This window comes from Roseateles hydrophilus (assembly GCF_026712245.1).
In the GTDB taxonomy this organism is placed as follows: Bacteria; Pseudomonadota; Gammaproteobacteria; order Burkholderiales; family Burkholderiaceae_C; genus Pelomonas; species Pelomonas hydrophilus.
The window spans coordinates 508,261-620,745 of sequence record NZ_JAPPUY010000001.1 but is presented as its reverse complement, the minus strand read 5'-3'; the positions used below and the strand labels follow the sequence as shown (position 1 = coordinate 620,745).

Here is a 112,485-nt window from a genome sequence, read left to right as displayed (position 1 = left end):
CAGCATCTGCTCGACCTCGAACACCGCACGCACGCGGTGAGCCAGGTCCAGGCGCTTCAGGCCGGCGGCGGCCAGCACGATGGCGTGGTAGCCGCCCTCGTCGAGCTTGCGCAGCCGGGTGTCGAGATTGCCGCGCAGCGGCTCCACGCGCAGGTCGGGCCGCAGGCTAAGCAGTTGCGTCACGCGGCGCAGGCTGGAGCTGCCGACGACAGCGCCCTCGGGCAGGTCGGCCAGCGAGGCGTAGTCGTTGGACACGAAGGCGTCCCGCGGGTCTTCCCGCTCCAGCACTGCCGCGAGCGTGAAGCCCTCCGGCAGCTCCATGGGCACGTCCTTCAGCGAGTGCACGGCCAGCTGCGCGCGGCCCTCGGCCAGCGCGGTTTCCAGCTCCTTCACGAACAGGCCCTTGCCGCCGACCTTGGACAGCGTGCGGTCGAGGATCTGGTCGCCACGGGTGGTCATGCCCAGCAGCGTGGCGGTGATGCCGAGTTCGCGGCCCAGGCGGGCCTGCACATGTTCGGCCTGCCACAGCGCCAGGCGGCTCTCGCGCGTGGCGATGGTGATGGAGGTGGAAGCGGTCATAGGCCGTCGATTATCGAGGCCGTGACACGCGACCTCAGCGCTTGCGGCTCTTGAAGAACGCGTTGATGGTCAGGCGGCCGGGGTCGGCCAGGTAGCCCGCTTTCGCAGCGGCCCAGCGGATGTCACCGGAATGGAAGATCGCGCCGTCATAAAAGATCGCGCGGTTCCACCGGGCCGGCACGCGGCCGATGACCTCGAAGTGGCGGTTGCTGTCCGTCATGTAGCCGGGCGCGATGCCGTATTTGTCGCCAAACGCGCTGGCATCCAGCACATCGGCGTCATGCCGCAGGCGGGCGGTGTCGGTCTCGGACATCAGCGGGCGGAAGAACACTGTGCCGCCCAGCTGCTCGTCCTTGAACAGGTAGTGCACGGCAGCGGCCACCGTTTCGTCGGCGGCCAGGCCGGAGTCGTCGCGGTGGCACAGGCGCTGGCGGGCGTCGAGCGTGGCGGGGTCTTGCACGACGCGCGAGAAGCGCGCCATCGCGCCCAGCGGCGCGCCGAGTTGCAGCGCGCCACCCAGACGCTGGCGGAAGAAGGCGTCCAGCTCGGCCAGCATGCCGTCAGGCAGGGCCAGCTGCGGGCCGGGGTAAGGATGGCCCGGCACCGCCTGGAAGCGCTGCTGATCAGCCTGCAGCAGCGCGACCAGCGCGTCCGGGTCCTGCGCGAAGTCATCGACGATGAAGACGCGTGCGCCGTCGGCCAGCGTCATCACCTCGACGCGGGCGTCCGGGTTGATGTGCAGCCGTGCCGCACTGGCTGGCACGGCAGCCTGGGGCGCGGGGCAGAAGCCGTCGATGAACTGCTGATGCTTGGGCAGCTTCATCAGCGTGCGGGCCACGTCTTTGCGGATGCCGGACAGAAAGTCGCCCAGCGCGCGGTCGTCCATGTTGCGCGTGATGGGGTGATGGCTGGCGGGCAGGATGCCCTGCCCCATCATGACCTGCACCCAGGAGTTCTCGGCGAACAGCTCGCCCTGGCGCAGCATGATGCGGGCGGTGTCGCGGAAGTGCTGGATGCGATGCGCCAGCAGCGACGGCACGGCCATGTCGCGGCAGCCGCGCCAGAAGGCGGAGTCGTCGCGGTTCGTCACGTGGTAGTGCAGGATGATGAAGTCGCGCACGACCTCGATGGCGTCGCGGGTCTGCAGGTTGTACTCGTCGATGTCGCTCTGGCGCACGCCATCGGTGGGGAAGAGCTCGACGAGCCGCGTCAGGCCCTTCTGGATCAGGTGGATGCTGGTCGACTCCAGCGGCTCCAGGAAGCCGCTGGACAGGCCGATGGCGACGCAGTTCTTCTCCCAGACCCGCTCGCGCTGGCCCGGCGTGAAGCGGATGACGCGCGGCTCGCGCAGCACCTCGCCCTCGACATTGGCCAGCAGCGCGGCCTTGGCCTCGTCGTCGCTGACATGCTTGCTGCTGTAGACGATGCCGTTGCCGACGCGGTGCTGCAGCGGGATGCGCCACTGCCAGCCCCAGGGATGGGCGATGGAGCGGGTGTAGGGCACGGGCTCGCCGGCGCGCGTGGTCTGCACGGCCAGCGCGCTGTCGCAGGGCAACCAGTGCGACCAGCTCTCGTAGGGCACGCCCAACGTCTCGCCCAGCAGCAGCGAGCGCATGCCGGTGCAGTCGATGAAGAAGTCACCTTCGATCAGCCGGCCGTCGGCCAGCTGCAGGCCGGTGAGGAAGCCGGTGTCGGCATGCTGGCGGACCTGCGCGATCTTGCCCTCGATGCGCTGCACGCCCAGCGCCTCGGAGAAGCGGCGCAGGTACTGGCCGTACAGCGTGGCGTCGAGGTGGTAGGCGTAGTTGATGCCGTTGTCGGGCAGCAGCGCGAAGCGGTTCTCCATCGCCGCGCGCAGTTCCAGGCAGTAGTCGCCGTAGCTGCTGGCCAGGCCGCGCCGACGGCCTTCCAGCCAGAAGTGGTGGAAGCCTGCGGTCCAATGGCCCTGGCCCGTCCTGCCGAAGGAGTGGAAATAGTCCTCGCCGACGTTGCGCCAGTTCTCGAAGCTGATGCCCAGCTTGAACGTGGCCTGCGTGGCCTGGATGAACTCCCGCTCGTCCAGGTCCAGGATCTGATGAAGGATGTGCAGCGTGGGGATGGTGGCCTCGCCCACGCCCACGGTGCCGATTTCCTCGGACTCGACGAGCCGGATGTCGACCTGGCGGCCCAGGCACTTGGACAGGCCGGCAGCGACCATCCAACCGGCGGTGCCGCCACCGGCGATGACGACGCGACGAACGGGTTGGGCAGGGGTGGCTGGGTTCATGGCAAAGCTAGCGGTTCAGTCGGTTGCGCAGCAGCGTGCGCAGCTGGCGGGCGCCGAACTCGTCCAGCGGCGCCAGCAAGCCCCGCGCGGCGGGCGGGATGTGGGCGGCCGTCTGTTCGTCGGCGTCAAAGACGTAGTGGTTGAACAGCGCGCGCCAGGCCTCGCGCTGGGCGGGCGGCAGGTCGCGCAGCGACAGCAGGGCCATCAGCAGCGTGCTCAGCGCCGGGTCCATGAACTCCGGCGACTGGCGCCACCAGAAGTTGACCAGGCCGTTGACGCCGTCCAGCGATTCGACGCCATGCCACCACTGGCTGGGAATGAAGAGCGCATCGCCCGGCAGCAGCTCGAAGCTCTGCGCCTGCCGCAGTGCCTCGGCGTAGCGCGGGAAGCGGTCGAGATCGGGGTGCGCATGGTCCACGAGGCTGATGGGCTGCCCGGCGGGCGTCAGGTCCAGCGGGCCGATGTAGAGGTTGGCCACCTGATCCGGCGGGAACAGCGTGAAGCGGCGCCGCCCAGCCACGACGCAGGCGATGTTGTCGGGCTGATCGAAATGCGTGGCGACGCGCATGCGGTTGCCCAGCCACAAGCTCACATGCGGGCGAAAGCCGGCCAGCTCGGGCAGGTCGTTGGGCGCGCGCAGGCCGGGAAAGCAGCGGTCGATCTCGGTGGAGCCGAGATAGAGCGTATCGGCTGTGTCGGCCAGCAGCTCGTCCAGCAGCGCGCCAAACGCCAGCGTCTCGTGCCTGAAGTTGAAACCGCTGAAGTCGGCGTTGTAGAAGAAACGCCCGTCGATCTCCGGCGCGCCGCGCCACAGGCTCAGGCGGGTGTCGGCGCCAAAGCCACGCAGGTAGCCGCAAAACGCCGCATCCGACTGCTGCGCCGCCTGCACCAGCGGCCAGTGCCGCACCAGTCCGCGCAGCAGCACGGGCTGGGTGGACTGCAGCACGTCAGTGCTCACGCCCCGCAGGACCTCGGCCAGCATGGGCTAGACCTCGCGGGCAAGGTGGCGCTTGATCAGCACCGGGAAGTTGGACAGCGACGCGATGACCATGTAGATGGGCTGTAGGTAGTCCGCCTGGTGCAGCATGGCCACGGTGGCGGTGTCCAGCGCGGCGAGGCGCTCCTCGTGGATGAAATAGAAGCCCGTCAGCTGGCCGTGCGAGCCGTCCGGGCGCTCGACGTCCAGCACGAAGGGCTCGAGCAAGTCATGCTGCCTCAGCGTCTGCACGAAGTCGGCCGTGGCCTGCAGGCCCTCGTGCAGCGTGCGCAGCACCGAGTTCGCGTGCTCGGTGAGGTCGCTGGTGCCGCCCTGCGGCAGGAAGACGGCTTCGCCCTCGGCGCCGTGGGCGATGCGCTTGCTGTCCATGTCCACCATCATGCGCAGCTCATCGTCGGCCACGCCGATGGCGAACGGCAGGCGCTGCACGGACAACGGCAGGTAGTCGGCGTCCCAGCCCTGCTCGTTCAGGAACAGGTTCTCGCCGTGCTGCAGCCCGAACAGCACGGCCGGCGCAAAACCGCCCTGCCCGTCCGGCTGGAACACGATGGGGTAATGCGCCTGCAGCTTGCGGAACTCGTCCACCGTGGCGGGCGCCGACATGATGTCGTCGCCCCATTGCGCGCCACGCTGGGTGAAGACGCGCAGGTCCTTGTGCTGGATGTTGTTGAGGATTTGCAGCATGGGGTCTCGTCGGTGGGTTCAGGCGGACGGCGGCATGCCGTGCGCGCGGATGTGTTGGAGGAGATCGCGGTGGCGGGGCAGCCCGCCCAACAGGCGCCGGGTGATTGTCGTCACGTCGCGCAGGCCGGCCTGCGCAGCGGCCAGTCGGTCGGCAGGCCGCGCCCGCAGGGCGGGCACGGCCTGCATGCCGTAGAGGATGTACTGGTAGCTGGCCGCGGGGAAGACCTCCTCCGCGCGGTCGACATCGTGGCGCGACGGGGCACGGTGCCGCCACAGTTGCAGCAGCTCACGCAAGGAGTCGGGCTGCGTGAGCGGCATGCGGTGCTCGCGCCAGTAGCCGGCGCCATCGCCGCCGTCGACAGCGTCGCGGCGGTTCAGCACGTAGTGCAGCTTCAGGAAGTCGATGATGCGTGACCAGCGGTAGCGAAAGGTCTCGTTGAAGCGGCGCGCCACCAGCGCCATGTCGCTGCGGTTGGCAGGCATCTCGTCACGGATGAACGCGGCGGACAACTCGACCAAGGCCAGTGCCGACGCCTCCAGCGGCTCGATGAACCCGGCCGCCAGGCCGACAGCGACGCAGTTGCGGTGCCAGAACTGCTCACGGTAGCCGGGGTTGAAGCGCAGCCGGCGCGGCGACGCCTCGCCCAGCGACAGCCCGTTGCGCTGCAGGTGAGCGCACAGCGCGCGCTCGGCGGCGGCGTCGTCGGTGTGGCTGCTGGAGAACACCAGGCCGATGCCGCGGCGCGTGGGCAGCGCGATGTCCCAGGTCCAGCCCTCGGCATGCGCGGTGGACACCGTGGCGGAGGCCAGCGGCGCCTGTGCGTCGACATGGGGCACCTGCACGGCCAGCGCGCTGTCGTTGAACAGCACGCCCTGCACCGAGTGCAGCGCGACCCCGTAGTGCTGGCCCAGCAGCAAGCTGGCCAGGCCCGAGCAGTCGATGAAGAGCTCGCCCTCGATGTCGCCGTGGACGCGGGTCGTCAGCGCAGCGATGTCGCCGTTCTCGTGGGAGCGCACGGCGCTGACGTGGTCGACGACATGGCGCACACCGAGCCGTGCCGTCGCGTGTCGCTGCAGCAGTTGGCCCAGCTTGACGGCGTCCACGTGATAGCCGTAGTTCATGACGCCCGCGAACTCCGGCGTCGTCGTCTGCTTGGGCGCGAGGTGGGCGTCGCACACCTGCGGCTGCGCCCCCACGCTGTCGGCAAACGGCTGCGCGCCACGGCCCTGCAGCCAGGCTGCGGTGAGGTCGACATCACCCCAGCCGTGCGGCAACGTGAACGGGTGGTAGTAGCGGTCACCCGCGCCGCCATGCACCCAGCCGTCAAAGCGCGAGCCCTGCTTGAAGGCCGCATCGCAGGCGCGAACGAGATCGACCTCGCTGAGGCCGATGCGCTGCAGCGTGGCGCGCATCGTCGGCCAGGTGCCTTCGCCCACCCCGATGGTGGGCACATCGGGAGACTCGATGAGCGTGATCTGCAGCGCATCGGGGCCTTCACCGCCGAGCTCTGCGGCCAGGGTCGCAGCGGTCAGCCAACCGGCTGAACCGCCTCCCAGCACCACGATACGTCGAACAGCTGTCGTCACCTCGGAACTCGTCATGGAAAGCTGAGCCGCGCGGCTGCCAGTCACGCCGCATGGGCTCAGCAACGCTGAAAAACAAACGAGGCCGAGGCGGGCGCTGGGCGCCTACCTCGGCCAATCAGGCCCGTCCAGCGCGGCCCCGAAGGGCGGTCGCCGGACGGCGGTGCTCATCGCTCAGAAGCGGTAGCGAGCACCGATCAGGTAACGCCGGCCCGTCTGGATGGCGGAGATGTGCTGCGTCTTGGTGCGGCCGTAGCTGCGGATGTAGCCATCGTTCAGGTTCAGCATGTCGGCCTGCAGCGTGAGGTTCTTGCCGAACTTGTAGCCGATGGACACGTCCACCTGACCGTACGCATCGACGTAACGCGGGTTGTTGCCGTTGTCATTCGTCGCTGCGAGGAAGGCATCACGCCAGTTGTAGGCGCCGCGGATCGACCACACATCGTTCTCGAAGAAGCCCACCAGGTTGGCGGAATCGCTGACACCCACCAGCGGCGCCTGCACATCGGTGGTCGCGGCGTTGTTGATGTACTTCAAGCCGCTGCGCACCAAGGTGTAGTTGCCGGAGACGCCAAAACCGCTGCTGCCGAACATGTGCTGGAAGTTGAACTCCAAGCCCTTGATCGTGTCGCCGCCGCCGTTGGACGGCGTCGAGATGTTGAACACCAGCGGCTGAGCGCCTGGGACGGTGCCGTCAATGTTGCCCTTCAGGAAGGTCGGATCCGTGGCGTCGGTGACGGTGACTCCCGGCTGTCCGTTGTAGTTCTGGAAAATGTAGTTGCGCAGCAGCTTCGGCGCATCGGCAGGAATGCCGGCGGCGCGCGCAGCGTTGAAGTACGTGCCGCTGGCCGGCTGATTCAAGCCCGGGAAGGTCTGCTGCACCACCTTCGTCGTGAAGAAGTCGGTCACCTTCTTGTGGAAGATGCCGGCCGCCACGTACGACGACTTGGCGAAGTAGTACTCGGCAGACAGGTCCAGGTTCTTGGACTTCAGCGGCCGCAGGGCCGGGTCACCCGTCGAACCGGCCCCATTGACGTTGTAGCGCCCGGAGTCCTTGTTCAGCGCGATGCCGCCCAGCATGTCACCGAAGTTCGGGCGACCGATGTTTTCACCGTAGCTGGCGCGCACCTTGAGGTTGGACGTCAGGTCGGCATCCCAGTCGATGCTCGGCAGCCAGTAGCTGTATTTGCCCGTCTTGGTACCGAAGGTGCGGGTGTCGCCGGTCAGGCGCACCTCGTTCTCCGCGTACCAGACCGCGCCGGAGAAGCTGGTCACTTGCGATGACGACGTGATCTTGGTTTCCTCGTACCGCATACCGACCGACAGGTTCATCGGAATGGCAGTGTCGAAGGAGTGATCCCACTGGCCGTAGACCGCGGTGGACTTCTCGGTCGTGCGCCAGTCGTTGCCCTTGGTGAAGTCAGGGTACGGCGAGAAGTACGCCTCGGCCTCGGCGGCAGACAGCGGCGCGCCGGGCTCAAGCGAGGTCGGACGGTACGACTGTGCGTTCTTGATCGCCTGCGCACGCAGCGCCTCGAAGTTGGGCACGAAGAACGTCTGGAACTGGCGCGGGTCGCCGCTGCCGGGGATGCGGCTGAAGAAGCTGGGCAGGCTGTACTGCGCCACGTTCTGGTTCTTGAACGAACCCTGAGGACCGATACCGCCCCAGTCGCCGTGGAAGTTGTTGGAGCCGGCCGCGCGGTTCTTCAGCTTGGTGAACCCCAGGCCGACGTGCAGCTTGTCGTCCGTGCTCAGTTGGTAGGTGCCGCTCAACTGGACTTGGTCGACGTCCTGGTCGGAAATGTTGTTCTCGAACTGCGAACCGGTGACGGTCGTCTTGTTCGAGTCATACGCCAGGCCCTTGGACTCCATGACAGGGAACTTCTGGTCGTAGTACATCGTCGTGTTGCCCTGGTTGAACAGTGCCAGGTCAATGACGTTGTTGGAGCCGTAGGGGCTGTCAGGACGGGTCCTGGACTTGGACGAGTGGACATCCAGGTCGACGCTCAGGTTCTCGCTGACCTTCCAGGCCGTGTTGAAACCGGTGGAGTTCAGCTTGGTCTTGTTCGCGAACAGGGCCGCGTACATCGCGTAGTCGTGCGTGCCGTCCCAGGTGGCCGTCTGGATGACCGGGTCGGAGACATCGCCCGCGCGGACAAACGTCGTGGGCGGCCGGCCGTTCAGCGGGCCGGAGAACGACGGACCGAACCAGGATGAGTTCTCGATGGCGCGGTTCGTCGTCGCGTTGATGGCCAGGGTGTGGTCCACCGTGAACTTCAGCTCCTTCGTCGGGGAGAACTGCAACACGGCCTGGCCGTTGATGCGCTCCCGCTCCAGGCCGCTCGTGCGGTAACGCACGTCGTTGGTGTGCGAGATGAAGCCGCTGGTCGGGAAGTTGACCAGGTTGGAGGCCGGCGCGCCCGCATAGGCGGTGCCGTTGGTCCCGGTCGTGACGCGACGGGTTTCCCAGCCGTTGCCAGTGAACGCGTTGTTGGAGCCCGAGCTGCGCTTGGAGTAACTGCCGCTGATGGCAATGCCCAGCGTGCGGTTGCCGAAGACGTCGCTGTAAAGGCCTGAGATCTCCGGCGTCACCTTGTCGCCCTGAATCTCGTTGGGCAGGCGCGAAACTGACTGGTCGAAATTGGCCTTGACGCCGATGCTGGCAATGCGCTCGCGCACATCGAGCGGGCGGGCCGTCTTGACGTTGATGGTGGCGCCAATGCCGCCGGTCGGCGACGAGGCGCGGGCCGTCTTGTACACCTCGAGCGCTGAAATGGAGTCGGACGACAGGTTGGCGAAGTCGAAGGCACGCCCGGCGCCATCAGACGTCGGCATTTGCCGGCCGTTCAGCAGCACCATGTTGAACTGCGGCCCCACCCCGCGCACCGTGACCTTCGAGCCTTCGCCGCTGGCGTTGCGGTCGATGGACACGCCAGCGATGCGCTGCATCGACTCGGCGAGGTTGGTATCCGGGAACTTGCCGATGTCCTCGGCAACGATGCCGTCCACCAGACCGCGCGCCTCGCGCTTGAGCGACACGGCGCTGTCCAGCGACTTGCGGATGCCGGTGATGACCACGGTCTCCAGCGACTGGGCGCCAGCGGCCGGCGCCGCCTGCTGCGCTTGGGCGGCACCAGCGCCAGCCAACAGCGCCAGCGTGGACGCCACGGCCACCGGGTGCAGGCGCGTGCGCGCCGCCAACCGCCGGTTCTTGGAAGTTTGGGGATGCTTCATTTGTCTCCTTGCTTGTGTTGACCGCGGTCACGCCCTGGAAGGCGGGTTCACGGCCTGTTGATGTCAACAATTGTTAGCGATACCAACAATGGTTGAAAGAGGCTGCCATCTCAAGCCACATGCGGACTGTATTTTTGTGGATACCGCCATCCTGCTGGGGTTTACCTGCGTAGCGACCCTGCCACAGACAGGCGCCCCGGGTGCGCGGGCACGCAGATCCGATCACACCGATCACGGCCGCCAGCGCAAGAAAACCGACACATTCCCACACAGACTGATAGCGATCCCAACCGTCTCATGGATCGACACGAACCAGCCGCCGCGCTCGAAATAGACAACGTTGTCAACGGTAGTCGATTCCGTTTTACGGCGCAATCGGGTTTGCAAGGCCCGGCGGCCACAGCCCCCCTCGGTGTCGCCGCAAAACAGGACGTTGCGCGGCTCCGGCTCCGCCCGCACCCGGCGCTTACCCCGACCAACAGACTCGCCCCCCCCCCCCCTTGCGCTCAGCAGCCCACACGTCCTGACGCGCTTTTGCAATGCGCGCTTCGCCGCGGCCGAAGCTCCACTCCCGGCTCGCAGCCATGACACGCCCGCGCTGCTGGGCGGCTGCGGCCAAACGGGCACAAACAGGGCTTGGCAAGCTCCGCGTCGCACCTGCAACACAGCGCGCGAGACAGCGCCTTGGCCAACAGGAAACTGCTAGAGTGACATTTTGGTAACTTCGTTACCTTTTTGATTTCCACCTTCCGACCGGACGACCCGCCATGCCCTCACGAGCCGCCTCTTCCCGCCCCGAAGCCGACAAGAAGACGGACAAAAACGAGCCGTTGGTCGCAGATATCCGCTTGCTGGGCCGTTTGCTCGGCGACGTCATCCGGGAGCAGGAAGGCCGCGAAGCCTTCGAGTTGATCGAGCGTGTGCGCCAGTTGTCCGTGGCCTATCGCCACAAGCACGACAAGGAAGCCGGCAAGCGCTTCGACAAGTTGCTGAAGAGCCTGTCGGGCGATCAGGCCGTCAGCGTCATCCGCGCGTTCAGCTATTTCTCGCACCTGGCCAACATCGCCGAGGACCGCCACCACATCCGCCGTCGCGACGTGCACGAGCGCGCCGGCAGCCTGCAGCCCGGCTCCCTGGCCTACTGCCTGGAGCATCTGCACGAGGCGGGCATCCGCCCGACCGAGATCGCCGAGGTGCTGCAGCGCGGCTTCATCTCGCCGGTGCTGACCGCCCACCCGACTGAAGTGCAGCGCAAGAGCATTCTGGACGCCGAGCGCGCCGTCGCCGGCCTGCTGGAGCAGCGCGACCGCGACGGCACCGAACGCGAGCAGCGCGAGACCGAGAGCCTGCTGCGCGCCCGCATCACGCAGCTGTGGCAGACGCGCATGCTGCGCTACTCCAAGCTGACCGTGGCCGACGAGATCGAGAACGCGCTGTCCTACTACCACTCGACCTTCCTGCGTCAGATTCCCAAGCTCTACGCCGAGCTGGAGGAGCACCTGCCCGGCACCCACCTGCCCAGCTTCCTGCGCATGGGCAACTGGATCGGTGGCGACCGCGACGGCAACCCCAACGTCGGTGCCGCCACGCTGAAGCGTGCGATGCAGCGCCAAAGCGAGGTCGCGCTGCGCCACTACCTGACCGAGCTGCACGAGCTGGGCGCCGAGCTGTCCATCTCGCTGCGCCTGACCGGCGTGTCGGCCGACATGCAGGCGCTGGCCGAGCGCAGCCCCGACCAGAACGCCCACCGCCTGGACGAGCCCTACCGCCGCGCGCTGACCGGCATGTACGCCCGCCTGGCCGCCACGCTGCACGAATTGACCGGTACCGAGGCGCTGCGCCACGCCGTCGCGCCGCAGGACCCCTACCGCACGCCCGACGAGCTGCTGGCCGACCTGCGAACCATCGAGGCCTCGCTGAAGAGCCACCACGCCGAGGCGCTGATCGCACCGCGCCTGGCGCCGCTGATGCGCGCCGTGCAGGTGTTCGGCTTTCACCTCGCCACGCTGGACCTGCGCCAGAGCAGCGACCAGCACGAGCTGGTGCTGGCCGAGCTGCTGACCGTCGCGCGCATCGAGAGCGACTATTCGGCGCTGGATGAAGCCGCCAAGCGCGCGCTGCTGCTGAAGCTGCTGAACGACGCCCGCCCGCTGCGCGTCATCGGCGCCAGCTACACCGACAAGACCCAGTTCGAGCTCGCCACCTTCGAAGCCGCCCGCGAGGCGCTGGCCCGCTTCGGCCGCGAAGCGCTGCGCCACTACATCATCAGCCACACCGAATCGGTGAGCGACCTGCTGGAAGTGGCCCTGCTGCTGAAGGAAACCGGCCTGCTGCGCGGCGTGCTGTCCGAGTACGCGACCAGCGACCTCATCATCGTGCCGCTGTTCGAGACCATCGGCGACCTGCGCATCGCGCCGGAGATCATGCGCGAGTTCTACGCGCTGCCCGGCGTGCGCGGCCTGGTGGACCGCTCGGGCGGCGAGCAGGACATCATGCTGGGCTACTCCGACAGCAACAAGGACGGCGGCATGTTCACGTCGTCGTGGGAGCTGTACCGCGCCGAGATCGCACTGGTCGAGCTGTTCGACGAACTCAAGCGCGTCGGCCCCATCACGCTGCGCCTGTTCCACGGCCGCGGCGGCACGGTGGGCCGCGGCGGCGGCCCGAGCTACCAGGCCATCCTGGCCCAGCCCCCGGGCACCGTGAACGGCCAGATCCGCCTGACCGAACAGGGCGAAGTCATCGCCTCCAAGTACGCCCATCCCGAGATCGGCCGGCGCAACCTGGAGACGCTGGTCGCCGCCACGCTGGAGGCCACGCTGCTGCATCCCACGCAGAGCGCGCCCAAGAGCTTCCTGCAGGCGGCGCAGGCGCTATCGGATGCGAGCTTCGCGGCCTACCGCAAGCTGGTCTACGGCACGCCAGGCTTTGCCGACTACTTCTTCGCGTCCACCCCCATCCGCGAGATCGCCGAGCTGAACATCGGCTCGCGCCCTGCGTCGCGCAAGGCCACGCGGGCCATCGAGGACCTGCGCGCCATCCCCTGGGGCTTCTCATGGGGCCAGGCCCGCGTGGCGCTGCCGGGCTGGTGCGGCTTCGGCTCGGGCGTGGAGGCCTTCCTCGGCGAGGAGCCGGCCCAGCGCACCAAGAACCTGGCGCTGCTCAAGCGCATGCTCAAGGGCTGGCCGTTCTTCCGCGCGCTGCTGTCCAACCTGGACATGGTGCTCGCCAAGGCCGACCTCGCGCTGGCCGAGCGCTACGTGGAGCTGGTGGAAGACAAGAAGCTGGGCAAGCGCATCTTCGCGGCCATCAAGGAAGAGTTCGAGCGCACGCAAACGGCGCTCAACCTCATCACCGGTGATGCCAAGCGCCTGGCGGCCAACCCATCGTTGGCCCGCTCCATCGAGCACCGCTTCCCGTACATCGACCCGCTGAACCACCTGCAGGTCGAGCTGATGCGCCGCTACCGCCACATCGCCAAGGACGACCCCGCGATGGAGCGCGTGCAGCGCGGCATCCACCTGTCCATCAACGGCATCGCCGCCGGCCTGCGCAACACCGGCTGACGGGCGCCACGGCAGCACCGGCTGCCGCCCCCCCCCCGGTCAGTCCATCAACGCAGCTTCGCTCTCGGCACGGGCGGGCGCGGTGGCCGCGCCGCTGTGCGCAAAGCACAGCACATCCAGCCCGCGCGGCGCCATCAGGCGCGCCACACCGTCACCCAGCGACGTGCCAGCCGGCACGCGCGCATGGGCGACGACGGCGCCATCCGCCAGCTTCTGCCCGGTCTTGCCAAAGTACACCAGCGGCTGGCGCAGCCCACGCCGGGCGGGGTCGACCGTGGCAACCCAGCCGACCGTCGGGCGCGGCGCACCGCCTGCCCCATCACCGAACCCCGATGCCAAGCGCCGATGTGCTGAGGCGCCGTCCGGCACGATCACCAGGCTGTATCCCTGCGGCGGTGCATGGGCGCCAATCGCTGCCATGCGCTCCCCATCGTAGTGCTGCACCGACGTCAGCCCCAGGGCCGGCAACTCGCTCACGAAAACCTGCCGGTCCGTGCTCGCGCACAAACTCGCGTCCCTCAGATGCGGCGCGGTACCGCCAATCCAGTTGCCGATCGGCAGCTGGTCCAGCGCCTCTTCCACGCCGGTGATTGCAAGCGCCTTGCCGCCGCGGATCAGGCGCACGACAGCATCGATGGTCATCAATTGGTTCACGTTGAGGTTCCCGTCGGCAGCCCGGCCCTGCGCTGCACACCCACAACCACCGCGACATACGCCGTCGCAGGCATCAAAGGGTCGCAAGCGCTCGGCCCGTCATGTTGTTGCAGGCCTCAAATTTACCTTTTTCTTCGCTTCATTTGATTTGTTTGATACAAACGCACGGAATAATAGTGAAGAAATTCACAATTCAACCCCGGCTGAGCGGGCGCCTGCAACGCGCCCGTACGATGGCTGGCTGTGCACCTTGAACACGCCATGACCGACATCGCGCCCCATTCGCCCATCGTCTGCCTGCACTCCAGCGGCGCCAGCGGCCGGCAATGGCGCCGGCTCATCGCCGACGCCACCGCCCAGGGCCTGAGCGGCCCCTGGCATGCGCCCGACTTCATGGGGCACGGCGGGCAAGCAGGCTGGCCCGACGGCGCGCCCGGCGACCTGCGCACCGAAGCCCAGGCCGTGCTGGCCGCGCTGGACCTGCCGCCCGAGCAGCCCTTGCACCTCGTCGGCCACAGCTACGGCGGCGCCACTGCGTTGCAGCTGGCCCTGCTGTTGCCGCAGCGCGTGCGCTCGCTGACGCTGTACGAGCCGGTCGCGTTCGGCGTGCTGGACGAGGGCGAACCGGGCCTGCACGAAGCCCGGCAGGTGGCGCAGACCGTGGAGGCCGACCTGGACCGCGGCGACCTGGACGCCGCCGCCCGCGGCTTCGTCGGCTACTGGCAGGGCCGCGACATCTGGCCTGAGCTGGACGCCGCCCAGCGCGCCCGCCTCGCCGAGCCCATGCCCACCATCCGCCGCCACTTCGAAGGCCTGTACGGCGCGCGCTGGCGCAACGACGAACTCGCCCGCCTGCAGATGCCCGTGCAGCTGATCTGCGGCGGCGCCACGCGCGACAGCGCCCGTGCCGTGGCGCAGACGCTGGCCCGCCGCCTGCCCCGGGCGCAGCTCTCCTGGCTGGACGGCGGCGCGCACCTCGCGCCGCTCAGCGAGCCGGAGCGGGTGAACCCGCTGATCTTCGCCCACCTGCGCGCGATGGTTCAGCCCGCCGGCTGAGCCATCGCAAGCGATCAACGCCCGGCTGCCGAAGCCGGCGCTGGCGGCGCGTCCAGCACGCTGCGCCTGTGCTCCTGGCGAAAGCGGGCCGACAACGCCGCCTCGTCCACGCCGGCCTCGCGCATCGCGGACTGCAAACGGCCCCATTCGCCCAGCTGCAGCTGGCTGGCCATCACATCGCGGTGGCCTGTCTGCCAGGCACACGCGGACGTCGCGCCAGCCGCTGACGCCGCCTCAGCCATGCGCTCGGCCTCCGTGGCACTCCATACCTGCGCGGCCTCCAGCGCTCGGGCCGGCGCCTCCCAGCGCGGTCGCAGCGAGGGCTGCACCGCGACCAGCGAACGTGCGATGGCCATGGCCATCGCGCGGTGCAGCAGGTCCTCCTGCTCGAAAAGCAGTCGCGCCGCGGCCTCGCACCGGCCCGCGGTGCCCGCCTGCACGGAGGGCGCCCGGCAGGCTTGCACGAGCGGCGACATGCGCTGCAACGGCCACCCGAACACCACACTGCCTTGCAGGTTCAACTCAGCCTCTGACTGCAAGCCGAGCGCGGTGGCCTGCGGCAGCGACGCCAGCAGCTGGTGCGCCTCCCGGGCATAGCTGCGCGAGTAGCGCGCCTCGGTCGCCAGCCGGTCGAGCACGTAGGCGTTGCGCGATGACTCATCGCCGGGCGAGCCCCACAGCGCCAGCCAGGCCTGCAGATTGGCGGGCTCCAGCCGTGCCCACTGCGCGGCCTCGACGTTCGCACAGGCGCCGTCCCGGCAAGGTCGCTGCAGCGCCAGCGCCGTCAACATCGGATCGGCGCTGCTGCGCGCGCGGGCTTGCAGCCGGGCCCGGGCGGCAGCGTCAGCCTCGGCATCGTCTCCCCGCGTGACCAGCAGGTCGGCCAGCGCCTGCGCGCGCGGGTCGGCCTGCTGCGAGAGCAGCGCCACCCACCGCTGGCGCACCTGCTCCGACGCCTGCGCCAGCACGCGGGACGCGGGCGAGTCCGCCAAGCGCGCCATCGCGTCGGCGCCAGCCCCGGGCGAGGCCTCTGCTGCATCGCGCGCCGCCTCCGTCGCGCGGTCGCGCTCGGCAGCACCAAAGCCGCACCAGTCCGCGCTGATGCGCTGCATCAGCGCCAGCGTGGCCGCGTCCGCGTCTGCCACAGCCAACGGCATCACGGCAGCATGCGCCCCGCTCGCGGACACCGGCGCTGCGACGGCCCGCGAATCCCGGGCCGCCGATGCGCCCGCCAGCGGCGGCGTCACGGCTGCTTCCCGCCAGCCGGCGCCCGCCAAGCCCAGCCCCAGCGCTGCGACCACCGTCAGCAACAGCAGGCCCAGCCAAAGGCGATGGCGCTGCCTCATGGCGACTCCGGCCAGGGCAGCACACCGCCACGCGCCCTCAGCCCCCGCCAGTTCATGCCGTTGGCCTGCAACACCAGCACGGCGCGCTCCCACTCACCCCAGGTGGACGATGGCGCGCCAAGCGGCGGGCTGAACGCGGCACAGACCTCGCGGCGCGTGGCTGGTGATTCGCGGTCGATGCGCGCCGCGCTCAACCACCGTGTCACGGCCTGCAACTCCCGCAGGCGGGCCGCCCAAACGTCGCGCCGCACCGGCGGCAGCAGGGCCTGGCGGTGCACCAACAGCAGGGCTGCCAGGCGCTCCGTCGCGCCCCCGTCCTGCCACAGCAACTCGGCCACCTTGTCGCAGCGCTCGGTCCGGCCGGTGTCACCCGGCCCCTGGCGGCAGGGGCCGGCCAAGGCGTGCAAGCTGGCCAGCGCCCAGGGGGAGCGCAATGCAGGCCCCGTCGACGCCACGCTCCGCAGCAGTCCGGCCACCTCGGTCTGGTAGCCGCGCAGGTAGCGCGCCCGCTCGGCCACCTGATGCAGCACATGCGCCTCGTTGCCGGCGCCGCCGAGCGCCAACCAGGCCAGCGCATTCGCCGGCTCCAGACGGGACCACTGCGCGGCGTCGACATTGCGGCACCCCGGCTGCAGGCAAGGCATGTGCAGCGCCAGCACCGTGACCAAGGGGTCCGTGGAGATCCTCGCGCGGCCTTGCAGGCGCTGACGCGCGTGTTCGCCTTCATCACCGCCAGCCTGGGCCATCAGGTAGTCACTCAGCGCCTCGGCCCGCGGCTCGCGCTGCGCCCGCAAGGCCTGCGCGCTGCGGCGAAGCGCAGCCAGCTCCGCAGGCGCGGGCGTGACCGGCGCTGCATGCGCGCACCACGCCGCCCAGTGGGCATGGCTTGGCGGGGCCGCACTGGCCAGCAGCGCCACCGCCGCAAGCCACGCGCGCCGCATCAGCGCCCCTGCCCCGCCAGCGCCTCCCGCACCGCCGCCACCTGCCGGCGCGACACGGCCAGCCATTCGTCCACATGGACGATGCGCACCGCCCAGCTGTCGGCGCCGTCGGCAGCGTCACCGCCGTCCAGCTCGCCGAAGTTGGTGGGCGCATGCCGCTCCAGTTCGCGCACGGCCCAGCGGGCCACCAGCGCATTGCGGTGCACGCGCAGAAAGCGATCGCCGTGGCGCTGCTCCAGGTCAGACAGCGCGCCGTCCATCACATGGCTCTCGCTGGCGGTGCGCAGCGTCAGGTACTTCAGTTCGGCCTTGAAGTACAGCACCTCCGACAGCGGCACGCGCTTGAGCCGGCCGCGGTCGGTGATGGTGATGAAGTCCGCATCGGGCGCAGCCGGCGCATCGGCCGGCTGGCGCGCCTGCACGGCGGCACGCTCGGTCATGCGCTGCCACACGCGGGCCAGAGCGGCCTGCAGCCGTTCGCGACGCACGGGCTTGGTGAGGTAGTCCACCGCATCCAGCTCGAAGGCACGCAGCGCGTGCATCGCGTGCGCAGTGACGAACACGATCATCGGCACCGGCTGGCCGGCGGCCGCGCGCGCGGCCAGGGTGTCGGCGAACTGCAGCCCGTCCGCGCCGGGCATCTGCACGTCCAGCAGCAACAGGTCGCAGCCATGCTCGCGCAGCCAGGCGGTGGCCTGGGACGCGGTCGCGGCCTCCGCCACCACTTCGCAGCGGGGTTCGGTGATGGCCTCCACGAGACCACGCAGCCGCAGCCGCGCCAGGGGTTCGTCGTCAACGATGAGGACTCGCAGTGCGGTCATAACGGCAGAACGATGCGCAAGGAGAAGCGAGTGTCGGTGGATTCGAGGTCGAAGGTGGCCGCCACGTCATGCATCAGCCGCAGCCGCTGGCGCACATTGCGCAGGGCCAGGCCGTGGCCCGCGGTGCGCGCGGGCGCGCCAACGCTGTTGACGATGCAGATCTCCACCTCGCTGCCACGGCGTTTGGTGGTCACCGTCAGCTCGCCGCCTTCGTCGTTGGGCTCCACGCCGTGGCGCACCGCGTTCTCCACCAGCGGCTGCAGCAGCAGGGGCGGCAGCCGCGCGCTGCCGGCGGCCGGGTCCAGCTGCCAGGTCACGCGCAGCCGTGATCCGAAGCGGATCTGCTCGATGGCCAGGTAGCGCTGCGCCAGCTCCACCTCCTCGGCCAGCGTGACCGAGGCGCTGGAATCCGCCAGCGCGACGCGGAACAGCTCGGCCAGGTCTTCCAGCACGCCCTCGGCGCGGGCCGGGTCCACCTGCACCAGCGCGATGGCGCTGTTCAGCGTGTTGAACAGAAAATGCGGCCGGATGCGCGACTGCAGCTCCACCAGCTGGGCCAGCGCATCGGCCGGGCGCTGGCTGTGTTCGCGCAGCTTGAGCCAGGCCAGCAGCACGGCCGCACCACTGGCGCCCGACGCGGCGATGCTGCCCCAGCGCCAGGCCGATGCCGGCTCCTCGCTGGCCAGGTTGTAGAGCGCAAAGCCCATGGCCGCGCCCACGGCGCCCAGCGCCATCAAGGCCAGCCACTGCGCCGGTTCGGGCAGGCGCGGCCACAGCCGCCGGGCGGCGCACACGGTCAACAGCCAGAACAGCACCGCGAACATGGTCACCACGGTGCCACCCGCCGTCATCGACAGCCACTGGCTGGCATCACGCGCAACCAGCGCCATGCCCAGCGCGAGCAGCAGCTGCACGCCCAGCACGGCGCGCAGCACCAGGCCCACGTGGCAGACGTCAAAGGCACGCGTCGGGTCCAGCAGCGGCGCACGGGACAGCTGGGGCAACTCGGGCAGCTCGGTCGCGGCAAAGCCCAGCCACTGGCTGACCTGCAGGGAGTCGTGCCAGACGCTGGCGGGCGGCTCGCGACGACGCTTGAAGAGAGACGAAAGCATGGCGGAGGCGGCGTTCGATAATGCCGGGCTGCGCGCGATTGTGCGCGCAGCCCCAACGCTGTTCGCCCCATGTCTGACAACCAACTCGCCAACAAGTCCCAAGCCTGGTCCGCCCTGTTTTCCGAACCCATGAGCGACCTGGTGAAGCGCTACACGGCGAGCGTCGACTTCGACAAGCGCCTGTGGCGCGCCGACATCGCCGGCAGCCTGGCGCACGCGGAGATGCTGGCGGCCCAGGGCATCCTGAGCGCCGAGGACCACGCCGCCATCCAACGCGGCCTGGGTGAGATCGCCGCCGAGATCGAGGCCGGCCAGTTCGACTGGAAGCTCGACCTGGAGGACGTGCACCTCAACATCGAGGCCCGCCTGACGGAGCGAGTCGGCATCGCCGGCAAGCGGCTGCACACCGGCCGCAGCCGCAACGACCAGGTCGCCACCGACGTGCGGCTGTGGCTGCGCGGCGAGATCGATGACATCACGGGTCTGCTGACGCAGTTGCAGCGCGTGCTGGTGGACAAGGCCGAGCAGTACGCCGACACCATCCTGCCCGGCTTCACGCACCTGCAGGTGGCCCAGCCGGTCGCCTTCGGCCACCACCTGCTGGCCTACGTGGAGATGTTCGCCCGCGACGCCGAGCGCATGCTCGACGCCCGCCGCCGCGTGAACCGCCTGCCGCTGGGCGCCGCCGCGCTGGCCGGCACCAGCTACCCGCTGGACCGCGAGCGCGTGGCCCGCACTCTGGGCATGGAGGGCGTGTGCCAGAACAGCCTGGATGCGGTCAGCGACCGCGACTTCGCGATCGAGTTCTCGGCCGCCGCTTCGCTGGTGATGATCCACATCTCGCGGCTGTCCGAGGAGCTGATCCTGTGGATGAGCCAGAACTTCGGCTTCATCGCGCTGCCCGATGCGTTCTGCACCGGCTCGTCGATCATGCCGCAGAAGAAGAACCCCGACGTACCCGAGCTGGCCCGCGGCAAGACCGGCCGGGTGGTGGGGCACCTCATCGGCCTCGTCACGCTGATGAAGGGCCAGCCGCTGGCCTACAACAAGGACAACCAGGAAGACAAGGAGCCGCTGTTCGACACCGTCGACACGCTCAAGGACACGCTGCGCATCTTTGCCGACATGCTGGCCGGCCTGACAGCCAAGCCCGAGGCGATGCGCGCCGCGGCGCTGAAGGGCCACGCCACGGCCACCGACCTGGCCGACTACCTCGTCAAGAAGGGCGTGGCCTTCCGCGACGCGCACGAGGTCGTCGCCCACGCCGTGAAGACGGCCACCGCCCAGGGTGTGGACCTGGCCGCGCTGTCGCTGGACGCGCTGAAGGCCTTCGACGCGCGCATCGAGGCCGATGTGTTTGATGTGCTGTCGTTGGAAGGCTCGCTGAACGCCCGCAACGTGCTGGGCGGCACGGCGCCGGCGCAGGTGCGCGCGCAGGTGGCCCGCCATCGCTCCCGCCTGGCATGAACATGCCCCTCGCCCAGGCTCGCGCCGCTGGACGCGCGCGAGCCTGGTCGGTCCCCCGAAGGGACGGCGATGCTTGCGGCATCAAGCCGCTCGCACATCGCCACGACGGGCCGGCTTGGGAGCGGCCCGGCGCTCGGCCAGAAATCACACGGAACTGCTGACATGACCACCCTTGCCTGGACCGACAACCTCGTCCTGAACCAGCCCCAGCTGGACACCACCCACCAGGAGTTCATCGAGCTGCTGAACGCCTTCGGCGCCGCGCTGGATGCGGGCGAGGACGCCCTGCCCGCCTACCACGCGCTGCTGGCTCACACCGAGGCCCACTTCGCGATGGAAGAGGACTGGATGGCGCGCTGCGGCTTCGAGCCGCAGAACTGCCACAGCAGCCAGCACGCGATGGTGCTGAACGTGATGCGCGAGGCGCTGCGCTACGCGAACGAGCTGAACGACCGTGAGCCGCTGTCCATCCTGCGCACGGAGCTGGCGGGCTGGTTCCCGCAGCATGCCGAGATGATGGATGCGGCGCTGGTGTTCACGATGGAGCAGCGGGGCTTCGACCCGGCCACCGGCGAGTGCCGTGAAGCCGTCACGGCCGAGGCCGGCGCCTCGGGCTGCGGCAGCAGCAGCTGCGGGCACTGACGCCCGCGCGTGCGCACGAAGAAAGGGCCGCTCACGCGGCCCTTGTTCATTTCTTCAGGTACTCGAAGAACGCCTGCGAGTTGCTCTCGCGGCCCAGGAAGGCCTTGACCAGCTCGGGCGCCGGCTTCTGCGCGCCCTGCCCCAACACCTCGTCGCGGTAGCGACGGCCCACGTCCGCGCCCAGCTTGTCGGCCGCGAACGCGGTGCGCAGGTCCATCGCCACCACCAGGCTCCAGAGGTAGCCGTAGTAGCCCGCGCCATAGCCACCGGCAATGTGGGCAAAGCCGGCCGGGAACTGCGTGCCCGACACATAGCCCAGCGGCGTCGCACCTTCCATCTTGGCCCACAGCGGCAGCGGCTCCGGCTTGGCCGCCTGGTGCAGCGTCAGGTCGTAGCTGGCGTACAGGTGCTGGCGGCCGAACTGCCCGCCCTTGCCGTGGTGCTTGGCGGCCTGGGCCTGGGCCACCAACGCATCGGGCACGGGCTTGCAGCTCGGGCAGACGTCCTGCATGAGCTTGAGCACGTCCTTGTCGTAGACCCAGTCCTCCAGCATCTGGGACGGCGCCTCGACGAAGTCGTGCATGACGGCCGTGCCGGCCGTTGCGGCGTAGCGCGTCTTGGACAGGTTCACGTGCACCGCGTGGCCCAGCTCGTGCAGCAGCGTCTCCACCTCATCCAGCGTCAGGCCCTCGCGGTCGAAATTGACCACCAGCGCCGCCGCCGGCGTGCGGCCGGCGCGCGTGGCGCTGCCGCGCAGCGGCCACACGGCGGCGTGGTTGTACTTGCCCTCGCGCGGGTACAGATCTACGTACATCTGCGCGATGGGCTGACCGCTGGCGGCATCGCTGACCACATAGGTCTGCACCTCGTCGTGCCAGAGCTTGTTGGCCACGCGCTGGTACTTCACACCCATGAGCCGCTCGACGATGCGCATCGAGAACTCGAGGCTCGCCTGCGGCGGGAAGTACGGGCGGAAGGCGTTCTGGTCGACGCTGAACTTCTCGCGCTTCACGCGCTCGCTGTAGAAGGTGGCGTCCCAGCGCTGCACCGTGGTGCGCTCGGGCGCGGTGCCGACATGGCGGGCCTTGGCCTCGCGCAACTCCAGCAATTCGGCACGCTCGCGCTCGTTGACGGCACCGGTCACCGAGTCGAGGAACTTGGTGGCCGTCGCGCCGTCCCGGGCCATGCGGCGGCGCAGGTTGAAGTCCACATAGTTGCTGAAGCCGAACAGCTTCGCGTACTCGCCGCGCAGCGTGACGATCTGCGCCAGCAGCGCCAGGTTGGCCGCGCCGCCTTCGTTGGTCTTGGCGCGCCACATGCGCTCGCGGGCGGCTTCGCTCTCGGCGCTGCGCATCACCGGCACGTAACTCGGGTAGTCCACGCCGAGCACGACGCGGCCCTGGGCGTCGCGCTTGGCGCCGGCCCACACGCCCTCGGGCACGCCCTTGAGCTCGGCCTCGGTGAAGGCCACGCGGGTGCCGGCGTCGCGGATGTTCTTGTTGAACTGTTGGTCCAGCTCGATCAGCTTGTCCAGGATCTGCTTGGCCCGCGCTCGCTTGGGCGCCGGCAGCGCCACGCCGCTGTCCTCGAACTGGCCCAGCGACAGGCGTGCGAACTCGGCATCGACAGCATCGGCCTGCGGCGCCTTGCGCAGCGCGCGGTAGAGCTTCTCGTTCTGGCCCAGGCTGGAGCTGAAGTCGGCCCAGCGCAGCGAGCAGGCCTGGGCCGCATCGCGGATGGCCTTGTCGGGGTGGACGTTGAGGATGAAGTCGTTGGGGTACTGGTGGTCCTCGAAGTAGACCGTCAGGTCATCCAGCGCGGCCAGCCAGCCGGCATCCACCGCACGCTTCTCCAGTTGAACGACGCGCTGGCGCGCACCTTTGAGGCCCGCGTCACAGCGGGTCTGCACGTCCGCCACGCTGGCGTAGGTGGGGAAGTTGGGGCCCGGCAGGGCCGGCGCGGGCTGTGCGGCCAGCAGGCCGCTCAGGCTGCCGAGGGCGAAGGCCGCCAGCGTGATGGGCAGGGGTTTCATGGGCGCTCCTTGTGGGAAGGCCGCGATTCTGGCCCGGCCGCCCGGGCCGGCCGGGCTCAGGCGCTGCGGTGGCCCAACAGGGTTTTCACCTGCGCGAGCGCCGTGGGGTCGTCCAGCGTCGTCAGGTCGCCCGGATCACGCCCCTCGGCCACGGCCTGCAGCGCGCGGCGCAGCAGCTTGCCAGAGCGCGTCTTGGGCAGCAGGCTCACGAAGTGCACCCGCGCCGGCCGCGCCACGGCGCCCAGCTGGCCGTCCACATGCTTGAGCACCTCGGCCTCCAGCGCCGGGCTGGCCTGGGCCGGGTCCCGCAGCACGACGAAGGCCAGCGCCACCTGGCCCTTGAGCTGGTCGGCCACGCCCACCACCGCCACCTCGGCGATGGCGCTATGGCTGGAGATGCACTCCTCGATCTCTCGCGTGCCCAGGCGGTGGCCGGCCACGTTGATGACGTCGTCGGTGCGGCCCAGGATGAAGGTGTAGCCGTCCTCGTCGCGCAGGCCCCAGTCGAAGGTGGAGTACACCTGCTTGCCCGGCACGCTGCTCCAGTAGGTGCGCACGAAACGCTCGTCGTCGCCCCACACGGTCTGCAGGCAGCCCGGCGGCAGCGGGTGCGCGATGGTCAGCACGCCCTTCTGGTTCGCCTCGGTCAGCGGCTCGCCGGTCTGCTCGTCCAGCAACTGCACGTCGTAGCCATACATGGGCACGCCGGGCGAGCCGAAGCGCGTAGGCACTGGCGCCACGCCCGGGATGTGGTGGGCCACGGTCAGCAACGGCCAGCCGGTCTCGGTCTGCCAGTAGTTGTCGATGATGGGCACGCCCAGCGCCTCGGCGATCCAGCGGCCGGTCGGCTCGTCCAGCGGCTCGCCGGCCAGGAACAGCGCGCGCAAGGACGACAGGTCATGGCGCTTGAGCAGCGCCGGGTCGTGCTTCTTGAGCACGCGCACGGCCGTCGGCGCGCTGAACATGACCGTGACCTTGTACTTCTCGACCAGGCTCCACCAGATGGCAGCGTCCGGGTTGATGGGCAGGCCTTCGTACATCAGCGTGGCCATGCCGGCGATCAGCGGGCCGTAGACGATGTAGCTGTGGCCCACCACCCAGCCGATGTCGCTGGTGGAGAAGTAGGTCTCGCCAGCCTTGCCGCCGAAGACGTAGTCCATGCTGGTGGCCAGCGCCACGGCGTAGCCGCCGACGTCGCGTTGCACGCCCTTCGGTTTGCCGGTCGTACCGCTGGTGTAGAGCGTGTAGCTGATGCGGTTGGACTCCAGCCAGACCACCGGCACCTGGGCGCCGGCATGCTGGGCGCGCAACGCGGCGTAGTCCAGGTCGCGGCCCGCGACGGGCGTGAACGGAGCCAGGCCGCGGTCCACCATCAACACGCGCTCGGGCTTGTGCGCGGCCAGCGTGATGGCCTCGTCCAGCAAGGGCTTGTAGGGCACAACCTTGCCGCCACGGCTGCCAGCGTCCGCGCTGACGATGAGCTTAGGTGCCGCGTCGTCGATGCGGCTGGCCAGGCTGACCGACGCGAAACCGCCGAACACCACCGAGTGGATGGCGCCGATGCGCGCACAGGCCAGCATCGCGAACGCGGCCTCGGGGATCATGGGCATGTAGATCAGCACGCGGTCGCCCTCGCCCACGCCCTGCGCCTGCAGCATGGCGGCCATGGTCTGCACCTCTTCGTGCAGCTGCGCAAAGCTGTAGACGATCTCCCGGCCCACCTCGGTGGATACCCAGATCAGCGCCGCGTCATCCGGCCTGGCCGCCGCATGGCGGTCCACCGCGTTGTGGCAGAGGTTGGTGGTGCCGCCGACGAACCAGCGCGCGAACGGCGGCCGGCTCGTGTCGCAGACCTGCTGCGGCGGCGTGTGCCAGTCGATGCGCTTGGCCTGCTCGGCCCAGAAGGCATCACGGTCGTTCAGGGAGTGGCGGTGGAAGTCGGCGTAGGTCTTCATGCCGATCAGTGTGGGCTTGCACCACTGACGTCAATCTGACCCCGTGGCGCCCGTGACAAAATACAGGGTTTCCACCGACGTCGCCGCTGGCGAAGCCGGGGTTTGCCCTGAAAATCCGGCGCTTTACGTCCGCGTCGGTTGACGCTGGCAGCTGCCCCGGCCTACCCTGCGCGCCGCCTTCACACCACTGCTACCTGGCCCTCGCGGCCCGTCCCGTTCTCCCGTCCTGCATGCGCCTGGTTTCCCGTGCTTTGCTGAACCGTGTTGCTGCCGCTGGCCTGCTGGCCTGGGGCTGCGCCGCGCATGCGCAGGGCGTGGCTCAGGCCTCGGCCCTGCCGCCAGCGCCGCCGCCGGGCACGATGACCGGTGCCTACGGCCAGAGCCTGCAACAACAGCAGGCCGCGGTGGACAAGGCCGCCGCCGCAAAACCTGCCCCCGCCGCCACGCCGGGTGACGCCGTCAGCCGCTTCCTCAGCGAGCGCGGCCTGCTGAGCACCGCAACCGGCGAGCCCAATGCACCGGCACGGCTGCTGGACAGCGTGCGCGACACGGCCTCGGACCTGGTGCTGTCGGCCATGAACTTCCTCGGCGTGCGCTACACGCGCGGCGGGAACTCGGTGGAAAACGGCTTCGACTGCAGCGGTTTCACGCGCCACATCTTCGAGATGAGCGTGGGCCTGGTGCTGCCGCGCCGCGCCGACGAGCAGGCCAAGATGGGCAGCCTCTCCCCCATCCGCAAGGACGAGCTGAAGCCGGGCGATCTGGTGTTCTTCAACACCATGCGCGCCACCTTCAGCCACGTGGGCATCTATGTCGGCGAAGGCAAGTTCATCCACGCCCCGCGCACCGGCAGCGCCGTGCGCGTGGAGGACATGCGCGACTCCTACTGGGCCAAGCGCTTCACCGGCGCGCGCCGCGCCGACCTGAAGGCCGCGGCCGAGAGCCCAGCCGCGCGCTGACGCGCGGCGCGGGCCTCAGCCCGCGTGCTTCTTCGCGACCAGCGTCAGGATCTCGTAGCTCGCACACAGCTCGCCACGCTGGTTGGTCACGGCCACGTCCCAGCCGATCACGCCTTGCGCGGGTTGGTCGTCGCGCGGCGGGCGGTCGATCTTGCGCTTGGCGGTGAGCCGCGCCTGGATGGTGTCGCCGATCGCCACCGGCGTGACGAAGCGCAGGTTCTCCAGCCCGTAGTTGGCCAGCACCGGGCCGGGCGCGGGGCTCACGAACAGGCCCGCCGCGGCCGACAGCACGAAGTAGCCGTGTGCAATGCGCTGACCGAACGGCGAGGCCTTGGCGGCCACCTCGTCGAAGTGCATGTAGAAGTAGTCGCCCGACAGGCCACCGAACGCCACGATGTCGGCCTCGCCGACGGTGCGGCGGTGGGTCAGCAGGCTCATGCCCACTTCCACATCTTCGAAGTAGCGGCGGAACGGGTGCACCTCGCTCTCGGTGACGGCGCCTCCGCGCTGGTACTCGCCCGTCATGGCCGAGATCATGGTGGGCGAGCCCTGCACCGCGCAGCGCTGCAGGTAGTGCTTCACCGCGCGCAGGCCGCCCAGTTCCTCGCCCCCACCCGCGCGGCCCGGGCCGCCGTGCTTGAGCTTGGGCAGCGGCGAGCCGTGGCCGGTGTTCTCCAGCGCGGCCTCGCGGTCCAGCACCAGCATGCGGCCGTGCCAGGCGGCAAAGGTCGGCACCGCCTGGGCGGCCAGGGCCGGCGTCTTGGTGCACACCGTGCCCACCAGGCTGCCGCGGCCCAGCGTGGCCAGGTGCAGGGCCTCGCCAAAATCGCCGTAGGGCAGCAGCGTCGTCACCGGGCCGAAGGCTTCCAGGTGGTGCGCATCGCTGGCGGCCGAATCCCGCGCCAGCAGCAGCGTGGGCGCGAAGAAGGCCCCGTCGGCCACGCCCTCGCCCTTGGGCGCGAAGCCATCGCGCTCGCTCAGCAGCAGTTCGCAGTTCTGCGCCAGCTGCGCCACGCGCTCGGCCACGTCGGCTTGCTGGGCCTTGCTGGCCAGTGCCCCCATGCGCACGCCGTCCACGGCCGGGTCGCCGACGACCGTCTTGGCGAGCCGCGCCTTCAGCGCCGTGGCCACCGCGTCCACCAGCGGGCGCGGCACCAGCGTGCGGCGGATGGCCGTGCACTTCTGGCCGGCCTTGGCCGTCATCTCGCGGGCGACTTCCTTGATGAAGAGGTCGAACTCGGGGTCGTCCGGCGTCACGTCGGGCGCGAGGATGGCGCAGTTCAGGCTGTCGGCCTCGGCGTTGAACGGGATGCTCTTCTTCAGCAGGTTCGGATGCGCGCGCAGCATGAGCGCGGTGTCGGCGCTGCCGGTGAAGGTGACCACGTCGGCCTCGTCCAGGCGCTCGAACAGGTCACCCGTGCCGCCGATGATGAGCTGCAGCGCCCCGGCCGGCACCAGGCCAGATTCGACGATGAGCCGCACGCAGGCCTCGGCCACATAACTGGTCGCTGTGGCGGGCTTCACCAGGCAGGGCATGCCGGCCAGGAAGCTGGGCGCAAACTTCTCCAACATGCCCCACATCGGGAAGTTGAAGGCGTTGATGTGCAGCGCCACGCCGCGCTTGGGCACGAGCACGTGGCTGCCGATGAAATGGTTATTGGGGCCCAACCGCATGGGCGGGCCTTCGTGCAGCACGTTGCTGCTGGGCAGGTCCTTGCCACCGATGGAGGCGTACGCGAACAGCGTGCCGATGCCGCCTTCGATGTCGATCCACGAGTCGCTGCGCGTGGCGCCGGTGTGGGCGCTGATGGCGTAGAGCTGCTCCTTGCGCTCCATCAGGTAGGTTGCCAGCGCCTTCAGCACGCGGGCGCGGTCCTGGAAGTGCGTGCGCAGCAGGCCGGGCAAGGCGGTGCCGCGGGCGTAGGCCAGGCTTTCAGCGAAATCGAGCCCTTCCTCGTGGGTGTGGGCCACCGTGCGGCCATTGATCGCGCTGGTGAGCGCCTTGGCCGCACGCTCGCCAACCCAGCGGCCGGCGATGTAACTCTGGAGGGTGGGAACTGCCATCTCTTGGTCCTCAAGGCCGCGCGGGTCGGCGGCCCGGTCGAAAAAAGACGGCCCCGCAAGGCCGTCCTGCGCATGCGCCGCGGTCGCGGCTTACTTGATGAGCTTCCAGGTGCCCTTGTCGATCTGCACCATCACGCGGGCGCGCTGATCCAGGCCGAGGTGGTCGTTGGCCGACATGTTGAACACGCCGTGCGCGCCGGCCACGTTCTTCACGTTCTCCAGCGCATCGCGCAGCGCCGCGCGGAACGCGGGCGTGCCGGGCTGGGCCTTCTTCAGCGCCTCGGGCGCGGCAGCGGCCAGCAGCAGGCCGGCATCCCAGGCGTGACCGCCGAAGGTCGACACCGAGCCCTTGCCGTGCACGCCTTCGTACTTGGCGATGTAGGCCTCGGCGCTCTTCTTCACCGGGTGATCGGCCGGCAGTTGCGCTGCCACCAGCACCGGGCCGGCCGGCAGCAGCGTGCCCTCCACGTCCTTGCCGCCCACGCGCAGGAAGTCGTTGTTGGCAACACCGTGCGTCTGGTAGATCTTGCCGGCGTAGCCACGCTCCTTGAGCGCCTTCTGCGGCAGCGCGGCCGGCGTGCCGGAGCCCGCAATCAGGATGGCCTCGGGCTTGGCCGCCACGAGCTTGAGCACCTGGCCGGTGACGGAGGTGTCCGTGCGGTTGTAGCGTTCGCTCGCGACGATGTTGAGCTTCTTGGCGGCAGCAATCTTGTTGAACTCGCCCCACCAGCCTTCACCGTAGGCGTCAGCAAAGCCGATGAAGCCGGCCGTCTTGATGCCGTTGTCCACCATGTGGGTCACGATGGCCAGCGCCATCATGATGTCGTTCTGCGGCGTCTTGAACACCCAGCGCTTCTTGGCGTCGATGGGCTCCACGATGCGGGCGGAGGCGGCCATGGAGATCATGGGCGTGCCGCTCTCGGCCACCGCGTCGATCATGGCCAGCGAGTTGGGCGTGACCGTGGAGCCGATGATGAGGTCCACCTTGTTGTCGGTGATGAGCTTGCGCGTGTTGGCGACAGCGGTCGTCGTGTCGGACGCGTCGTCCAGCACGATGTAGTTCACCTTCTGGCCGCCCAGCGTCGTGGGCATCAGCGCGATGGTGTTCTTCTCGGGGATGCCCAGCGACGCGGCCGGGCCGGTGGCAGACACGGTGACGCCGATGTTGATGTCCGCGTGGGCGGCCAGGCTGAGCGTCGCGGCCAGGGCCAGGGCAAGTTGCTTGAAGCGCTTCATGGGTCTCGTCTCCTCGGGGTTATGGGGTCACGGCGGGCGGGTGCAACTGCACCGCGCCCAGCCCGCCAAAGAACAGGTCACCGACCATCGCTGCCAGCGCCTCGTGCGACAAGTCGCCGTCGGGCCGCAGCCAGGTGAAGGTCCAGTTGATCATGCCAAACAGCAGCATGGTCAGGGGCTTGTCCAGCCGCGCGCCGCGCAGCTCGGGCCGCACCTGGCACAGCGCCGCCGCGAACTCGGCGACGACGCAGCGCTCCACATCCAGCAGGCGCTCGCGCTCGGCCTCGGCCAGGAAGCGGATCTCGCTGGTCAGCACGCGATGCTGGGCCTGCGCGCCGGCATACACGCGCGTGAAGCGCTCGATCAGCAGGCGCAGCTGCTCCGCCGGCGGCAGCTGCTGCGCCTTGACCTCCTGCACCAGGGTCAGCAGCAGGTGCACATGGCTGTCGCAGATCTGCGCCAGCAGCGCCTGCTTGTCCTGGAAGTAGTGATACAGCGTCGGCTTGGCCACGCCGCAGGCCTCGGCGACCTGGTTCATGGATGTGGCGCTGAAGCCCTGCTCGGCGAACAGCCGAGCCGCGGCGGCGAGGATGTCGTCGCGCTGGGCTTCGAAGGTGGGGGCTCTTTTTCTCGGCATCTCAGTCGTTCATTGCGGGCCGAGCGCCGGGCCGCTCCCGAGCCGGACCGCGCTGGCGATGTGCTTGCAGCTCCATGCCGCCAGCATCGCCGTCCCCTCGGGGGACCGGCCAAGGGAATCCTTGGACAAGAAGCTGCATTCTTTCAGCGCTCGTCGAACGAAATCACCACCTGCTCGGTGAGCGGGTGGGCCTGGCAACTCAGGATGAAGCCGGCCGCGATCTCGTCTTTGTCGAGCGCGAAGTTCTTGTCCATGCGCACGCGCCCTTCCAGCACCTTGCAGCGGCAGGTGGAGCACACGCCGCTCTTGCAGGAGAACGGCACGTCCATGCCCTCGCGGGCCGCCGCATCGAGCAGGCTGGGGTCGGTGGCGTGGAAGGCGATCTCGCGGGCCATGCCGTCGCGAATGACCGTGATGCGCGCCTCGGCGGCATCACCCGGGCGCGGCTGGTGCGCAGCCGCACCGCCGGCCGCTTGCGGCGTGCCGAAGCGCTCGATGTGGATACGCTCGGCCGGAATGCCCGCGCCACGCAGCGCGGCCTCGGCCTGGTCGTTCATCTCGAACGGGCCGCACACGAACACCTGATCCACCTGCGCCGCCGGCACGGGCCCGGCCAGGAACGCACTGAGCTTGCCCGCATCCAGGCGCCCGGCGTACAAGGGCGAATCCACCGCCTCGCGGCTGAACACCAGGTGCAGCGACAGGCGGGTCATGAAGCGGTTCTTCAGGTCTTCGAGCTCTTCCTTGAACATCGTCGACGCGGTGCGGCGGTTCGCGTAGATGAGCGTGGCGCGGGCCTGGGGCTCGCGCTCCAGCAACGCGGCCATCAGGCCCATCATGGGCGTGATGCCGGAACCGCCGGCGATGAACAGCACATGGCGCCCAGCGGCTTGTTCCGGCGACTCGGCCAATGCAGCCGATGCAGCTGGCAAAACAAAGCGCCCTTGCGGCGGGTAGGCCTCGATCACATCGCCGACGCGCAGCTGCTCGTGCACCCAGGTGGAGAACTGGCCGCCTTCCACCCGGCGGATGCCCACCTGCAGCGCACGGTGCGAGCAGATGGAATAGCTGCGGCGCACTTCCTGCCCGCCAAGCGTCGTGCGCAGCGTGAGGTACTGGCCCGGCTCGAAGCCGAAGCCCTCGGCCGGGGCCTCAAAGCCCACGACCATCGCGTCGTCGGTGTCGCGCTCGACGGAGGTCACGCACAGGGGATGGAAGTGGAGTGCCATCGGTTCAGATCGGTTTGAAATACTCAAAGGGCTCGCCGCACTCGATGCAACGCCAGGTGGATTTGCACGGTGTGGAGCCAAAGCGGGACAGCTGCTCGGTCTGCGCACCGCTGCAGCGCGGGCAGCGCAAGCGCGGCACGACGCGGATGGCCTGTTCCGCGCTGCACTGCGGCGGCACGATGCCGTACTGCTGCAGCTTTTCGCGGCCTTCGGGCGTGATCCAGTCGGTCGTCCAGGCGGGTGCGCGCTGCAGCGTGACAGTCACGGGGCCGAACTCGGCCAGCGCTGCGCGCACATCGTCGGCAATCAGTTCGGTGGCCGGGCAGCCGCTGTAGGTGGGCGTGAGCACCACCTCCAACCCCGCGGGCGTTTCACGCAGGTCGCGCACGATGCCCAGCTCCACCAGGCTCACCGCCGGGATCTCCGGGTCGGGCACGGCGGCGAGCTTGGCGCGCGCGCGGTCCAGGCTCATCACCAGACGCCGCCGGGGTAGGCGCGCTGCAAGTACTGCATGGTGCCCAGCAGGTGGCCCATGTGCTCGCTGTGCACGCCGCGGTGGCCTTGCGGCTGCAGCGCGCTGTCACGCGGCAGCGTGAGCGTGGCCTCGGCCACCAGCGTCGCCCAGCGGGCGCGCCATTCGGTTTCCACCTCGCGCCATGCCGGGGCCACACCCTCCACGCCTTCGGCGGCGAACAGTTCGTTGAAGTACGGCGTCAGCACGGCGAGTGCGGCCTGCATGCGGGCCTTGGACTCGTCGGTGCCATCGCCCAGGCGGACGACCCAGTCGCTGCTGTGCTGGCGGTGGTAACGCACTTCCTTCAGCGACTTGGCGGCGATGCCGGCCAGTTCGCTATCGGCACTCGTCTGCAGACGCTCGTACAGCAGCTCCAGCCAGACCGACACGGCGGCGTTGCGCAGCGTGGTGAACGCGAAGTCGCGCCCGCCGCTGCCGTCGCTCGGGCTGGCGACCGCGTTGGGCAACTCCACCAGCACGAGGTTGCGGTAGTCGCGCTCTTCGCGCAGGAAGGCGAGCTGGTCTTCATCCCGGCCGGCGCCTTCGAGCTGGCCGGCATAGGTCAGCAGCCCGCGCGCCTGGCCGAGCAGGTCCAGCGCCATGTTGGACAGGGCCAGGTCTTCCTCCAGCACCGGGGCGTGGCCGCACCACTCGCCCAGTCGCTGGGCATGGATGAGGCAGGTGTCCGCCAGTTGCAGGACGTAGGTGAGCTTGGCGTCCATCACATGTGGTTCAGTTGTTCCGGCAGTTCATAGAACGTCGGATGGCGGTAGACCTTGTCATCGGCCGGCTCGAAGAGGCTGCCCTTCTCGACCGGGTCGCTGGCGACGATCTGCTCGGAGCGCACGACCCAGATGCTCGTGCCTTCCTGTCGGCGGGTGTAGACATCGCGGGCCATCTGGATGGCCATGGCCGAGTCGGCCGCGTGCAGGCTGCCGCAGTGCTTGTGGTCCAGGCCCGCCTTGCTGCGGACGAAGACTTCCCACAGCGGCCATTCATGCTTCGTGTTGCTCATGTCGTGTGTCCTCAGGCGGCCTGCGCCTTCGTGGCCTGCTTCTTGGAATGGGCCATGGCAGCCTCGCGCACCCAGGCGCCGTCGTCCCAGGCCTTGTTGCGGGCCGCCAGGCGCTCGCGGTTGCAGGGGCCTTCGCCGCCCACCACGCGCCAGAACTCGCTCCAGTCGATGGCGCCGAAGTCGTAGGCCTCGCGCTCGGCGTTCCACTTCAGGTCGGGGTCGGGCACGGTCACGCCCAGGATCTCGGCCTGCGGGATGGTCGCGTCGACGAACTTCTGGCGCAGGGTGTCGTTCGACACGCGCTTGATGCCCCAGCGCATGCTCTGCTCGGAGTTGGGCGAGTCTTTGTCCGCCGGGCCGAACATCATCAGCGCCGGCCACCACCAGCGGTTCACCGCGTCCTGCACCATGGCCTTCTGCGCGGCCGTGCCCTTTTGCATCATCACCAGCAGGCTCTCGTAGCCCTGGCGCTGGTGGAAGCTCTCCTCGCGGCAGACGCGGATCATGGCCCGCGCATACGGCGCGTACGAGCAGCGGCACAGCGGCACCTGGTTCATGATGGCCGCGCCGTCCACCAGCCAGCCGATGACGCCGATGTCGGCCCAGGTCAGCGTAGGGTAGTTGAAGATCGAGCTGTACTTGGCCTTGCCCGACAGCAGCGCCTCGGTCATCTCGTCGCGGCTGGTGCCCAGGGTCTCGGCGGCGGCGTAGAGGTACAGGCCATGGCCGCCTTCGTCCTGCACCTTGGCCAGAAGAATCGCCTTGCGCTTGAGCGTGGGCGCGCGGGTGATCCAGTTGCCCTCGGGCAGCATGCCGACGATCTCGCTGTGCGCATGCTGGCTGATCTGGCGGACCAGCGTCTTGCGGTAGTGATCGGGCATCCAGTCTTTGGCCTCGATGAAGTCCCCCGCAGCTATGCGGGCTTCAAAGGCCTCCTCGCGGGCCAGCTCCTCGGCGCTCTTGACGACCTTGGGGCGGGCTTCCCGCGCCATCAGATCCATGGCTTGGGTGTACATGCAGGCTCCTTACTTCTTGCGTTGGTCCACCACGCGGCGGGCTTTGCCGACCAGCGTGCGTTCGATGGATTCGGGGTGCTCGACGCTGACCTTGGCACTCACACCGATCAGGTTCTTGATGCGCTCGGCCAGGCGGCGGCCGATGCCGTCGTCGGTGGCACCCAGCGCCAGCTCGCAGCGGATGACCAGCTCGTCCAGGTGGCCATCGCGCGTCACGACGAGCTGGTACTGGCCACCCAGGCCCGGCTCCTGCAGCACCAGCTCCTCCACCTGCGTGGGGAAGAGGTTGACGCCGCGGATGATCAGCATGTCGTCGCTGCGACCGACGATCTTGCCGATGCGGCGCATGCTGCGCGACGTGGGCGGCAGCAAGCGCGTGAGGTCGCGCGTGCGATAGCGGATGACGGGCATCGCTTCCTTGGTGAGCGAGGTGAACACCAGCTCGCCCTCGCTGCCGTCGGGCAGCACCTCGCCGGTCTCGGGGTCGATGATCTCGGGGTAGAAGTGGTCTTCCCAGATGACCGGGCCGTCCTTGCTCTCGATGCACTCGTTGGCCACGCCCGGGCCCATCACTTCGGACAGGCCGTAGATGTCCACTGCGTCGATGCCCGCGCCCTGCTCGATGTCGCGGCGCATGGCCTCCGTCCAGGGCTCGGCGCCGAAGATGCCGATCTTCAGCGACGACTCGCGCGCATCCAGCCCCTGGCGACGGAATTCCTCGATCAGCACCTGCATGTAGCTCGGCGTGACCATGATGATGTCGGGCTTGAAGTCGGTGATCAGCTGCACCTGCTTCTCGGTCTGGCCGCCGCTCATCGGGATGACCGTGCAGCCCAGGCGCTCGGCGCCGTAGTGCGCACCCAGGCCGCCGGTGAACAAACCATAGCCGTAGGCCACGTGCACCAAATCACCCGCCCGGCCGCCCGAGGCGCGGATGGAACGCGCCACGAGATTCGCCCAGTTGTCGATGTCCTGGAGCGTGTAGCCCACCACCGTCGGCTTGCCGGTGGTGCCCGACGACGCATGGATGCGCGCCATCTTCTCGCGGGGCACGGCGAAGAGGCCGAACGGGTAGTTCGCGCGCAGGTCGTGCTTGGTGGTGAACGGGAACTTGGCCAGGTCGGCCAGCGTCTTCAGGTCCGACGGGTGCACGCCTTTCGCGTCGAACGCGGCCTTGTAGTGCGGCACGTGGTCGTAGGCGTGCTGCAGGCTCCAGCGCAGGCGCTCCAGCTGCAGGGCCTGCAGCTCGTCGCGGCTGGCAGTTTCGATCGGGTCCAGCTCGCCCGGTTTCGGGATGCGGATCGGGGCTTTGGCGCTCATGCGGTTCCTTCGTCGAAGACCCGGCGCTCGCCCAGGCGGTGCGAGCGACCACGAAACACGGCGATCAAGTCGCCATGCTGGTTGGTGACGGTGATGTCGTACAGGCCGGTGCGGCCGGCCAGCGAAGTCTCTGCGGCGGTGGCCGTGAGCACGTCGCCCAGCTTGGCGCTCTTGAGGATGTCGATGCCGAAGCCCGAAGCCACGGTCAGCGCGTTGCGGCTGTTGCACGCGAACGCGAAGGCCGAGTCCGCCAGGGTGGCGATCAGCCCCCCGTGGCAAATGGAGAAACCGTTGAGCATGTCGGCCCGCACGGTCATGGTGGCCACCGCGCGGCCAGGGGAGATCTCGGTGATCTGCAAGCCCAACATGCGGCTGGCCGCGTCGTCCGCGAACATCACGTCGCGAACCTGATTGGCAACAGCTTGCGCGTCCATCAGCGGTCCTTGAACACCGGCAGGCGCTTGTCCATGAAGGCCGCCGTGCCCTCCAGGTAGTCGTGCGCAAAGCCCAACTGGCTCTGCAGCACGGCCTCGCGGCGCAGCGCGGGCTCGAACTCCAGGTGCAGCGCCTCGTCCATCGCGCGCCGCGTCTGCACCAGCGCCCGCGTGGGCAGGCCGGCCAGCTTCTGCGCCACGGCCATGGCGGCCTCCGGCAGTTCGGCGTCCGGCACCACGCGGCTGATCAGGCCCAGACGTTCAGCCTCGACGGCCTTCACGCGCTCGCCCAGCAGCGCCAGCTCCAACGCCTTGGCGCGGCCCACCAGACGCGGCAGCAGCCAGGTGCCGCCGCAATCCGGCACCAGCCCGATCTTGGAGAAAGCCTGGATGAAGCTGGCACTTTCGCCGGCCAGCACCAGGTCACACCCCAGCGCGACATTGGCGCCCGCCCCGGCCGCCACACCATTGACGGCCGCCACCACCGGCACGGGCATGTCCCGCAACTGCAGCGCCAGCGGGATGTAGTAGTGATCCAGCATATGGCCGAGGTTCTTGGGCGCCACGCCCGGCTCGCGGCTGGGCGCCACCAGCGGATCCGCCAGATCCTGGCCGGCACTGAAGGCGCGGCCGGCCCCGGTGATCAGCACGCAGCGCGTCGCGCCGTCTTCGGCCGCGGCCGCCAGCGCGTGGCGCAGTTGGACGAGCATCGCGGCCGTGAAGGCGTTCAGCGCCTCCGGGCGGTTCAGACGCAGCAGCCGCACGCCGCCATGCTGTTCGATCTGGATCAGGGATTCGGACATTTCATTTCTCTACCGACCGGTCGGTTAATCGTAGAGATGCCCTGCCGCCAGATCAAGGCCCGGCCTGGAAAACCCTGAAGCCGACCTAGGCAGGCGCGAGCTCGACCGCGTCGGTGAACGCCGCCACCAGCCCCGGGCGCGGCGGCGCAAAACCGGGTGCCGTGCAGGCCGCCGCGCGCGCAGCCAGCACCCAGCGCAGGTGCTGCTCCACAGGAGCACTGGCGTCCCGCATCAGGCTGTCCAGCAGGCCGGCGGTGGCCACATCGTCCGCGCCGATCTCATCCACCGCCTCCACTGGCGGTGGCAGCGCGCTGCACTCCTGCACGCCATGGAACAGCGTCGAGCCCGCCGCACCGCCGCTGAGCAGCAGGCGCACACCGGGGTTCCACGCCACGATCTGGGCCAAGCCGGTGTGGTGGTCCGACGCCCGGAACAGGCCGCGCAGCGCGACGTCGGACACATGGATCACATCCGCCAACCGGCACATCTGCTCCAACGTGTCGTCGTAGCTGGAATCCATGAGGGGCGCGACAAAGCCCGGGGCATAGCTGATCAGGCGGCCCTCGCCCTTGAGCGCCTGTGCCAGCGCCAGCAGGCGGCCGGCCAGCGGCTGACGCACCAGCCCCAGGCCGCCGAAATGCGCCCAGCGCAGCGCACGCGTCCAGCCGGCGGGCAGGCCCTCGGGGCGAAAGTACAGGTCGGCGCTGTCCTGGCCCAACACGCTGCAAGCCGCCTGGCCCGGCTCGTGCGACACCAGCAGCAAGGGCGGCCGCGGCAGTTGCTGGAGGAAGCGCATGTCGAGGTGGGCGTCCTGACTGTTCTGCCAGATGTCGGCGCCGAAGGGGTCGCTGCTGACTGCGCCGGCAAAGGCGCTCAATTGGCCCAGGGTCGACATCGCCATCGCCACACGCCAAGGCGACCCGCCACAGGCGCTGCGCCAGCGGTCGGGGCCGGTGCGCAACAACTCGGTTGCCGCTTCGCCGAACGCGATGAACTGCGGCAGGTCGGGGTGCAGGATCTGAGCCATCGTCTTGCATTCGAACGTGCCCCCCGCTTGGCCGCAAGTGCCGGAAGGCTTACTCGCCACTGCCACAATTCACGTCATGCCCACACGTGTCATCCCCTTGCAGGACGCTCGGACACTGCCCCTGGCCCCGCCAGCAGCGGGGGTGGGCGCGCAGCCGCCGACCGATGTGCTGGGGCGGCCGCTGCGCGACCTGCGCATCTCGGTGACCGACCGCTGCAACTTTCGCTGCGGCTACTGCATGCCCAAGCAGGTGTTCGACAAACACCACCAATTCCTGCCGCATGCCGAGCTGCTGGGCTTTGAAGAGATCACCCGGCTGGCGCGCGCGTTCGCCAGCCTGGGCGTGGAGAAGCTGCGCCTGACCGGCGGCGAGCCGACGCTGCGGCGCGGGCTGGAATCGCTGATCGCCATGCTGGCGGCCGTGCGCACGCCCGACGGCCGGCCGCTGGACCTGACACTGACCACCAATGGCTCCACGCTCGTGAAAAAGGCCGCCGGCCTGCGCGCCGCCGGGCTGAACCGCCTGACCGTCAGCCTGGACGGGCTGGACGACGCGGTCTTTCAGCGCATGAACGATGTCGGCTTCCCCGTCGCGGACGTGCTGGCCGGCATCCGCGCCGCGCAGGCTGCAGGCCTGGGGCCGATCAAGGTCAACATGGTCGTGCAGCGCGGCGTCAACGAAAACCAGATCCTCCCGATGGCGCGCCACTTCCGGCACAGCGGCATCGTGCTGCGCTTCATCGAATACATGGACGTGGGCAGCAGCAACGGCTGGCGCATGGACCAGGTACTGCCCAGCCGTGAGGTTCAGCGCCGTATCGCCGCCGAATGGCCGCTGACGCCGCTGTCGGCCAGTGCGCCCGGCGAGACGGCCGAGCGCTGGGCCTACGCTGACGGCGGCGGCGAGGTGGGCTTCATCTCGAGCGTGACGCAGGCTTTCTGCGGCGACTGCAACCGTGCCCGGCTGTCCACCGAGGGGCGGCTCTACACCTGCCTGTTCGCCAGCCGCGGCCACGACCTGCGAGCGCTGCTGCGCGGCGCCGCGCCGCTCAGCGATGAGCAGCTGGCCGGGGCGATTGCCGGGGTCTGGACGCACCGCGACGACCGCTACTCGCAGCTGCGCGGCACCGCCGCTGCCACGGCCGAGCCGCGTGTCGAGATGCACTACATCGGTGGCTGAGCCGCTGCACGCGCTCGTGCTGGCAGGTGGCCGGGGCAGCCGCATGGGCGGCGTCGACAAGGGCCTGCAGTTGCTGCACGGCCGGCCGCTGGTGGCACACGTCATCGAGCGACTCGCCCCGCAGGCCGACCGGCTGCTCATCAGCGCCAACCGCCATGCCGATGTCTACGCCGCGCTCGGCCACCCCGTGCTGGCCGACCCGCCGGGCCTGGCCTTCGCCGGCCCGCTGGCCGGCATGCTGGCCGGGCTGCAGGCCCTGCCCGACGACGCCTGGCTGCTGACCGCGCCCTGTGATTGCCCAGGTCTGCCGACGAACCTCGCCGAGCGCCTGCATGCGGCCGCGCAAGCCCATGGACTGGCCTTCGCACAAGCCACGCGCGAGCACCCCACCCATGCCCTGCTGCATGCCCGCCTGCGCGAACCGCTGGCCGCCTATCTGCAAGGCGGCGGCCGGGCCGTGCTGCGCTGGATGCGCTCGCTGCCGCACGGCGTCGCGCGCTTCGATGACGAGGCCGCGTTCGCCAACTTCAACCACCTGGCCGACCTGCATGGCTGACATCCACATCCGCCCGCTGTCGGAGCCCGACCTGCTGGGCTACAAGGCGCTGCGCGACGCCATGCTGACCTGCCACCCCGAGGCCTTTACATCAGACGCCGACACCGAGCGCCTGCGCGACATCGCCAGCTACCGCAGCCGCCTCGCGGGCAACGGGCCCACGCTCTTCACACTGGTGGCGCTGGACGCGGGCCGCGTCGTCGGCGCGCTGACCTGCGAGCGCGAGCCACGCCGCAAGGTGCAGCACATCGCGCATCTGGTGGGCATGATGGTGGCCGACACCCACCGCGGCCGCGGCATCGGCCGCGCGCTGCTGCAGGCCGCGCTGGAGCGGCTGCGCACCGTGCCCGCGCTGGCCCAGGTGACACTCAGCGTGACGGCCGGCAACCGTGCGGCGACCGGGCTGTACGAAAGCGCCGGCTTCAGCCGCTACGGCAGCCTGCCCGATGCGATACGCCTGCCTGACGGCCGCCGGCTCGACAAGGACCTGATGCTGCTGCGGCTTCAGGACTGAATTCAGGGCTGAAGCAGCTCGAACTGCACCACCAGCGCGTCCTGCACGGCCAGCAGCCCACCCAGCACCGCGAAGGGCTGGACGTCGAAGTCGCTCTGGCGAACAACCACCTCGCCCCGCGCCCGCCGCCCGTCCACCGCCACAACGAACCACTGCCGCCGCGACACGCCGTGCAGCGTGATCTCGGCCTCCACAGCGCGCCGCGGGCCCTCGCCCACCTGCTGCAGCGTGCGCACCACGACCTCCGGATGCGCCGCCGCATCCAGCGCCTTCAGCAGGTTGGCGCGTGTGCCCGCGCGAGCCTCGTCGTCTACCGGGCTCGCGAAGGCAGCACCGAGCCGGGCCCGCAGCTCCGGTGGGTCAACGGCCAGCGCCGCCAGCCGGAAGCGCAGCACCGGGCCGGCCGCCGGCCAGTCCACGCGCAGGTCTGCCGCGCGCAGCACGTGGTTGTGGCCCATGCGCGCCGCCGCGCCGGCACGGAACACCAGCACCCGCAGTTCGTTGTCGGCCGCCGCAGGGGCGGTGTCGGGATGGGGGCCGGTGGCTGGCAGGCGCGGCGGGCTGCTGCAGCCGGCCAGGGTGGCCAGCATGACAAGCAGCTGTCGGCGGGTTGTCGTCACGGTGCTCAAGTGGGGAATCTGCAGGCTTTTTGGGGACTGTCGCGCGCCGTTCGCGCGGCGGGCTGGACTAGCATAGTCACCCTCTCTTCACGGGAGCCTGCCATGGCCAGCCTGTTCCGCCCCGCGCTCGACCTGATGGCGCAATACGCCGCCTATCACCGCGACCGCCGCAATATCACCACCCACTTCATCGGCATTCCGCTGATCGTCTTCGCGATCAGCGCGCTGCTGTCGCGCATCGAGTTCAACATCGGCAGCGCCCCCATGAACGCTGCCATCCTGCTGTGGGCGCTGTCCACGCTGTGGTATCTCACGCGCGGCAACCTCGCACTGGGCGGCGCCACCGCCGTCGTCAACGGCCTGCTGACGGCACTGGCCATGCCCTTCGCCCAGGCGTCGATGACGATGTGGCTGGCGGTTGGTGTCGGCAGCTTCGTGGTGGGCTGGGTGTTCCAGTTCGTTGGCCATTACTACGAGGGCCGCAAGCCGGCCTTCGTGGACGACCTGGTCGGCCTGCTGGTCGGCCCGATGTTCGTTGTCGGCGAGGCCCTGTTCATGCTGGGCTGGGGCCGCGCACTGCTGGCCGAAATCGAAAAACGCGTTGGGCCCACGCACCTGCGCGACCTGGCGCACCCGTGATGCGCCGCGCCGCCCTGGCGCAAAAGCACAACTAAAACCGAAGCTTCGTTCAACGACAGGCTGGCCGACGCCTTGCGACAATGCTGGGTTTTTTTACGGCCGCTGAACCCCTGCACCTACCATGCTTGAACTGCTCTCCGACCCGCAGACCTGGATCGCCCTCGCCACGCTGACCGCGCTGGAGCTGGTGCTGGGCATCGACAACATCATCTTCATCAGCATCCTGGTGGACAAGCTGCCCAAGGCGCAGCAGGAAACCGCGCGCCGCCTGGGCCTGTTCATGGCGATGTTCATGCGCATCGGCCTGCTGATGACGCTGGCCTGGATCGTGGGCATGGTGGAGCCGCTCTTCCACCTGTTCGGCTACGGCTTCTCGGGGCGTGACCTCATCCTGATCGGCGGCGGCCTGTTCCTGATCTGGAAGAGCACGGTCGAGATCCACGGCTCGCTGGAAGGTGAGGACGAGGCCCATCAGGTCAGCACGGGCAAGGCCGCCAAAGCCGCCTTCAGTGCTGCCATCGTGCAGATCATGCTGATCGACCTGGTGTTCTCGCTGGACTCCATCATCACCGCCGTCGGCATGGTCAGCGACGTGCGCATCATGGTGGCCGCGGTGGTCGCCTCGGTGGGCCTGATGATGCTGTTCGCCAGCCCCATCGGCCGCTTCGTGTCCAACCACCCCACCATCAAGATGCTGGCACTGTCCTTCCTCGTGGTCGTCGGCGTCGTGCTGGTGGCCGAGGGCTTCGGTCACCATGTGCCCAAGGGCTACATCTACTTCGCGATGGCCTTCTCGCTGGGCGTGGAGATGATCAACATCAAGATGCGCAAGAACGCCGACACCAAGGTGCATCTGCGCCAGCAGATCCCCGGCGGCGACGACTGACGCGCCACAGCGGCCGGCCAGCGCGCCGGCCTCTGAGCCTCACGACAAGCCCACGTCCGCGTGGGCTTTTTTTGTGGGCTGCTCAGGTCGCCCAGATGCGCGGCGCGTGGCCGGGCAGCCCCCACAGCCGCTGGCGCCACAGCGCGCGCACGCTGCGCAGCGCGGCCGTGACCGCCTCCACCTCGTCCCCCACCACGCGCATCAGCAACACGCTGCCGCCCGGGCTGCGCAGTTGTGTGACGCCGCTCAACGGCACCTCGGTCAGCAGCGCGCGGCTGTCGGCCAGCAAGGACTCGCCGTCCGCCAAGGCCACCGTCTGCGCATAGACCAGCGTGCCCAGCACACGGTGGCCACGCAGGCCGCAGGGGCCGTTCAACAGCGCCGCATCAGCCGCATCCAGCCAGCCACGGTCCAGCCACAGCCCGGTCACCTCCAGGTGCTGCAGCAGCCGCCCACGGTCAAACGGTTGGCCGGCACCCGCCAGGCCCAGGCCCAGCACCTCGGTGGCGAACAGGCTGGCGCCCGGGGCGAGCGTCAGCTTCACTTCGTTGCGGGCGAAGCAGTCGGGATAGGCCAGCGTCTCTTGCGGCAACCATTCCAGCCGCGCACCCTCGCCCACCGTCGCGCGCACGACCTGCACCGCCTCGCCAAGCGATCGAGACGGCTGGAGCTGGGCGACGCCCAGCCCTTCCCCCGAGGGGAGCCCGCCCGCTTGGGGAGGCGCGGCGCCGGTGGTGCAGCGGTAAAACCGTGTGGCGGCCGGTGTCGTGACCAGCAGGTGCGCGCCGGGCTGCACGTCCAGTTCGATGTCCAGCAGGTCGCCGCCCACCAGGCCGCCGGGTGGGTGCACCAACACCGCATGGGCGACACCGGGGCCTTCGGGGTAGAGCGTCTTCAGCAGGCGCAGCGGGCCGTGGTGCCGCGCATGCACGCGCGTGGCGCCGCTGCCATCGCGCGCCGCGCTCAGCGCGAGCCGCGCCGGCCAGCGAACAGCGTCAGGCAACGAGCAGGCCCTTCTTCTCGATGAAGCTCACCACCTCGGCCAGCCCCTCGCGGGTTTTGAGGTTGGTCATGACCCAGGGCTTCACGGGCCGCATGCGGGCGGTGTCGCTGCGCATGATGTCCAAGTCAGCGCCCACGTGCGGGGCCAGGTCGGTCTTGTTGATGACGAACAGGTCGCTCTTCGTGATGCCGGGGCCGCCCTTGCGCGGGATCTTCTCGCCGGCGGCCACGTCGATGACGTAGATGGTCAGGTCGCTCAGCTCGGGGCTGAAGGTGGCGGCCAGGTTGTCACCGCCGCTCTCGACAAAGACGATGTCCGCGTCGGGAAACTTCTCCAGCATGCGGTCCACGGCCTCCAGGTTGATGGAGCAGTCCTCACGGATGGCGGTGTGCGGGCAGCCGCCCGTTTCCACGCCCATGATGCGCTCGGGCGCCAGTGCGCCGGCCACGGTCAGCAGACGCTGGTCTTCCTTCGTGTAGATGTCGTTGGTGACGACAACGAGGTCCCATTTCTCGCGCATCGTCTTGCACAGCATCTCGACGAGGGTGGTCTTGCCCGACCCCACCGGGCCGCCGACGCCGACGCGCAGCGGCGGGAGTTTTTTGGTGCGGTGGGGAATGGCGTGCAGCGGTGCGGTCATGATCTGAAAAGACGTGAGTACTGGTGTTCGTGGCGGGCGCCGAGCACGCCGAGCAAGGGCGCAAACGCGACGGGCTCCGGCGCAGCCAATGCCGTGGACACGGCGCCCGGAATGGCTTGCACGAGGCGTGCCAGCAGGCGCTGGCCAGACGTCTGGCCCAGCGGCACGCAACGCACGGCGGCCTGCATCAGGTTCTCGGCCCAGCCGAAGGCGATGGCCTGCAGCGCCGGCGCCAGCGCCGCGCCGCGCGACGCGGCCGCCGCGCCCATGACGACGGGCCAGGTGGGTGCGGGCTTGAGCGCCTGCAGCAGCGGCAGCACCGGCGCGTCGGGCACCAGCCCCTGCATCCACACCAGCAGGCTGCGGCCCATCTGCTGGGCCTGCTGCAGACTCTCGCTGGTCTCGCGGGTCTGCAGCACCCAGGCGTTGAGCCCGGCCAGCGTCGCGCCATCGAGCGCCAGCGCGGCGGCATGGGCGGCAGCAGCCACCGGCAGCTCGGCACGCGCCTGCACGAGCTCCAGCTGGTTCAGCAGCCAGTCACCGGCGCTGGCCTCGTCGTGCACGATGCCGGCATCGACCGCCGCTTCCAGCCCCTCGGAGTAGCTGAAACCGCCCACCGGCAGCGCCGGCGAGGCCAGCCACAGCAGGTGCAGCAGCGCGGCGTCAGTGGTCGTGGTCATGTCCGTGATTGCATCCGGGGCCGTGGACATGGCCGTGGTCATGCCCTTGGTCGTGGGCCTTCACGGGGATGGCCAGCGGCTTGCGCACCGGCGCGGGCGCGGCAGCATGCCGGTGGTCATGGTTGCAGCCTGGGCCGTGCTCATGCGCGTGCTCATGATGCTCGTGGCCATGGTGATGGCCATGCCCGGCACCCTCGCCGTAGGCACCGCCCTCGGGCTCGAAGGCCGCCTGCGCCTCGGTGACGATGAGATGCTGGCGGCGCAGCATGTCGGCCAGCACAGGGTCGGGCTCGAACTGCAGCAGCTCCGGCTGCAGCTCCAGCGGCACATGGCGGTTGCCCAGGTGGTAGGCGGCGCGCAGCAGGTCGAACGGCTGGCCGTGCTCGCTGCAAAAACGCACCTGCAGCACGGGCTGCGCCGCGGCGATGACGCGCAGCATGGAGCCGTCCTCGGCGACCAGCACATCGCCGCCGCGCAGCGTGGTGCCGCGTGGCAGCACGACGCCGATCTCGCGGCCAGTGGAGTCGGTGGCCGAGAAGCGGCTCTTGCTGCGCGTGTCCCAGTCCAGCTCCAGCGTGGCAGCGCGCTTGACTAGCACGGAGGCGAGGCCGGCGCCGCCGGCAATGCGTTTGGTGGCGTGAATCATGGGCGCAAGTATCGGCGCTGGCTCGATGGCGACAGTGGCCCCAGGGCGTGGCGGGGCATCATGTGGACTTCGTCGAGCACCCCCGCCCGCCCATGCATCTCGAAACCCTCATCGTCTCCATCCAAGACCACATCGCCACCGTCCGCCTGAACCGCCCGGACAAGGCCAACGCGATGAACGCCACGATGTGGCAGGACTTCCGCCGCGCCTTCGACTGGATCGACGCGCAGCCCGAGGCGCGCGTGGCGGTGCTGGAGGGCGAAGGAAAACACTTCACCGCCGGCATCGACCTGGCCATGATGATGGGCATCGCCCCGCAGATCCAGGACCCCTGCGACGGCCGCATGCGCGAAGCGCTGCGCCGCCTCATCCTGGACATGCAGGACACCCTGACCAGCCTGGAGCGCTGCCGCAAGCCCGTGCTCGCGGCCATCCACGGCGCCTGCGTGGGCGGCGGCATCGACCTCATCTGCGCCGCCGACATGCGCTACTGCAGCGCCGACGCCTACTTCTCCATCAAGGAAATCGACATCGGCATGGTCGCCGACGTGGGCACGCTGCAGCGCCTGCCCAAGCTCATCGGCAGCCAGGGCCTGGTGCGCGAACTGGCCTACACGGGCCGGCGCGTGGAGGCCGCCGAGGCGCGCGAGATCGGCCTTGTGAACCGCGTGTTCGACAGCCGCGAGGCACTGCAGACCGGCGTGCGCGAGATCGCGGCCACGATTGCGGCCAAGTCGCCGCTGTCCATCCGCGGCAGCAAGGAGCAGCTCAACTACGCACGCGACCACTCGGTGGCCGACGGCCTCAACCACATCGCCACCTGGAACGCCGCGATGCTGATGAGCGAAGACCTGCAGAAGGCCATGATGGCCGGCAAGGGCACGCCCAGCTTCCGGGACTAGAACAAGCCCAGCACCAGCCCGGCCAGGCCGCTGCCCAGCACCACCGGGATCACACCGGCCTGAAAACGGAACAGCGCCAGCGCGGCGCCCAGGCCGATGGCGGCGGCGCCCCAGTCGACGCCACCCGCCCACCCGCGCGGCCACAGCACATGGGCCGCGAAGAACAGCGCGAGGTTCAGCATCACGCCTACTACGGCGGCCGTGATGCCGGTCAGCGGCGCCGTGAACTGCAGCCGGCCGTGCGTGGACTCGATGAAGGGCCCGCCCAGCAGGATGAACACGAAGGACGGCAGGAAGGTGAAGAAGCTCACCACCACCGCCGCCGCCGCACCGGCCAGGAACAGCGAGTCCGGCCCGAACCAGGCCTGCCCCCAGCCACCGACGAAGCCCACGAAGGCCACCACCATGATCAGCGGCCCGGGCGTCGTCTCGCCCAGCGCCAGCCCGTCCATCATTTGCGCCGCCGTCAGCCACTGGTAGTGCTCGACCGCGCCCTGGTGCACATAGGGCAGCACGGCGTAGGCGCCGCCGAAGGTCAGCAGCGCTGCCTTCGTGAAGAACCAGCCCATCTGCGCCGCCGCGCCCTGCCAGCCCTGCCACGCCACCAGGGCGCCCAGCACCGCCGCCCACAGCCCCAGGCCGACCGCCAGCACAGCCCGGCAGCGCGCCGCGCTGAAGCGCGCATGGGCCGGCGTGGGCGTGTCGTCATCGATGACGGCCGGCGCATGGCCGGCGGCCGTCTCGTCGCCGTGCGCCGTGCCCATGCGGAACTGGCCGGGCCGCCAGCGCCCGCCCACCCAGCCCGCCACACCGGCCAGCAACACGATGACCGGGAACGGCATCCCCAGCGCAAAGATCGCGAGGAATGCCGCCGCCGCGATCGCCCACAGCCAGCCATGGCGCAACACCCGGCCGCCCACCCGCCAGGCCGCATGCAGCACCAGCGCCGTCACCGCCGGCTTGATGCCCGCGAACACCGCCGCCACCGGTGGCAGGTCCCCCCAGGCCATGTAGCCCCAGGACAGCCCGATCAGCAGCAGCAGCGACGGCAGCACAAACAAGCCGCCCGCCACCAGCCCGCCCCAGGTGCGGTGCATCAGCCAGCCGATGTAGGTGGCCAGTTGCTGCGCCTCCGGGCCGGGCAGCACCATGCAGTAGTTCAGCGCATGCAGGAAGCGCCGCTCCGACAGCCAGCGCCGCCGCTCCACCAGCTCGGTGTGCATGATCGCGATCTGCCCGGCCGGCCCGCCGAAGCTGACACAGCCCAGCCACAGCCAGAAGCGCAGCGCCTCGGCGCGCGAGGGCGGCCGCGGGGCCGTGGCATCGGGGGCGGGGTCGGTGCGCATCAGGGCCGGCAGCATAGCCGTCGCACCCGGGCGGGGTGGTTATCCTGCCGCCCCATGTACGCGCCCTTCTTCGGCCTCAGGCACGCGCCGTTTTCCATCGCACCGGACCCGCATTACCTCTACATGAGCGAGCGCCACCGCGACGCGCTCGCCCACCTGCTGTACGGGCTGGACGGCGGCGGCGGCTTCGTGCTGCTGACCGGCGAGATCGGCGCCGGCAAGACCACCGTGTGCCGCTGCTTCCTGGGCCAGATCCCGGCGCACTGCAACGTCGCCTACATCTTCAACCCCAAGCTCACGGTGACGGAGCTGCTGCGCGCCGTTTGCGACGAGTTCCATGTGCCGGTGCCGGCCGGGGCGCAGACGGTGAAGGACTTCGTCGACCCGCTCAACACCTTCCTGCTGGCCCAGCACGCCGCTGGGCGCAACAACGTCCTCATCATCGACGAGGCGCAGAACCTCTCGGCCGACGTGCTGGAACAGCTGCGCCTGCTGACCAACCTCGAGACCGCCGAGCGCAAGCTGCTGCAGGTGGTGCTGATCGGCCAGCCCGAGCTGCGCGAGCTGCTGGCGCGGCCCGAGCTGGAGCAACTGGCGCAGCGCGTCATCGCGCGCTTTCACCTCGGCGCGCTGTCCGAGGCCGAAACGGCGCACTATGTGCGCCACCGCCTGACCGTCGCCGGCCTCACCGGCGCCCTGCCCTTCGACGCCCGCGCGCTGCGCCTCATTCATCAGCTCACGCGCGGCGTGCCCCGGCGCATCAACCTGCTGTGCGACCGCGCGCTGCTGGGCGGCTATGCCAGCGGGCGGGCCCAGGTCACGCCCGACATCGTGCGCCGCGCGGCGGCCGAGGTGTTCGACGGCCCGACGACGCCCCGCCGCCTGACGGCCCGCATCGCACTGGGCAGCGGCCTGCTCGCGGCGGCTGCCGTGGCCGCAGGGCTGGCCTGGCAGCAACAGGCGGCGCCCCTCGGGCCAGCGCCCGCAAGTGCAAGCTCGGCCGCGTCGACACCTGCGCCGGCGGCTTCCACCGCTGCGGCCGCATCACTGGCGCTGCCCGCCAGCCAGGCCGCCTCGCCACCCGCGCCCGAACTGCTGCGCCTGGCCGACTGGCCCCCCAGCGACGACCACGACGCCTGGCAGGCGCTGGCCAGCCGCTGGGGCCTGCCACTGCCCGCCGGGGCCGATGCCTGCGACACCGCCGCGCAGCGCGGCCTGCAGTGCTACCGCAGCAGCAGTGGCAGCCTGTCGCTAATCCGCCTCATCGACCGCCCTGTGCTGCTGACGCTGCGCCGCCCCGGCCAGCCGCCGGCCCTGGCCGCGCTGGTGGCCCTGGATGAGCAGCACGCCACGCTGCTGCTGGACGGCACGCCGCGCCGCCTGCCACTGGCCGAACTCGCCACCGCCTGGCGCGGGGAGTTCAACACCTTCTGGCGCCCGCCCCCAGGCTACGCCCAGCGCGCCGAACAACCCCGCGTGCTGCGCGACTGGCTGGCCGCGCAGCTGGCCGGCCTGTCGCCTGCCATGCCGGCGGCCAGCGCACCGCCGCCCGGCTGGGCCGCGCTCAGCCGCCAGGTGCAGGCCTTCCAGGCCGGCCGCGGCCTGCAGCCCGATGGCCGCATCGGCCCGGTCACGCTGATGCTGCTCAACCGCGCCAGCGGCGTGCCCGAGCCGCGCCTGGACGCCGCCCGCTGAGCGCACACAGAGGCTTTCCCATGTCCTACATCCTCGACGCCCTGCGCCGTGCCGAAGCCGACCGCGAACGCGAGCGCGGCCAGTTGCCGGGCCTGCACACGCCGGGGCCGGCCGCCGCCGACCTCGCCCCCACCACCCCACGCCCACGCAGCTGGCCCTGGGCTGCGGCGGGACTGCTGCTCGCCGGGCTGGCGGCCGGTGCCTGGTGGCGCGGCAGCGCCCCGCCCGCCCCCGCGCCCGCAGCGCCGCCGGTGACAGCCGCCACTGCGCCCGCCCAACCGGAGGCAAGACCCGTCCCCACGCAGGTGGCCACGCCGCCCGCGGCAACACCCAGTGCGCCGGTTGCCAACTACCTGCCGCCAACGCCTGCGCCTGCGCCTGCGCCTGCGCCTGCGCCCGCGCCCGCGCCCCTCATGGCGCCTGCCCTTGCCCCTGCGCCTCCGCCGGTGACCGCAGCGCCCGCCCCGCTGCCTCGCGCCGCCGAGCTGCCCGAGGCCCTGCGCCGCGAGATACCCCGGCTGGCCATCAGCGGGTCGGTGTACTCGGACGACCCGGCCAGCCGCTTCGTCATCATCAACGGCGAGGTGCAGCGCGAGGGCGCGCGGCTGGCGCCCGACCTCGTGCTGGAGCAGATCGGCCCGCGCGAGCTGGTGCTGCGCTTCAAGTCCCAGCGCTACCGCCAGCCGGTCTGACGCCACACACCATCTCCGCCATGCTGCCCTTCATCGCCCCACCCGACGACCCACGGCAGGCTGACTGGATCGCCGCGCTGCAGGCCGCCATGCCGCATGAAACCGTCGTGCCGCTGGCCGCGCTGGACGATGCGGCGCGCCTGGCCTGCGAGGTGGCCGTGGTGGCCAACCCGCGGCCCGAGGACCTGCGCCGCCTGCCCCGGCTGCGCTGGGTCCACAGCGTGTGGGCCGGCGTGGAGCGGCTGCTGGCCGACCTCGGCGACCTGGACCTGCCCATCGTCCGCCTGCAGGACCCGCAGCTGGCCGACACCATGGCCGAAGCCGTGCTGGCCTGGACGCTCTACCTGCACCGCGACATGCCGCGCTATGCGCAACTGCAGCGCGAGCGACGCTGGCAGCCGCTGGACGCAGTGCGCGCGCAGGAGCGCTGCGTGGGCCTGCTGGGCCTGGGCGCGCTGGGCAGCGCGGCGGCGGCGCGCCTGGTGGCGGCCGGCTTCCAGGTGCAGGGCTGGAGCCGCACGCCACGCGCCGTGCCCGGTGTGCATGGGTGGTCCGGCGACGAAGGGCTGGCGCAGGTGCTGGCCACGTCGGACCTGCTGGTGTGCCTGCTGCCGCTGACGCCGCAGACCCGCGGGCTGCTGGGCGACGCTGCCTTTCAGCAGCTCAAGCCGGGCGCCGGCCTGATCAACTTCGCGCGCGGCGCCATCGTGGACGACGCTGCGCTGCGGCGCGCGCTGGACAGCGGCCGCCTGAGCCATGCGGTGCTGGACGTGTTCGACGCCGAGCCGCTGCCCGCCGACCGCTGGCACTGGACGCACCCCGGCGTGACCGTGCTGCCGCACATCTCCGCGCCCACCCACCGGCAGACGGCCGCGCGCATCGTGGCCGACAACATCGCGGCCTACCGGCAGCACGGACGCATCCCGCCTGCGGTAGACCGCGAACGCGGCTACTGAGCCGGCGCCGCCCGTCAGCGCACGATGCCCCGCTCGCGCAGCTGCGCGATCTGCTCGGCCGTCAGGCCCAGCTCGGCCAGCACGGCGTCGGAGTCCTGACCCAAGGCCGGCGCATTGCGGCGGTGGCCGCCCGGCGTGGCGGACAGCTTGGGGCAGATGCCGGGCACGTCGAGGGCCCGGCCATCCGCCAGCGCCACCTGTTGCAGCATGCCGCGCGCGCGGTAATGCGGGTCGGCCGCGATGTCGGCCACGGTGTAGATGCGCCCGGCCGGCACGTCGGCGCCGGCCAGCGCCTGCAGCACGGCGTCCACCGGCTGCTGCGCAGCCCAGTGCCCGATGGCCGCGTCGATCTCGGCCACACGGGCCACGCGGCCGGCGTTGCTGGCCAGGGCCGGGTCTTGCCCGAGGTCGTCGCGCTGGATGAGCGACATCAGCCGGCGGAAGATGCTGTCGCCGTTGCCGGCGATCAGCGCGTAGCCCCCATCGGCACAGCGGTAGGCGTTGCTCGGCGCAATGCCGGGCATCGCGCTGCCGGCCGGCTCGCGCACCACGCCGAAGGCGCTGTACTCCGGCAGCAGGCTCTCCATGCAGTTGAAGACGGCCTCGTACAGCGCCACGTCGATGACCTGGCCCTGGCCGGTGGCATGGCGGTGCTGCAGGGCCAGCAGGATGCCGATCACGCCGTGCAGCGCGGCAATCGTGTCGCCAATGCTGACGCCCGTGCGCACCGGCACGCGGCCGGGCTCGGCCGTCAGGTGGCGCAGCCCGGCCATGGCCTCGGCGACGGCGGCAAAGCCGGGCCGGTCTCGGTAGGGGCCAGTCTGCCCATAGCCGCTGACGCGCAGCACGATGAGCCGCGGGTTGGCCGCGCGCAGTTGCTCGGGGTCCAGGCCCCAGGCCTCCATCGCGCCAGGACGGAAGTTCTCGATCAGCACGTCGGCCTCAGCCGCCAGCCGACGCACCACGTCCTGCCCCTCGGGCGTGCGCAGATCCAGCGCCAGCGAGCGCTTGTTGCGCGACTGCACCTGCCACCACACCGAGGTGCCGTCCAGCATCAGGCGCCACTGGCGCAGCGGATCACCACGATTCGGCGGCTCGATCTTGATGACCTCGGCGCCGAAGTCGGCCAGCGTCTTGGCCGCGAACGGCCCGGCGATCAGCTGGCCCAGCTCGACGACCTTGAGGCCGGCCAGCGCCGCAGGGGTGGAAGGAATGGCTGCGTCCGTCATGCCCGCCAGTGTGCGGCGCGCGCAGGTGTACTCCTTCCGGAACTGGCGCGTGCAGGCTTGGCCGCTGGCGAAGCCGGCGCTGGCTTGGGGGCATGGCGCGCCGGCCGCGCAGCCCCGGGCGCAGGCTCGCAGAATGCGCAGCCATGCAACGCCTGCTGATCGCCCTGCTGGCCCTCCCGGCCCTGCTGACCTGGCCGGTCCCTGCGCTGGCGCTGCCACCGCTCCGTGATGGCGACGTGGTGCTCTACCGCCACGCGCTCGCGCCCGGCGGTGGCGACCCACCGGGTTTCCGTGTGGAGGACTGCAGCACCCAGCGCAACCTCAGCGACGAGGGCCGCGCCCAGGCCCGCCTGATTGGCGCGGCGCTGCGCCAGCGGCTGGGCACGGTGGCCGTCACGGCCGTGTGGGCCTCGCCCTGGTGCCGGACGCTGGACACCGCACGGCTGGCCTTTCCCGGCGCCGCGGTGCAGCCGCAAGAAGCCTTCGCTTCGTTCTTCCAGGCCCCTGAACGTGAGGCGGCGGCGCTGGCCCAGGCTCGCCAGCAGCTGGCGGCGTGGCGCGGCCCCGGCGTGCTGGTCGTCGTGACGCACCAGGTCAACATCACCGGCCTGACGGGCGTCTTCCCCGCCTCGGGTGAAGGCGTGGCGCTGCGCTGGAGCAGCAGCGGCTCCCAGGTTCTGGGCCGCCTGCCCGCACCCGACACCGGCCGCTGAACCGCCGCCCCCTACTCTGCAGCCCACGCCAGCGCGGCAACCGGTGCTAGCCTGCGGGCCCACCGCTCGGGGAGACATGCATGACGCACGCGCTGAACTGGTTCGAGATTCCCGTCACCGACTTCGCCCGCGCCAAGGGCTTCTACGAACAGGTGCTCGGCATCACCATCACGACCCTGCCGATGGGCCCGGTGACGATGGGCATGCTGTCCACCGACCCGCAGGCGGTGGGTGGTGCGCTGGTGCACGGCGACGGCAGCACGCCGTCGGCCACCGGCACGCTGGTCTACCTGAACGGGGGCGACGACCTCGCCCCGCTGCTGGCCCGCGTCGAAGCGGCCGGCGGCCGCGTGCTCGTGCCCAAGACCGAGATCGGCAACGACTTCGGCTTCTTCGCGCACTTCCTCGACACCGAGGGCAACAAGCTCGGCCTGCATTCGATGGGCTGAGGGTGCCGCTCAGCGCATCACGATCAACTGCACACGCCGGTTGATGCTGCGGCCCTCGCGGCTGCTGTTGTCGGCCAGCGGCGCGGACTCACCGTAGCTGATCGTCGCCATGCGCGCCAGCGGCAGGCCGGCGCGGGCCAGGTGCAGGCGCACGGCCTCGGCGCGCTGCAGGCCCAGTTGCTGGTTGCCGGCATCGCTGCCGGTCGCGTCGGTGTGACCCTGGATCTCGACGAACACCGGCTGGTTGTCGGCCTTGAGCTTGGCCACCAACTGGTCGAGCTCCCGGCCGGCGGCGTCGGTGAGCTGGGCGCGGCCCGAGCTGAACTTGATCTTGTCATCGGTCAGCACGGTGCTCATCAGCAGCGTGGGCGGCTTGGGCAGGTTGGCCAAGGCCTGGGCGCGGGCAGCCGCATCCTTCTCCAGCGCCTGGATGCGGGCCTCGCTGCCCTGCACCCGCCCGCCCAGCGCCTTGAGGCCCTCGTCCTGCGCCTGCACGCGCGCGCCCAGGCCGTCGACGCTGGTCTGCACCGGCGCCACGCTCTGCTTGACGAAATCCTGGGTGGCGCAGGCGCTCAGCATCAGGGCGCTGCCGGCGGCGATCAGGGAGGAGAGTCTCGACATGGGTCATGCTCGTGGAGTTGGAACGCGCCCACTCTAGGCAGACCCACAGGCCTAAACGTACCGAGCTGTGAGCAATGCGCTCCCCATTAACCGGGGTCAACAAAGCCTTACGGATGTGAGCTTGGGCGAACAGAGCGCCGCATGCCCGCCATCCTGCAGACGCACAGCCTCAGGGCAGTGCAGGCGTGCAGCTGGGCGGGTTGTCCAACCTGCGCTCGATGGCGTCAGTCAAGGCTTTTGCAAGACGGTAGCTGGCAGCGGCCGCGACCGATTTCAGCAGTGCGGCATCTGCCTCGCCCTGCCCTGGCCGCGGCGTCGTCATCGCGTCCGCGAACACCTGCTGCGCGGCCGCCATCCCGGCCATGGACTGCCGCAGCGCCTGCACCGCAGCGTGGCATGCTTCCGGCGTCTTCGTCGCCAGGCCTTGCCACACCTGCTCTTGCGCTGCGTCATACACGCCGCGCTGAGCATCGTGACAGCGCATGAACGCCCTGTCGGCCCCATGCGTTGGATTGCGGTTGTAAGCCGCGGCACACCGCTTGAACGCAGCCTGCGCGCGCGCCTCCACGGGGTCAGGGGTCAACGGCACCTCCGCCGCATGAGCCCAACCCCAGGCCTGGAGCGCGAACACGGCGACGATGCCCCACCTCGCCTGCCGCCGCCCCCTAGCCACACTGGCTGTCGCCCCCTGGGCGAGTTGCCAAAGCACCGGCACACGCGAGCGAAAGGCGAGGCCAGGCAGCAGCCCGCGTTGTCGACGCTGAGGTGCAGGGACGCGCGGACGCGCCTCATGTGCGTTCAGCAGGGGCATGCTCACCTTCGATGTCATCCGTTGAAGACGGCATTGTTGCCCCAATCGGTCTGCAGGCGTGCCTCGGGACAGGCGCAACGAACCGCACGCTTCATGCGCCCACATCCGCACCGGCACCTCGACCGCCTATCCACGAGGCGTCGACGACGCCCTCAAGCACTCGAACCGACGACCGCTGACAGGCAGCCCGCAGGCCGCCTGCGGGACCCAGCCATGCCTGCATTGGGCATGGTCGCGCACAACGCGTGCACGGTCTTGCCCTTCACCTCAGCCAGCCGGCGGTGCCGCCCCGAATAGGCGACGCGCCGCGCGTACCCACCGAGGGTCAGAACAGGAAGTACCGCTGCGCCATCGGCAACTCATTCGCCGGCTCGCAGGTCAGCAGCACGCCGTCCGCCCGCACCTCGTAGGTCTGGGCGTCGATCTCCATCGTCGGCAGGTAGTTGTTCAGCACCATGTCGGACTTCTTGACCGAGCGGCAGCCATGCACCGGCACGAGGGTCTTGGACAACCCCAGCTTCCCAGCGTGCGCCTGACCCGACTGGCTGACGAAGGTCAGCGAGCCTTGCGCCAGCGCGCCGCCGAACGCGCCGAACATCGGCCGGTAGTGCACCGGCTGTGGCGTGGGGATGCTGGCATTCGGGTCGCCCATCGCGGCGGCGGCGATGAAGCCGCCTTTCAGGATCAGCGCGGGCTTCACGCCGAAGAAGGCAGGCTTCCACAGCACGAGGTCGGCCCACTTGCCGACTTCGATGGAGCCGACTTCGTGGCTGATGCCGTGGGCCAGCGCGGGGTTGATGGCGAGCTTGGCCAGGTAGCGCTTCACGCGCGCGTTGTCGTTGCCGGCACCGTCACCCGGCAGTGAGCCGCGCTGCACCTTCATCTTGTGCGCGGTCTGCCAGCAGCGCAGCGACACCTCGCCCACGCGGCCCATGGCCTGCGAGTCGGACGAGAACATGCTGATGGCGCCGAGGTCGTGCAGGATGTCTTCGGCCGCGATCGTCTCGCGGCGGATGCGGCTCTCGGCGAAGGCCAGGTCCTCGGCGATGCCCGCGTCCAGGTGGTGGCACACCATCAGCATGTCGAGGTGCTCGTCCAGCGTGTTGACGGTGAACGGCCGCGTCGGGTTGGTGGAGCTGGGCAGCACTTCGGGCAAGCCCACCACCTTCATGATGTCCGGCGCATGGCCGCCGCCCGCGCCCTCGGTGTGGAAACTGTGGATGGTCCGGCCCTTGAAGGCGGCGATGGTGTCTTCCACGAAGCCGCTCTCGTTGAGCGTGTCGGTGTGGATGGCGACCTGCGTGTCGGTCAACTCGGCCACGCTCAGGCAGTTGTCGATGGCCGCGGGCGTGGTGCCCCAGTCCTCGTGCAACTTCAGGCCGATGGCACCGGCGTCGATCTGCTGCATCAGCGCCGCGGGCCGGCTGGCGTTGCCCTTGCCGAGGAAGCCCAGGTTCATCGGGAAGGCGTCGGCCGCCTTCAGCATGGTGCCAATGTGGTGCGGCCCGGGCGTGCAGGTGGTGGCCAGCGTGCCGGTGGCGGGGCCGGTGCCGCCGCCGATCATGGTGGTCACGCCGCTCATCAAGGCCTCTTCGATCTGCTGCGGGCAGATGAAGTGGATGTGGGTGTCGATGGCGCCGGGCGTCACGATGAAGCCCTCGCCCGCGATGATCTCGGTGCCCGGGCCGATGACGATGTCCACCCCGGGCTGCACATCCGGGTTGCCGGCCTTGCCGATGGCCGCGATGCGGCAGCCGCGCAGGCCGATGTCGGCCTTGACGATGCCCCAGTGGTCCAGGATGACGGCGTTGGTGATGACGGTGTCGACCGCGTCACCGGCGTCGGGGCCGTTCGGGCGCTGGGACTGGCCCATGCCGTCGCGCACGGTCTTGCCACCGCCGAACTTCACCTCTTCACCGTAGCCGCCCGCGCGCAGCGTCAGGTCTTGCTCGATCTCGATGATGAGGGCGGTGTCGGCCAGGCGCAGCTTGTCGCCGACGGTGGGGCCGAGCATCTCGGCATAGGCACGACGGCTGATTTTCATAGCTTGCCTTGGACGAGGCCGCGGAAGCCGTAGACCATGCGGTCACCGGCCAGATCAACGAGCTCGACGGTGCGCGTCTGCCCGGGCTCGAAGCGCACGGCCGTGCCGCTGCAGATGTTGAGGCGCATGCCGCGCGCGGCGTCGCGGTCGAAGGACAGCGCCGCGTTGGTTTCGGCGAAGTGGTAGTGCGAGCCCACCTGGATGGGCCGCGTGCCGACGTTGGCGACCTTGACGGTCAGCGTGCGGCGGCCAGGGTTGAGCTCATGCTCGCCCTCGGCGGTGATCAGTTCGCCGGGAATCATCACTTGCGACCCTTGGTGAACCACCAGATCGCCACGCCGGCCGCGGCCACCAGGGCCAGCGTTCCCAGGCCGTCCCAGCCATGCAGGTGCGGACCTTGCGGGCCATGGCCCTCATGGGCGAGCGCGGGGGCGGTGAGCAGAAGCAGGGTAAGAGCGCGCATGGGCATCAGGGGATCGGTTGGTGAACGGTGACGAGCTTGGTGCCGTCCGGAAAGGTGGCCTCGACCTGGATCTCGGGGATCATTTCGGCGATGCCGTCCATGACGTCGTCGCGGGTCAGCACGGTGCGGCCGTCGCTCATCAGCTCGGCCACGGTCTTGCCGTCACGGGCGCCTTCGAGGATCGCGGCGCTGATCAACGCCACGGCCTCGGGGTAGTTGAGCTTCAGGCCGCGGGCCTTGCGGCGCTCGGCCAGCAAGGCGGCGGTGAAGAGGAGAAGCTTGTCCTTCTCACGGGGTGTCAGTTCCATCTCGCTTTGCTCGATTCAATTCAGTTAGCACGTGCGGCCGCACAGGCCGGCCGAACCCAGGGGGGGGTGAGTGCCGTCTCTCGGGGCCCGTGTGTCGGCGTGTCTTGCCTAGGTGTTGCAAGGCGGGTGCCAGTCGATCAGCACCTGCCCGGCCTCGGGTTTGCGGGCCGGGCCGGCCGGCTGGCGGGCCGGTGTACCCAGCGCAATCCAGCCCACCAGCGTCTCGCCGGGCGCGCAGAAGGCGGCCGCAATGGCGGGCTGGCGCACCTTGGCGCCGCTGAGCATCTTGCCGGCAAAGCCCAGCGCATGGGCCGCAGACAGGAAGTTCGCAATCGCGCCGCCGACCGCCGCCCATTGCTCGTGCGCCGGCACCTGCGGGTGGCCCAGGTCGATGCGGGCGACGACAGCCACCGTCAGCGGCGGGCGCAGCGCCCGCTCGGCATCGAGCGCGGCACCGGCCTCATCCTTGCCGGCGGCGCGGGCCGCGTGCGCAAACAGGTCGGCCATGCCCTGCTTTGCGGCGCCGCGCACCAGCTTGAAGCGATAGGGCACCAGTTCGGCGTGATCGGGCGCGCGCAGCGCCGCCTGCGCCATCAGCGCCAGCTGGGCATCGCTCGGCCCGGGCTCGACGAGGTGCTTGGGGCCGACCGAGTAGCGGGTCAGCAGCGCGTCAAGAGGAGTCATGGTCATCGGGTCAGGTGTTGCCTCAAGCGCCAGGACAGCGCATCCGCCAGCGCCACCAGGGCCATCATGGCCAGCAGCACCGTGCAGGTCTCGCGCATCTGGAACAGGCCCAGGTGATAGCTCAGCATCTGCCCCAGGCCGCCGGCACCGACGACGCCCAGCACGCTGGCCGCGCGGATGTTGTTCTCCCAGCGGTACAGCGTGTAGCTGGCCAGCTGCGGCAGCGTCTGCGGCAGCGTGGCGAACAGCCACACGCGCAGCCCGCCCACGCCGCGCTGGCGCAGCGACAGGGCCACGTCTGCCGGCGCGTTCTCGAAGCTCTCGGCAAACAGCCGCCCCAGCACGCCGCTGGTGTGCAACGCCAGCGCCAGCGTGCCCGGCAGCGGGCCCAGACCGGCCAGGGTGAGCAGCAGCACGGCCCACACCAGCTCGGGCACGCTGCGCAGCATGTTCAGCACCAGCCGGGCAGCGCCGCGCATGAGGCCGGAGCCGGCGGCCGGCAGCGCCAGCAGCAGCCCGCCCACGACGGCCAGCGCCGTGCCCACGGCCGACATGGCCAGCGTCTCCAGCAGCGCCCAGCCCGTCTTGGCGAGGAAGGCTGGCGCCGCCTCGGGCGGCAAGAACCCCAGCGCGAAGCGGCCCATGCTGGCCATCGCATCGGCGCCGAGGAAGGCGGCCCACTGCAGGTCCAGCGACCAGAAACTGGCGACGACCAGCGCCATCAGCGCCAGCAGCACGCCGACGGTGGACCAGCGCGGCGTCATGCGAGACGCCCCCGCAGCCAGCGGCTGAAGGCATCGCTGGCCGTGACCAGCGCGATGAACACCAGCAGGATGGCGCTGACCTCCGCGCCCGCGAACATCTTGGACGCGCTGTCCAGCAACTGCCCCAGGCCGCCCGCGCCGACGAAGCCCAGCACCACGGACGAGCGCACCGCACACTCCCAGCGGTAGACGGTGTAGCTCAGCAGCTCCGGCGCGCAGCTGGGCAGCGCGCCGAACAGCAGCGCCTGCAGCCGGCCGGCGCCGCCGCGCAGCAGCGCCTGCGTGGGCGCGGGGTCGGCGCTTTCCAGGATCTCGGCGTAGACCTTGCCCAGCATGCCGCCGTAGGCGATGGCAATCGCCAGCACGCCGGCCGTGGGCCCCAGGCCGACGACGCGCACAAACACCAGCGCCCACACCAGCTCCGGGATGGAGCGCAGCACCACCAGCAGCGCCCGCGCCGCGCGCCGCCCCCAGCGCGCCAGGCCGGGCCGGCCCTCCAGCGCACTGGGCGACAGCCGCGCGGTTGCCAGCAGCGACATGGGCACGGCGATCACCAGCGCCAGCGACAGCCCGGCGGTGGCGATGGCCACCGTGCGCCAGGTCTCGCGCGCCAGCAGCGCCAGGAACTCGGCATCCGCGCGCGGCGGGAAGAACTCCGCCAGGAAGCGCCCGGTGGCGCGCAGGCTGCGCTCGTCCAGCAGCATCCAGGGCTTGAACTCGGCCAGCACCAGCAGCGGCCAGGCAAGCACCAGGGCGCACAACCAGGCCAGCATGCGCGGCCGCAGCGCCGGGTCACGCGGCGCCGCCGTGGCCGGAGCGGCCATGCCGATCGGGGTCGAGCTGCTCATCGGCACATGGCCTGCGGCAGCGGCACCGGCTGCGGCAGCGGCGCGAGTTCGGGCGGCGCCTCGTCCTGCGCGCGGTAGAGCTCCTGCAGCAGCTCGCCGCCAATGGCAGCCGGCGGGCCGTCATAGACAATGCGGCCGGCGCGCAGCGCGATCACGCGCGGGAAGCGGGCCAGCGCCAGGTCTACCTGGTGCAGGCTGCACACCAGCGCGGCCCCGCGCTCGGCCGCCTGGGCACGCAGCACGTCCAACACCAGCGCCGCACGGGTCGGGTCCAGCGCGGCCAGCGGCTCGTCGGCCAGCCACAGGCTGGCTTCAGCCACCAGCAGTCGCGCCAGGCCCACGCGCTGGCGCTCGCCACCGGAGAGCCGGTCCACGCGCAGCCACAGCTTGTCGGCAACGCCCAGCTGCGCCAGCGCGGCCTGGGCCAGCGCCGCGTCGGGCGGGCTCCACAGCGTGCGCAGGCTGCGCCACAGCGACATGCGCGGCAGCCGCGCGGCGAGCACCGCCACGGCCACGCGCTGGCGAGGCGGCAGAGGCGGCTGCTGCGGCGCCAGCGCCATGCCGGCCCGCAGGCGCTGGCGCTCGCGGCGCGGCAGCGTCCAGGGGTCGCGGCCCGCCAGCGTGTAGCGGCCGGCCAGCGGGCCGTGCATCAGCGCCAGCAGGTGCAGCAGCGTGGTCTTGCCGGCGCCCGACGCGCCGATGACGGCGATCTGCTCGCCCGCCGCCACGGCGAGGTCGATGCCGCGCAGCACCGGCACCGCACCGCCCTGCGCGGCGGCGTCGACACCGTCGAGGCGGATCACTTCAGCAGTCCGGCGTTCTCGGCGGCGGCCTTGATGCCGTTGTAGTTCTCGGGCTTGCTGGGGATGAACTTGGTCGCGCGCTGCAGGCCAAGGATCTCCTTGCCCTGCGGCGTGGCCGGGTCCAGCGCGAGGAAGGCGGCGCGGATCTTGTCCTGCAGCGCCTGCGGCATGTCGGCGTGCACGGACCAGTTGTAGTCGTAGTAGGGGGGCGTCGTGTAGAAGACCTTGACCTGGGATGGGTCCACCTTCTTCTCGGCGACGAACTTCTCCCACACCGAGATGTTCAGCGCACCGGCATCCACCTTGCCACTGGCCACGGCGGCGATGGTGGCGTCATGCGCACCGCTGAAAGCCACGCGCTTGAGGTCGGTGTCGGGGTTGAGCTTGGCGGCCAGCAGGAAGCTGCGCGGCATCAGGTGGCCCGAGGTGGAGCTCTGCGAGCCGAAGGACAGCGTCCTGCCCTTGAGGTCGTCCAGCTTGGCGATGCCGCTGGCCTTGTCGGTGATAAACACGGAGCGGAACTTCTCGTCCTCCTCGCGCTGCACGAGCGGGTTGACCTTGCCACCCGAGCGCACGTGCGCCTGCACAAAGGTGAAGCCGCCGAACCAGGCCAGGTCGACCTTGCGGTTCACCAGTGTCTCGACGGCGGCCGCGTAGTCGGTGACCGGCGTCCACTCGACCTTCATGCCCAGCTTGCTTTCCAGGTACTGGCCCAGCGGCGCGAACTTGCGCGCGAGCTCGGTGGGGGACTCGTCGGGGATGGCGGTGACGCGCAGCACCTGCTGCGCCTGGGCGGCGGCACCCACCAGGGCCAGGGACATCACCACACCGCGCGCCAGACTGGCGACGACTCGAGTCAGATTCATTGCAGATCTCCAGGGAAAAGTTCGGTGCCCGATCAGAACACCAGGGTGGCCCAGGCCGGGTCAGCGGCACGGGCAGTGAATTGGACCGCACCGCCATGCTGGCGCGCGGCGGGCAGGATGTCGGCCGGGGTCAGGCCTTGCGCGGCCAGCGCATCGGAGCAGGCCAGAAAGCGCGCGCCGTGCGACAGCGCGTCCTGCATCCAGGCCGCCACCGTCTTGTCGAAACGCGCCGATGCGCGCAGCGACTCTGCCACACCGGGGCGCAGCAGCAGCACCGAGCGCGCCGAGAAATACACCTCCACCTGCAGGTCCATCGCCGCTGCCGCGGCCGCATGGGCGAAGGGCGTGGCCAGGCGCGCGGGCTCGTCGGGGTCGGCGGCCCACAGCAGGATGGCCAGGCCGGTGCGCGACATCAGTCCGCCTCCAGCCGGTTGAGCCGCGCCCAGGCCTGCATGGCTTCGCGCACGGCGGCCGCGCCGATGGCCAGCCCGGCCTGCTCCTGCGGCAGCTGGGACGGCGCCAGCTCCACCAGCCAGCCCTCTCCGTAGGGCGAGCGGTGCACCAACTCAGGCTGCGTCTCCAGCGCCTCATTGACCCGCGTCACCGTGCCCGACAGCGGCGAGCGCACCGACACGACCGACTTGGACAGCTCCACCACACCGACGGAGCGCCCCTGCACCACCTCGCTGCCCACCGACTTCGGCCGGCACATGTAGATCTCGCCCGACGCCTTCAAGCCCAGCGCCGTGATGCCCACCCGCACCCCGCCCCCAGGCAGCAGCCGCACCCAGGTCTGGTCTTCGACCCAGTACCAGAGGTCGTCCGGCAGCTCTGTACCGGCGATCAGCATGGACGCCCTCCTCGGCATTTGGCGTTCAGTCGGCACCGCGAGCGGCCCGAGGCTGCGTCGAGCAGCGCAGCCGTACTGGCGTACGGCGAGCATCGCAGGCGCAGGATCGGGCCGCGCAGCCGCCGAATGAATGCCAAATGGCGGAGGGGCGTGGGGGTCGAACCCACCCAGCAGCGCATGGCGCCACCCACCGGGTTTGAAGCCCGGCCGACACACCGGTGTCGTTGCCCCTCCGAAGTCCTCATGCGGGCTCCTGCACAAACAGCGCGCAGTCGGCCCGCAGCCGGTGCGCGTCGCCCACACGGCGCAGCAGGCCCACGCGATCGAAATGCTCCAGGATCTGGATCGCGCGCTTGCGCCCCAGCCCCGTGGCATCGCGGAACGCGGCCGCCGCGACCTGGCCTTGTTCCGCGGCCAGGCGGCGCACTGTAGCCGCGAGCGCGGTGGCCGTGGGGGTGTCCAGGTACAGATCTTTCACCACCTGGTGCAGCTCGCCCTGCTGGGCAAGGCGGGCCAGCGTGGCGCGCATCAGCGGCTCGGGCTCGGCGCAGTCGCGCGCCAGGTCGCGCGCCCAGGCGCCCTCGGCACCGGCCTCGCGCAAGCGTGGCGCCACCTTCTGCGCGATGCGCTGCTCGGCCGCCGACAGCTGCACGCCATGCGCCGGCAGGTGCACGAAGGCGCCCCGCACGGCGAGGTGGCCGGTGGCGCGCAGGTCAGCCAGCACCTGGCGCCACAGGGCCTCGGCCAGGCGGGGTGCGACGAGACGGCGCAACCGGGCCGCGTCCGGGCCCAGCTCGTCGGGCTGGCGGGCGTGATAGTCAGCCAGCGTGGCCAGCAGCCGCTCGGTCAGCGTGGCGCTGGCCGCATCCCCCAGCGCCCAGCCCTGCAGCGGCTCGGCCAAGCCCTCGGCGCGGGCAAAGGCGGCCAGGTCCAGCCCGTGGGACAGCAGCGTCAGCAGGCGCTCGCGGCGCCGTGCCGCGGTGGGCAGCGCGCACGCGCCCAGCTCCGCCAGCCGCTCCGGCGTGCGGCGGTAGCGGGCGGGGGCGAACGGGTCCAGCACCGTGCCGCCGGCCAGCGTGCGCGAGGCACCGGCATCGCGCAGCACCAGGCGGTCGCCCCGCCACGCGCCCACCGGCGCGTGACACACCAGCTGCACGCGCCCCGAGGCGCCGGGCTCGATCTGCTCGCCGTCCAGCACGGCCACGCTGGCCGTCACGCCCTGCGCGCCGAGGTGCAGGTGCACCCGGGTGCCGGAACGCAGCGGCTTGGCCTCGCCGGGCCACAGGCGCAGCTGGGCGTCCAGCCGCGCCGTGGCCAACGCCACATGCGGCGCGGTGAGCCAGGCGCCCCGCGGCGCCTCGTCCTTGGCCACGCCGGCCAGTGCCACCGCACAGCGCTGCCCGGCCTGGGCGCGCTCGACGACACGGTTCTGCGCATGCAGGCTGCGCACGCGCGTGCCGCGGCCGGCCAACACCAGCTCGTCGCCCACGGCGATCTCGCCGGCATGCAGCGTGCCGGTCACCACGGTGCCCACGCCGTCCAGCGTGAACGCGCGGTCCACGGCGAGGCGCGGCGCCAGGCCGTGCGACGGCCGGGGCGGCAACTCGCGTGCGGCCTCGAACAACAGCTCGCGCAGCGCGGGCACGCCCTGCCCCGTCTGCGCCGAAACGGCAAGAACGGGCGCGGCATCCAGGCCCGTGCCGGCCAGCAGCGCACGCAGCTCGGCACCCAGCGCCTCGATGCGGCCCGGCTCGGCGCGGTCGGCCTTGGTCAGCACCACCGCACCACGCGTGAGCCCCAGCAGGCTCAGCACCGCGAGGTGCTCACGCGTTTGCGGCATCACGCCGTCATCCACCGCCACCACCAGCAGGCCGAAATCGATGCCGCTGGCCCCGGCCAGCATGGTGTGCACCAGCTTCTCGTGGCCCGGCACATCGATGAAGCCCAGGCGCTGTGGCACCGGGCCGGGCTCGGGCACGTCCAGGTAGGCGTAGCCCAGCTCAATGCTGATGCCACGCGCCTTCTCCTCGGGCAGGCGGTCGGTGTCCACGCCGGTGAGCGCCCGCACCAGCGTGGTCTTGCCGTGGTCGATGTGCCCGGCGGTGCCGACGATCACGCCAACGCCTCCTTCAGCACGCCCAGCTGGCCGGTCAGCAGTGCCGGGTCTTCCAGGCAGCGCAGGTCCAGCAGCAGGCGGTCGTCGTGGACACGGCCGATCACCGGGCGCGGCAGCCCGCGCAGGGCCGTCACGAGCGCTTCGAGCGTGCGGCCACGGCCGTCGAGCGCGGCCAGAGCCAGGCCGGCCGACGGCAGCCGCTCCACCGGCAGCGAGCCGGAGCCGATCTGGCTCTGCAGCGCGACGACCGACACCGCAAAGCGTGGCGCCACAGCGGCTTCCAGCACCGGCAGCAGGGCCTGCGCCAGCGCGGCGATCTGGGCCTGCGGTCTGGTCAGCAGGCGCAGCGTGGGCAGGTCCTGCACCAGCCGCTCGGGCCGCAGGTACAGGCGCAACGTGGCCTCCAGTGCAGCAAACGGCAGCTTGGACAGGCGCAGCGCCCGCTTCATCGGGAACTTGCGAATGCGCCCCACCGCGGCCTTGCTGCCAACGATGAGCCCGGCCTGCGGGCCGCCCAGCAGCTTGTCGCCGCTGAAGGTGACCACGTCGCAGCCCGCGGCCAGCATGGCCTGGGGCAGCGGCTCGGCCGGCAGGCCCCATTGGGTGAGGTCCACGAGCGCACCGCTGCCCAAATCGGTCATCAGCGGCACACCGCCCGCTCGCGCGATCGGGGCCAGCGTCGCCTCATCCACCGAGGCGGTGAAGCCCTGCACGGCGTAGTTGCTGGTGTGCACCTTGACGATGAGGCCGGTGCGCGGGTTGATGGCGCCCTCGTAGTCGCGCGGGTGGGTGCGGTTGGTGGTGCCCACCTCCACCAGCGTGGCGCCGGCCGCGGACATCACGTCGGGCATGCGGAAGGCGCCGCCGATCTCGACCAGCTCGCCGCGCGACACGATGGCCTCCTTGCCCCGCGCCAACGCCGCGATGCCCAGCAGCACCGCAGCCGCGTTGTTGTTCACCACCGTGGCCGCTTCGGCGCCGGTGAGTTCGCACAGCAAGTTCTCGATGAGGTCGTCACGGTCACCGCGGCCACCGGTGTCCAGGTCGAACTCGAGGTTGTTGGGCGCGCCGGTCAGTGCCAGCACCTGCTGCAGCGCGGCGTCGGCCAGCAGCGCGCGGCCGAGGTTGGTGTGGATGACGGTGCCGCTGAGGTTGAGCACCGCACGCATCTTGGGCCTCATGCGCGCGGCAACACGCGCGGCCAGCGCCTGCGGCAGCCCGGCCAGCTCGGCGCGGGGCAACTCGCCCGCCACCGCGCGCGTGCGCAGGGCGTCGAGCAGCCCCCGCGCCTCGCGGGCGACCAGCGTGTGGCCGTGCTCGGCCACCAGCGCCGCACATTCGCGCAGCAGCTTGTCGAGGGCCGGGAGGTCCTTGGGGGCCGCTTTGTCGGGGGCCTTGGAACCGTGAACCACGGATTCGTCGGGCGCCACGATCAATGTCCTCCGCCGGGCGGTGGGGCCTCGTCGGGCTCGCCGAAGAGCAGCAGCAGGTTCAGGCCGTGGCGCTGCTGGCCGTCCTCGCTGACGAGCAGATCGAGCGTCAGCGTGGCCAGGTCATCAGCCACGGGTTCGAGGCCGTTGTCACGCGCCGGGTGCATCAGCTTGAGGTAGTGACCGCACTCGCTGCAGCACTCGGCCTGCACGGCCGGCTGCGCCTCGGGCGCGCTGGCGTCGGCTGCGACGAGGTTCTGCAGCGAGATGCCCTTGGTGCTCTGGCAGTGCGTGCACTTGATGCGCACGTAATGCCACTGCGTGGCACACAGACCGCAGGCCAGGTAACGCGCGCCCTCGGCGCCCAGGCGCTCCAGTGACGCCACGGGGCGCGATCCGCAACAGGGGCAGACGGTCGGGTCGTCGATGCGGCCGAAGGGCGCGACCGCACCGCCGCCGTGGGCGACGGCGGTCTGCTGCACCAGGCGCACCCAATGGAGCTGTAGGCCGGCGGCGATCAGCGGCGCGGCGGCCAGGTCCAGCCCCAGCATCACGCCGGTCAGCAGGCGGCCGGCTTGCGTGTCCAGGTGCTCATCCGTCGCGTCAGCCAGGTGGGCTGCGGCGGCACGCGCCGGGCCTTCCGGCAGATGCGCGGCGAGATCGCGCAGCAGTGCACGCAGGCTGTCGCGCCAGACCGGCTCGCGAACCCAGGCCTCGGCTGGCAGCAGCGGCACGCCGTCGCGCGCGGCGGCGCCCACCTGCTCGGCCGAGGGCACCGGCACGCTGACGCCGGCCTTGAGCGCCCGGTGCTGGGCGTCGGCCAGTTCGGCGACGAATAGCAGGAAGTCGCGCATCGCATGGCCGGCGGCCAGCTCGCGCAAGCGCAGTGCCCGCGCGGCGAACACGCCGGCATCGGGCAGGTGCACAAAGGTCAGCTGCTCGCCCGCACGGACGGCGATCTCTTCGGGGCTGAGGAGTTTCTGGGAGGTGCTGGTCGTCGGGGTCACTGCTTGCCTGTCATCTCACGGTGCCACAGCGGGTGATTCTGACGCGCCCAGCCCTCGGTCACCGTGCCACGCGTCATCGCGCGCACCGTGCCCTTGACCCAGATCGCGGCGTACACATGCATGATGACGCCCAGGATCAGCACGACCGCGCTGGCCGCATGCAGCACGACGGCGATGCGGCGCAGCAGGATGGGGAAGCTGCTGGCGAACCAGGGCTGCCAGAACATCACACCGGTCACCAGCAGCACCACGAGGCACAGGCTCATCAGCCAGAACACACCCTTCTGGCCGGCGTTGTACTTGCCCACCGGCGGCATGGCCGCCTTGTTGCCGCGCAGCATGTCGCCGCTGTGCGCCACCCAGTCCCGATCCGACGGCGTGAACACGTTGTCGCGCCACAGGCGGAAGAACATCACCGCGAAGGCCAGCACCATGGCGACACCGAAGAACGGATGCAGGATGCGTGTCCAGACGCCGCCGCCGAACAGCGCGCTGAAGAAGTACAGACTCGGGTGGAAGAAGGCCAGGCCGGACAGCCCGGCCAGCACGAACAGCAGCGCGATGAGCCAGTGGTTCATGCGGTCGCGGTCTTCGTAGCGACGCAGGGTTCGAATTGCCATGTCGTGCTCCTTCAGGCGTCCGCCTTGTTGTCGGCGTCGTCCTTGGACTCCACCGGACCGACCTTCATGTAGTGGAAGAAGCCGGCCACGACCGCCCCCACCATCGCCGCCACCGCCAGCGGCTTGGCCGCCCCCTTCCACAGCGACACCAGCGGGCTGATCTTGGGATCGGCGGGCAGGCCGTGGTAGAGCTCGGGCTTGTCGGCGTGCTGCAGCACATAGACGACGTGGGTGCCGCCAACGCCCTGCGGGTCATAGACGCCCGCGTTGGCATAGCCGCGGTCCTTGAGGTCGGTCACGCGCTCGGCACCGTAGTCCAGCATGTCCTCCTTGGTGCCGAAGCGGATGGCGCCGGTCGGGCAGGCCTTGGCGCACGCCGGCTCCAGCCCGACGCCGACCCGGTCGGAGCACAGCGAGCACTTGTAGGCCTTGCTGTCGACCTTGGACAGGCGCGGCACGTCGAAGGGGCAGCCAGTGACGCAGTTGCCGCAGCCCACGCAGTGCTCGGAGATGAAGTCCACGATGCCATTCGTGTACTTCACGATGGCACCGGGCGCCGGGCAGCTCTTGAGGCAGCCCGGATCCTCGCAGTGCATGCAGCCGTCCTTGCGGATCAGCCACTCGAGCCGGTCTTTTTCGACCTCCACCTCGGAGTAGCGCATGACCGTCCAGCTCTGCGGCGTCAGGTCGCGCGGGTTGTCGTAGGTGCCGTGCGCCTCGCCCACGTCGTCACGCAGGTCGTTCCACTGCATGCAGGCCACCTGGCAGGCCTTGCAGCCGATGCAGGAGGAGACGTCGATGAGCTTGGCGACCTCGATGGTCTTGCGCGCCTGCGGCGGGTTGGTGGTCGTGGCCGAGCGCTTGGCGATGTCGAGAGATTGGAGTGAAGACATGGTCAAGCCTTTTCAAGGTTCACGGTGAAGCTCTTGAACTCGGGCGTCTGCGTGTTCGCATCGCCCACGAAGGGGGTCAGCGTGTTGACGAGATACCCGGGCTTGGCGACGCCGACGAAGCCCCAGTGATTGGGCAGGCCCACGGTGTGCACCCGTTTGCCGTCCACGTCCAGCGACGCGATGCGCTTGCTCACCACGGCCACGGCCTTGATGAAGCCGCGGTTGCTGCTCACCTTGACCCAGTCGCCATTGGCCACGCCCTTCTCCTTGGCCAATTCCTCACCGATCTCGACGAATTGCTGCGGCTGCGTCACGGCGGACGAGCGCACGTTCTTGGTCCAGTAGTGGAAGTGCTCGGTCAGCCGGTAGGACGTCGCCACGTATGGGAAGTCCTTGGGCGTACCGAAGGCCTCCATGTCGCCCTTGAACACGCGCGCGGCCGGATTGCTCTTGGCCTTGGCGTTGTTGGGGTGCATGGGGTTGGCGGCCAGCGGTGTCTCGAAGGGCTCGTAGTGCTCCGGCAATGGGCCGTCCACCAGGCCCGTGGGCGCGAATAGACGCGCCACGCCCTCGGCCGTCATGATGAAGGGCCGCACAGCCTCGGCGTCCGTCGGGTTGGCGTCGGGCCGGATGTCGGGCACGTCGGAGCCGCCCCACTTCTCGCCGTTCCAGGCCACCAGACGGCGCTTGGCGTTCCACGGCTTGCCCTCGGGCGAGCAGGACGCCGCGTTGTAGAGCACGCGGCGGTTCGCTGGCCAGGCCCAGGCCCAGTTCAGCGTCTGGCCGATGCCGTAGGGGTCGCTGTTGTCGCGGCGCGCCATCTGGTTGCCGGCCTGCGTCCAGCTACCGGCATAGATCCAGCAGCCGCAGGACGTGGACCCGTCGTCGCGCAGCTGGCCGAAGCCGCTGACCTGGTCGCCGGCCTTGACCAGCACCTTGGTCGGGTCCTTGGGGTCCAGCACGTCGGCCAGCGCCTTGCCGTTGTACTCCTTGGCCAGTTCCTCGGCCGAGGGGTTGGTGGGCTGCAGATAGGGCCAGGCGAGATTGAGGATGGGGTCGGGGAAGGCGCCGCCCTCCTTCGCGTAGGCCGCCCTCAGGCGCGTGAACAACTGGGCAATGATCTCCGGGTCGCCCTTGGCCTCGCCCGGGGGCTCGGCGCCCTTCCAGTGCCACTGCAGCCAGCGGCCGGAGTTGGTCAGCGAGCCGTCCTCCTCGGCAAAGCAGGTGCTGGGGAAGCGGAACACCGTGGTCTGGATCTCCTCGCTCTTCACGTCGTGGTGCTCGCCGTGGTTCTTCCAGAACTCGGCGGTCTCGGTGTTGAGCGGATCGATGATGACCAGGTACTTGAGCTTGGACAGGCCACCGACGATCTTCTTCTTGTTGGGGAAGGAGCCGACCGGGTTGAAGCCCTGGCAGATGTAGCCGTTGAGCTTGCCCTGGTTCATCAGCTCGAAGGCCTGCAGCACGTCGTAGACCTTGTCCCACTTCGGCAGGTAGTGGAAGGCCCACTCGTTCTCGGCCGTGGCCGCCTTGCCCCACCAGGCCTTTTGCTGGCTGACGAAGAACTTGGGGTAGTTCTGCCAGAAGCTCATCTGCCCCGGGCGCAGCGGCTTGACGGCGCGCGGCTTGTAGTAGGTCTCCAAATCCTGCTCGCTTTCGCGCGGCAGGCTCATGTAGCCCGTCAGCGAGGTCGACAGCAGGCCCAGGTCGGTGAGGCCCTGGATGTTGGAGTGCCCGCGCAGCGCATTCATGCCGCCGCCGGCCACGCCGATGTTTCCCAGCAGCAGCTGCATGATGGCCGCGGTGCGGATCATCTGCGAGCCCTGGCTGTGCTGCGTCCAGCCCAGCGCGTACATGATGGTCATGGCGCGATCGGGCTTGGCGGTCTCCGAGATCATCTGGCAGACCTTCAGGAACTTGTCCTGCGGCGTGCCGGTGACCTTGCTGACCATCTCGGGCGTGTAGCGCGCGTAATGCGCCTTCATCACGTTGAGCACGCAGCGCGGATGCTGCAGCGTCGGGTCGACCTTGGCGAAGCCCTTCTCGTCGAGCTCGTAGCCCCAGCTCTTGTTGTCGTAGCGGCGCTTGGCCTCGTCGTAGCCGCTGAACAGGCCATCGTCGAACTTGTAGTCCTCGCCGACGATGAAGCTGGCGTTGGTGTAGTGCTTGACGTACTCGTGCTGGATCTTGTCGCCGGCCAGCAGGTAGTTGATCACGCCCGCCAGGAACGCGATGTCAGCCCCCGCCCGGATGGGCGCGTAGTAGTCGCTCATCGCGGCCGAGCGCGTGAAGCGCGGATCGACAACGATCAGCTTGGCCTTGTTGTGGTGCTTGGCCTCAATGACCCACTTGAACCCGCAGGGGTGGGCCTCGGCGGCATTGCCGCCCATGATCAGCACGAGGTCGGCGTTCTTGATGTCCACCCAATGGTTGGTCATCGCACCGCGCCCAAACGTCGGGGCCAGACTGGCCACCGTCGGGGCGTGTCAAACGCGCGCCTGGTTGTCGAAGACCAGCATCCCCAACGAGCGCATCGCCTTGTGGGTGATGTAGCCCGCCTCGTTGGACGATGCGCTCGCGCAGAGCATGCCGGTGGTCAGCCAGCGGTTGACGGTCTTGCCGTCAGCGTTGGTGGCCTGGAAGTTGGCGTCGCGGTCGGCCTTCATCAGCTTGACGAGGCGGCCCATGGCCTCGTCCCAGCTGACGCGCTTCCATTCCTTGCTGCCAGGCTCGCGGATCTCGGGGAACTTCAGCCGGTTGGGGCTGTGCACGAAGTCCAGCAGGCCGGCGCCCTTGGGGCACAGCGTGCCGCGGTTGACCGGGTGGTCCGGGTCACCTTCGATGTGGATGATGGACGAGGTGACGTTTTTCGCCTTGTCGCCCAGCGAGTACATGATAACGCCGCAGCCCACCGAGCAGTAGGGGCAGGTGTTGCGGGTCTCTGTGGCCCGGGAGAGTTTGAAGTTGCGCGCCTCGGCCAATGCGGCCGTCGGCGAGAACCCCAGCGCGACCAGACTGGATGCTGCCAGCCCCGCGCCACTCACCCGGAAGAAATGCCTCCGGTTCATGTCCATGGAATCGTCTCCAGGGGCCTCGTGGACCCCACCGTCCAACAGATTGAAGATTGACGCCGGCACGCGGCAGCGTCCGGATTTCTTCACAACCGACGGGACTTGTCCAATAGGTGTTTGGCCGACTCAGCGATAGCGTCAGGCAAAGCCGGAAGTCAGGGAGGCGTCAGCTTCCGGGTGCGCGAATCAGGTGCCCTTGGAGATGGCGATGGTCGGGAACTTGGACGAGTAGTCCTTGCCTTGCGCTGCGATCTTCACGGCAATCTTGCGGGCCAGCGCCTTGTACAGCGCCGCCACCTCGCCGGCCGGATCGGCCACCACCGTGGGCGCGCCGGCATCCGCCTGCACGCGGATGCTCATGGCCAGCGGCAGCGAGCCCAGCAGCTCCGTGCCGTACTGCGCCGCCATCTGCCGCCCGCCCTCGGCGCCGAAGATGTGTTCGGCATGGCCGCAGTTCGAGCAGATGTGCACCGCCATGTTCTCGACGATGCCCAGGATGGGCACGCCCACCTTCTCGAACATCTTCAGGCCCTTCTTGGCGTCGATGAGGGCAATGTCCTGGGGCGTGGTGACGATGACGGCGCCGGTCACCGGCACGCGCTGCGACAGCGTCAGCTGGATGTCGCCGGTGCCCGGCGGCATGTCGATGACGAGGTAGTCCAGCTCCTGCCAGCGGGTCTGGCGCAACAGCTGCTCCAGCGCCTGCGTGGCCATGGGGCCGCGCCAGATCATGGCCTGGTCGTCGTCCACAAGAAAGCCGATGGAGTTGACCTGCAGGCCGTGGGCGATGTGCGGCTCCATGGTCTGGCCATCCAGCGTCTCGGGGCGGCCGCTGGCGCCTAGCATGGTGGGCTGGCTGGGGCCGTAGATGTCGGCATCCAGCACGCCGACCTTGGCGCCCTCGGCGGCCAGCGCCAGCGCCAGGTTGGCGGCCGTGGTGCTCTTGCCGACGCCGCCCTTGCCGGACGCCACCGCGATGATGTTCTTCACGCCCGGCAGCAGCTGCACGCCGCGCTGCACCGCATGGGCGACGACCCGCGTCGAGATGGCGACGCTGACATTGCCCACGCCCGGCAGTGCGCGGGCGGCCGCGATGACGGCGGCGCGCAGCGCAGCATGCTGGCTGGCCGCCGGGTAGCCCAGTTCGACGTCCACGGCGACATCCGCGCCGCTGACCTGCACCGATCGCACGGCGCGCGATTCGCCCAGCGTGCGGCCGCTGCCGGGATCGATCACGGCCTGCAGCAGGGGTTGCAGCGATGCTTCGGAGATGGCGGTCATGGCGGGCAGCGGTTCGCAGGAATGGGGCCGGCAGTCTAGCCCTGCGCGGCGCCCCGGGCCGGGCGGGCCGGCGAGCCCCCACCCGAGCACCGGCCATCCCCGGCGTGACGGGCCGCGGGGCCGCCCGTCTGTAAAGAATTCTTTCGTTAACCGAGCGGCCACAAGCCGCGCCGCCCCGCATGGCAAGCTGACGGCATGCAAACTCCTCGACTCCACGCTCTCTCCGCCGCCGCCCTGTTGGCCTGCGGCAGTCTGTCCGGCAGCGCCTGGGCACAAACCGCGGCACCCGCGCCAGCCGCCGCAGCAGCCTCCGCCCCGGCCCGCCCGGCCACCCCCACGCCACGCAGCGCCGAGCAGCTGCAGCGGGTGGAGGTCTCCGGCACCGCCAGCGAAGAGACCATCCGCAAGGCCTCCACGGCCAGCAAGATCGTCATCACCCGCGAAGAGATCGAGAAGTTCGGCGACGCCACCGTCGGCGAGGTGCTCAAGCGCCTGCCGGGCGTGACCACCGGCGGCGCGCCGGGGCGCGGCGGCGACGTGCGCATGCGCGGCATGGGCGGCGGCTTCACGCAGATCCTCGTGGACGGCGAGCGCATGCCGCCGGGTTTCTCGCTCAGCGAGCTGCCGCCCGAGCAGGTAGAGCGCATCGAGGTGCTGCGCGCGCCCACGGCCGAGTACGGCACGCGCGCGATTGCCGGCACCATCAACGTGGTGCTGCGCGAGCCGCTGAAGAAGAAGCTCAACGAGTTCCGCGCCGGTGTCGGCATCGAGCGCGACAAGGCCAGCCCCAACGTCAGCTGGACGCGCAACGACAGCTTCGGCGCGGGCCACACCTACAGCTTCGGCCTGAACGCCATGCGCGGCGAACGCGAGGACGACGTGTTCAGCGACCGGCTGACGCGCACGCTGGCCACCGGCGCCGAGGAACTGCAGTCCACACGCGGCCGCAGCGAGAACTCGCGCGAGGGCGTGAACCTGAACGGCCGCGTGCAGTTCAAGCTGGGCGGGCAGGACACGCTGTCCATCCAGCCCTTCGTCGTCTTCAACAAGTCGGACAGCCACTCAGACATCACCCGCACGACAACGCCCGCCCCCGTGCCACCGCCGGTCGACTTCTATGACCGCATCGAAACGGTCGGCACGACTCGCTTCACGATGGCGCGCCTGAATGCGCAGTGGCAGATGCGCCCCGACGCCGACACGCGCATCGACCTGCGCGGCGGCGTGGGCGGCGCCAGCGGCGAGAACAGCAGCACGCGCCAGGAATCCCTGGCCGGCCTGGGCACGCGGCTGCAGCAGGACAGCACCGACAGCCGCGACCGCAACTGGAACCTGGTGGGCAAGTTCTCGCGCAGCCTGCAGAACGACCACAGCCTGGTGCTCGGCCTGGAGGGCGAAGGCAACAACCGGCGCTCCACCCGCACCACGCTGATCAACGGCGCGCCGCAGCAGGGCCTGGGCGATTTCGGCGACGACATGGACGCCTCGACGACGCGCCTGGCAGCCTACGCGCAGGACGAGTGGAACGTTGGCAAGCAGTGGGACTTCTACGCCGGCCTGCGCTGGGAAGGCATCAAGACCGAAAGCAGCGCGGCCAACTACGCGGTGAGCAACACGTCCAGCGTGTTCACGCCGCTGGCCCATGCGCGCTACAAGCTGGATGCCGGCGGCAAGGAAGCCATCCGCATGAGCCTGACGCGCAGCTACCGCAGCCCGCAGCTGCAGGACCTGGTGGCGCGCCCGTCCATCAACACCGAATCGCGCCACGACGAAGCCACGCCCGACCGCGCCGGCAACCCCGCCCTGAAGCCCGAACTCGCCACCGGCCTGGAGATCGGCTACGAGAAGTACCTGAGCAAAGGCGGCATGCTGGGCGCCAACTTCTTCGCCCGCCGCATCACCAACGTAATGCGCACTTTCACGGCGCTGGAGACCGTGAGCTGGAGCGCCACGCCGCGCTACGTCTCGCGCCCACGCAACCTCGGCAAGGCCACGACCATGGGGCTGGAACTGGAGGCCAAGTTCCGGCTGGACGAATACTTCGACGACGCCCTGCCGCTGAACGTGCGCAGCAACCTCAGCGTCTTCACATCCAAGGTCGACGGCATCCCCGGGCCGAACAACCGGCTGGACAGCCAGCCCAAGGCGACGGCCAATCTGGGCGTCGACTACCGGCTGCGCTCGGTGCCGGTGTCGCTGGGCGCGTCGCTGAACTGGACGCCCACGGCCACCATCCAGCAGTCGGTGCTGACCGAGGTGTCCACAGACCGCAAGCTGGTCAGCGACGCCTTCGTGATGTGGAGCGTCACGCCGGACCAGTCGCTGCGCCTGTCGGCCAGCAACCTGTCGCCGCTGGACTACTACACCGGCAGCGTCATCGCCAGCGACACGCGCGTCATTACCACCCGCAGCGGCGGGCCCAGCTACACGCAGTGGCAGCTGCGCTGGGAAATGAAGCTCTGACGACGTTCGCCGTCGTCAGAACGGCACGCGCTCGACCTCGAAGCCCCTCGCCTTGAGCAAGCCCGGCAAGGCCTGGGCGCCCGTCATGTGCAGCGCGCCGACGGCCGCGAACACCGCCTTGCCCTTGCCATGTTCCTGGGCGATGCGGTCGGCCAGCCCCGGGTTGCGGTCGTCGTTGAGCCGGCGCAGGAACTGCAGCTCCTGCGCTGTCGGCACGCAGTCGCAGAGCTTGGCCGGCGAGTCCATCGCGTCCAGGTCGCCGCGCTCCCAGGCCTGGCTCACGCGCCGCAGCGAGGTGCGGCTCTCCTGGCGCTGCAGGCTGTCCAGCGTGTGGTTCAGCAGCGCGCGCGCCTCGGCCGCATCCACGGGCAGCAGCACGGCCATCTGGCTGGCCACCGACTCCAGCGCCACGACCGGGCGCTGGGTCGCCTGCGCGGCGCCCAGCAGCACGAGTTCCTGCGCGTAGGCCGGGTCCAGGCCATCGTGGCGGCCAGCCAGCGACACATAGGTCACCGCCTGCATCACCGGGTGCAGCGCCGCCAGTGCCGTTCGCGGCAGGCAAGCGGCGTCGGCCTCGGCGTCAAGCCGGGCCTGCTCGGCGCGGGTCAGGGTCAGCTGGGCCGCCTGGGTCTGCGCGGCCTGAACCTCGGCCGCGAACGCCGGGTCCATCGGGTTCACCTCCACGGCCAGCACCTCCGTCGCCCGCAGGGCCGCCTGCAACTGCGGCCCGGGGAACACCCAATCCAGCTTGCCAACGTGCACGGTGCCGTACAGATAGGACACGCGCCCGTCCTTGCGCAGCCGCCACAGCGCGCCGCGGTCCTTGGCCGCGGCCTGGGCCGCCTGCAGCTGCTCGGGCGTCGGGGCCTGCGCCACAGGCGGGCAGCTCGCCTGACTGGCCTGCGCGGCGGCCAGCAGAAAGGCGAAGGAAACAACGGTGGCCAGCAGCAGTCGCATCGGGAGTCCTGACAAAAGCGGAAAGAGCCGGGCGACTCTAACGGCGCCGCTGCGTGCCACCCCGGGCCGCCCCGGGGTGAATCGTCACCGCGTCGCCGTCACCCACGGGCCGGTCAGGCCGTCCAGCTCGCAGTCCCACAGCGCCTGCGCGTCCATCTCGTCGACGACGCCCTCGCCGTAGACCTTCAGCGCCAGGCTGCGCAGCATGATCACCATGCCGCGCACGAAGGCCGCGCGCCCGGCCTCGCCAGCCACGCCCAACAGCACCGACGCGTCCAGCTTCACGTAATCCAGCCCGGCCTGGTAGAGCCGCTCCACCTGCGCCAGCCCGGCTCCGGCGTGCTCCAGACCCAGCTTCACACCCATGGGGCGCAACTGCCGGCCCAGCTCCAGCAGGCGGTCGAAATGCTCCGTGGCGGCGGTCTCGGACAGCTCCAGCAGCAGCAGGCGTGCGGCCTGCGGCGCATGGCCCAGCAGGTCGCGCAGCTGCGGCAGGAAGGCAGCGTCTGCCAGCGAGGCCGGCGCCAGGTTGATGCAGCGCGCCTGACCGTCAGACGCGATGGCCTGCAGCGCGAGCCCCACGGCGAACAGATCCACCGATGCCGTCACGCGCGCCCGCGCCGCCAGCGGCAGCCAGCCCGCCGCCGGCACCCACTGGCCCTCCAGCTGCAGTTGCAGCGGGCATTCCAGGTGCAGCACGCGGCCGCTGCGGTCCCGCACCGGGAACGTCACCAGCTGCCCTTGCTGCCGCGCCACGGCATCCTGCAGCTGCGCGCGCCAGACGCCCTCGCCCTGCTCCCGGCCCACGCCGGCCTGGGCCACCACCTCCACGACGAAACCACCGCGCGACTCGCCCAGGTGCTCGGCACGCGCCAGCGCCGCGTCGGCCTCGCCCAGCCACACCGGGCTGGGCCGCTCGCGCGGCAGCTCCACCGCGCCGAGTGCCACCTGCACACCGGCACCGAAGGCCGGCAGGCTGGCACGCAGCGCATCGGCCAGCGCATGCGCCGTCTCGGCCGCCACACCCGCGGCCGGCAGCCACAGCGCGAAGTCGCCACCATTGAGCCGCCCGACGCGGCAGCCCGGCACCGAGGCCGGGTAGGTCTGCAGGGCCGTCGCCACGGTCTGCAGCACATCGTCTGCCGCCGCGCGCCCGAGGCGGGCGTTCAGCCCCGGCAGATCGCGCAGGCGCACCAGCACCAGGCCTGCGACGGCCGGGCCGTCATCGCGCTGCAGCGCCGCATCCAGCTCGGCCAGGAAGTGCCGGCGCGTGGACACGCCTGTCAGCGCGTCGTGGTGCACCTGTTCGCGCAGCACCAGCAGCTGGCCCGCCTGCGCCTCGAACAGCTCGCGCACGCGCTTGACCATGGCGTTCATTGCCCGCGTCAGGCGCTGCAGTTCCGGCACACGCGGCTCGGTCACCTGGCCGTAGCTGCCAGCCAGCACACCCTCGGCCTGGGCCACCGCCGCGTCCAGCGGGCGGCGGATGCGGCGCAGGCCCAGCGAGGCCAGCACGGCCGCCACGATGCCCACCATCAGCAGCCAGGCCAGCAGCTGGCGCGACGCCAGCCACAGCGCGTCATGCGCGTAGCTTGAGTGGCTCTTCAGCTCAACGCTGCCGATGGCCGTCCAGCCGCTGGACACCTGGGCCACACCCGCCGCCGCCTGGATGGGCACAGCCGCGCGGAACCAGGCCGGCGAGCGCCCCTCCTGCGGCGCGCCGGCCCGCTCGAACACCAGGCGGCCCTGCGCATCGCGCCAGCGCACGTACTCGTACGCGCCGGTGTCGAACTGCGCCGACACCAGCAGCTTGATGAGCTCGACATCGCCCTGCTGCTGCGACAACGCCAGCGCCAGCGACTGCGCGTTGTCGGCATTCTTCAGACCCAGCTGGGTCTGCATCAGCGCGCGCGTGGACAGCGTGGACAGGCCCACGGCGCCCACCAGCGCCGCCAGCACCACGCCCAGCACCAGCCAGGCGATCTGCCGCATCAACGACATGGCTCGTTCTCCATCAGATGAATCCTTCCTTGCGCACCTTGGCCACCAGGTCACGCCACAGCGACAGGCGCGCCAGCGGGTCGCCCGCCGTGACCTGCCCCACGCCCTGCCACAGGCCCTCGGTGTTGAAGCTGAACACCGGCGTCAGGTCGGTGCGCTGCGAGGCGGGCAGCACCTCGGGGCGCAGGTTGTCCAGGATGAGCGGCTCCGCGCCCGGCTGGGCATGGTAGGCCAGCACCATGTGCGCCAGCGACTGCCCCTGCATGCGCGCCCGCACGTAGACCATGCGCAGCCGGGCCGTGGGCACGCCGGCCGCTGCAAGGCTGAAGTACTTGGCGATCGCGTAGTCCTCGCAGTCGCCCGCGCGCCGCTCCAGCGTCTCCAGTGGCGAGGCCCAGTAGTCGGGCACGCCCCAGGTCGCCGCATCGTCGCGAAAGTCCACGCGGCGGTTGAAGAAGTCGTTGATGTCCTTCAGCCGCTGCAGTTCATCCTCGTGGCTGCTGCTGCGCTCGATCTGCTGCAGCAGCGCCAGCGCCTGCTCGGCCACGCGCGGGCCGCGCTGCGCGGCGGCTTCCATCACGCGGGTTGCGTCATAAGCCATCGCCGCCAGCCAGGGCAGCACCAGCAACAGGGCCAGCCCCCAGCGGCAGGCCCGGCTGGCAACAGCGAAACTGGTGGGAGAAGTCGGCAAGATTGACGTCGGTCAGCGATTGAATTCACTGTACCCGGGCTGACGCCCACCCTGGCGCTCTAAGATTTTTGTCTATGCAGAACCCGGCACCTTCCCACGCGTCCCCCGCACTCAGCACGCGCGCGCAGCAGATCCGCGACGACATCGACGAATCACGCCGCCGCGGCAGCCTCCAACAGATCAAGATCCCCCCATGCCCAGCGTTGCTGGTGCAGCTGCAAGAAGCCATGCGCGGCGACGAGCCCGACCTGAACGCCGTGGCCCGCATCGCCGGCAGCGATGTCGCCATGGCGGCGTCGCTGCTGCGCATCGCCAACGGGCCGCTGTTCAAACCCGTGGGCCTGCCGTGCAGCACGGTCGGTCAGGCGATGACGCGCATCGGCCTGAATGAAAGCGTGGCCGTGATGACCGGCTTTCTGGTGCAGCACGCCATCCCGGTCAACGTGCCCCAATTGGCGCGCTTCTGGGAGCGCAGTGCCAAGCGCGCCGTCGCGATGACCACCATCGCACGCGAGCTGCCTGGCCTGTCCCTGGACCTGGCCCACAGCTTCGGCCTGTTCCTGCATGTCGGCATTCCGGTGCTGATGCAAAGCGTGCGCGGCTACGCCGCCACGATGGTGGAGGCCGCCGCCCGCATCGACCGCCCCTACATCGCCACCGAGAACGCCAACCACCGGACCGACCACGCCGTGGTCGGCGCGCTGGTGGCCCGGGTCTGGAACCTGCCGCCGACGCTGATGACCGCCATCCGGCTGCATCACGACTACAGCGCGCTCGGCCATGCGGACATCGATGCCGACGTTCACACGCTGATCGCCGCGGGCCTGATCGCCGAGTACCTGATGCGCCGCCACGAAGGCCTGCCGGAAGACGCCGACTGGGCGCAGCACCATGCCGCTGCGATGGCCTGGCTGCACATCGGCTGGGACGAGTTGGCGCACTGGGAAGAAGCCGTCATCGCGCAGTTCGACGCGGCGTGAGCCGCATGCGCCTGCCACGCCTGCGCACCCTGGTGCTTGTCGCCATGGTCATCGCGACGCTGGCGACGCTGGGCTGGTGGGCCTTCGGCCCGCCGGGCGTGGCCGTGGAGCTGACGCGGCGCAGCTGGCGCATGGAAATCCTCGTCGAAAGGCTGCGGCTGGAGACCGACTCCGCCTGGTGCGACGAGCTCCCGGCAGACGCCCGCGACATCAGCCGCCGCGTGGTGGCCGACACCACCGGCCAGCGCGGCGCCTCGGCCGAGCACTGCCGCTTCAGCCAACTGGTGTGGCGGCGCAGCTGGATCGCCAAGCAGGAAGGTGGCCCGGCCGAGCGACCCACGTGGCCCACCCCGCCGCTGCGCATGGCGCCGCCGGGCGAGCCGGGCAGCGAGCGCCTGGGACGGCGCGAGGCTTTCTACGAGATCGAGCTGCGCGACCGCCAGGACCACGCCTGGATCTGCCGCGTGGACGCGGCGCGCTGGCAGCAACTGCGCGAGGGCATGCGCTTTCGCGTGCCGGTCGACCGCTTCGGCACCGCCAACTGCCCGGCGATGTACGCGTCAGATCTGTGAGCCCAGGCCGCTCGGCGCCGCTACCATCGCCCGCATTGGACGGGCCTTGTCATGCCCGGACCGACATCCCAGGAGGAACCATGATTTTCGGATTGCGCCCGGCCGCCGTGCTGGGTCTGAGCTGGGCACTCGCCCTGCCCGCCGCGCAGGCTGCGGATGGCCCGCCAGCGCCCACAGTGCAGCAGAAGCAGGCCGTCAGCGCCCAGGGCAGCGACCTCAAGGTGACGCTGGCCGTGGACAAGCTCAAGATCTCCATGCTGCAGGGCGACGAACTCGGCCACAACTCCTACGGCTGGTTCTGCGCCAATCGCCAGCCGGCCGTCATCACCGAGAACTACCTGAAGAACTATGGCGGCTACGTGGCCACCATCGTCACGCAGGAACTCAAGCGCCTGGGCTACCCGCTGTCCGGCAAGGGCCAGTCCAATGCCTTTGACGTGGACGTGGCCGCGGCGCCCGACTTCCGCATCGGCGGCATCCTGACCGAAGCCAAGCACGAGCTCTGCTGGCTGGACAACAAGGCCGAGGGCTGGGTCTATTACAAGATCGACTGGGCACTGTTCTCCGAGAAGAAGCAGAAGGTCGTCTACCAGTCCACCGCCGAGGGCCTGGCCACGAGCAAGGAGAAGGCGGCGGACATGCCCAAGAAGGCCATCCTGTCCTCGCTGGCCAACTTCCTGGCCGCGCCGGACATCCTGGAAGCACTCAAGGCCAACGACGCCGCCACGCCCGCGGTGGCTGGCGCGCCCGCGGCGCCGGGCTCGCCTGACACCGCGGCAGCCAGCGCCGGCACGCTGACGCTCAAGAGCGTGGCGCTGCCGGGCGGCGGCGCGCTGAAGAACCAGGCCCAACTGCGCAATGCGGTCGTCACGCTGGAAACCGCGTCCGGCTCGGGCAGTGGCTTCTTCATCGACAAGGCGGGCCACCTGCTGACCAACGCCCATGTCGTGAAGGGCGCCAAGTACGCTCGCATCAAGCTGCAGAACGGCGACAAGGCGGTGGCCGAGGTCGTCAAGGTCAACGAGCAGACCGATGTTGCGCTGCTGCGCACCACGCTGACCGATGGCGACGCGCTGGCGCTGCGTGCCGGCCCGGCGCCGGATGTGGGCTCGGACGTCTACGCGATCGGTTCGCCGCTGGGCGTGCTGAACAACTCGATGACGCGCGGCGTGCTCAGCGCCGACCGCGTGCTGCAGGGCCGGCGCGTGCTGCAGAGCGATGCCGCCGTCACCTTCGGCAGCAGCGGCGGCCCGCTGCTGGACGGCGACGGCCGCGTCATCGCCATCACGCGCGGCGGCGTGGAGTCGGGCAAGGGCTTCAACTTCTTCATCCCCATCGACGAGGCGCTGAAGGCGCTGCAGCTCAGCGTCGCGCCCTGACGCCGCACACGCGGCGGGCACTGGCGCCCGCCGCATGAAACAAGGCCCGGCCACCTTGCGGTGCCGGGCCTTGCTGTTTGCGCTGAGCCGTGCGGCTTACTTCTTACGCACCGGCGGCACGTCCGTGCAGGAGCCGTGCGCCACTTCCGCCGCCATGCCCAGGCTCTCGCCCAGCGTCGGGTGCGGGTGGATGGTCTTGCCGATGTCCACCGCATCAGCGCCCATCTCGATGGCCAGCGCGATCTCGCCGATCATGTCGCCGGCATGCGTGCCGACGATGCCGCCGCCGATGATGCGGTGGCTTTCCTCGTCGAAGATCAGCTTGGTGAAGCCTTCGTCGCGGCCGTTGGCAATCGCCCGGCCGGAGGCCGTCCAGGGGAACAGGCCCTTGGTGAACTTGATGCCTTTGGCCTTGGCCTCGTCCTCGGTCATGCCCACCCAGGCCACCTCGGGGTCGGTGTAGGCCACGCTCGGAATCACGCGGGCGTCGAACTGGCTCTTCTTGAGCTTGTCGTCGCCCAGGATCTCGCCGGCGCAGACTTCCGCCGCCACGTGGCCCTCGTGCACCGCCTTGTGGGCCAGCATGGGCTGGCCGACGATGTCGCCGATGGCGAACACGCTGGGCACGTTGGTGCGCATCTGCACATCCACCGGGATGAAGCCGCGGTCACCCACGATGACGCCGGCGTTCTCGGCGCCGATCTTCTTGCCGTTGGGCGTGCGGCCCACGGCCTGCAGCACCAGGTCGTAACGCTGCGGCTCCTTGGGCGCGCCTTCGCCTTCGAAGGTCACGTAAATGCCGTCGGGCTTGGCTTCGGCCGCCACCGTCTTCGTGTTCAACATGATGTTGTCGAAGCGGTGCTGGTTGAACTTCTGCCAGACCTTGACGAGGTCGCGGTCGGCGCCCGTCATCAGCGTGGGCAGCATCTCGACCACGTCCAGGCGCGCGCCCAGCGTGGAGTACACCGTGCCCATTTCCAGGCCGATGATGCCGCCGCCGACGATGAGCATCTTCTCGGGCTTGACCTGCATTTCCAGCGCGCCGGTCGAGTCGACGATGCGCGGGTCGTTGGGCAGGAAGGGCAGGCGCACGGCCTGCGAACCGGCCGCGATGATGAGGCGCTTGAACGCCACGGTCTGCACCGCGCCGGTCTTGGCCTGGCCCACGGCGCCTTCGGTGGCTTCCACCTTCAGGTGCTGGGCATCCAGCAGCGAGCCGACGCCGCGCAGCACCGTCACCTTGCGCATCTTGGCCATCGCCGCGAGGCCGCCGGTCAGCTTGCCGGTGACCTTGTTCTTGTGGGCGCGCAGTTTGTCGATGTCCACCGTGGGCTCGCCGAAGACGACGCCCAGGTCGGCCATGTGCGAGGCCTCGTCCATGACGGCTGCGACGTGCAGCAGCGCCTTGGACGGGATGCAACCCACGTTCAGGCACACGCCGCCGAGCGTCGCGTAACGCTCGACGAGGGCGACCTTCAGGCCCAGGTCGGCCGCACGGAAGGCGGCCGAGTAGCCGCCGGGGCCGCCGCCCAGCACGACCACATCAAAGGCCTGGTCCGCGCTGCCGCTGTAGGTGGCGGCCGCGGGGGCCTGCACCGGCGCAGCGGCCGGTGCTGGAGCGGATGCAGGAGCCGCAGCGACCGGCGCTGGTGCGGGCGCCGCAGCACCGTCGGCTTCCAGCGACACGATGACCGAGCCCTTGCTGACCTTGTCGCCCAGCTTGACCTTGATCTCCTTCACAACGCCCGCGGCGCTGGAGGGAATCTCCATCGAGGCCTTGTCGCTCTCGACGGTGATCAGGCTCTGCTCGACCTTGACGGTGTCGCCGGCCTTGACCAGCACCTCGATGACGCCGACTTCGTCGAAGTCGCCGATGTCGGGAACTTGAACTTCAATGAGTGCCATTGGTCCTGCTCCCGATCAGAGGGCGATGCGGCGGAAGTCCGCCAGCAGCGACGCGAAGTAGACGTTGAACCGTGCGGCCGCGGCGCCGTCGATGACGCGGTGGTCCCAGCTCAGCGACAGCGGCAGGATCAGGCGCGGCTGGAAGGCCTTGCCGTCCCACACGGGCTCGATCGAGCTCTTGCACACACCCATGATGGCCACTTCCGGCGCGTTGATGATGGGCGTGAAGTACTTGCCGCCGATGCCGCCGAGCGACGAGATCGAGAAGCAGCCGCCGCTCATGTCGGCCGGGCCCAGCTTGCCGTCGCGAGCCTTCTTGGCCAGCTCCGACATCTCGGCGCTGATCTGGAAGATGCCCTTCTTGTCCGCGTCCTTGATGACCGGCACGACCAGGCCGTTGGGCGTGTCGGCCGCGAAGCCGATGTGGAAGTAGTTCTTCAGGACGAGCGTGTCGCCATCGAGCGAGCTGTTGAACTCGGGGAACTTCTTCAGCGCCGCGACGGCTGCCTTGATCATGAAGGCGAGCATCGTGACCTTGATGCCGGCCTTCTCGTTCTCCTTGTTCAGCTGAACGCGGAAGGCTTCCAGCTCGGTGATGTCCGCGTCGTCATGGTTGGTGACGTGCGGGATGACCACCCAGTTGCGATGCAGGTTGGCGCCCGAGATCTTCTTGATGCGGGACAGTTCCTTGCGCTCGGTGGGGCCGAACTTGTCAAAGTCCACCTTGGGCCAGGCCAGCACGTTCAGGCCGGAACCACCGCCGGCCGCGGCGGCAGGCGCGACGGCCTTCTGCGCAGCGGTCTGCACGGCGCCGGCCATGACGGCCTTCACGAAGCCCTGGATGTCGGCCTCGACGATGCGGCCCTTGGCGCCGCTGCCCTTGACCTCAGCCAGCGGCACACCCAGTTCGCGGGCGAGCTTGCGGATGCTGGGGGACGCATGCGGCAGCTGGCCGGTGGGCGCGGTCGGCTGGTGGGCCGGCAGCGCGACGGCCGGTGCGGCCGATACGGCGGCCTGCACGGGGGCGGCAGCGGCCGGCGCCGGCGCGGCAGCAGCAGGCGCAGCGGCAGCAAGCGCCGGGGCGGGGGCAGCCGCACCGCCCACCGTCTTCACGCGGGCCAGGGCCGTGCCCTTGGCGACCTTGTCGCCCAGCTTGACCAACAGCTCCTCGACGACACCGGCCGTGGAGGACGGGATCTCCATCGACGCCTTGTCGCTCTCGACGGTGATGAGGCTCTGCTCCACCTTGACGGTGTCGCCCACCTTCACCAGTACCTCGATGACGGCCACTTCGTCGAAGTCGCCGATGTCCGGCACGACGACGGTGACGCTGCCACCGGCGGCAGCCGGCGCGGCGGCAGGCGCGGCCACCGGGGCGGGCGCCGCAGCCCCAGGGGCCGGGGCCGGGGCCGCAGCAGCCGGCGCAGGCGCTGCAGCGGCGGCACCTTCGGCCTCCACCACCACAACGACGCTGCCCTGCTTGACCTTGTCGCCCACGGCGACCTTGATCTCCTTGACCACACCGGCCTGCGACGACGGGATCTCCATCGAGGCCTTGTCGCTCTCCACGGTGATCAGGCTCTGCTCGACCTTGACGGTGTCGCCAACCTTGACCAGCACCTCGATGACGCCGACCTCGTCGAAATCGCCGATGTCGGGAACTTGGACTTCAACCAATGCCATGTCTTGTCTCCCTCGGCTTTACGCGTACAGAGGATTGATCTTGTTGACGTCGATGCCGTACTTGGCGATCGCCTCGGCCACCTTGGCCATCGGGAGGGTGCCCTCGTCGGCCAGCGACTTCAGCGCGGCCACGACGATGTAATGGCGGTTCACCTCGAAGTGGGCGCGCAGCTTGGAGCGGAAGTCCGAGCGGCCGAAGCCGTCGGTGCCCAGCACCTTGTACGAACGGCCCTTGGGGATGAAGGCGCGGATCTGCTCCGCGTAGTTCTTCATGTAGTCGGTGGAGGCGATGACCGGGCCGGTCGTGCGGCCCAGCTGCTGCGTCACGAACGGCACGCAGGCCAGCTCGGTCGGGTGCAGCATGTTCCAGCGCTCGGCGTTCTGGCCGTCGCGGGTCAGCTCGTTGAAGCTCGGGCAGCTCCACACGTTGGCGCTGATGCCCCAGTCTTCTTCCAGCAGGATCTTGGCGGCCTGGCTTTCGCGCAGGATGGTGCCCGAGCCCAGCAGGTTGACGCTGACGGCCTTGCTCGCGTCCGCCTCTTCCAGCAGGTACATGCCCTTGAGGATCTGCTCCTCGGTGCCGGCCTTCAGGCCCGGCATCGGGTAGTTCTCGTTCAGCAGCGTGATGTAGTAGAAAACGTTTTCCTGGTCTTCCACCATGCGCTTGAGGCCGCGCTGCATGATGACCGCCACTTCGTGCGCGAAGGTCGGGTCGTAGGAGATGCAGTTCGGAATCGTGCCGGCCAGGATGTGGCTGTGGCCGTCCTCGTGCTGCAGGCCTTCGCCGTTCAGCGTCGTGCGGCCCGACGTGCCGCCCAGCAGGAAGCCGCGCGCCTGCATGTCGCCCGCCGCCCAGGCCAGGTCACCGATGCGCTGGAAGCCGAACATCGAGTAGTACACGTAGAACGGGATCATCACGCGGTTGTTCGTCGAGTACGACGTCGCCGCAGCGATCCAGCTGGCCATGCCGCCGGCTTCGTTGATGCCTTCCTGCAGGATCTGGCCGGCCTTGTCTTCGCGGTAGTACATCACCTGGTCCTTGTCGACCGGGGTGTACAGCTGGCCCTTGGGGTTGTAGATGCCGATCTGGCGGAACAGGCCTTCCATGCCGAAGGTACGGGCCTCGTCCACCAGGATGGGCACGACGCGCGGGCCCAGCGCCTTGTCGCGCAGCAGCTGCGTCAGGAAGCGCACATAGGCCTGGGTCGTCGAGATCTCGCGGCCTTCGGCGGTCGGGTCCAGCACGGCCTGGAACGTGGCCAGGTCGGGCACGGTGAACTGCTCTTCGGCCTTGGCGCGGCGGCTGGGCAGGTAGCCGCCCAGGGCCTGGCGGCGCTCGTGCAGGTAGCGCATTTCCGGCGTGTCGTCGGCCGGCTTGTAGTACGGGATCTTGGGCAGCTCGCTGTCCGGCACCGGGATGTTGAAGCGGTCGCGGATGTACTTGATGTCGTCGTCCGTCAGCTTCTTGGTCTGGTGGACGGTGTTCTTGCCTTCACCGGCCTTGCCCATGCCGTAGCCCTTGACGGTCTTGACCAGCAGCACGGTGGGCTGGCCCGTCTTGTTGTTGTGGGCACGCTCGAAGGCGGCGTACACCTTCTCGGGCTCATGGCCGCCGCGGCGCAGTTCAAAGATCTCGGCGTCGCTCATGTGCTCCACGAGCTTGGCGGTCTCGGGGTACTTGCCGAAGAAGTTCTTGCGGATGAAGGCGCCGTCGTTGGCCTTCATGGCCTGGTAGTCGCCGTCCAGCGTTTCCATCATCAGCTGCTTGAGCTTGCCGCTCTTGTCGCGCGCCAGCAGCTCGTCCCAGCCCTTGCCCCAGATCAGCTTGATGACGTTCCAGCCGCTGCCGCGGAACTCGCCTTCCAGCTCCTGGATGATCTTGCCGTTGCCGCGCACCGGGCCGTCCAGGCGCTGCAGGTTGCAGTTGACGACGAAGACGAGGTTGTCGAGGCCTTCGCGCGCGGCCAGGGCGATGGCGCCCAGGCTTTCCGGCTCGTCCATTTCACCGTCGCCCATGAAGGCCCAAACCTTGCGGTTCTCGGTGTTGGCGATGCCGCGGGCGTGCAGGTACTTCAGGAAACGCGCCTGGTAGATGGCCATCAAGGGGCCCAGGCCCATGGACACCGTCGGGAACTGCCAGAAGTTGGGCATCAACTTCGGGTGCGGGTAGCTGGACAGGCCCTGGCCATCGACTTCCTGGCGGAAGTTGTCCAGCTGCTCCTCGGTCAGGCGGCCTTCCAGGAAGGCGCGGGCGTACACGCCCGGCGCGCTGTGGCCCTGGATGTAGAGGCAGTCACCGCCGTGGTTCTCGCTCTCGGCGTGCCAGAAGTGGTTGAAGCCGGCACCCAGCATGGACGCCAGCGACGCGAAGGAGCCGATGTGGCCGCCCAGGTCACCGCCGTCCGCCGGGTTCAGGCGGTTGGCGCGCACCACCATGGCCATCGCGTTCCAGCGCATGTAGGCGCGCAGGCGCTTCTCGATCTGGATGTTGCCGGGGCAGCGGGCTTCCTGGTCCGGCGCAATGGTGTTGACGTAGCCGGTGGTGGCCGAGAACGGCAGGTCGATGTTGTGGTGGCGGGCGTGCTCCAGCATCTCCTCGATCAGGAAGTGCGCGCGCTCGGCACCTTCGCGATCGATGACGGCGGAGAGGGCGTCCAGCCACTCCTTGGTTTCCTGAGGATCGTTGTCGTTCGCGGCGGCGCCGAGAAACTCTTGCGGCTGGGCAGACATGGCCGGTCTCCTACATGAGCCGCCTCTGACGGGCGGCAGGTACGTTCTGTGAAACGGGGGGCTTGGCAGTGGCGTGCGCGGACGCCAGGCGCCGCGAGCGGGCGGAGTGTCGCACAGCCCCCGGCATTTTCTCAAATTGTGCGAGGTCGTTTCTTATCGTGAAATTTTAAGCCTAAATACGCGCCCGGATAATTCGGCATGCCCAACGCCTCCCCCGCGCCCAAGCTCCGCGCCCGCAGCCAGCGCCTGCTCGCCCCGCTGCGCCGGCTGGTCACCAGCTGGTGGTTCCGGCAGTCGCCGTCACGCCAGGACCGCCTGGCCACGCTGGGCCCGCTGATTTCGGTGCTGCTGTTTCTGGCGGCCATCATTTCGGCCTTCTGGTACCTGCGCAACGAAGAGATCGAGCGCGAGACCGAGTCCGTCAAGCGCGACACCGAGATCGCCCAGCAGCAGATCCGCCTGCGCCTGATCGAGAACCAGGAGCAACTGGTGCGCATCGCCCGCGAGGTGGTCACGCGGCAGATCGACGCCCATGAGTTCTCCGCGCAGGCGCAGGCGTTCGCGCGCGAGCGCCCCGAGCTGACGCATGTGACCTGGCTCAGCGCCAAGCGCGAACGCCGCAGCAGCGTCGGCGCGGCCGGCTTCCAGGCCGACGGCCTGATGTCCACCGACGGCAACGACCCGTCCATGCCGGTGCCCAACCAGTCCAACGCAGCCGCCATCGCCTTCGAGGCCGCCAAGGACCGCCGCCAGCCCGTCTACTCGCCGCCGTTCACCGACGCCAATGGCATCACGGTCTTCCAGATCCACATCCCGCTGATCGACCGCGGCGGCTTCGCCGGCGTGCTGATTGCCGAGTACACGGTGGAAGCACTGCTGCGCTATTACGTGCCCAGCGAGGTCGCCACGCGACACAGCATTGCCGTGCTGGACGCGGCCGACCAGGTCGTCGCCAGCACCGTCACGCCGATGCCGGGGCAGGTCTTGCGCCGCGCGTCGCTGCTGCACGACGTGCCGCTGGCCCCGGCGCTGAACGGGCTGGTGCTGCGCGGCCAGGGCTGGCGCACCTCCATCGGCCTCATCAACAACGCGCTGTTCTGGCTGGTGCTGGCGCTGGCCGGCATGACGGTCTGGATGCTGCTGGGCACCTGGCGCCACATGCGCCGCCGCACGCAGATCCAGAACGCGCTGACGCTGGAGACCAATTTCCGCCGCGCCATGGAGAACTCCATGCTGACCGGCATGCGCGCCATGGACATGGACACGCGCATCACCTACGTGAACCCGGCCTTCTGCGCGATGACCGGGTTCTCGGAGGCCGACCTCGTCGGCCGCACGCCGCCCTACCCCTTCTGGCCCAATGACCGCCGCGAGGAAAACGCCCGCCTGCTGCAGCAGGAGCTGCAGGGCCGCAGCCCCTCGGGCGGCGTGGAGGTCAAGATCCAACGCAAGGACGGCAGCCAGTTCGATGCCCGCGTCTACGTGTCGCCGCTGGTGGACGCCAAGGGCAAGCAGACCGGCTGGATGACCTCGATGACCAACATCACCGAGGCCAAGCGCGTGCGCGACCAGCTGTCCGCGTCGCACGAGCGCTTCACCACCGTGCTGGAAGGGCTGGACGCCGCGGTGTCGGTGCTGTCCGTGCAGCCGCCGGAACTGCTGTTCGCCAACCGCAGCTATCGCCTCTGGTTCGGCGCCGACCCCGCCGGCCACGCGCTGCTGGCGGGTGGCCAGCTGGCCGGCACCACCAGCCGGCGCGGCCTGGACGATGGCGCCGATGACGAGGTGGATGACTACTCCGGCCTGCCCGCCGAGGCGCTGACCGACCTGGGCTCGGACCCGCGCGAGGTCTACGTCGAGTCGCTGGCCATGTGGTTTGACGTGCGCGCCCGCTACCTGCAGTGGACCGACGGGCGCCTGGCGCAGATGCTGATCGCCACCGACATCACCATGCGCCGCCACGCCGAGGCGCAGGCCGCGCTGCAGGCCGAAAAGGCCCAGGTGACGAGCCGGCTGATGACCATGGGCGAAATGGCCTCCAGCGTCGCGCACGAACTGAACCAGCCGCTGACCGCCATCACCAACTACTGCAACGGCATGGTCAGCCGCGTGCGCAACGACGCCATCCAGAAGGACGACCTGCTCGCCGCGCTGGAGAAGACCGCCAAGCAGGCCCAGCGCGCCGGCCAGATCATTCACCGCATCCGCAACTTCGTGAAGCGCAGCGAGCCGCAGCGCCAGCCCTCGCACGCGACCGACATCGTCGAGGACGCGGTGGAGCTGGCCGGCATCGAGCTGCGCCGCCGCAACGTGGCCATCCACACCTACGTGGCCCAGCGCCTGCCGCAGATGATGGTGGACCCCATCCTCATCGAGCAGGTGCTGATGAACCTGCTGAAGAACGCCGCCGAGGCCATCGACAACGCGTCGCTACCCACCTCGCGGCGCCACATCGAGCTGCGCGTCGTGCCCAAGCACAGCGCCGAGCTGGGCGGCCACATCGAGTTCTCGGTGACCGACATGGGCCCCGGCTTGCCGGATGAAGTGCTGGCCCGCATGTACGAGGCCTTCTTCTCCACCAAGGCTGACGGCCTGGGCATCGGATTAGGGTTATGCCGGTCTATCGTCGAGTCCCACCAGGGCCGGATAAAAGCAGAGAACCTCTACAATGGAGGCCTTGTCGTTGGGTGCCGATTCGCCTTCACGATCCCGGTCACCATCACCTCAGAACACCTGCGTGCGGACACCTCGGCGGCCAACGCCGGCGGCGCTCAGAGAACAGAACCCACCACACCATGAGCCTGATCCCCAAGAAGGGCAACGTCTACGTTGTCGATGACGACGAAGCGGTCCGCGACTCCCTGCAATGGCTGCTCGAGGGCAAGGACTACCGGGTCAAGTGCTTTGACTCCGCCGAGTCCTTCCTGACCCGCTACGACCCCCGCGAGGTGGCCTGCCTGATCGCCGACATCCGCATGGACGGCATGACCGGCCTGGAGCTGCAGGACCGCCTCATCGAGCGCAAGAGCCCGCTGCCCATCGTCTTCATCACCGGCCACGGCGACGTGCCCATGGCCGTGCAGACCATGAAGAAGGGCGCGATGGACTTCATCGAGAAACCCTTCAAGGAAGAAGAGCTGCTGGCGCTGGTGGAGCGCATGCTCGACCAGGCCCGCGACGCTTTCTCCAGCCACCAGGAAGCTGCCAGCCGCGACGCGCTGCTGGCCCGCCTCACCACCCGCGAAGCCCAGGTGCTGGAGCGCATCGTCGCCGGCCGCCTGAACAAGCAGATCGCCGACGACCTCGGCATCAGCATCAAGACCGTGGAGGCGCACCGCGCCAACATCATGGAGAAGCTCAACGCCAACACCGTGGCCGACCTGCTCAAGATCGCGCTGGGTGCCACGGCGAAGGCCTGACCCATCCACTCACACACAGAGGCCGCAGCATGCGGCCTCTTTGCATTTAGGAGTTTGACCATGACCGCCCAACTGATCGACGGCCTCGCCCTCGCCAAGCAGACCCGCGCCGACGTCGCCGCCCGCGCCGCCGCCCTCACCGCCCAGGGCAAGCGCCCGGGTCTGGCCGTCGTGCTGGTGGGCGACAACCCAGCCAGCCAGGTCTACGTGCGCAACAAGGTCAAGGCTTGCGAGGAAGCCGGCATCCACTCGGTGCTGGAAAAGTACGACGCGACGATGACCGAAGCCGAGCTGCTGGCCCGCGTGGACGCGCTGAACAACGACCCGACGATTCACGGCATCCTCGTGCAGCTGCCGCTGCCCAAGCACATCGACGATCACAAGGTCATCGAGGCCATCTCGCCCGCCAAGGACGTAGACGGCTTCCACGTCGCCAGCGCCGGTGCGCTGATGGTGGGCGAGCAAGGCTTCAAGGCCTGCACACCCTATGGCTGCATGAAGATGCTGGAGAGCATTGGCATGGGCAACCTCAAGGGCAAGCACGCAGTCGTCATCGGCCGCAGCAACATCGTCGGCAAGCCCATGGCCATGATGCTGCTGGCCGCCAACGCCACCGTCACCGTCTGCCACAGCGGCACCGCTGACCTGGGCGCCATGACGCGCCAGGCCGACGTCATCGTCGCTGCGGTGGGCAAGCGCAACGTGCTGACGGCCGACATGGTCAAGCCCGGCGCGGTCGTCATCGATGTGGGCATGAACCGCAACGACGAGGGCAAGCTCTGCGGCGATGTGGACTTCGACGGCGTTCGGCAAGTGGCCGGCTGGATCACCCCGGTGCCGGGTGGGGTCGGCCCGATGACCATCGCCATGCTGCTGGTCAACACGCTTGAATCCGCAGAACGCGCCGCAGACTAGGCCCCTCCCTACCGGCTTCGCCGTGCCGAAGCCAGAGGCTTTGTCCTTCGGCAGGCACAAAGAGTCCTCAGGACTCTTCGTGTCCGGCCTCAGTCCCCTCAAGCAGGCGCCGCCAGAGGCCCGGCAAAGCCGGTTCCCCGGCGGCCGCGCGATGGCCGGCCCGCAACGCGGCCGGCTTGAAATCTGCGCGAGACTCAACACATGGCTGAAATGACCAATCCCCTGCTCTCCACCGCCGCCCTGCCCGACTTCGCGGCCATCCGCCCGGAGCATGTGCAGCCGGCCATCCAGGAACTGCTGGCTGCCGCCCAGGCGGCGCTGGATGAAGCCGTCAAGCCCGACACGCCGGCTGATTACGACACGCTGTCCGGCATCCTCGACACAGCCACCGAGCGCCTGGGTACCGCCTGGGGCGCCGTGGGCCATATCAACGCCGTGGCCGACACGCCGGCACTGCGCGAGGCCTACAACGCCATGCTGCCGGCCGTCACCGAGTTCTACACGGCCATGGGCGCCAACGAGGCGCTGTTCGCCAAGTACAAGGCCGTGCTGGCCGCCCAGGGCAAACACCTGAGCGCGCCGCGCCGACAGGCGCTGAAGCACGCAGTGCGCGACTTCGTGCTGTCCGGCGCCGAGCTGCAAGGCGAGGCCCGCACACGCTATGCCGCCATCCAGGAACGCAGCGCCGAACTGCAGCAGCAGTTCAGCGAGCATGTGATGGACGCCACCGACGGCTGGCACCACATCGCGTCGGCCGAGGAACTGGCCGGCGTGCCGCAGGACGTGCTGGACGCCACCCGCCTGGACGACGGCGGCCACAAGCTGACGCTGCACTTCCCGGTCTACCTGCCGGTGATGCAGTACGCCGAGAACCGCGCGCTACGCGAGACGCTTTACCGCGCCTACGTGACGCGCGCCAGCGAGGCCGGCAAGCCCGAGTGGGACAACACCGGCGCCATGCGCGAGATCGTGGCCCTCCGCCAGGAAGAGGCCCGGCTGCTGGGCTACGCCAACTTTGCCGAGGTGTCGCTGGCGCCCAAGATGGCCTCGTCGCCTGCCGAAGTCACGAGCTTCCTGCGCGACCTCGCCCGGCGCGCGCGCCCCTTCGCCGAAAAGGACCTGGCCGAGTTGCGTGACTTTTCCAAGGGCCAGCCGCTGGAAAGCTGGGATGTGTCTTACTGGAGCGAGAAGCTCAAGGAGGCCCGCTACGCCTTCAGCGACCAGACGGTCAAGCAGTACTTCACGGCGCCCAAGGTCGTGGCCGGCCTGTTCAGCATCATCGAGCGGCTGTTCTCGGTGCAGATCACAGAAGCCGCCGCGCCCGTCTGGCACGACACGGTGCGCTACTTCCAGCTCAGCTGCGCCGGTCAGCCCGTGGCTGGCTTCTACCTGGACCTCTACGCCCGCCCGGGCAAGCGGCCCGGCGCCTGGATGGACGGCGTGCGCAGCCGCTGGCTCAAGCCCACCGGCGAGCAGCAGCTGCCGGTGGCACACCTGGTGTGCAACTTCGCCAGCCCCGTCGGCGACAAGCCGGCGCTGCTGACGCACGACGACGTCATCACGCTGTTCCACGAGTTCGGCCACGGCCTGCACCACATGCTGACGCAGGTGAACGACCTGGGCGTGTCCGGCATCTCCGGCGTGGAATGGGACGCCGTCGAGCTGCCCAGCCAGTTCATGGAGAACTTCTGCTGGGAATGGGACGTGCTGCAGCAGCTGAGCGGCCATGTGGACAGCGCTGAGCCGCTGCCGCGCGAGCTGTTCGACAAGATGATCGCGGCCAAGAACTTCCAGAGCGGCCTGCAGACGCTGCGCCAGATCGAGTTCTCGCTGTTCGACATGCGGCTGCACGGCGAGCCGGGCGCCGAGGCCGACGTGCAGCGCGTGCTGGACGAGGTGCGGGCCGAGGTGGCCGTGCTTGTGCCGCCGGCATTCAACCGCTTCCAGCACAGCTTCAGCCACATCTTTGCGGGCGGCTACGCGGCCGGCTACTACAGCTACAAGTGGGCCGAGCTGCTGAGCGCCGATGCCTGGAGCGCCTTCGAGGAGGAAGGCGTGTTCAACGCAGCCACGGGCCAGCGCTTCCTGACCGAGGTGCTGGCGCAGGGCGGCGCGCGCGACGCGATCGACAACTTCAAGGCGTTCCGCGGCCGCGAGCCGCAGATCGACGCGCTGCTGCGCCACCAGGGCATGGCCTGAACGCTGCCAGATCGGGCGCGCGGGCTCGCCCGCGGGCCGCGACTGGCCCTGCAGCAACTTCGACAACTGACCCATGCGCACCATCGCCCTCTGGCGCGGCATCAACGTCGGCAAGGCCAAGCGCCTGGCCATGGCGGACCTCAAAACCCTGCTCGCCTCGCTGGGCGCCACGCGGGTGAGCACGCTGCTGAACAGCGGCAATGCGGTGTTCGACATGCCCGGCCGCATGAGCGCCGACCGCATCCGCAGCGCCGTGCGCGAGCAACTCGGCGTGGATGCGGCCGTCATCCTGAAGACGGCCGCCGAGTGGGCCGCCATCGCGACGGTGCCGCCGCTGGCCGGCGCAGACGATCCCAGCCGGCTGCTGGTGGCCATCACCGCGAGTGATGCCGCGCTGCAGGCCGCTGCCGCCGTCGTCGCGGCCGACGGCGAGCAGTTCGTCGTGACACCGCACGCTGCCTACCTGTGGTGCGGCAACGGCATTCTGCAAAGCAAAGCGGCGGTGCAGTTGCTCAAGCAACTGGGCGACGCCGGCACCACCCGCAACTGGGCCACGGTGCAGAAGCTGCGCGCGCTGGCGCAGGCGCCAACATGACGCTGCGGGGCACTCAGCGCGGCGACGAAGCCGCCTCGAAGCCCAGCAGCCCGTCGGCCACGTCCTTGCCGTGGCGGCGCTCAATCTCGGTGCGCATCACGCTGTTGTAGCCCTCGGCATAGGCCGTGGTCAGCGGCGTGACCTGCTCGCTGTGGGTGAGCCAGTCCACACCGTAGCGCTGCTTCATGCGCTCGGCGCGGGCCGTCTCGGCCTTGCCCGGTGCCGGGCCCACGCGCAGCAGCTTCAGCGCGCCGGCCTTCACGTCATTGCGCGCCCAGGCCTCGCCCCGCTCGCGCGACAGCGCCGGTGTGCCCAGCCGCAGGTCGACCGTGGCCACCAGCTGGCGCTCGCCGCCGTCGTCACCCAGGTCCAGCACACCGAACTCGCTGAACATGTGCAGCACCAGCCCGGCCGCCGCGATCGCGGCCAGCACGGCCACGAGGTGGATCTTGCGCAGCCCACGGCGGCGCTGCCATTTGGGCTCGACGAACTCAGACAGCAGCGCCATGCGTCGCTCCCGTCATTTCGCTGTTGCCGTCACCCTGGTGTGCATCCATCACTTCAACTCCTTGGGCGGCGATTTTCCGCCAGCGGCGCCAGTGCCGCGCGCACACGGTCGCGCCAGGCCGCCTGCTCTTGCAACGTCCAGTCAGGCCAGCGCCCGGCCTCGCCGTCCAGGGCCGCAGCCAAGCTGGCGAGCGCAGCCTCCCCGGACACCGCCGCGGCCAGGCTCAGCTGGGCCAGCCACTCCTGCGCCTGGCGCACCCGCGGATAGGCCGCGTACAGCCAGCGCGCCACCTCCGGCCGGGCACGCCAGTCGGCATCGCCAAAGCGCTCTCGTGCCAGGGCCGTGAGGCGCTGGCCCGCGCCCAGGCAATCGAAGGCAACGCAGCCGCTGAAGCCCTGCGGGATCAGCTCGGCATGGATGCCGCAGCGGTGGTCATCGCACAGGTGGCGGCATGGCGTCTCGGCCGGCTTGTCGAAGCCGAAGCCCTGCACGGCGTCAAACGGCGGGATGACGCAGCACAGCGCCACGCAGGCCGAGCAATCGGCCCGCAGATGGGGCGCCAGCGCGATCACGCCGCGCCGCCCGCGACGCTCACCATCCAGCCCACGCCGAAGCGGTCGCTCACCATGCCGAACAGCGGCGACCAGAAGGTCTTGCCCAGCGGCATGCTCACCTGGCCGCCGTCGGCCAGCGCCGCGAACACCGCCCGCGCAGCGGCTTCATCGGCAAAGTCCAGCGACAGCGAGAAGCCCTTGAAGCCGCCCTCGCCGCTGTAGACGTCGTCAGCCACCATGAACCGCGCCTCGCCGATGCACAGCGACGCATGCATGATCTTGTGCGCCGAGCCCGGCGGCAGCGTGCCCTCGGGCGGCGGCTCCGGGCTCTCGCCGTAGCGCATCATGAATTCGACGGTGGCGCCCAGCGCCCGCTGGTAGAACGCGATGGCCTCCTCGCACTGGCCATTGAAGAACAGGTAGGGCTCGACTTTCATGGTGTGCTCCGGTGCGTGGCTGGACAGGAACTGTCGCGACCTCAAGGGGCCTTGAAGTCGCCCGCCGTGGAAATGATGAAGGCGTCTGCGCGGATGTGCTTGCGCCAAGCGGCGTTGGCCTGCTCGACGGTGATGGCCGCCAGCCGCTCGTCGCGCTGCTGCGCGCGCGCCCAGGTCTCGCCGCGCTCGGCCATGCCGGCCAGGCTGCCGGCCAGCGCCCCGGTGTCGGCCCGGCTCTGCTTGCGGCCTTCGAGGATGTCGTGCTTGGCCCGCGCCAGCTCGGCCGCCGTGAGGCCGTCACGCGCCATGCGGGCCACCTCTTCCTGCACAACGGCGATGACGCGCTCGCGCTTGTCGGGCGCAAAGCTGGCCTGGATGGCGAAGCTGCCCGCGTTGCCCCAGTGGCCAGCACCCAGCGAGGCGCCAATGCCGTAGGTCAGGCCTTCCTTCTGGCGCACGCGCTCGGACAGCCGGCTCTCCAGACCGCCACCGCCGAAGACATGCACGGCCAGCTCCAGCGCGTCGTGGTCGGCGTCCTCGGCGTTCAGCGGCAGCGTCTGGTGCAGGCGCACGATGGCGTTGTCCTTGTCGCGGGCGATGGCGTCGAAGCGTGCCGGCGGCACATCCACATGGCGCGGCACATGGCGCACGAACTTGGGCGCGGCGGGCTGCTTCCAGTCGCCGAACAACTGCTCAAGCTCGGCAGCCAGCCCGTCGGGCAAGGCACCAACGACGCTGACCTGGGCCTCGTTGGCGCTCCAGTAGTCGGCGTAGAAGCGCCGCACGTCGTCCAGCGTCGTGCCGCGCAGCTCGGCCAGGCGCTCGTCCACGCCCATCACGTAGTCGGGGTGGCCGAGGCTGACGCCACGCGCCCGGTTGTAGTGGCCGCGGGTGGCCTCCTGGCGCAGCACGCCGGGCTCCTGGCGCGAGGCCTCGATGCTGGCCACCGCAGCCTTGAGGTCGCGGTCGAAGGCATCCTGCGGCAGCAGCGGCCGGCGCAGCGCATCGGCGGCCACGCGCAGCGCGGGCAGCAGCGTGTCGCGCTCGGCGCTCAGGTAGATGCTGGCGCCCTGGTCGTGGCTGACGATGTTGAGGCTGGCGCGCAGCTTGATCAGCGCGTCCTGAAGCTGCTGGCGCGTGTAGCCCTGGCTGCCCTCGTCCATCAGCTGGCCGACGAACTCAGTGCCGCGGCGCGCGTAGGTGGCATCGCGCTCACCCCAGCGCAGCTGCATCTGCAGCACGACGCTGTTGCCGCGCGTCTGCTTCTGCAGCGTGTGCAGCGCCATGCCGCTGGGCAGCGTGGTGCGCGTCGTGCGCGACTCCAGCACCGCCGGCACTGGCGCCAGCTGCTCGCCAGCCTCGACCTTGGGCGGGCCCTGCAGCGCGGCCAGGCGCTGCGCCAGCGGCGGCGCAGGCGGGATCGCGACCCGCTCGACAGCCGCCGCCGGCAGGTAGCGGCCCAGCGTGCGGTTGGCCGGCCTGAAGTAGGCCGCGCGCACGCGCGCCACGTCGGCCAGCGTGACCTTGGGGATGTCTTCCATCAGCTGGAACAGCAGCCGCCAGTCGCCGGCCGCAATGAGGCCGGAGATCTGCTGGATCAGCGCCTCGGGGTTCTTCATCTGCTGGCGGTAGCTGTTGACGGCGATGTCGCGCACGCGCGCCAGCTCGCTCTCGTCGAACGGCTTGGCATCGCGGCCTTCGGCGAGGTCCAGCAGCAGCTTCTCGACCTTGTCGACGTCCGCCCCGGGCGCCAGCGCCGCGAACGCGTTGGCCACGCCGGGGTCCACGCCGCCGGCACCGCCCAGCCCGGCGGCCACGGCCAGCTTGGTCTCCACCAGCTGCTTGTACAGCTGACCGCTGGGCTGCAGGCTCATCAGCAGGCCGTAGACGATGAGCGCCGGTGTATCCGGGTGCGTGATGGCGGGCACGTGGTAGGCCGCCAGCAGCATCGGCTGGCCGCCGACGCGGCGCACGACCACGCTGCGCTCGCCGTCCTGCGGCGGCTCCACCGTGTACGGCTGCGGGATGGGCGTGGTGGGCCGGGCCAGCGGGCCGAAGTGCCGGCCGATCAGCGCCAGCGTGGCCGCCTTGTCGAAGCTGCCGGCGATCAGCAGCGTTGCGTTGTCGGGCCGGTAGTAGCGCTTGTAGAAGCCCTGCAGCTTCTCGATGGGCACGTTCTCGATGTCGCTCTTGGGCCCGATGGTGGCGTGGCCGTAAGGGTGCCAGGCGAAGGCCGCCGCGTTGACGCGCTGCGCCAGCACGCCGAATGGCTGGTTCTCGCCGCGCTCGAACTCGTTGCGCACCACCGTCATCTCGGTGTCCAGGTCGGCCTTGGCCACCCGGCTGTTCACCATGCGGTCGGCTTCCAGATCCAGCAGGAAGGCCAGCGTGTCGGCGTTGGCGTTGAAGCTGGCGAAGTAGTTCGTGCGGTCGGTCGTCGTCGTGCCGTTGAAGCGCACGCCGCGCTGTGCCATGGCGCCGGGAATGTCGCGCTGTCGCTCAGTGCCCTTGAACACCATGTGCTCCAGCAGGTGGGCCATGCCGTACTCGCCCGGCGCCTCATGGCGGCTGCCGACGCGGTAGGTGATGTTGACGGTGGTCGTCGTCTGCGTGGCGTCGGGGAACAGCAGGATCTGCAGGCCGTTGGGCAGGCGGTATTCCTCGATGCCGCCCAGCTCGCGCACGGCCTGCGGCTGCACGGCCACCGCCGCGACGGCGCGCGTGCCACCAGGCTTGACGCGGGCCACGTTCTGCGCGTGCGCCTGCGTCAGCACCAGGCTCAGCAGGGCCGCGCCCAGGCCACGCGCCACCCATCCATCCATCGCGATCCGCATCTGTCTCTCTCCAGGCAGCCGAGGCTTCGGCCGCGGCGGATTCTGCGCGGTTTTGGCGGCCGGGCCGTTCGTCAGTGCCCAACGGCGGCTTGGCCGGTCACCCGCCGGCCACAGCCGCTGTGCATCACCGGAACACGCCGACCGCCGCCACCAGGCTGGCCGCCTGCTGCTGCAAGCTGTAGGACGCGGCGGTGCTCTCCTCCACCAGCGCCGCGTTCTGCTGCGTGACCTGGTCCAGGTGACTGACCGCCTGGCCCACCTGCGCGATGCCAGTGCTCTGCTCGCGCACCGAGCCGCTGATCTCGCTGATCAGGTCCGACACGCGCTGCACCTTGCCCATGATCTCTTCCATCGCCTGCCCCGCGCCGTCCACCAAGCGCGAGCCCGCCTCGACCTGCTCCACGCTGGCGCCGATCAGCGACTTGATCTCCTTGGCTGCCTCGGCGCTGCGCTGGGCCAGGTTGCGCACCTCGCCTGCCACCACCGCAAAGCCGCGCCCCTGCTCGCCGGCCCGTGCGGCTTCGACGGCCGCATTGAGCGCCAGGATGTTGGTCTGGAAGGCAATGCCGTCGATGACGCCGATGATGTCCGCGATGCGCCGCGAACTGCTGCTGATGTCGCCCATGCGCGCCACCACCTGCGCCATCGCTTCGCCGCCCTGCGCTGCCGCCGTGCTGGCTTGGCCCGACAGCTCGTTGGCCTGCTGCGCCGTGTCGGCATTGTTCTTGACGGTGGCGTTCATCTGTTCCATGGACGCGGCGGTCTGCTCCAGGCTGGAGGCGGCCTGCTCGGTGCGCGAGCTCAGGTCCTCGTTGCCCTTGGCGATCTCGTTGACAGCCGTCTGCAGGTTCACCACCTGCTGGCTGACGTCGTTCACCAGCCAGCGGAACATCAGCCCCAACTGGCTGACACAGCGCATGCTCATGCCGATTTCGTCGACGCGGTCCATGCTGGACACGTCCTGATGCGCGCCCGTTGCCACCGCCAGCGCCTGCCGCTTCAGCTCCTCCAGCGGCCGCGCAAACATCTGCTCGAAGACGATGGCCGTGATGATCATGCCCACACCCACCACCACCGCCAGGCGGGCCAGCGCCGTCATGTCGGACGCGAGCGGGATGCCCACCAGCAGCATGGCCAGCCACACCAGTGACAGCGTGAGCCGGATGCGCCCGCGCGCGCCCAGCGTCTTGCGCCAGTTGAACAAGGCCGCCACGGCCGAATTGCCCAGCAGCAAGCCCTTGTGCATGCGCACGCCCGCGCGGCCGGCGCGCATCTCGGCGTACAGCTTCTCTGCGGACGCAGACTCCTCACGCGTCGCCCGCGTGCGCACCGACATATAGCCCTGCGTGCGGCCGCCGCGCACGATGGGGATCGCGTTGGCATGCACCCAGTAGTGATCGCCATCCTTGCGGCGGTTCTTGACCAGGCCGGTCCAGGGTTCGCCGCCCTTGAGCGTGGCCCACATGTCGGCGAAGGCGGCCTCCGGCATGTCGGGGTGGCGCACAAAGTTATGCGGCTGGCCAATGATTTCTTCGCGCGTGAAGCCGCTGACCGACACAAAGGCGTCGTTGGCGTACTTCACGTGGCTCTGCGGATCGGTGGTCGACATCAGGGTCGCATCCGCTGGGAACTCGAACTCCCGCTGAGTCACGGGCTGATTGACGCGCATATCACCTCCAGCTGTTCGCATTGATGGGCACGTTCAGGCCAGCGCAGCCGCACTGCCTCCCACTTCATGATCGCGCAGGCCGTCCCAAAAGGGAAAGGGTTAGTGGCGCGCTGTGGCAACGCACCTCAGCCCTTGGGCTTGCGATCGCGCAAGCCAGGTCTTGCGTGTCGGCCGTATAGGGGCCTGCTACAGCCGCCGCGCGGGCAACTGTGCGAGCAACAGGATGCCGGCCATCAGCCACATGGGCGCGGCCAGCGCCGTGGTGGCGGCCAGCATGCCAAAGCCCACGGGCATGCCCACGGTTGCGCCGTTCAGCGTCAGCATGCGCAGGCCCAGCGCCTGGCCGTGGCGCTCATGCGGCGTGGCGCGGTGCAGCATCGCCAGCACCATCGGCTGCACCGAGCCCAGCGCCACACCCAGCAGCGCCGAGCCCGCCACCAGCCCCAGCGTGCCGGGCAGCCACGCATAGGCCATGAAGGTCAGCATGGCCAGCGCCATCGCGGCGCGCAGGGCCTTGGCCTCGTCGATGTCGTCGGCGAAGCGCACGATGGCCAGCCGCACCAGCGTCGCCGCCACCGCGAAGCTGCCCAGCACCAGGCCGATGCTGGCCGCCGACAGCCCGCGCGCATGGCCCACGACGGGCACCACGAAGCTGTGCGCATCCCACCCTGCCGACAGCGCCAGGTTGACGATGAGCAGGCGCCGGTAGGCCGGCAGGCGGAACAGATCCCAGGCCGCGCGCTCTCGGAAGCTCTTCGTGTACACCTTGGGCGGGTTGCGCGGCACCTTGCGGGCCAGCGCCCAGGCCAGCAGCGGCAGCAGCGCCGCGAAGGCGAAGCCGGCGCTCATGCCGACATGGTCGATCAGCAGGCCGGCAATGACGGGCGACAGCGCGTTGGACAGCGCCGGCCCCAACGCCATCCAGCTGAAGATCTTCTTCAGCTCGCCCGGCTCCTGGGCCATCAGCCCGGCCTCGCGCTGCATGGCCACGCCCGCCATCGCCACCGCGCCGCCGCACAGCAGGCAGCCGGTCGCAATCGCCCACAGCTGCGGGATGGCCAGCGCCAGCACGGCGCCGACAAAGGCCAGCAGCACGCCCACGCCCACCGGCCGGTGCAGCCCGTGGCGGTCGGCCAGCCGACCAGCCCACAGCGACAGCACGATGGGCGCCACGGCGAACAGGCTCAGCAGCATGCCCACCGACGCCTCGCCATAGCCCTGCTTGAGCACCCACAGGCTCGCCGTCACCCGCGTCGTCGCCATGCAGGCGTGCACGCAGATCATGGTGGCGATCAGCCACCAGAAGGCGTCGCGCATGCGCTGCGCGGGGGCCGGGCCGGCCGGCTCGCTCACTCGGCGTCCTCGGCCTGCGCCAGCTTCAGCAGCTGCTGCGTCGCGTCATCGGGCAGCGCCTCCACGCCCTTGAGCTTGCGCGTCATCGCCCGCGTGCGCACCTCAGCAGCCTCCAGCGTGTTGCCGGCTTCCTCCAGCTTCTTCTTGGCCCTGGCCAGCACATCGCCGAACTTGCCGAACTCGGTCTTCACGGCGCCCAGCACCTCCCAGACCTCGGCCGAGCGCTTCTCCAGCGCCAGCGTGCGGAAGCCCATCTGCAGGCTGGTCAGCGTGGCGAGCAGCGTAGTCGGGCCGCACAGCATCACCTTGTGCTCGCGCTGCAGGCTCTCCAGCAGGCCGGGGCGGCGCAGCGCCTCGGCATACAGGCCCTCGGTGGGCACGAAGAGGATGGCGAAGTCGGTGGTGTGCGGCGGGCCGATGTACTTGTCGCGGATGGTCTTGGCCTCCAGCCGCAGCCGCGTCTCGATGGCCTTGGCCGAGGCCTCGGCGGCGGCGGCATCGGCGCGCTCCTGCGCATCCAGCAGGCGCTCGTAGTCCTCGCGCGGGAACTTGGCGTCGATGGGCAGCCACAGCGGCTGGCCATCGTCGCGCTGCCCGGGCAGCGAGATCGCGAACTCCACCCGCTCCGACGAGCCCGGCAGCGTGGCCACATTGGCCGCGTACTGCTCGGGCGTGAACACCTGGTCCAGCAGGCCGGCCAGCTGCACCTCGCCGAACACGCCGCGGGTCTTCACATTGGTCAGCACGCGGTTCAGCGAGCCGACGTCGCGCGCCAGGTTCTGCATTTCGCCCAGGCCCTTGTGCACCTGCTCCAGCCGCTCGGCCACCTGCTTGAAGCTTTCACCCAGGCGCTGCTCCAGCGTGGCGTGCAGTTTCTCGTCCACGGTGGCACGCATCTGCTCCAGCTTCTTCTCGTTGTCCTGCTGGATGGCGGTCAGGCGCTGCTCCACGGTCAGGCGCAGCTCAGCCAGGCGCTGGTCATTGGTCTTGGACAGAGCCTGCAGTTGCTCCCGCATCGCATCGCCCAGCTTTTGCATGGACTCTGCCTGCGCCTGAGCGCTGCGCAGCGCGGCGCTGTCCTGCGCCTCGCGCGCGGCCAGCGCCTGCTGCGCCAGCGACTGGTTGCTGCCCTGCAGTCCTTGCGTCAGCACCTGCTGGAACTGGGCCAGGCCCTGCAGCAGCTCCTGGCGCGTGCCGCTGGCGCTGCGGCCCAGCTCATCGCGCAGTTCGCGCTCCAGCCGTTCATTGCTCTGCAGCAGCTCGGGCGGCACGCCCTGCGGCGCCTTCTGACGTGCCCAAATCAGCACCACCAGGAAGAGAACCAGGGCCAGCAAGCCCAGCAAGAGCACATCGATCACGGTCATGCGGCGATTGTCGCCGCAGGGCTACGACGCCTCACGCAGACCGTGCCTCGACCTCCCCCCTCAAGGCGCGACCAAGCCCTTCACCGCCTTGGGCAGTTCCGCCTCGATCAGCGCCTCCAGCGCCTGCATGCGCTGCTCCGGCGTGGTGGCAGCCCAGGGGTTGGCGCTGGCCTCGCGGCTCACCGGCAGGCGCGTGCCGACCGCCAGCGACTGCTCGCGGCGCAGCCGCATGTCGCCCAGGTCGATGAGCGCCACACGGATGGACACATAGGACGCGAACACCGGCAACCCGGCCTGACCGTCGAAACCGATCTGGGCACTGGGCCGCTGATCCAGCACAAAGCCCGGGCCTTCCAGCGGGGTGTAGATGCGCGCCGGCAGCGCCGCGATCAGGCCCGGCTCCTGCTGACTGCGGGTGACCAGCAGCAGCTTGCCCGCCCCGGCCGAGCGCACCGCCGCGGCCAGGTTGCCGGGCAGGCTGAGCTTGCCGTCGACGAAGAGCTTGGCGGGGTCGCCGAACAGGCTGCGCGTGGTGGACGTGTAGAGCTTCACCTCGCGCTTGTCATCGCCAGCCTTGACGGCCGTGTTCAGCGCCTGCAGCACCGCGTTGTCCAGGCTGCTGGCAGGGCGTGCAGTCCATTCACCAGCCTGCACCGTGTCGCCGCGCGCAGGCGTCAGGTTCAGCAGTTGCACGCTGTCACCCAGCAGGGACAGCGCGGCGAACTTGTTGGGATCGCGCGGCGTCTTGTCCTCAACGGCGGCCTCAGGCGCCGGCGCGGGCGGCGGGGGGGCAGGCTTCTTCTGGGCCAGGGCCAGCGCGGGCAGCAGCGCCAGTACGTACAGCAGACGGCGTTTCATCACAGGGGCAGCACTTCGGGATTCAGGGGGGTGGGAGGCGTTGCGCCGGTCAGCGCGGCCACGAGGTTGTCGGCCGCCAGGCGGGCCATGGCCAGGCGGGTGGGCAGCGTGGCACTGCCGATGTGGGGAATGAGCACGATGTTGGGCAGCGTCAGCAGCGCGGGGTTGACCCGCGGCTCGCCCTCGAAGACGTCCAGGCCCGCAGCAGCGATGCGGCGCTCGCGCAGCGCGGCCGCCAGCGCGTCCTCGTCGACGATGCCGCCCCGGGCGATGTTGACCAGCGTGGCCGTGCGCTTCATCAGCGCCAGCTCGGCGGCGGCGATGCAGTGGTGAGATGCGGCAGAGTACGGCAACACCAGCACCAGGTGATCAGCCTGGCGCAGCAGCTCGTCCTTGCTGAGGTAGCGCGCGCCCAGCTCGTGCTCGGTGTCGGCGGGCAGCCGGGAACGGTTGTGGTACGCGATGTCCATGCCGAAGCCGAAACGCCCGCGCCGCGCCAGCGCCTGGCCGATGCGGCCCATGCCGAGGATGCCCAGCGTCGTGCCATGCACCTCGGCGCCGGCCAGGAAGTCCCAGGACCAGCTCTTCCACTGCCCGTCGCGCAGCAGGCGCTCGCCCTCGCTCATGCGGCGGGCGGTGGCCATCAGGAGCGCGAAGCCGAGGTCGGCCGTGGTCTCGGTCAGCACATCGGGCGTGTTGGTGACCAGCACGCCACGCGCCGTGCAGGCGGCCAGGTCGATGTGGTTGTAGCCCACGCTCATCGTGCAGACGGCGCGCAGCTCGGGGCAGGCGGCCAGCAGCTCGGCGCTGATGCGCTCGGTGCCGGTGATGTAGGCGCCGGCTTTGCCCTGCAGCCGGGCGCGCAGGTCGTCGGGCGCCAGCACGCCGTCGCCCTCGACGGCGTCAACCTCGAAGTGCGCAGCCAGGCGCTCGACGACATCAGCGGGCGCCCGGCGGGCGATCAGGATCTTCTTGCGCATGTCAGCTCCTCGTCCCCGCTCACGGGGTCAGTGCTTGCAGGGCTTGCAGATAAGCCGGGGGCAACTCGGCCACCGGGCGGCGCGTGTCGCGGTCCACGTACACATGCACGAAGTGACCGCGCGCCGCGCAGCGCTCGGCGCCTTCGGCAAACAGGCCGATCTCGTAGCGCACGCTGGAGCGGCCCTGGTGCGCCACGCGCACACCGGCCTCGATGCGCTGCGGGAAGGCCAGCGACTCGAAGAAATTGCAGTGCGTCTCCACCACCAAGCCGATGACCGTGCCGGCATGCAGGTCCAGCGCGCCGGCATCGATGAGCAGGCGGTTCACCGCCGTGTCGAACAGGCTGTAGTACACGACGTTGTTCAGGTGGCCATACACATCGTTGTCCATCCACCTCGTCGTGAGCGGCACGAACTGCGGGTAGGCCTGGCGGTCATCGGGCTGTGGTCGCGTCATGCGGCGCATTCTTCCATGCGGCCATCGGCGCATGGCCCGGCAATGGATTGCGACTTTTGCACTTGCCCGGCGCAATTTGACCGGTAGACACTGCATCGCCCAGGTCGGGCACCGGCGGACGCCTCACGCGGAGGCGTCGGCTGGCAACGGCTTCACAACGCTCGGAAGGAGCATCCGCATGCACCGCAATCTCGCCTCGCTTGCCCTCGCCTGCGCCGCCTTGATCGGCAGCCCCACCGCCCTGGCGCAGAACGCCACCAAGGACGACGCGGTGGCCATGGTCAAGAAGGGCATTGCCCACATCAAGGCCCTCGGCAAGGACAAGGCCTATGCCGACATCACCGGCAAGGACGCGCAGTTCATCAAGCACGACCTCTACCTCGTCGTCTACGGCCTGGACGGCAAGTGCCTGGCACATGGCGCCAATCCCAAGCAGGTGGGCCGCGACCTGATCGACCTCAAGGACATCGACGGCAAGGCCTTCGTGCGGGAGCGCACGGAGCTGGGGCGCTCCAAACCCAACGGCTTCTGGCAGGACTACAAGTTCACCAACCCGACGAACAAGAAGATCGAACCCAAGCAGATGTACTGCGAGCGGCTGGACGAGACCATCGTCTGCGGCGGCGTCTACAAGTAAACAGGCCCGACGCACTCCCCGGGGGTAGACGATGAAACTCGCCGCCAAGATGCTGCTGCCCCCGATGGCGGCGCTGGCCATCGTGCTGGCCATTGGGCTGGGCAATAACTGGTATTCCCTGCGCGAGGTCGTGAGCAGCAATGCCGCCAGCCAGCAACGCAATGAGCTCTTCATGACCATGGTGGCCGTGCAGACGCAGGTAGGCGAAATGCACGGCGGCGTGTTCCGCACCCTCGCGCTGATCGGCTCCATGGACGACGGCCAGGTCAAGGCGGCGCGCGCCGAGTTGAAGGCTCAGGTGGAGGGTGTCACGCGCACGCTGAACACGCTCGCCAGCATGGACGGCGTGCCTCCCGATGCGGATGCGCTCATCAAGCAATGCCCGGCGCTACTGCAGGCCTATCTGGGCAAGGCCGATGGCGCCGTCGACCTCGCCTCGGTGGATCCCAACACCGGCGTGGCCGCCATGCAGGAGGCCCAGGCACGCTACAAGGACGTGGCGACACTGATCGGCAAGGTGGTGCACAGCCTGAGCGAAGAACAACAGGCCACGGCCAGCAGCCAGCAGGACCACGCCCGCCGCGGCGCCTGGCTGTTTGCACTGGTGTCACTGCTGGCCGCTGGCGCCGGCATGGGGCTGCTGCTGATCAACCAGCGCAAGATCGCCGCCGACGTGAACGCCTCCCTGTCGCTGGCCCAGGCCGTGGCAGCGGGCGACCTCACGCAGCGTGCCACGCCGCTGGGCAAGGATGAATTGGCCGGCCTGATGCAGGCGCTGAACCAGATGTGCGAACAGCTGGGCAGCACCGTGGGCGATGTGATGCAGGTGGCGGACTACATCCGCACCGCGTCCGCCGAGATCGCCTCCGGCAACCAGGAGCTCAATGTACGCACCGAGCAGACAGCGTCCAGCCTGGAGGTGACAAGCTCATCCATGGCCCAACTGACCGGCACCGTGCAGCTAAGCTCCGCGCATGCACAGACGGCCAATCAGCTCGCGACTTCGGCGGCCGACGTGGCGCACCGCGGTGGCAGCGTCGTGCAGCAGGTGGTGGACACGATGAACGACATCGCTGCCTCCAGCAAGCGCATCGCCGACATCATCGGCGTCATCGACGAGATCGCGTTCCAGACCAACATCCTCGCGCTGAACGCTGCTGTGGAGGCCGCGCGGGCCGGCGAGCAGGGCCGGGGCTTCGCCGTGGTGGCGGGCGAGGTGCGCAGCCTTGCGGGCCGCAGCGCCACGGCCGCCAAGGAAATCAAGACGCTGATCAGCGCCAGCGTGGAACGCGTCGAGTCCGGCGCCCGCCACGTGCAGGAAGCCGGCGCGACGATGGGAGAGATCGTCGGCGCCGTCCAGCGCGTGACCGACATCATGGGTGAGATCAGCGCCAGCGCGTCCGCCCAGAGCCAGGGCATCGCCGATGTGACGCAGGCGGTCAACCAGGTGGACGACATGACGCAGCAGAACGCCGCCCTCGTCGAGGAAAGCGCCGCAGCAGCCGAGTCGCTGCGCGAACAGGCGCAGCGGCTGGCGCAGGTGGTCAGCCAGTTCCGCGTGCGCTAGCCGCCCAGGCCTCGGCCGCGAGGTTCAGCGTCGTCACCTGCGCGGCCACGGTGGTCGCCAGGTCATGCCCGTAACCGCCGGCCATGCTCAGCGCGACCGGGATGCCGCGCTCGCGCAGCGCCGTCAACACGCGCCGGTCGCGCTCGGCCAGGCCGGCGTGGGTGAGCTTGAGCCGCCCCAGGCGGTCGCCCTCGTGCGGGTCGGCGCCGGCCAGGTAGAAAGCCAGGCCGGGCTGGCAGCGGCGCCAGACGGTGGCCAGCGCCTCGTCCAGCGCAGCCAGGTAGTCCGCATCGCCGCAGCCGTCCGGCAGCCCCACATCCAGGTCACTCGGCTCCTTGCGGAACGGAAAGTTCTTCTCGCCGTGCATGGAGAAGGTGAACACCGAGTCGTCATCGCGAAAGATGGCCGCCGTGCCATTGCCCTGGTGAACGTCCAGATCGATCACCAGCACACCCAGCAGATGACGATGCGCCCGCGCCCACTCCACCTGCATCAACCGGGCCGCCACGGCGACATCGTTGAACACGCAATAGCCCGAGCCCTTGTCCGCATAGGCATGGTGCGTGCCGCCGGCCATGTTGGCCGCCACCCCCTCAGCCAGCGCGGCACGCGCGGCAGCGATGCTGGCGCCGACCGAACGGCGCGAGCGCTCCGCCATTGACGGGCTCCACGGGAAGCCAATCTCACGCTGCTGTGCCGCGCTCAGCGTGCCGCCCAGCACGGCGTCGACGTAGTCCGGCGTGTGGGCCAGCAGCAGTTCGCCCTCATCCGCCGCTGGCGCCGGCTGCATGCGCAAGAGGCCGGGCTCGCGCTCGAAGTGCTCACGCAGCAGGCGGTACTTGGACTGCGGGAAGCGGTGGCCCGGCGGCAGCGCCAGGCTGTGGGCATCGGAATGGAAAGCCAGCATGGCCGCCACGGTAGCAGCGCCGCATCAAAGCGGGAGACACCCCTAATTTGTTGCAGCGCACAAAAAAGACTTGCAATCCGGCGGCACACCCCTATGATTCGAGTCATGTTGCAGTGCAGCAATCAAGCACAGCAATCGGTTCAACCACTCGAAATCGGAGTTCCACCATGCTGACCGCTGAACAGATCCTCGCCGCTCACAAGGCCAACGTCGAAACCCTCTTCGGCCTGACGAACAAGGCATTCGAAGGCGTCGAGAAGCTCGTCGAGCTGAACCTGCAGGTCGCCAAGACCGCGCTGAGCGAGGCCGCCGACACCACCAACGCTGCCATGTCGGTGAAGGACGCGCAGGAACTGCTGTCGCTGCAGGCCGCGCTGCTGCAACCCACCGCCGAGAAGGCTGCCTCCTACAGCCGCCACATCTACGACATCGCCTCCAGCACCGGCGCCGAAGTCGCCAAGGTGGCTGAGAGCCAGTTCGCCGATGCGCAGAAGACCTTCTCGACGATGGTGGACACGGCCGCCAAGAACGCCCCGGCCGGCACCGAGAACGCCGTCGCGCTGGTGAAGTCTGCCGTCGCCGCTGCGAACAACGCCTTCGAGTCGGTGCACAAGGCCACCAAGCAGGCCGTCGAAGTCGCAGAAGCCAACTTCCAAGCCGCCACCACGCAAGCCGTCAAAGCCACGCAGACGGCGGCCCGCACCGCCAAGCGCGCTGCCGCCTGAAGCCGGCCAGCGTCCACGCAAGACAAGCCCGGTGCATGCGCCGGGCTTTTTTCATGGGCGCGCGCAATCAGGCGGCGGCGCTGGAGGAACACCCCTCACGCGCCGCACACCGTGCGAGAGCAGCCGTGATGGGACAGCCATCCCCTGACTTGCGGGGCCGCAGCGTGGCGGCCTGTACGGGTCAAGTCATGAAGGTGTTAGCCTCCCCAGGCCTGATCGCCAGCAGTTACTGTTAACTGGCACATCACATGCACAGCCTGCCGGTGAAGACGGGCGCCAACACACAGGGAGTGATGATGTTGAATTGCCATGGATCCTCGCCCACGCTTGGGTCGTCGTCGGTAGGCCGCAACGAGCAACGTGCAGTGGCCAACTGCTTGAAGTTCGCGCGGCGTTGGGCCGCCACCGGCGCCTTGATGGCCGCTGCGATCGCGAGCCCGGGCTTGGCGGCGGCCGCGACCACGGTCACGATCGACGCCCGTGCAGCCGGCGCAACCGCCCCCGTGCAGGCCACCGGCTTCACGGGGTCGGAATGGTCGGTGGTGCAGTTCACCGACTACTCGGGCAATTTCGTCGAGCGCGGCTACATCGACATCGGTGCCTACCTGGTGGCCGGTGGCACGGCCCTGCCAACCCATCATTCGCTGTATGCGCGTTTCGAAGTGAACACGACCGGGCCCAGCACGGCAACGCTGTACGCGGTGCAGGGCGAGGCCAGCTTTGGTTTCGACACCGCGACTGGCGCCGCGACGGTGGCTGTGGAGGCCGGGGCCACCCCGGTCGCACTGGGCTCCGGCTTCTTCAGCGCCATGGCACCGACGAACAGCCCGGTGGGGCTGGGGTTCACCGCGGTGCTGACCTTCACGCAGCTCAGCGGGATGTCCATCGACCTGCCAGCCGGCAACATGTTGACGCTGGCGATCGAGGCCGATCACCCGTTCAGTGCCGCAGCCCCATTCTCCGAAGTCACGGCACTGACCGCGCCCATCGGTGCGGGCGGCGCCGATGTGATGGTGGGCTACCGCATCGTGGGCGGCAGCGACACGCTCCGCTTTGCCGTGGCCACGGTGCCCGAGCCCGCGCAATGGGCCCAGTGGCTGCTGGGCAGTCTGCTGATGCTGGCGATCTGGCAGCGGCGGCGCACGCGCTGAACACAGCCCGCAGCGTGGCGCCACGGCGCTGCAAGAGTTGCCTCAGCGCGACGCGCGCCGGTCGGGCCGAGCGGCTGGTGCCGATTCGTCGACAGAGCGCGTTGATGCGCTGACGCCAGCCGGCTGCGTTGCGGTGCGCGCGGCTCGGCGGCGAACCAGCAGGTCCACACCTTGCACTTGCGCGCCGCGCCCGGCCTGCGCGCGCTGAGTGACACTCGCGCGATGACGCTGACCACCGACGACGCCCTGACGCTCCACACCCGGCATTGGCCCGCCAGCGCTCCCGCGCGCGGCCAGATCCTCATCGTTCACGGCCTGGGTGAGCACATCGAACGCTACGCCCATGTGGCCGCCGCGCTGAACGCTGCCGGCTGGGATGTGCATGGTTGGGACCACCGTGGCCATGGCCGCAGCGAGGGGCGCCGGGGTGATATCCCCGACGCCGACGCACTGCTGCGCGACACCGCGCGCGTCATCGACGCTGCGCGCCGCCCCACCCTGCCCTTCGTGCTGCTGGGCCACAGCCTGGGCGGCCTGATCGCCGCGCGCTTCGCGGCCGAAGCACTGGCCACTCAGCCCGCGGCCTGGAGCCGGCCGCTGGACGGGCTGGTGCTGTCATCGCCGGCGCTGGACGCCGGCCTGTCCAGCGGCCAGAAGCTGGCGCTGGCGCTGGCCGAGAACCTTGCGCCCGGCCTGGCGGTGGGCAACGGGCTGAAGCCTGGTTGGATCTGCCGCGACGCCACCGTGGTAGCCGCCTACACCGCCGACCCGCTGGTGCACGACCGTATCACCGCGCGGCTGACCCGCTTCATCATCGATGCCGGCGAACTGGTACTGGCCACGGCGCCGCGCTGGCAGCTGCGCACGCTGCTGATGTGGGCCGGCGCGGACCGCTGCGTCGCGCCGCGCGGCAGCGAAGCGTTTGCGGCAGCGGCGCCGGCCCATGTCGTCGCGACACGGCCCTGGCCGGGCCTGTTCCATGAACTCTTCAACGAGCCCGAGCGAGACGATGTGCTGCGCGTGCTGACCGACTGGCTCAACCGCTGAGCGCGTCCAGCCGGTCCACCACCAGCTCCAGCCGCAACAGCGGGTTGTCCAGTGCCATCAGGCGCTGGCGCTCATCCGCCGGCATGGGCAGCAGTTCGGCCCACCGGTTGGCCAGCCAGCCGGCATCGTCCCAGTCGTAGGGCGGTTGCAGCGGCAGTTCCTCGGCGCCGGCACGCTCGCGCCAGCCTTCCAACAGGTCTTGCAACTGGCGTGCGGCGGAGCGCAGGTCGTCCGGCACCGGCACGGCGACGTCCGGCGGCAGCAGCGTCAGCGTGCCCACCCACAGCCCGTGGCTCAGGCAGCGTGCACTGCGCAGCCGAAAGCGCTGCGTGCCGCGCGTGCGCAGCTGGATCAGACCCGGCTGTTCATGCACGAAGTGGTCGATGCGTGCCAGCGTGCCAACCGCGTGGAACGCCTCGCGCTGGAAGCCAGCCCCGTCGCGCTGCCGCACCTCCTGGCCCTCGGTCAGCGCGACGACACCAAAGGCTTGGCCCTGCGCGTGGCAGCGCTGCACCATGTCCAGGTAGCGCGGTTCGAAGATGCGCAGCGGCAGGTAGCCGCCGGGAAACAGCACCGAGCGCAGCGGGAACAGCGGCGTCTCGATGTCGAGATTCATCTCGTCTTCTCGGCAATGCGCTGCCTGATCAGCGGCAGCAGGGCCTGCGCCGCCTCACGGCCGGCTTGGATGGCACGGCGGCGCGCGGTGAAGTCGGCGCTGGAAATGCCATCCAGCCGCGGACGCACCAGCACATCGGCATCGCGCAACTCGAAGCTGTTGATGCTGCGCCCCATGATGGCGAAGGTCTGCATCAGCATGCGGAAGGCATCGCCGGGCGGGTCCTTCTCAGGCGGTGACGAGATATCCACCGCAATGATGAGTTGCGCGCCCATCTCACGCGCAAAGCGCACCGGCACCGGCGACACCAGGCCCC

Annotated in this window: 102 protein-coding genes and 1 tRNA gene (2 of these 103 cut by a window edge); 30 read left to right on the top strand and 73 right to left on the bottom strand. The window is 69.7% G+C overall.

The genetic code is table 11. The features are described from left to right. From hemC to NYO99_RS02760, 6 genes are all read right to left on the bottom strand, one after another. A protein-coding gene (hemC, locus tag NYO99_RS02785; protein WP_268165576.1) for a hydroxymethylbilane synthase crosses the window boundary here: on the bottom strand, positions 1-579 show its 5' portion. The gene continues 354 nt to the left of window position 1, outside the view; 579 of the gene's 933 nt are visible here — the first part of the coding sequence; it begins with the start codon at positions 577-579; its stop codon lies off the left edge, out of view. A gap of 34 nt (positions 580-613) precedes the next feature. After that, entirely contained in the window at positions 614-2,845 is a 2,232-nt protein-coding gene (locus tag NYO99_RS02780) for a DUF6445 family protein (RefSeq protein WP_268165575.1), read from the bottom strand. A gap of 7 nt (positions 2,846-2,852) precedes the next feature. Beyond that, entirely contained in the window at positions 2,853-3,827 is a 975-nt protein-coding gene (locus NYO99_RS02775; RefSeq protein ID WP_268165574.1) for a cupin-like domain-containing protein, read from the bottom strand. Positions 3,828-3,830: 3 nt separating this feature from the next. Continuing rightward, complete coding sequence (locus tag NYO99_RS02770; protein WP_268165573.1) at positions 3,831-4,526, bottom strand: SapC family protein; 696 nt, start codon at positions 4,524-4,526, stop codon at positions 3,831-3,833. An 18-nt stretch (positions 4,527-4,544) separates the two neighbouring features. Further along, a complete protein-coding gene (locus tag NYO99_RS02765) occupies positions 4,545-6,113 on the bottom strand; it encodes a tryptophan halogenase family protein (protein WP_268165572.1) in 1,569 nt (522 codons plus the stop codon). Positions 6,114-6,284: 171 nt separating this feature from the next. Then, positions 6,285-9,344 carry a TonB-dependent receptor gene (locus NYO99_RS02760; protein WP_268165571.1) on the bottom strand — a complete coding sequence of 1,020 codons (3,060 nt, stop codon included), beginning with the start codon at positions 9,342-9,344 and terminating at the stop codon, positions 6,285-6,287. A gap of 767 nt (positions 9,345-10,111) precedes the next feature. On the opposite strand from NYO99_RS02760, the gene ppc reads away from it, so the two are divergent. Further along, positions 10,112-12,910 (top strand): phosphoenolpyruvate carboxylase, encoded by a 2,799-nt coding sequence (gene ppc / locus NYO99_RS02755; RefSeq protein WP_268165570.1) that lies wholly within the window; start codon positions 10,112-10,114, stop codon positions 12,908-12,910. Positions 12,911-12,949: 39 nt separating this feature from the next. Here ppc and NYO99_RS02750 read toward each other — a convergent pair whose 3' ends face one another. Then, complete coding sequence (locus tag NYO99_RS02750) at positions 12,950-13,552, bottom strand: DUF6976 family protein (RefSeq protein WP_268165569.1); 603 nt, start codon at positions 13,550-13,552, stop codon at positions 12,950-12,952. Positions 13,553-13,825: 273 nt separating this feature from the next. Here NYO99_RS02750 and NYO99_RS02745 point away from each other — a divergent pair, with 273 nt between their 5' ends. Then, positions 13,826-14,620, top strand: coding sequence for an alpha/beta fold hydrolase (locus NYO99_RS02745; protein ID WP_268165568.1), 795 nt, complete (start codon positions 13,826-13,828; stop codon positions 14,618-14,620). Positions 14,621-14,634: 14 nt separating this feature from the next. On the opposite strand, the gene NYO99_RS02740 is transcribed toward NYO99_RS02745, so the two are convergent. Genes NYO99_RS02740 through NYO99_RS02725 form a run of 4 tightly spaced genes read right to left on the bottom strand, consistent with a single transcriptional unit; the run spans position 14,635 to position 18,840 of the window. Beyond that, on the bottom strand, positions 14,635-15,966 hold the full coding sequence (locus tag NYO99_RS02740; RefSeq protein WP_268165567.1) for a hypothetical protein: 1,332 nt from the start codon (positions 15,964-15,966) through the stop codon (positions 14,635-14,637). Next, positions 15,963-16,907 carry a hypothetical protein gene (locus NYO99_RS02735; RefSeq protein ID WP_268165566.1) on the bottom strand — a complete coding sequence of 315 codons (945 nt, stop codon included), beginning with the start codon at positions 16,905-16,907 and terminating at the stop codon, positions 15,963-15,965. Before NYO99_RS02735 ends, NYO99_RS02740 begins: the two co-directional genes overlap by 4 nt. After that, a complete protein-coding gene (locus NYO99_RS02730) occupies positions 16,907-17,728 on the bottom strand; it encodes a LytR/AlgR family response regulator transcription factor (RefSeq protein ID WP_268165565.1) in 822 nt (273 codons plus the stop codon). Before NYO99_RS02730 ends, NYO99_RS02735 begins: the two co-directional genes overlap by 1 nt. Then, the gene (locus tag NYO99_RS02725) at positions 17,725-18,840 is read right to left on the bottom strand and encodes a sensor histidine kinase (RefSeq protein ID WP_268165564.1); all 1,116 of its coding nucleotides are present in this window, start codon (positions 18,838-18,840) and stop codon (positions 17,725-17,727) included. The genes NYO99_RS02730 and NYO99_RS02725 overlap by 4 nt, the downstream gene beginning before the upstream one ends. 69 nt (positions 18,841-18,909) lie before the next feature. On the opposite strand from NYO99_RS02725, the gene argH reads away from it, so the two are divergent. Beyond that, complete coding sequence (argH, locus tag NYO99_RS02720; RefSeq protein WP_268165563.1) at positions 18,910-20,307, top strand: argininosuccinate lyase; 1,398 nt, start codon at positions 18,910-18,912, stop codon at positions 20,305-20,307. A 162-nt stretch (positions 20,308-20,469) separates the two neighbouring features. After that, complete coding sequence (locus NYO99_RS02715) at positions 20,470-20,949, top strand: hemerythrin domain-containing protein (RefSeq protein ID WP_268165562.1); 480 nt, start codon at positions 20,470-20,472, stop codon at positions 20,947-20,949. 46 nt (positions 20,950-20,995) lie between these two features. Here NYO99_RS02715 and NYO99_RS02710 read toward each other — a convergent pair whose 3' ends face one another. Together NYO99_RS02710 and NYO99_RS02705 are read right to left on the bottom strand one after the other, a co-directional pair. Next, on the bottom strand, positions 20,996-22,981 hold the full coding sequence (locus NYO99_RS02710) for a M3 family metallopeptidase (protein WP_268165561.1): 1,986 nt from the start codon (positions 22,979-22,981) through the stop codon (positions 20,996-20,998). 56 nt (positions 22,982-23,037) lie between these two features. After that, positions 23,038-24,942 carry a propionate--CoA ligase gene (locus NYO99_RS02705; protein ID WP_268166447.1) on the bottom strand — a complete coding sequence of 635 codons (1,905 nt, stop codon included), beginning with the start codon at positions 24,940-24,942 and terminating at the stop codon, positions 23,038-23,040. Between the two features lie 224 nt (positions 24,943-25,166). On the opposite strand from NYO99_RS02705, the gene NYO99_RS02700 reads away from it, so the two are divergent. Further along, on the top strand, positions 25,167-25,895 hold the full coding sequence (locus NYO99_RS02700; protein WP_268165560.1) for a C40 family peptidase: 729 nt from the start codon (positions 25,167-25,169) through the stop codon (positions 25,893-25,895). Between the two features lie 15 nt (positions 25,896-25,910). Here NYO99_RS02700 and paaZ read toward each other — a convergent pair whose 3' ends face one another. The 12 genes from paaZ to NYO99_RS02640 form a co-directional block, all read right to left on the bottom strand. Continuing rightward, on the bottom strand, positions 25,911-27,959 hold the full coding sequence (gene paaZ / locus NYO99_RS02695) for a phenylacetic acid degradation bifunctional protein PaaZ (protein WP_268165559.1): 2,049 nt from the start codon (positions 27,957-27,959) through the stop codon (positions 25,911-25,913). A 90-nt stretch (positions 27,960-28,049) separates the two neighbouring features. Then, complete coding sequence (locus NYO99_RS02690; protein WP_268165558.1) at positions 28,050-29,195, bottom strand: ABC transporter substrate-binding protein; 1,146 nt, start codon at positions 29,193-29,195, stop codon at positions 28,050-28,052. Positions 29,196-29,214: 19 nt separating this feature from the next. Continuing rightward, entirely contained in the window at positions 29,215-29,832 is a 618-nt protein-coding gene (locus tag NYO99_RS02685; protein ID WP_268165557.1) for a TetR/AcrR family transcriptional regulator, read from the bottom strand. A gap of 143 nt (positions 29,833-29,975) precedes the next feature. Then, positions 29,976-31,061, bottom strand: coding sequence for a 1,2-phenylacetyl-CoA epoxidase subunit PaaE (paaE, locus tag NYO99_RS02680; RefSeq protein ID WP_268165556.1), 1,086 nt, complete (start codon positions 31,059-31,061; stop codon positions 29,976-29,978). Between the two features lie 4 nt (positions 31,062-31,065). Further along, entirely contained in the window at positions 31,066-31,533 is a 468-nt protein-coding gene (gene paaD / locus NYO99_RS02675) for a 1,2-phenylacetyl-CoA epoxidase subunit PaaD (RefSeq protein WP_268165555.1), read from the bottom strand. Continuing rightward, positions 31,533-32,297, bottom strand: coding sequence for a 1,2-phenylacetyl-CoA epoxidase subunit PaaC (gene paaC, locus NYO99_RS02670; RefSeq protein WP_268165554.1), 765 nt, complete (start codon positions 32,295-32,297; stop codon positions 31,533-31,535). The genes paaD and paaC overlap by 1 nt, the downstream gene beginning before the upstream one ends. Next, positions 32,297-32,590: a 1,2-phenylacetyl-CoA epoxidase subunit PaaB gene (gene paaB, locus NYO99_RS02665; RefSeq protein WP_268165553.1), complete on the bottom strand. Its 294-nt coding sequence runs from the start codon at positions 32,588-32,590 to the stop codon at positions 32,297-32,299. Before paaB ends, paaC begins: the two co-directional genes overlap by 1 nt. Before the next feature lie 11 nt (positions 32,591-32,601). Further along, positions 32,602-33,606, bottom strand: a complete 1,005-nt coding sequence (paaA, locus tag NYO99_RS02660) for a 1,2-phenylacetyl-CoA epoxidase subunit PaaA (protein WP_268165552.1) — start codon at positions 33,604-33,606, stop codon at positions 32,602-32,604. 9 nt (positions 33,607-33,615) lie between these two features. Further along, complete coding sequence (gene paaK, locus NYO99_RS02655; RefSeq protein ID WP_268165551.1) at positions 33,616-34,926, bottom strand: phenylacetate--CoA ligase PaaK; 1,311 nt, start codon at positions 34,924-34,926, stop codon at positions 33,616-33,618. Next, positions 34,923-35,360 carry a hydroxyphenylacetyl-CoA thioesterase PaaI gene (paaI, locus tag NYO99_RS02650; RefSeq protein WP_268165550.1) on the bottom strand — a complete coding sequence of 146 codons (438 nt, stop codon included), beginning with the start codon at positions 35,358-35,360 and terminating at the stop codon, positions 34,923-34,925. Before paaI ends, paaK begins: the two co-directional genes overlap by 4 nt. Next, positions 35,360-36,163 carry an enoyl-CoA hydratase-related protein gene (locus NYO99_RS02645; protein WP_268165549.1) on the bottom strand — a complete coding sequence of 268 codons (804 nt, stop codon included), beginning with the start codon at positions 36,161-36,163 and terminating at the stop codon, positions 35,360-35,362. The genes paaI and NYO99_RS02645 overlap by 1 nt, the downstream gene beginning before the upstream one ends. An 85-nt stretch (positions 36,164-36,248) precedes the next feature. After that, complete coding sequence (locus NYO99_RS02640) at positions 36,249-37,190, bottom strand: PfkB family carbohydrate kinase (RefSeq protein ID WP_268165548.1); 942 nt, start codon at positions 37,188-37,190, stop codon at positions 36,249-36,251. Positions 37,191-37,266: 76 nt separating this feature from the next. Here NYO99_RS02640 and moaA point away from each other — a divergent pair, with 76 nt between their 5' ends. From moaA to NYO99_RS02625, 3 genes are read left to right on the top strand one after another with little or no spacing between them, the layout of a single operon-like run. Beyond that, positions 37,267-38,370, top strand: coding sequence for a GTP 3',8-cyclase MoaA (gene moaA / locus NYO99_RS02635; RefSeq protein WP_268165547.1), 1,104 nt, complete (start codon positions 37,267-37,269; stop codon positions 38,368-38,370). Beyond that, the gene (mobA, locus tag NYO99_RS02630) at positions 38,342-38,926 is read left to right on the top strand and encodes a molybdenum cofactor guanylyltransferase MobA (RefSeq protein ID WP_422395465.1); all 585 of its coding nucleotides are present in this window, start codon (positions 38,342-38,344) and stop codon (positions 38,924-38,926) included. Before moaA ends, mobA begins: the two co-directional genes overlap by 29 nt. Next, positions 38,919-39,440 (top strand): GNAT family N-acetyltransferase, encoded by a 522-nt coding sequence (locus tag NYO99_RS02625; protein ID WP_268165545.1) that lies wholly within the window; start codon positions 38,919-38,921, stop codon positions 39,438-39,440. The genes mobA and NYO99_RS02625 overlap by 8 nt, the downstream gene beginning before the upstream one ends. Positions 39,441-39,442: 2 nt before the next feature. Here NYO99_RS02625 and NYO99_RS02620 read toward each other — a convergent pair whose 3' ends face one another. Beyond that, a complete protein-coding gene (locus NYO99_RS02620) occupies positions 39,443-40,060 on the bottom strand; it encodes a YceI family protein (protein WP_268165544.1) in 618 nt (205 codons plus the stop codon). A gap of 102 nt (positions 40,061-40,162) precedes the next feature. Here NYO99_RS02620 and NYO99_RS02615 point away from each other — a divergent pair, with 102 nt between their 5' ends. Continuing rightward, on the top strand, positions 40,163-40,699 hold the full coding sequence (locus tag NYO99_RS02615; protein WP_268165543.1) for an Mpo1 family 2-hydroxy fatty acid dioxygenase: 537 nt from the start codon (positions 40,163-40,165) through the stop codon (positions 40,697-40,699). A gap of 121 nt (positions 40,700-40,820) precedes the next feature. Next, positions 40,821-41,585 (top strand): TerC family protein, encoded by a 765-nt coding sequence (locus NYO99_RS02610; protein WP_268165542.1) that lies wholly within the window; start codon positions 40,821-40,823, stop codon positions 41,583-41,585. A gap of 82 nt (positions 41,586-41,667) precedes the next feature. Here NYO99_RS02610 and NYO99_RS02605 read toward each other — a convergent pair whose 3' ends face one another. Genes NYO99_RS02605 through ureE form a run of 4 tightly spaced genes read right to left on the bottom strand, consistent with a single transcriptional unit; the run spans position 41,668 to position 44,554 of the window. Then, positions 41,668-42,588: an urease accessory protein UreD gene (locus NYO99_RS02605; RefSeq protein WP_268165541.1), complete on the bottom strand. Its 921-nt coding sequence runs from the start codon at positions 42,586-42,588 to the stop codon at positions 41,668-41,670. Then, positions 42,581-43,228 carry an urease accessory protein UreG gene (ureG, locus tag NYO99_RS02600; protein ID WP_268165540.1) on the bottom strand — a complete coding sequence of 216 codons (648 nt, stop codon included), beginning with the start codon at positions 43,226-43,228 and terminating at the stop codon, positions 42,581-42,583. Before ureG ends, NYO99_RS02605 begins: the two co-directional genes overlap by 8 nt. Further along, positions 43,225-43,908, bottom strand: coding sequence for an urease accessory protein UreF (locus NYO99_RS02595; RefSeq protein WP_268165539.1), 684 nt, complete (start codon positions 43,906-43,908; stop codon positions 43,225-43,227). Before NYO99_RS02595 ends, ureG begins: the two co-directional genes overlap by 4 nt. Then, positions 43,892-44,554 (bottom strand): urease accessory protein UreE, encoded by a 663-nt coding sequence (gene ureE / locus NYO99_RS02590; protein ID WP_268165538.1) that lies wholly within the window; start codon positions 44,552-44,554, stop codon positions 43,892-43,894. The genes NYO99_RS02595 and ureE overlap by 17 nt, the downstream gene beginning before the upstream one ends. 92 nt (positions 44,555-44,646) lie before the next feature. Between ureE and NYO99_RS02585 the strand changes: the two genes are divergently transcribed. After that, positions 44,647-45,456, top strand: coding sequence for a crotonase/enoyl-CoA hydratase family protein (locus tag NYO99_RS02585; RefSeq protein WP_268165537.1), 810 nt, complete (start codon positions 44,647-44,649; stop codon positions 45,454-45,456). On the opposite strand, the gene chrA is transcribed toward NYO99_RS02585, so the two are convergent. Beyond that, positions 45,453-46,802, bottom strand: a complete 1,350-nt coding sequence (gene chrA / locus NYO99_RS02580; protein ID WP_268165536.1) for a chromate efflux transporter — start codon at positions 46,800-46,802, stop codon at positions 45,453-45,455. The two genes, NYO99_RS02585 and chrA, sit on opposite strands and share 4 nt — an antisense overlap. A 54-nt stretch (positions 46,803-46,856) precedes the next feature. Here chrA and NYO99_RS02575 point away from each other — a divergent pair, with 54 nt between their 5' ends. From NYO99_RS02575 to NYO99_RS02565, 3 genes are read left to right on the top strand one after another with little or no spacing between them, the layout of a single operon-like run. After that, positions 46,857-48,497: an ExeA family protein gene (locus tag NYO99_RS02575; RefSeq protein ID WP_268165535.1), complete on the top strand. Its 1,641-nt coding sequence runs from the start codon at positions 46,857-46,859 to the stop codon at positions 48,495-48,497. A 20-nt stretch (positions 48,498-48,517) separates the two neighbouring features. Beyond that, positions 48,518-49,189: a general secretion pathway protein GspB gene (locus tag NYO99_RS02570; RefSeq protein ID WP_268165534.1), complete on the top strand. Its 672-nt coding sequence runs from the start codon at positions 48,518-48,520 to the stop codon at positions 49,187-49,189. Positions 49,190-49,209: 20 nt separating this feature from the next. Next, a complete protein-coding gene (locus tag NYO99_RS02565; RefSeq protein ID WP_268165533.1) occupies positions 49,210-50,145 on the top strand; it encodes a 2-hydroxyacid dehydrogenase in 936 nt (311 codons plus the stop codon). A gap of 14 nt (positions 50,146-50,159) precedes the next feature. Here the strand turns inward: NYO99_RS02565 and NYO99_RS02560 are convergent, their stop codons facing one another. After that, entirely contained in the window at positions 50,160-51,374 is a 1,215-nt protein-coding gene (locus tag NYO99_RS02560; RefSeq protein ID WP_268165532.1) for a CaiB/BaiF CoA transferase family protein, read from the bottom strand. A 143-nt stretch (positions 51,375-51,517) separates the two neighbouring features. Between NYO99_RS02560 and NYO99_RS02555 the strand changes: the two genes are divergently transcribed. Then, positions 51,518-52,087 (top strand): histidine phosphatase family protein, encoded by a 570-nt coding sequence (locus NYO99_RS02555; protein WP_268165531.1) that lies wholly within the window; start codon positions 51,518-51,520, stop codon positions 52,085-52,087. Positions 52,088-52,167: 80 nt separating this feature from the next. Then, positions 52,168-52,536, top strand: a complete 369-nt coding sequence (locus NYO99_RS02550) for a VOC family protein (RefSeq protein WP_268165530.1) — start codon at positions 52,168-52,170, stop codon at positions 52,534-52,536. Positions 52,537-52,545: 9 nt separating this feature from the next. Here the strand turns inward: NYO99_RS02550 and NYO99_RS02545 are convergent, their stop codons facing one another. The 21 genes from NYO99_RS02545 to apbC all read right to left on the bottom strand — a co-directional run bounded on the left by NYO99_RS02545 (position 52,546) and on the right by apbC (position 72,016). Continuing rightward, positions 52,546-53,157 (bottom strand): OmpA family protein, encoded by a 612-nt coding sequence (locus NYO99_RS02545; RefSeq protein WP_268165529.1) that lies wholly within the window; start codon positions 53,155-53,157, stop codon positions 52,546-52,548. Positions 53,158-53,326: 169 nt separating this feature from the next. Then, positions 53,327-53,740, bottom strand: coding sequence for a hypothetical protein (locus tag NYO99_RS02540; protein WP_268165528.1), 414 nt, complete (start codon positions 53,738-53,740; stop codon positions 53,327-53,329). 553 nt (positions 53,741-54,293) lie between these two features. Continuing rightward, a complete protein-coding gene (gene ureC / locus NYO99_RS02535; protein WP_268165527.1) occupies positions 54,294-56,012 on the bottom strand; it encodes an urease subunit alpha in 1,719 nt (572 codons plus the stop codon). After that, on the bottom strand, positions 56,009-56,314 hold the full coding sequence (locus NYO99_RS02530; protein WP_268165526.1) for an urease subunit beta: 306 nt from the start codon (positions 56,312-56,314) through the stop codon (positions 56,009-56,011). Before NYO99_RS02530 ends, ureC begins: the two co-directional genes overlap by 4 nt. Further along, positions 56,314-56,475, bottom strand: a complete 162-nt coding sequence (locus NYO99_RS02525; RefSeq protein WP_268165525.1) for a hypothetical protein — start codon at positions 56,473-56,475, stop codon at positions 56,314-56,316. The genes NYO99_RS02530 and NYO99_RS02525 overlap by 1 nt, the downstream gene beginning before the upstream one ends. 5 nt (positions 56,476-56,480) lie before the next feature. Further along, positions 56,481-56,783, bottom strand: coding sequence for an urease subunit gamma (gene ureA / locus NYO99_RS02520; protein ID WP_268165524.1), 303 nt, complete (start codon positions 56,781-56,783; stop codon positions 56,481-56,483). A 108-nt stretch (positions 56,784-56,891) separates the two neighbouring features. Next, positions 56,892-57,467, bottom strand: coding sequence for a nitroreductase family protein (locus NYO99_RS02515; protein ID WP_268165523.1), 576 nt, complete (start codon positions 57,465-57,467; stop codon positions 56,892-56,894). Between the two features lie 2 nt (positions 57,468-57,469). Next, positions 57,470-58,231 (bottom strand): phosphonate ABC transporter, permease protein PhnE, encoded by a 762-nt coding sequence (gene phnE, locus NYO99_RS02510; protein ID WP_268165522.1) that lies wholly within the window; start codon positions 58,229-58,231, stop codon positions 57,470-57,472. Further along, positions 58,228-59,079 (bottom strand): phosphonate ABC transporter, permease protein PhnE, encoded by an 852-nt coding sequence (gene phnE, locus NYO99_RS02505; protein WP_268165521.1) that lies wholly within the window; start codon positions 59,077-59,079, stop codon positions 58,228-58,230. The genes phnE (NYO99_RS02510) and phnE (NYO99_RS02505) overlap by 4 nt, the downstream gene beginning before the upstream one ends. Further along, complete coding sequence (locus tag NYO99_RS02500) at positions 59,076-59,882, bottom strand: phosphonate ABC transporter ATP-binding protein (RefSeq protein ID WP_268165520.1); 807 nt, start codon at positions 59,880-59,882, stop codon at positions 59,076-59,078. The genes phnE (NYO99_RS02505) and NYO99_RS02500 overlap by 4 nt, the downstream gene beginning before the upstream one ends. After that, positions 59,879-60,748, bottom strand: a complete 870-nt coding sequence (locus NYO99_RS02495) for a putative selenate ABC transporter substrate-binding protein (protein ID WP_268165519.1) — start codon at positions 60,746-60,748, stop codon at positions 59,879-59,881. Before NYO99_RS02495 ends, NYO99_RS02500 begins: the two co-directional genes overlap by 4 nt. A 32-nt stretch (positions 60,749-60,780) precedes the next feature. Continuing rightward, positions 60,781-61,161, bottom strand: coding sequence for a DsrE family protein (locus NYO99_RS02490; protein ID WP_268165518.1), 381 nt, complete (start codon positions 61,159-61,161; stop codon positions 60,781-60,783). Then, positions 61,161-61,598 (bottom strand): glycine cleavage system protein H, encoded by a 438-nt coding sequence (locus NYO99_RS02485; protein ID WP_268165517.1) that lies wholly within the window; start codon positions 61,596-61,598, stop codon positions 61,161-61,163. Before NYO99_RS02485 ends, NYO99_RS02490 begins: the two co-directional genes overlap by 1 nt. Positions 61,599-61,736: 138 nt before the next feature. Beyond that, positions 61,737-61,832 (bottom strand) — tRNA-Sec (locus NYO99_RS02480). 7 nt (positions 61,833-61,839) lie between these two features. Further along, a complete protein-coding gene (gene selB, locus NYO99_RS02475; RefSeq protein WP_268165516.1) occupies positions 61,840-63,714 on the bottom strand; it encodes a selenocysteine-specific translation elongation factor in 1,875 nt (624 codons plus the stop codon). Further along, on the bottom strand, positions 63,711-65,144 hold the full coding sequence (gene selA, locus NYO99_RS02470; protein WP_422395464.1) for an L-seryl-tRNA(Sec) selenium transferase: 1,434 nt from the start codon (positions 65,142-65,144) through the stop codon (positions 63,711-63,713). The genes selB and selA overlap by 4 nt, the downstream gene beginning before the upstream one ends. 2 nt (positions 65,145-65,146) lie before the next feature. Beyond that, complete coding sequence (gene fdhE, locus NYO99_RS02465; protein WP_268165515.1) at positions 65,147-66,151, bottom strand: formate dehydrogenase accessory protein FdhE; 1,005 nt, start codon at positions 66,149-66,151, stop codon at positions 65,147-65,149. Further along, positions 66,148-66,771 carry a formate dehydrogenase subunit gamma gene (locus tag NYO99_RS02460; RefSeq protein ID WP_268165514.1) on the bottom strand — a complete coding sequence of 208 codons (624 nt, stop codon included), beginning with the start codon at positions 66,769-66,771 and terminating at the stop codon, positions 66,148-66,150. Before NYO99_RS02460 ends, fdhE begins: the two co-directional genes overlap by 4 nt. Positions 66,772-66,782: 11 nt before the next feature. Continuing rightward, entirely contained in the window at positions 66,783-67,664 is an 882-nt protein-coding gene (gene fdxH, locus NYO99_RS02455) for a formate dehydrogenase subunit beta (protein ID WP_268165513.1), read from the bottom strand. Between the two features lie 2 nt (positions 67,665-67,666). Continuing rightward, the gene (fdnG, locus tag NYO99_RS02450) at positions 67,667-70,738 is read right to left on the bottom strand and encodes a formate dehydrogenase-N subunit alpha (RefSeq protein ID WP_268165512.1); all 3,072 of its coding nucleotides are present in this window, start codon (positions 70,736-70,738) and stop codon (positions 67,667-67,669) included. 183 nt (positions 70,739-70,921) lie between these two features. Then, positions 70,922-72,016: an iron-sulfur cluster carrier protein ApbC gene (gene apbC, locus NYO99_RS02445; protein ID WP_268165511.1), complete on the bottom strand. Its 1,095-nt coding sequence runs from the start codon at positions 72,014-72,016 to the stop codon at positions 70,922-70,924. A gap of 195 nt (positions 72,017-72,211) precedes the next feature. Between apbC and NYO99_RS02440 the strand changes: the two genes are divergently transcribed. Next, positions 72,212-74,479, top strand: a complete 2,268-nt coding sequence (locus tag NYO99_RS02440) for a TonB-dependent receptor plug domain-containing protein (RefSeq protein WP_268165510.1) — start codon at positions 72,212-72,214, stop codon at positions 74,477-74,479. A 15-nt stretch (positions 74,480-74,494) separates the two neighbouring features. On the opposite strand, the gene NYO99_RS02435 is transcribed toward NYO99_RS02440, so the two are convergent. The 3 genes from NYO99_RS02435 to NYO99_RS02425 all read right to left on the bottom strand — a co-directional run bounded on the left by NYO99_RS02435 (position 74,495) and on the right by NYO99_RS02425 (position 78,128). Further along, complete coding sequence (locus NYO99_RS02435; RefSeq protein ID WP_268165509.1) at positions 74,495-75,436, bottom strand: TraB/GumN family protein; 942 nt, start codon at positions 75,434-75,436, stop codon at positions 74,495-74,497. Positions 75,437-75,520: 84 nt separating this feature from the next. Then, positions 75,521-77,437: an EAL domain-containing protein gene (locus NYO99_RS02430; RefSeq protein ID WP_268165508.1), complete on the bottom strand. Its 1,917-nt coding sequence runs from the start codon at positions 77,435-77,437 to the stop codon at positions 75,521-75,523. 13 nt (positions 77,438-77,450) lie between these two features. Next, positions 77,451-78,128 (bottom strand): transglutaminase-like cysteine peptidase, encoded by a 678-nt coding sequence (locus tag NYO99_RS02425; RefSeq protein ID WP_268165507.1) that lies wholly within the window; start codon positions 78,126-78,128, stop codon positions 77,451-77,453. Between the two features lie 74 nt (positions 78,129-78,202). Here NYO99_RS02425 and NYO99_RS02420 point away from each other — a divergent pair, with 74 nt between their 5' ends. From NYO99_RS02420 to NYO99_RS02410, 3 genes are all read left to right on the top strand, one after another. After that, complete coding sequence (locus NYO99_RS02420) at positions 78,203-79,108, top strand: HDOD domain-containing protein (RefSeq protein ID WP_268165506.1); 906 nt, start codon at positions 78,203-78,205, stop codon at positions 79,106-79,108. 5 nt (positions 79,109-79,113) lie between these two features. After that, the gene (locus NYO99_RS02415; RefSeq protein WP_268165505.1) at positions 79,114-79,680 is read left to right on the top strand and encodes a hypothetical protein; all 567 of its coding nucleotides are present in this window, start codon (positions 79,114-79,116) and stop codon (positions 79,678-79,680) included. A gap of 80 nt (positions 79,681-79,760) precedes the next feature. Then, a complete protein-coding gene (locus NYO99_RS02410) occupies positions 79,761-81,059 on the top strand; it encodes a S1C family serine protease (RefSeq protein ID WP_268165504.1) in 1,299 nt (432 codons plus the stop codon). A gap of 96 nt (positions 81,060-81,155) precedes the next feature. On the opposite strand, the gene lpdA is transcribed toward NYO99_RS02410, so the two are convergent. From lpdA to aceE, 3 genes are read right to left on the bottom strand one after another with little or no spacing between them, the layout of a single operon-like run. Continuing rightward, positions 81,156-82,964: a dihydrolipoyl dehydrogenase gene (gene lpdA / locus NYO99_RS02405; RefSeq protein ID WP_268165503.1), complete on the bottom strand. Its 1,809-nt coding sequence runs from the start codon at positions 82,962-82,964 to the stop codon at positions 81,156-81,158. 15 nt (positions 82,965-82,979) lie between these two features. Continuing rightward, positions 82,980-84,647 (bottom strand): dihydrolipoyllysine-residue acetyltransferase, encoded by a 1,668-nt coding sequence (gene aceF, locus NYO99_RS02400; protein ID WP_268165502.1) that lies wholly within the window; start codon positions 84,645-84,647, stop codon positions 82,980-82,982. A gap of 18 nt (positions 84,648-84,665) precedes the next feature. Beyond that, on the bottom strand, positions 84,666-87,377 hold the full coding sequence (gene aceE / locus NYO99_RS02395) for a pyruvate dehydrogenase (acetyl-transferring), homodimeric type (protein WP_268165501.1): 2,712 nt from the start codon (positions 87,375-87,377) through the stop codon (positions 84,666-84,668). Positions 87,378-87,575: 198 nt separating this feature from the next. Between aceE and NYO99_RS02390 the strand changes: the two genes are divergently transcribed. From NYO99_RS02390 to NYO99_RS02370, 5 genes are all read left to right on the top strand, one after another. Further along, positions 87,576-90,176, top strand: a complete 2,601-nt coding sequence (locus NYO99_RS02390) for a PAS domain-containing sensor histidine kinase (protein WP_268165500.1) — start codon at positions 87,576-87,578, stop codon at positions 90,174-90,176. Next, complete coding sequence (locus tag NYO99_RS02385; protein ID WP_268165499.1) at positions 90,173-90,796, top strand: response regulator transcription factor; 624 nt, start codon at positions 90,173-90,175, stop codon at positions 90,794-90,796. Before NYO99_RS02390 ends, NYO99_RS02385 begins: the two co-directional genes overlap by 4 nt. 60 nt (positions 90,797-90,856) lie before the next feature. Next, on the top strand, positions 90,857-91,711 hold the full coding sequence (gene folD, locus NYO99_RS02380) for a bifunctional methylenetetrahydrofolate dehydrogenase/methenyltetrahydrofolate cyclohydrolase FolD (protein WP_268165498.1): 855 nt from the start codon (positions 90,857-90,859) through the stop codon (positions 91,709-91,711). Between the two features lie 210 nt (positions 91,712-91,921). Then, positions 91,922-93,910, top strand: a complete 1,989-nt coding sequence (locus NYO99_RS02375; RefSeq protein WP_268165497.1) for a M3 family metallopeptidase — start codon at positions 91,922-91,924, stop codon at positions 93,908-93,910. Positions 93,911-93,983: 73 nt separating this feature from the next. Then, complete coding sequence (locus NYO99_RS02370; protein ID WP_268165496.1) at positions 93,984-94,505, top strand: DUF1697 domain-containing protein; 522 nt, start codon at positions 93,984-93,986, stop codon at positions 94,503-94,505. A 13-nt stretch (positions 94,506-94,518) separates the two neighbouring features. On the opposite strand, the gene NYO99_RS02365 is transcribed toward NYO99_RS02370, so the two are convergent. The 10 genes from NYO99_RS02365 to NYO99_RS02320 form a co-directional block, all read right to left on the bottom strand. After that, entirely contained in the window at positions 94,519-95,013 is a 495-nt protein-coding gene (locus NYO99_RS02365; RefSeq protein ID WP_268165495.1) for a hypothetical protein, read from the bottom strand. 53 nt (positions 95,014-95,066) lie between these two features. Further along, positions 95,067-95,585, bottom strand: a complete 519-nt coding sequence (locus NYO99_RS02360) for a hypothetical protein (protein WP_268165494.1) — start codon at positions 95,583-95,585, stop codon at positions 95,067-95,069. Further along, complete coding sequence (locus NYO99_RS02355) at positions 95,582-96,004, bottom strand: VOC family protein (protein ID WP_268165493.1); 423 nt, start codon at positions 96,002-96,004, stop codon at positions 95,582-95,584. The genes NYO99_RS02360 and NYO99_RS02355 overlap by 4 nt, the downstream gene beginning before the upstream one ends. A gap of 41 nt (positions 96,005-96,045) precedes the next feature. Then, complete coding sequence (locus tag NYO99_RS02350; RefSeq protein ID WP_268165492.1) at positions 96,046-98,838, bottom strand: M16 family metallopeptidase; 2,793 nt, start codon at positions 98,836-98,838, stop codon at positions 96,046-96,048. Positions 98,839-98,962: 124 nt separating this feature from the next. Further along, positions 98,963-100,507 carry a methyl-accepting chemotaxis protein gene (locus NYO99_RS02345; protein ID WP_268165491.1) on the bottom strand — a complete coding sequence of 515 codons (1,545 nt, stop codon included), beginning with the start codon at positions 100,505-100,507 and terminating at the stop codon, positions 98,963-98,965. 186 nt (positions 100,508-100,693) lie between these two features. Next, positions 100,694-101,860, bottom strand: a complete 1,167-nt coding sequence (locus NYO99_RS02340; protein WP_268165490.1) for an MFS transporter — start codon at positions 101,858-101,860, stop codon at positions 100,694-100,696. Continuing rightward, entirely contained in the window at positions 101,857-103,224 is a 1,368-nt protein-coding gene (locus NYO99_RS02335; protein ID WP_268165489.1) for a DNA recombination protein RmuC, read from the bottom strand. The genes NYO99_RS02340 and NYO99_RS02335 overlap by 4 nt, the downstream gene beginning before the upstream one ends. A gap of 60 nt (positions 103,225-103,284) precedes the next feature. Then, positions 103,285-104,082, bottom strand: coding sequence for a hypothetical protein (locus NYO99_RS02330; protein WP_268165488.1), 798 nt, complete (start codon positions 104,080-104,082; stop codon positions 103,285-103,287). Next, the gene (locus tag NYO99_RS02325; RefSeq protein WP_268165487.1) at positions 104,082-105,062 is read right to left on the bottom strand and encodes a 2-hydroxyacid dehydrogenase; all 981 of its coding nucleotides are present in this window, start codon (positions 105,060-105,062) and stop codon (positions 104,082-104,084) included. Before NYO99_RS02325 ends, NYO99_RS02330 begins: the two co-directional genes overlap by 1 nt. A gap of 19 nt (positions 105,063-105,081) precedes the next feature. Then, positions 105,082-105,519, bottom strand: coding sequence for an acyl-CoA thioesterase (locus NYO99_RS02320; RefSeq protein ID WP_268165486.1), 438 nt, complete (start codon positions 105,517-105,519; stop codon positions 105,082-105,084). Between the two features lie 178 nt (positions 105,520-105,697). On the opposite strand from NYO99_RS02320, the gene NYO99_RS02315 reads away from it, so the two are divergent. Together NYO99_RS02315 and NYO99_RS21335 are read left to right on the top strand one after the other, a co-directional pair. Next, a complete protein-coding gene (locus NYO99_RS02315; RefSeq protein ID WP_268165485.1) occupies positions 105,698-106,156 on the top strand; it encodes a cache domain-containing protein in 459 nt (152 codons plus the stop codon). Between the two features lie 31 nt (positions 106,157-106,187). Continuing rightward, positions 106,188-107,723 (top strand): methyl-accepting chemotaxis protein, encoded by a 1,536-nt coding sequence (locus NYO99_RS21335; RefSeq protein WP_326494816.1) that lies wholly within the window; start codon positions 106,188-106,190, stop codon positions 107,721-107,723. Here NYO99_RS21335 and NYO99_RS02305 read toward each other — a convergent pair. Further along, a complete protein-coding gene (locus NYO99_RS02305) occupies positions 107,701-108,630 on the bottom strand; it encodes a histone deacetylase family protein (RefSeq protein ID WP_268165484.1) in 930 nt (309 codons plus the stop codon). The genes NYO99_RS21335 and NYO99_RS02305 overlap by 23 nt on opposite strands. A gap of 167 nt (positions 108,631-108,797) precedes the next feature. Between NYO99_RS02305 and NYO99_RS02300 the strand changes: the two genes are divergently transcribed. Next, positions 108,798-109,355, top strand: a complete 558-nt coding sequence (locus NYO99_RS02300; protein ID WP_268165483.1) for a phasin family protein — start codon at positions 108,798-108,800, stop codon at positions 109,353-109,355. A gap of 244 nt (positions 109,356-109,599) precedes the next feature. Here the strand turns inward: NYO99_RS02300 and NYO99_RS02295 are convergent, their stop codons facing one another. Continuing rightward, positions 109,600-109,908, bottom strand: a complete 309-nt coding sequence (locus NYO99_RS02295) for a hypothetical protein (protein WP_268165482.1) — start codon at positions 109,906-109,908, stop codon at positions 109,600-109,602. Here NYO99_RS02295 and NYO99_RS02290 point away from each other — a divergent pair. After that, complete coding sequence (locus NYO99_RS02290) at positions 109,898-110,506, top strand: hypothetical protein (protein WP_268165481.1); 609 nt, start codon at positions 109,898-109,900, stop codon at positions 110,504-110,506. The genes NYO99_RS02295 and NYO99_RS02290 overlap by 11 nt on opposite strands. A gap of 222 nt (positions 110,507-110,728) precedes the next feature. Next, positions 110,729-111,553: an alpha/beta hydrolase gene (locus tag NYO99_RS02285; RefSeq protein ID WP_268165480.1), complete on the top strand. Its 825-nt coding sequence runs from the start codon at positions 110,729-110,731 to the stop codon at positions 111,551-111,553. Here NYO99_RS02285 and NYO99_RS02280 read toward each other — a convergent pair. After that, complete coding sequence (locus tag NYO99_RS02280; protein ID WP_268165479.1) at positions 111,543-112,169, bottom strand: LON peptidase substrate-binding domain-containing protein; 627 nt, start codon at positions 112,167-112,169, stop codon at positions 111,543-111,545. The two genes, NYO99_RS02285 and NYO99_RS02280, sit on opposite strands and share 11 nt — an antisense overlap. Next, positions 112,166-112,485 carry the 3' portion of a patatin-like phospholipase family protein gene (locus NYO99_RS02275; RefSeq protein ID WP_268165478.1) on the bottom strand. The gene runs 601 nt beyond the window's last position, so the window shows 320 of its 921 coding nt (coding positions 602-921); the start codon falls outside the window, past its right edge; its stop codon occupies positions 112,166-112,168. The genes NYO99_RS02280 and NYO99_RS02275 overlap by 4 nt, the downstream gene beginning before the upstream one ends.

What these genes read in the sequence shown, in the direction of transcription:
- NYO99_RS02325 (WP_268165487.1), bottom strand. Translation starts at nt 105,062, where the DNA reads ATGCGCAAGAAGATCCTGATCGCCCGCCGGGCGCCCGCTGATGTCGTC.
- NYO99_RS02435 (WP_268165509.1), bottom strand. Translation starts at nt 75,436, where the DNA reads ATGCGACTGCTGCTGGCCACCGTTGTTTCCTTCGCCTTTCTGCTGGCC.
- NYO99_RS02350 (WP_268165492.1), bottom strand. Translation starts at nt 98,838, where the DNA reads ATGCGGATCGCGATGGATGGATGGGTGGCGCGTGGCCTGGGCGCGGCC.
- NYO99_RS02560 (WP_268165532.1), bottom strand. Translation starts at nt 51,374, where the DNA reads ATGACGGACGCAGCCATTCCTTCCACCCCTGCGGCGCTGGCCGGCCTC.
- NYO99_RS02415 (WP_268165505.1), top strand. Translation starts at nt 79,114, where the DNA reads ATGCGCCTGCCACGCCTGCGCACCCTGGTGCTTGTCGCCATGGTCATC.
- NYO99_RS02280 (WP_268165479.1), bottom strand. Translation starts at nt 112,169, where the DNA reads ATGAATCTCGACATCGAGACGCCGCTGTTCCCGCTGCGCTCGGTGCTG.
- NYO99_RS02485 (WP_268165517.1), bottom strand. Translation starts at nt 61,598, where the DNA reads ATGCTGATCGCCGGTACAGAGCTGCCGGACGACCTCTGGTACTGGGTC.
- NYO99_RS02640 (WP_268165548.1), bottom strand. Translation starts at nt 37,190, where the DNA reads ATGGCTCAGATCCTGCACCCCGACCTGCCGCAGTTCATCGCGTTCGGC.
- NYO99_RS02735 (WP_268165566.1), bottom strand. Translation starts at nt 16,907, where the DNA reads ATGCGGCGCGCGTGGCTTGCGGCGGTGGCGCTGCTGGCCAGTGCGGCC.
- NYO99_RS02495 (WP_268165519.1), bottom strand. Translation starts at nt 60,748, where the DNA reads ATGAATCTGACTCGAGTCGTCGCCAGTCTGGCGCGCGGTGTGGTGATG.
- NYO99_RS02410 (WP_268165504.1), top strand. Translation starts at nt 79,761, where the DNA reads ATGATTTTCGGATTGCGCCCGGCCGCCGTGCTGGGTCTGAGCTGGGCA.
- moaA (WP_268165547.1), top strand. Translation starts at nt 37,267, where the DNA reads ATGCCCACACGTGTCATCCCCTTGCAGGACGCTCGGACACTGCCCCTG.
- NYO99_RS02490 (WP_268165518.1), bottom strand. Translation starts at nt 61,161, where the DNA reads ATGTCGCGCACCGGCCTGGCCATCCTGCTGTGGGCCGCCGACCCCGAC.
- NYO99_RS02565 (WP_268165533.1), top strand. Translation starts at nt 49,210, where the DNA reads ATGCTGCCCTTCATCGCCCCACCCGACGACCCACGGCAGGCTGACTGG.
- paaZ (WP_268165559.1), bottom strand. Translation starts at nt 27,959, where the DNA reads ATGGCAGTTCCCACCCTCCAGAGTTACATCGCCGGCCGCTGGGTTGGC.
- paaA (WP_268165552.1), bottom strand. Translation starts at nt 33,606, where the DNA reads ATGTACACCCAAGCCATGGATCTGATGGCGCGGGAAGCCCGCCCCAAG.
- NYO99_RS02645 (WP_268165549.1), bottom strand. Translation starts at nt 36,163, where the DNA reads ATGTCCGAATCCCTGATCCAGATCGAACAGCATGGCGGCGTGCGGCTG.
- NYO99_RS02420 (WP_268165506.1), top strand. Translation starts at nt 78,203, where the DNA reads ATGCAGAACCCGGCACCTTCCCACGCGTCCCCCGCACTCAGCACGCGC.
- NYO99_RS02775 (WP_268165574.1), bottom strand. Translation starts at nt 3,827, where the DNA reads ATGCTGGCCGAGGTCCTGCGGGGCGTGAGCACTGACGTGCTGCAGTCC.
- ureC (WP_268165527.1), bottom strand. Translation starts at nt 56,012, where the DNA reads ATGAAAATCAGCCGTCGTGCCTATGCCGAGATGCTCGGCCCCACCGTC.
- NYO99_RS02760 (WP_268165571.1), bottom strand. Translation starts at nt 9,344, where the DNA reads ATGAAGCATCCCCAAACTTCCAAGAACCGGCGGTTGGCGGCGCGCACG.
- ureG (WP_268165540.1), bottom strand. Translation starts at nt 43,228, where the DNA reads ATGACCGCACCGCTGCACGCCATTCCCCACCGCACCAAAAAACTCCCG.
- NYO99_RS02385 (WP_268165499.1), top strand. Translation starts at nt 90,173, where the DNA reads ATGAGCCTGATCCCCAAGAAGGGCAACGTCTACGTTGTCGATGACGAC.
- NYO99_RS02320 (WP_268165486.1), bottom strand. Translation starts at nt 105,519, where the DNA reads ATGACGCGACCACAGCCCGATGACCGCCAGGCCTACCCGCAGTTCGTG.
- ureE (WP_268165538.1), bottom strand. Translation starts at nt 44,554, where the DNA reads ATGATTCACGCCACCAAACGCATTGCCGGCGGCGCCGGCCTCGCCTCC.
- NYO99_RS02335 (WP_268165489.1), bottom strand. Translation starts at nt 103,224, where the DNA reads ATGACCGTGATCGATGTGCTCTTGCTGGGCTTGCTGGCCCTGGTTCTC.
- NYO99_RS02375 (WP_268165497.1), top strand. Translation starts at nt 91,922, where the DNA reads ATGACCAATCCCCTGCTCTCCACCGCCGCCCTGCCCGACTTCGCGGCC.
- NYO99_RS02740 (WP_268165567.1), bottom strand. Translation starts at nt 15,966, where the DNA reads ATGAGGCAGCGCCATCGCCTTTGGCTGGGCCTGCTGTTGCTGACGGTG.
- NYO99_RS02610 (WP_268165542.1), top strand. Translation starts at nt 40,821, where the DNA reads ATGCTTGAACTGCTCTCCGACCCGCAGACCTGGATCGCCCTCGCCACG.
- fdxH (WP_268165513.1), bottom strand. Translation starts at nt 67,664, where the DNA reads ATGTCTTCACTCCAATCTCTCGACATCGCCAAGCGCTCGGCCACGACC.
- NYO99_RS02570 (WP_268165534.1), top strand. Translation starts at nt 48,518, where the DNA reads ATGTCCTACATCCTCGACGCCCTGCGCCGTGCCGAAGCCGACCGCGAA.
- NYO99_RS02460 (WP_268165514.1), bottom strand. Translation starts at nt 66,771, where the DNA reads ATGGCAATTCGAACCCTGCGTCGCTACGAAGACCGCGACCGCATGAAC.
- NYO99_RS02625 (WP_268165545.1), top strand. Translation starts at nt 38,919, where the DNA reads ATGGCTGACATCCACATCCGCCCGCTGTCGGAGCCCGACCTGCTGGGC.
- folD (WP_268165498.1), top strand. Translation starts at nt 90,857, where the DNA reads ATGACCGCCCAACTGATCGACGGCCTCGCCCTCGCCAAGCAGACCCGC.
- NYO99_RS02575 (WP_268165535.1), top strand. Translation starts at nt 46,857, where the DNA reads ATGTACGCGCCCTTCTTCGGCCTCAGGCACGCGCCGTTTTCCATCGCA.
- chrA (WP_268165536.1), bottom strand. Translation starts at nt 46,802, where the DNA reads ATGCGCACCGACCCCGCCCCCGATGCCACGGCCCCGCGGCCGCCCTCG.
- NYO99_RS02710 (WP_268165561.1), bottom strand. Translation starts at nt 22,981, where the DNA reads ATGAAACCCCTGCCCATCACGCTGGCGGCCTTCGCCCTCGGCAGCCTG.
- NYO99_RS02685 (WP_268165557.1), bottom strand. Translation starts at nt 29,832, where the DNA reads ATGCCGAGAAAAAGAGCCCCCACCTTCGAAGCCCAGCGCGACGACATC.
- lpdA (WP_268165503.1), bottom strand. Translation starts at nt 82,964, where the DNA reads ATGGCACTCATTGAAGTTCAAGTTCCCGACATCGGCGACTTCGACGAA.
- argH (WP_268165563.1), top strand. Translation starts at nt 18,910, where the DNA reads ATGTCTGACAACCAACTCGCCAACAAGTCCCAAGCCTGGTCCGCCCTG.
- NYO99_RS02305 (WP_268165484.1), bottom strand. Translation starts at nt 108,630, where the DNA reads ATGCTGGCTTTCCATTCCGATGCCCACAGCCTGGCGCTGCCGCCGGGC.
- NYO99_RS02770 (WP_268165573.1), bottom strand. Translation starts at nt 4,526, where the DNA reads ATGCTGCAAATCCTCAACAACATCCAGCACAAGGACCTGCGCGTCTTC.
- NYO99_RS02595 (WP_268165539.1), bottom strand. Translation starts at nt 43,908, where the DNA reads ATGACCACGACCACTGACGCCGCGCTGCTGCACCTGCTGTGGCTGGCC.
- ureA (WP_268165524.1), bottom strand. Translation starts at nt 56,783, where the DNA reads ATGGAACTGACACCCCGTGAGAAGGACAAGCTTCTCCTCTTCACCGCC.
- paaI (WP_268165550.1), bottom strand. Translation starts at nt 35,360, where the DNA reads ATGGACGCGCAAGCTGTTGCCAATCAGGTTCGCGACGTGATGTTCGCG.
- paaK (WP_268165551.1), bottom strand. Translation starts at nt 34,926, where the DNA reads ATGAGCGCCAAAGCCCCGATCCGCATCCCGAAACCGGGCGAGCTGGAC.
- NYO99_RS02430 (WP_268165508.1), bottom strand. Translation starts at nt 77,437, where the DNA reads ATGTCGTTGATGCGGCAGATCGCCTGGCTGGTGCTGGGCGTGGTGCTG.
- NYO99_RS02780 (WP_268165575.1), bottom strand. Translation starts at nt 2,845, where the DNA reads ATGAACCCAGCCACCCCTGCCCAACCCGTTCGTCGCGTCGTCATCGCC.
- paaC (WP_268165554.1), bottom strand. Translation starts at nt 32,297, where the DNA reads ATGGACGCCAAGCTCACCTACGTCCTGCAACTGGCGGACACCTGCCTC.
- NYO99_RS02365 (WP_268165495.1), bottom strand. Translation starts at nt 95,013, where the DNA reads ATGGCGCTGCTGTCTGAGTTCGTCGAGCCCAAATGGCAGCGCCGCCGT.
- NYO99_RS02285 (WP_268165480.1), top strand. Translation starts at nt 110,729, where the DNA reads ATGACGCTGACCACCGACGACGCCCTGACGCTCCACACCCGGCATTGG.
- phnE (WP_268165521.1), bottom strand. Translation starts at nt 59,079, where the DNA reads ATGAGCAGCTCGACCCCGATCGGCATGGCCGCTCCGGCCACGGCGGCG.
- NYO99_RS02550 (WP_268165530.1), top strand. Translation starts at nt 52,168, where the DNA reads ATGACGCACGCGCTGAACTGGTTCGAGATTCCCGTCACCGACTTCGCC.
- NYO99_RS02330 (WP_268165488.1), bottom strand. Translation starts at nt 104,082, where the DNA reads ATGAAACGCCGTCTGCTGTACGTACTGGCGCTGCTGCCCGCGCTGGCC.
- NYO99_RS02315 (WP_268165485.1), top strand. Translation starts at nt 105,698, where the DNA reads ATGCACCGCAATCTCGCCTCGCTTGCCCTCGCCTGCGCCGCCTTGATC.
- NYO99_RS02700 (WP_268165560.1), top strand. Translation starts at nt 25,167, where the DNA reads ATGCGCCTGGTTTCCCGTGCTTTGCTGAACCGTGTTGCTGCCGCTGGC.
- NYO99_RS02390 (WP_268165500.1), top strand. Translation starts at nt 87,576, where the DNA reads ATGCCCAACGCCTCCCCCGCGCCCAAGCTCCGCGCCCGCAGCCAGCGC.
- NYO99_RS02525 (WP_268165525.1), bottom strand. Translation starts at nt 56,475, where the DNA reads ATGCGCGCTCTTACCCTGCTTCTGCTCACCGCCCCCGCGCTCGCCCAT.
- NYO99_RS02615 (WP_268165543.1), top strand. Translation starts at nt 40,163, where the DNA reads ATGGCCAGCCTGTTCCGCCCCGCGCTCGACCTGATGGCGCAATACGCC.
- NYO99_RS02345 (WP_268165491.1), bottom strand. Translation starts at nt 100,507, where the DNA reads ATGCGCGTCAATCAGCCCGTGACTCAGCGGGAGTTCGAGTTCCCAGCG.
- NYO99_RS21335 (WP_326494816.1), top strand. Translation starts at nt 106,188, where the DNA reads ATGAAACTCGCCGCCAAGATGCTGCTGCCCCCGATGGCGGCGCTGGCC.
- apbC (WP_268165511.1), bottom strand. Translation starts at nt 72,016, where the DNA reads ATGACCGCCATCTCCGAAGCATCGCTGCAACCCCTGCTGCAGGCCGTG.
- ppc (WP_268165570.1), top strand. Translation starts at nt 10,112, where the DNA reads ATGCCCTCACGAGCCGCCTCTTCCCGCCCCGAAGCCGACAAGAAGACG.
- NYO99_RS02300 (WP_268165483.1), top strand. Translation starts at nt 108,798, where the DNA reads ATGCTGACCGCTGAACAGATCCTCGCCGCTCACAAGGCCAACGTCGAA.
- NYO99_RS02725 (WP_268165564.1), bottom strand. Translation starts at nt 18,840, where the DNA reads ATGCTTTCGTCTCTCTTCAAGCGTCGTCGCGAGCCGCCCGCCAGCGTC.
- NYO99_RS02355 (WP_268165493.1), bottom strand. Translation starts at nt 96,004, where the DNA reads ATGAAAGTCGAGCCCTACCTGTTCTTCAATGGCCAGTGCGAGGAGGCC.
- NYO99_RS02750 (WP_268165569.1), bottom strand. Translation starts at nt 13,552, where the DNA reads ATGACCATCGATGCTGTCGTGCGCCTGATCCGCGGCGGCAAGGCGCTT.
- aceE (WP_268165501.1), bottom strand. Translation starts at nt 87,377, where the DNA reads ATGTCTGCCCAGCCGCAAGAGTTTCTCGGCGCCGCCGCGAACGACAAC.
- NYO99_RS02440 (WP_268165510.1), top strand. Translation starts at nt 72,212, where the DNA reads ATGCAAACTCCTCGACTCCACGCTCTCTCCGCCGCCGCCCTGTTGGCC.
- NYO99_RS02585 (WP_268165537.1), top strand. Translation starts at nt 44,647, where the DNA reads ATGCATCTCGAAACCCTCATCGTCTCCATCCAAGACCACATCGCCACC.
- NYO99_RS02730 (WP_268165565.1), bottom strand. Translation starts at nt 17,728, where the DNA reads ATGACCGCACTGCGAGTCCTCATCGTTGACGACGAACCCCTGGCGCGG.
- NYO99_RS02530 (WP_268165526.1), bottom strand. Translation starts at nt 56,314, where the DNA reads ATGATTCCCGGCGAACTGATCACCGCCGAGGGCGAGCATGAGCTCAAC.
- NYO99_RS02515 (WP_268165523.1), bottom strand. Translation starts at nt 57,467, where the DNA reads ATGACTCCTCTTGACGCGCTGCTGACCCGCTACTCGGTCGGCCCCAAG.
- NYO99_RS02555 (WP_268165531.1), top strand. Translation starts at nt 51,518, where the DNA reads ATGCAACGCCTGCTGATCGCCCTGCTGGCCCTCCCGGCCCTGCTGACC.
- NYO99_RS02545 (WP_268165529.1), bottom strand. Translation starts at nt 53,157, where the DNA reads ATGTCGAGACTCTCCTCCCTGATCGCCGCCGGCAGCGCCCTGATGCTG.
- aceF (WP_268165502.1), bottom strand. Translation starts at nt 84,647, where the DNA reads ATGGCATTGGTTGAAGTCCAAGTTCCCGACATCGGCGATTTCGACGAG.
- paaB (WP_268165553.1), bottom strand. Translation starts at nt 32,590, where the DNA reads ATGAGCAACACGAAGCATGAATGGCCGCTGTGGGAAGTCTTCGTCCGC.
- NYO99_RS02370 (WP_268165496.1), top strand. Translation starts at nt 93,984, where the DNA reads ATGCGCACCATCGCCCTCTGGCGCGGCATCAACGTCGGCAAGGCCAAG.
- paaE (WP_268165556.1), bottom strand. Translation starts at nt 31,061, where the DNA reads ATGGCACTCCACTTCCATCCCCTGTGCGTGACCTCCGTCGAGCGCGAC.
- NYO99_RS02745 (WP_268165568.1), top strand. Translation starts at nt 13,826, where the DNA reads ATGACCGACATCGCGCCCCATTCGCCCATCGTCTGCCTGCACTCCAGC.
- paaD (WP_268165555.1), bottom strand. Translation starts at nt 31,533, where the DNA reads ATGAGCCTGGACCGCGCGCGCGCCAAGCTCGCCGCCGTGCCCGACCCG.
- NYO99_RS02690 (WP_268165558.1), bottom strand. Translation starts at nt 29,195, where the DNA reads ATGAAGCGCTTCAAGCAACTTGCCCTGGCCCTGGCCGCGACGCTCAGC.
- phnE (WP_268165522.1), bottom strand. Translation starts at nt 58,231, where the DNA reads ATGACGCCGCGCTGGTCCACCGTCGGCGTGCTGCTGGCGCTGATGGCG.
- NYO99_RS02715 (WP_268165562.1), top strand. Translation starts at nt 20,470, where the DNA reads ATGACCACCCTTGCCTGGACCGACAACCTCGTCCTGAACCAGCCCCAG.